The following is a 115,343-nucleotide window of genomic DNA, read 5'->3' as shown; positions in this document are numbered from 1 at the left end:
GACGTAGTCGCGCATCTCGCTGACGTCGAGCCCATCGAGGTCGCGCAACACGTACTCACACCATTCGATTTCAAGGTCGACGGCTTCCGCCATCGTGTCATAGACGAACTGGCTGAAGCTACCGTCCGAGTCAATCTCCGGGTTTTCTGTCAAGACGGCCCGGAGCAACTGGCTGACGAAATAGGAATGCTGCATCTCGTCGCGCTGGATGTAACTGATCATCGTCGACGTGCCGACCATCTTCTGATGGCGCGCCAAGTTATAGAAGTAGGCGAAACCGGAATAGAAGTTGATGCCTTCGAGGATGATCGAGGCGACGAGCGATTTGGCAAACGTCTCGGCCGTTTGATCGGCGCGGAAGTCCTCATATAAGTCCAAGATGAATTGATTGCGTTTCATGACCATCTCGTCGTCCTTGGCGATATCGAAAATACGATTTTGTTCGCTGAGCGGGACGAGGCTTGAGAGGACGTAGCTATACGATTGGTTATGGACGACTTCTTGCTGAGCGATGACGGCGAGCACGGCGTGCACCGACGAGTCCGATGAGAACATCGATGACTCGAGGATGTAACGCGTCTGCACCGAGTCAAGGATTGACAGCAGACCGATGATGCGTTTGAAGGCGTCTTGCTCGCGCTCCGTCAACTGCGGCCATTGCTGCATGTCTTTGGACATCGAAATTTCATCCGGGATCCAGAAGTTCGAGAGCAGTTGCTTATAGATGGTATAAAACTGTGGATAGGCGATGTCGTTCCAATTTACGATGGAACTCGTCTCGCCCCCGATAATGGCTGTCGCCCGGTTAGGATGTTTGGGCGACAGTAGTTTGATCTTTTGAATGTTCATGGACATATACTCCTTCTTCGGCGTTTCTAGCCAACCGTTCGGCCCAATGACGGACGTTGTACGGTTGATTGCGCGGTGATTGCTCGATTTTCAACGTTTCACCGGCGAGGGGGATCCCGTATTTCGAAAGGTGGTACGCCATCTCATCGACCGCTCGACAGAAGTGGACGAACATCTTGTCCCCGGTCCCGAATACGGCGGCTTGGCGAAGCGGCACGTCGAGCTCTTTCAAGACGAGCCGGAACGTGTCTTTCATCTCGTCCGGTAAGACGCCGTCGGCCCACGTGTACGACCCGAAATAGACGAGGTCGTACGTGGCGAGCGATCGGGCTTCGCGATGGCCGATGCGGTCCGCTTCGAACAAGACGACGCGGTCGCCCCGATTAGCGTGGCTTTCCTGAATCAGCTCGGCGACTTCTTCTGTATTCCCACTCATGGAACTATAGACGATGGCGATGTGCATGGTCGTTCCCACCTTTCTGTTACGTGACGTTATGAAGCACACGATTCACATTCGTCGACTTCAACAGTTGTCGAACGCGTGTAGTAGATTGATTTCATTCCGAGCGACCACGCCTCGAGGTGCATCGAGAGGAGTTCGGTCGCTTTGACGTCGTTTTTGACGTACAGGTTGAAGCTGATTGCTTGGTCGATGTGACGCTGGCGCGCCGCGTTTTGACGGATGCTCCAGAGTTGATCGACTTCGAACGCTGATTTATAGAACCAGTTCGTCTCCGAGTTGAGGTCAGGGACCGTCACCGGAATCTTATAGTTTTTCTTCTCTTCCGAGTAGACCTTCTTATAGACCGGGTCGATTGACGCGGTGCTGCCAGCGATGATGGCCGTCGACGAGTTCGGAGCGACCGCCATCATATAGGCGTTGCGGACACCGTTTTTGTGGACCGCTGCGGCGAGGCCGTCCCAATCGAGTTCGTCGTGTGAGCGGTAGTTGCGGCGCTTGAAGTACTCACCCGTGTGCCATTCCGATCCTTCGAAGACCCCGAACGCGCCTTTTTCTTTGGCGAGTTCCATCGAGGCTTGAATCGTCAAGTAGGCGATTTTCTCGTACAGCTTCTCCGCGTATTGGACGGCATCGACCGATTCCCAACGGATGCCTTCAAGTGCGAGCAAGTGATGCCAGCCGAACGTGCCGAGTCCGACGGCGCGGTATTTCTGGTTCGTGATCATCGCTTGTGGCACTTCAATCGTGTTCAAGTCGATGACGTTGTCGAGCATCCGCATTTGAATCGGGATGAGTCGCTCGAGGACGTTCGATTTGACGGCCCGGGCGAGGGCGATTGAGCTCAAGTTACAGACGACGAAGTCACCAGGTGTCTTCGTGATGACGATTTTTCCGTCTTCCGTGTATTCTTCATCGATTGTCGTCGGCGACATGTTTTGCGCGATCTCTGAGCAGAGGTTCGAGCTGTAAATCATGCCGGCGTGTTTGTTCGGGTTGGCGCGGTTCACGGCGTCGCGGAAGAACATGTAAGGCGTTCCTGTCTCGAGCTGTGAGCGCATATACCGTTTGACGAGGTCGATGGCCGGTACCGTGACGCGAGTCAGTTCAGGCGTATTGACGCACGCCATGTATTTCTCCGTGAATGAACCGCCGTTCTCTGTCTCATCATAGAAGTCTTCGAGGCTGAAGCCCATGACCGTCCGGATTTCGTGCGGGTCGAACAAGTGCCAGTCACCGCGGGCTTCGACCGTACGCATGAACAAGTCTGGCAAACAGACGCCCGTGAACAAATCGTGGGTCCGGAGACGCTCGTCCCCGTTATTCAATTTCGCATCGAGGAACTCGAAGATGTCCTTATGCCAAATGTCGAGGTAGACGGCAATCGAGCCTTGGCGCATGCCGAGCTGGTCGACCGACACGGCTGTGTTGTTCAACTGTTTCATCCAAGGGAGCGCGCCGCTTGAGACGCCTTTGAAGCCTTTGATGTCACTGCCGCGTGAGCGGATCTTACCGAGATAGACACCGATTCCGCCGCCGCCTTTCGAGAGCGTGGCGACGTCCGTGTTCGAATCGTAGATGCCACGGAGTGAGTCGTCGACCGTATCGATGAAGCATGAGCTGAGCTGCCCGTACGATTTCCCGGCGTTCGAAAGCGTCGGTGTGGCAACCGTCATATAGAGGTTCGAGAGTGCCCAGTACGCTTCTTCGACGAGTTTGACGCGCTGGTCGGCGTTCTCCTTTTGCATGAGCGTCATGGCGATGACCATGAACCGCTCTTGTGGTAACTCGTATAGGTTCTTGACATGGTCACGGCCGAGATAACGGTCCGACAACGTCCGGAGGCCGATGTAGGTGAACATGCGGTCGCGTGACGGGTCAATCAACGTCTCCAAGTAGGCAATGTCTTCTTTTGAGTACGTATCGAGTAGGGCCGACGTGAAGATGCCTTTTGTCGTGAGCGTCTCAATCATCGGATAGAGCGCACCATAACGCATCGAGGCGTCATAGCCACGGTTTCGTGCCGCTTCTAAATAGAGGCGGTTTAAGTACATCTCAGTGGCAACGAACGTCCAGTCCGGCTCTTCTGCCTGCAACATGTCGAGGGCGTGCATCGTCAAGAGTTCATATACTACATCTTGTGTCAGTGTCTTTCCTTCGAGCGCCCGAACGGCCCGTTCTTCATATCGTTCAACACTAAGCTGTGGGTAGCGTTGTTTAAGGGATTGGATCAATGTAGAGACGTCAGCGAGCGTTGGCGTCGCAGCCAACAGCGTCTCGTGGTGGATAGGGGATGTCAAAACGATCACTCCTTCTTCGGATGTAGATATTATAAAGGTATAGCGGAACTTGTCCGATACGACGTCAATGTGAGCGGAACGTGATAAATATCCGTTAACTATATATTGACGTTTTCTTGTCTTTTTAATCATAAATCACCTATATTTAGTTTTGCAATCTTGACATTCGGCAAACTGCAGACGCTTGAATTACTTTTACTCAAAAACGGCGCTGTCATACGATTTGAGATGAGATTTGAGATGAAAAAAAGTTTGAGCGACGGTTAAACGACAGCACATTCATTTTTATGTAAGCGGTCAATCGAGAAGCGAACGACCTCATTCGGCAGTCGCCTTCGTTATTTTTTGAGAAAATCCTGCTTCTTCCCACTACTGATTCATTACTATATATAGTGGTCGCTTGTTTTTGAAAACGAGGGAAATTCGAACGCTCACTAGCATCAGATTGAAAAGTGAGGTAGATTGAGGGAGTACGATTTGAAATCAAGGTAAAAAGAAGGGTTTAACAAATGAGAGCAGAAGACTTATTATTAGCATGGGACCCACTCGGTTACGGGCTTGGGTCGTATGGACCAGAGTTTGATGATATCGCCTTGGCGCTCATCCACATCGACACAATCGATGAGTTGGATGAGACGATTCGCCGGATTTTGACAGACGCGTTCGGCGACTGTCCGACCGAATCGGAAACACGGGCCATGGCGGCACACTTACTCGCGTCTTCAGAATCTTGTCACTTATAAGGGGGAACCACGATGTTACGTATCGATCCAACACCGAATCCAAATGCAATGAAAATCACACTTCCTGAGAACGTCTTCGGCGCGAAAAGCCAAAGCGTAAAAGCTGGCGAAGAGACGGACCAACCGCTTCTCGCGAAACTCGTCGCCATCGAAGGTGTGGAGAGCGTATTCGCCTATGGCGATTTCGTCACGGTATCAAAAGAGAATGGCGTGAGCTGGGAAACCATCTTGCCACACGTCGAAACTGCTTACCGCGGATGAACCCGCTCGTTTCCATCGTCATCCCGGTCTATTCCCGGGAGGCGGAACTGACCGAACTGCTGGAAAGCCTGGTCGTCCAGACATTTCAACAGTTCGAAGTACTTGTAATCAATAATGATGGGCCGCCAAAACAGCATCTTTTGGCGCCTTTTTTGAATCGATTGTCGATTCGTTATATCGAACTTGGCGAGAACCATCACGTCAAAGCCCGCAATCTCGGCGTGCAAGAGGCGAGCGGCGACTATATCTTATTGCTCGACGATGACGATTTGCTCATGCCGACACATCTCGAGTTGGCGCTCGCGGACATCCGCTCGGCCGACCTCGTCTTCACGGATGCGGAACTGTTCCGCTTCATATGGGAAGATGGACGTCGCCGCGTCACCGACTGGGAGGCGTTCGCCTACGACCTCGATTTGGAACGCCTCCGTCAAGACTCGACGTTCATCCCGTCCGGCACGCTGTATCGCAAACAGCTCCACGAGACAATTGGACCGTTCGACGAGGATGTCTATAACTACTGGGACTGGGATTTCATTCTACGTGTCAGTGAAGTCGGGACGATTCGGCATCCCGCGCGCGCGACCGTGCTCTACGCGTTTAACGGCACGGACAATCTGTCGGCCAAACAAGATGAGACGCGTCGTCGTTACTTTGATCGGTTTTGTCACAAGCACGGCCTCGTCGATATGGAGATGAAAAACTTCCATATCGTTCAAGCCGAGCGACGGGACTACGTGAGACAGACAGAGAGAACGTTCACAGGGGCGTTCCCCGGTAGAACGGAAGGAGAATAAATTATGTACACATCGAAAGAATTAGAACTGCTCGAGTTGCTCGAAGAGAAAGGCTACCTCGAGACGAAATTGTTGGCGAACTTGCTGGCGACCGACGAGGCGACCGTTGAGGCGATGCTCGAGAAGTTCAAAGCGGACGGGATTTTGCTCGGTTTCCGGGCGATGGTCAACTGGCAAAAAATCAACCGGCACGACGTCACGGCGTTCATCGACGTCAAAGTCACACCGAAACGTGGCCGCGGCTTCGACGAGGTCGCCGAGCGGATTTATCGCTTCCCGGAAGTGACGGCGCTCTATTTAATGTCAGGGGCTTACGATTTGCAAGTCGTCATTCGAGCGAACTCACTCCAAGACGTCGCGTCGTTCGTGTCGGATAAACTGTCACCGCTCGATTCGGTCGTCTCGACGACGACGCACTTCAAACTGAAGACGTATAAACACGATGGCATCTTGTTCACCCCACAAGTCGAAGACAAACGGTTGAACATTACGCCATGAAGTCACTATCTCAACAAGTCGTCTCGATGAAGCCGTCCGGCATCCGCCGCTTCTTTGATTTGGCGCAAACGATGGAAAACGTCGTCTCTCTCGGGGTGGGGGAGCCAGATTTCATCACGCCATGGAATGTGCGCGAGGCGAGCTATGCAGCGCTCGAGCAAGGTTATACGGCTTATAGCGCCAACGCAGGACTCCTCGAGTTGCGACAAGAAATCGCGAGTTACATGACGGACCGGTTCGGGGCGACGTATGATCCGACGACGGAATTGATTGTCACGACGGGCGCCTCACAAGCGCTCGATATCGCGTTCCGGGCACTCCTCAACCCAGGTGACGAGGTCATCGTCGTCGAGCCGGCCTTCGTTTCATACGGACCGCTCATTGAACTCGCTGGCGGGACGGTCGTTCCTGTCGCCTGTCGTCCGGAGAACGGGTTCCGTTTGAACCGGGGCGATGTCGAGGCGGCCATCACCGAACGGACGAAGGCGATGCTCCTCTGTTTCCCATCGAATCCGACTGGGGCCACGATGACGGGCGAAGAGCTCACCGAAATTGCGGAGCTCGCGACGAAACACGATCTCTGGGTTGTCAGCGATGAGATTTATGCCGAGCTGTCTTACGATGAGCCGTTCACGAGTTTCGCGACGCTCCACGATATGCGCGAGCGGACGATCGTCGTCAACGGGTTCTCGAAGGCGTTCGCGATGACGGGCTGGCGGCTCGGTTTCACATGCGCGCCGGAAGTCGTGACGCGAGAGATGCTCAAAGTCCATCAGTACGGCATGATGTGTGCCCCGACACTCGTCCAATTCGGCGGTCTCGAGGCGCTCCGTAGTCGCGACCAACATGTACCGAAGATGGTGAAGAGCTATCGACAGCGCCGTAACTACTTCATCCAGGCCCTCAATGACGCCGGATTACCGACGCACGTGCCGGGAGGCGCGTTCTATGCCTTCCCGTCAATCCGTCACACGGGCTTGACGAGCGAAGAGTTCGCCGAGCGTCTCTTGCTCGAGGAACGGGTCGCGGTCGTACCGGGCAACGCGTTCGGTGCGAGTGGCGAAGGTTTCGTCCGTGCCAGTTACGCGACGTCGGTCGAACAGTTACAAGAAGCAATTCGTCGCATCGATCGGTTTATGAAACAGTTCGAGGTGACGACAACAACAGACTCTCAGCGATGAGGGTCTGTTTACGTTTTAGCGGTATAATAGGTGGGAAAAGACGACCGAGGTGAAGTCAATGGAACAAGTGGATTTTGTAGCAATCGGCTGCGGGCCGTACAATCTCGGATTGATGGCGCTCAATGAAGCGACGTCATTGAAGGGTGTCTGTTTTGAGGAACGGGAGGACTTCAAGTGGCACGAAGGCATGCTGCTCGAGTCGGCGACGATGCAGACGCATTACTTATATGATCTCGTGACGCTTGCCGATCCGACGAACCGTCACAGTTATTTGAATTACTTGAAACAGAACGGCCGCTTGCAGACATTCATCGTCCAAGAGAGCCCGACGATTCCGCGGACGGAGTTCAACCGGTATTTACAATCGGTCGCCGCCTCGCTCGACACGATCAAGTTCTCGCACCGGGTCACCGATGTCCGTCCGGCGGCGGATGGGTTTCTCGTCACGGTCGAGACACCTGATGGGGAAACGGTGCTGTCGTCACGTCACGTCGTCATCGGCACGGGAGCAGAACCGCTCGTCCCAGACGTCTTCCAAGACGTCGTCCATACGAGTTCGTATCGGATGGAGCGGGAGCGCTTGCTTGAAACCGACCGCATCGTCGTCATCGGCAGCGGTCAAAGTGCGGCCGAGGTATATCTCGATTTATTGACCCGGTCCGATAAAATGCGCCAACGAATCGATTGGGTGACGCGCTCGGATGTGTTCGAATCCCTCGAGAGTGGGAAGCTCGGCGAGGAAATTTTCAGTTTGCCGTACGTCGACTATTTCAATCGTTTGCCCTATGCGGAGCGGGATCAACTCGGAAAAGCGTTCGAGCGGTTCCGGAACGGGGTCAATCCTGAGACGCTTCGAGCGATTTATGGACTGTTGTATCATCGGACTGCGGACGGGAGTGAGCAAGCGACGAACCTGTACACGCAGATTGAAATCGAGCACATCGCACACGAAATCGTTTATACTGTCGAAGGGACGCAACAATATACGGGACAATCGTTCACGGGTGAATATGATGCGGTCGTGGCGGCGACCGGCTATCGACCGCGCATCCCGACGTGGGTCGAACGATTCGAGATTGAATGGGAAGCGGAGCAGCAGTGGCGCGTCAATAGTCGCTATCAGATTGCAACGAAGACGACGTTGGCGGGAGGTTTATTTACCCATACGAATTTAGAACATTCGCACGGTCCGGCGGCGACGAACTTGGGGATGGCAGTGTATCGAAACGCAATCATGTTGAATGAAATGATGGGGGAAACGGTGTTTGATGTGGCCGCGCAGCAACCGTTTACAAGTTTTTGAACAAAAAAAGGGCTAGGCGTTAGCCTAGCGGAATCAGGGGGGAATACTTGAAGTCTTGCTTGATTTGTATTTACCCGACCCGTCGACTTTGAAACACAAAAACAATCCCAAATAATCTTTTTTACTAATTTGTACACTTTATCGAAAAAAGTATGTTATAGTAAGTTGATGAATTTAGCATAGGAGTGTTTGTAATGGCAAAATACGAAAAAGATCAAGTTTTAAAAGGTAAAGTAACAGGAATCCAACCTTTCGGTGCGTTCGTCGCACTCGACGACGAGACTCAAGGTCTTGTCCACATCTCTGAAATCTCACATGACTACGTGAAAGACGTGAACGAGTACGTTCAAGTCGGTCAAGAAGTTGAAGTGAAAATTCTTGATGTTGATGAAGCATCTAAGAAAATCAAGCTTTCAATGAAAGCGACACAAGAAGCTCCAAAACGCGAGAAGTCGGCTAAGCCAGCTCGTCGTGGCGCACCACGCCGCAACGAAGCTTCAAACTTCAAGCAAGAAGAAGCACCAGGCTTCACTGTCCTCAAGGACAAGCTCGAAGACTGGATCAAAAACACGAACTTCAAAAAGTAAGTGATTGAGACGACCTGCCCTGTGCAGGTCGTCTTTTTTTTGTACAGGAAATGTCCCACTCGTTCACGAACAGTACAGAAAAGGAGTGAGGACCATGAAAATCGGAATCATCGGTACGGGCGGGATTGCCAAAACCGCCCATATCCCGCAATACATCGCAGCAGGCGCAGACGTCGTCGCCGTTATGAATCGGACACGCGAACGCGGAGAGGCGGTGGCGAAGCAGTTCGGAATCGAACGGGTGTACGAGACGGTCGAGGAGATGCTCGCCGAAGAGACACTCGATGCGGTCAGCATCTGTACACCGAACGCCTTACATAAACAACAAGTCATTGCCGCACTCGAGGCCGGCTGTCACGTCCTTTGCGAGAAACCGCCAGCCATCTCGGCCGACGAGGCGAACGAGATGCTAGAGGCGGCCAGACGAGCTGAGCGAACCCTTCATTACGGCTTCCACTACCGGCATCGGTCCGATACCCAACTGTTGAAGCGGATGATTGATGCCGGTGAACTCGGACACGTCTATGCCGCGACCGCGCTCGCACTTCGGCGCCGTGGCATCCCGGGATGGGGCGTGTTCACGAATAAAGAGCTGCAGGGTGGCGGCGCACTGCTCGATATCGGGGTGCATATGCTCGACCTTGCTCTCTATTTGATGGACTATCCGAAGCCGGTCGATGTGGTCGGTCACGTCGGTCAATATCTCGGGACACGACCTGGTGTCGGGCTGATGGGCGATTGGGATGCGGACGCGTTCTCGGTCGAAGACACGGCGCGGGCGATGGTCACGTTCGATAATGGGGCATCCTTGTTCTTAGACGCGAGTTTCATGGCCAACGTCGACGCGGCGGACACGATGCGGGTTGAACTGCGCGGCACGAACGGTGGGGCGTCTCTGTTCCCACTCGTCATCCATACGGAAGAGCACGGAGCGTTGTTCGACAAGACACCGGCTCACCTCGCGCTCGAAGACCCGTATGCGAGACAGATTCACACGTTTCTCGAGGCGTGTCGTCAGGAGCCGTCGTACCAGCAAGCGGAACAGGCGGTGACGCTCCATACAATCATCGACCGCATCTATGCTCAGGCCTGATTGCTTTTCAATCACAAAAAACAGGGTATATAGTGTAGGTGTTACATATTTTCGAAGGAGGATGAATTATGCACAACTTTGAATACAAAAACCCGACGAAACTTATTTTCGGGACTCATCAAATCGAAAAACTCGCGAGCGAGTTACAGGCACTTGACGCCAAGAAAGTGATGCTCGTCTATGGAGGCGGGAGCATCAAAAAGAACGGCACGTACGAAGAAGTCGTGACCGAGTTAAACAATGCCGGAATCGACTACGTCGACTTCTCAGGCGTCGAGCCGAACCCGCGCATCGAGACGGTACGTCGCGCGGTCAAAAAAGCACGCGAAGAGAACATCGACGCGTTGCTCGCGGTCGGCGGTGGTTCGGTCATCGATTGTACGAAACTTATCTCGGCGGCCATCCCGTATGAAGGCGACGCTTGGGATATCGTGCTTCGCGACCACATTCCGACAGAAGCGGTCCCGTTCGGTACGGTGCTCACGCTCGCAGCGACTGGCTCTGAAATGAACTCGGGCTCGGTCATCACGAACTGGGAGACGCAAGAGAAGTATGGTTGGGGTCACCCGCTCGTCTATCCGACGTTCTCGATTCTCGATCCGCGTTATACGGTATCGGTACCGAAAGATCAAACGATTTACGGCATCGTCGACATGATGAGCCATTGCTTCGAGCAATACTTCCACCCGAACCATGCGCCGGTCCAAGAGCGTATGACGGAAGGCGTGTTGAAAGCGGTCGTCGAATCGGCACCGAAACTCGTCAATGACTTGGAGAACGTCGACTTGCGCGCCATCATCTTGTTCGCTGGAACAATCGCCTTGAACGGTGTGCTCCAAATGGGCGCCTCGGGCGACTGGGCGTCACACAACATCGAGCATGCGGTCTCTGCTGTCCATGACATCCCACACGCAGGCGGACTCGCAATCTTGTTCCCGCGCTGGATGGAGCACGTGCTTGAAGAAGACAACGCCGCTCGCTTTGCACGCCTCGGGACGGAAGTGTTCAACGTTGAACCGGCCGGTAACGATCTTGAGACGGCGAAACGGACGATTGCAGCTGTCCGCGCCTTCTTCGACGAGCTCGGTGCACCAAGCTCACTCCGTGACTATGACATCGATGAATCGACATTTGACGCCATCCTAAACTCGGCGATGAAACGAGGCGCATTCGGTCGCTTCCGTACGCTTGAACGTGAAGACGTGGCAGCAATTCTTGAATTAAGCAAATAAGGCGATTTGATGCCTATTTTGCAATAATGATTGAACGAATCCGACGTTTCCGTTTATGATGGGTCATGTATGGCTCGTCAATGAGCGATTTATAAGGAGGAAATGACATGTCAACTGTACGTTTCGATTATTCAAACGCCCTGTCTTTCGTCGGGGAACACGAAGTCAATCAATTGCAAGAAACCGTGAAAGCAATGCATTCGGTCATTCACGACCGCAGCGGGGCAGGTAGCGATTTCCTTGGGTGGGTCGACCTTCCAACAAACTACGATACGGATGAGTTTGCTCGCATCAAAGCGGCCGCGGAACGAATCCGCGAAAACTCGGACGTCCTCGTCGTCGTCGGAATCGGTGGATCATACCTCGGCGCACGCGCGGCAATTGAGATGCTCCAACATTCATTCTTCAACGTGTTATCTAAGGAAGAACGCAACGCACCACAAGTCTTCTTCGCCGGCCACAACATCTCGTCGACATACTTGACGGAGTTGCTCCACGTGCTCGAAGGCAAGGACGTCTCAGTCAACGTCATCTCGAAATCGGGAACGACGACTGAACCGGCCATCGCGTTCCGTGTCCTCAAACAGTTTATGGAAGACAAGTATGGTCAAGATGGCGCACGTGAACGTATTTATGCGACGACAGACCGTGCCCGTGGCGCCTTGAAGACGCTCGCGGATGCAGAAGGCTACGAGACGTTCGTGATTCCAGATGACGTTGGAGGTCGCTTCTCGGTGCTCACACCGGTCGGACTCCTTCCGATCGCAGCAGCAGGCATCGACATCGATGCCCTCATGGAAGGTGCTCGCGATGCCCAAACGGCATACTCGTCTCCGAACTTGGCTGACAACGAAGCGTACCAGTACGCGGTCGTCCGTAACGCCTTGTATGCGAAAGGCAAGTCAATCGAGTTGCTCGTCAACTACGAACCAGCCTTGCATTACGTATCGGAGTGGTGGAAACAGCTTTATGGCGAGTCAGAAGGAAAAGACAACAAAGGGATTTTCCCGGCGGCGGTCGACTTCTCGACGGATCTCCACTCGATGGGACAATACATTCAGGAAGGTCGTCGTGACTTGTTCGAGACGGTTATCCGTGTCACGAACGTCCGTCACGCGATGAACGTGCCGGAAGATTCACAAGACCTCGATGGCTTGAATTTCCTCGCTGGTGAGACGATTCAATTCGTCAACGACAAGGCGGCTGAAGGAACACTCCTCGCCCACACTGACGGAGAAGTCCCGAACCTCGTCGTCGAATTGCCAGAGATGACGCCGTACCACCTCGGTTACTTGTTCTACTTCTTCGAGAAGGCATGCGCGATGAGCGGATACATTCTCGGAGTGAATCCGTTCAACCAACCAGGCGTTGAAGCGTATAAAGCGAACATGTTCGCGTTGCTTGGAAAACCAGGTTACGAAGAGCAAAAAGCTGAGCTTGAAAAGCGCTTGAACCAATAATTTTGAGTAGGTCCGCTCCGGCGGGCCTATTTTTTTGTTTGAAACTAGTGGAAGACAAGGTAAAGTGAGAGTAGACAGGGGAAAGAAAGGGATGGACTATGTTGACATTCACGGACTACTATCACAATAAAGTCGAGTTGAGCTTTGCGCACTATCCATTTTCGGATACGCCGCTCCACGTCTGGGTCGTCGCTCGCTTTGAAAATCAATGGGTGCTGACGAAGCATAAACAGCGTGGGCTCGAGTTTCCGGGTGGGAAAGTTGAACCCGGCGAACACGAGGATGATGCTGCGATTCGGGAAGTGTATGAAGAGACGGGCGGTGTCGTGAAGACGCTCCATTATCTCGGCCAATATCGCGTGCTCGGGCGCGGCGACACGGTCATTAAAAATATTTATTTCGCCGAAATCGAACGTTTCGACGATCATCCGGCGGTCGACGAGACCGATGGGGCCGTCCTTATGAAGGAATTGCCGACGAATCTGCTCCGGAACAATCGGTACAGCTTCATGATGAAAGACCGGGTGCTCCCGGAAACGATGAAGGTGCTCTATGAAAAACAATTGGTTTGACAAGGTCGAGGTCCTGCCGCCATATGCCGGTTATCCGGTCCATCGTGGCTGGTATACGACGCGTGACGGTGAGGACGTCGTCGCCTATACGATCACACCGAAACGGCCGAACGGACACGTCCTGTTCTATCTGCGCGGCGGAACAGGACGCATCGGGGATGTGCGTTTGCCCCGGTTGATGCAGTTCGCTGCCAAAGGTTTTCACGTCGTGGCGCCCGTTTACCGGGGGAACCATGGCGGGAGCGGCAAAGAGGACTTCGGCGGCGCCGATCTAGAGGACGTCCTGTCTCTCTACGATCGCGTCCGTCGAACGGATACGTTCATTCATGCCCTTGGTTTCTCGCGCGGGGGCATGATGGCGTTGTCGCTCGCCGCGGAACGACCGCTCACGTCCGTCACATCATGGGCGGGTGTGACCAATCTCGAGTGGACGTATGAAGAACAGCGTTCGATGCGGAAGATGTTGCGCCGTATGACCGGGGGCGACCCGGAAGCGGCACGTGCAGCTTATGTCGAGCGCTCGCCGCTCTACAAGGAATGGGATGCACCGACGTTGTTGATTCACGGCACCGATGATGAACAAGTCCGCCTGCGCCATGCGACGGCGGTCGCGGAACGGATGGGGGAGCGGGCCGAACTTTGGGTCGTCCCGTTCGCCCATCAACTCCCGTTTTGGGAAAAATGGAAGACGACCGATGCGGCGATGGAATGGATGCTCGCCAACTCGAAAAAATGAGACGACTGCCGAATCGGCAATCGTCTCATTTTCCGTTATACGATGATTGGTCCGGCCGCAACGACCGCCTCACGCGCTTTCGTGAATCGTTTGAAATTGTCCTGGAACTTCCGGGCGAGCGCCGTTGCCTCGGCATCGTAGCGCGCTCCGTCTTTCCATGTGTCCCGCGGATTGAGCACGTCGCCTGGCACGCCGTCAATGTGACGTGGAATCTCGACATTGAAAATGTCGTGGCGCGTCGTCTCGACGTCACGCAATTTGCCGTTGACCGCCGCGTTCACCATCGCCCGTGTATAGGCGAGCTTCATCCGTGATCCTTCTCCGTACGCGCCGCCGGTCCAACCCGTGTTGACGAGATAGACGTCGACGTCGTGCTTCTCAATCAGCGTACCGAGCATGTCCGCATAGCGCTCCGGTGCGAGTGGCAAGAACGGTGACCCGAAGCAGGTCGAGAACGTCGCCTGTGGTTCAGTGACGCCGCGCTCCGTGCCGGCGAGTTTTGACGTATACCCTGACAAGAAGTGGTACATCGCCTGCTCTTTCGTCAATTTGCTGATTGGAGGCAATACCCCGTATGCATCGGCCGTCAAGAAGACGATCGTGTTCGGATGACCGGCCCGTGACGGAAGCATCGCGTTATCGATGAATTGAATCGGATAGGCGGCCCGTGTGTTCTCGGTGAGCGAGATATTCTTATAATCCGGTGCCCGGTTCTCGTCTAAGACGACGTTCTCAATCAATGAGCCGAAACGGATGGCATCGTAGATTTCCGGCTCGTTCTCGCGCGACAAATTGATCGTCTTCGCGTAGCAACCGCCCTCGATATTGAAGACGCCGTCGGGTGACCAACCGTGCTCGTCATCCCCAATCAAATGACGTTCCGGGTCGGCCGACAGTGTCGTCTTCCCAGTTCCCGATAGACCGAAGAAGAGGGCCGTCTCGCCGGCGTCCGATACGTTCGCCGAGCAGTGCATCGATAACACATGTTGTTCCGGCAACAAGAAGTTCATGACCGAGAAAATCGATTTTTTAATCTCGCCGCTGTATTCTGTTCCCCCGATCAGAATGGTCCGCTTGGCGAATGAGACGAGAATAAACGTTTCGGAGTTCGTCCCGTCGACGACTGGGTCGGCCTTATAACTCGGTGCATAGATGACCGTGAATGGCTCGAAGGCACCTTTCGTCGGCCATTCGCGCAAGAACAACTGTTTGGCGAACAAGTTGTGCCACGCGTATTCCGTGATGGCACGGACCGGGAGCGTATAGTGCTCGTCTGCCCCTGCAGACGCCTCGAGATAATAAAGCTTGTCTTTCGTTTCGAGGTGCGTCAACACTTTATCGAGCAGCGCGGTGAACTTCTCTTCCGCGATCGGTTGGTTGACCGGACCCCAGTCTACTAAATGGTTGCTGACTTCATCTTGCACGACGAATTTGTCTTTCGGTGACCGTCCTGTGAATTTCCCAGTACTGACCGATAAAGCCCCGTCTTTCGTCAGTACGCCCTCACCGTTGTGAATGGCTTCTTCCACCAGTTCTGGAACCGTCAAGTTCCGCATCATGTCGGCACCTTTAATTAATTCTTCGATTTTCAGGAGCGTTGTCGCCATCCTGAATCCCACCTTTCCCCTAAATAGATGTGGATGAAATCCGCATACTTCCGCGTTTAATCAGTATGACGTTTTTATTATATGTGACATACTAATCAAAAACAAGCATTTTTTACCCTTTAAAGTAAGCGCTTTCTTACATTGTCATTCTAACATATTCTGTACCAGGTCATAGTACAAAAAACAAAACGGACAAAAAAATGTTTGATATTTCACAAACATAACTATTTGACCGTTTGTGAAAAGTTTGACGAATTCGGTCGATACGCTTGACAGAACGGGGTGTCATTTATATGATGGTCTTCGTAACGGATACTCTTATTCTGAGCGGTGGAGGGAACAAGGCCCTACGAAGCCCAGCAACCGTCCGATTTTTCATTGTTATTCGGAAAAGGTGCTATCCTGAAGCGAAGCGTAAGCTTCGAACGATAAGAGGGTAAGGAAGAACGATTCAACCTTTCCCATTTGAACATGGCGAGAGGTTTTTTTCATTACCGTCCCAAAGCAACGCGTAAGGGGAACGAGTACCGTCCACACATCACCCTTTATTATAGGAGGTTTTTCGAAATGGCAAACTTGAACCGTCGACTTTTCACTTCGGAGTCCGTCACGGAAGGACATCCGGATAAAATTTGTGACCAAATCTCAGATGCGATTTTGGATGCAATTTTAGCTGAAGATCCAAACGCCCGCGTTGCGGCTGAGACGTCTGTCACAACAGGTCTCGTGCTCGTAGCAGGTGAAATCACAACATCAACTTACGTGGATATCCCGAAAGTTGTTCGTGAAACTGTTCGTGAGATCGGCTACACACGTGCGAAATATGGTTTCGATGCAGAGACTTGTGCAGTCCTCACATCGATCGATGAGCAATCGGTAGACATCGCGCAAGGTGTTGACCAAGCGCTCGAAGCTCGTGAAGGACAAATGACTGAAGAAGAAATCGATGCGATCGGTGCTGGTGACCAAGGTCTCATGTTCGGTTACGCAACAAAAGAGACGCCGGAACTCATGCCGCTCCCGATTTCACTCGCTCACAAATTGTCACGTCGTTTGGCAGAAGTTCGTAAAAACGGCACGCTCGCTTACCTTCGCCCAGACGGTAAGACACAAGTGACAGTCGAATACGACGAAGCGAACAACCCAGTTCGCATCGACACAATCGTCATCTCGACACAACACGCAGAAGACATCACGCTCAAGCAAATCCAAGCTGATTTGAAAAAGCACGTCATCGATGCAGTCATCCCGGCTGAACTCATCGACGCGGAAACAAAATACTTCATCAACCCGACTGGCCGCTTCGTAATCGGTGGACCACAAGGGGATGCAGGCCTTACAGGACGCAAAATCATCGTCGATACGTACGGTGGATACGCACGTCACGGCGGCGGCGCGTTCTCAGGTAAAGATCCTACCAAAGTTGACCGTTCAGCAGCATATGCAGCTCGTTACGTGGCGAAAAACCTCGTCGCAGCGGGACTCGCTGACAAAGCAGAAGTTCAACTTGCTTACGCAATCGGTGTTGCTCACCCGGTATCGATTGCGGTCGATACGTTCGGCACAGGCAAATTGAGCGAGACTGAGCTCGTCGAACTCGTTCGTGAGAACTTCGACCTCCGTCCGGCGGGTATCATCAAGATGCTCGACCTTCGTCGCCCAATCTACAAGCAGACAGCAGCTTACGGCCACTTCGGTCGTACAGACGTGGAACTCCCATGGGAGCAAACGGATAAAGCGGCAGTGCTCGAAGAAGGCGCGAAACGCTTCGCATAAGCATAGAAAAACGACCTTTCACTCGAAAGGTCGTTTTCTTTAGGTTTGCGGCTTATGTTCAGTTGTCGTGTTCTCTTTGCCAAGTGCCGTATCTTTCGCTTCGACGACTTTCTCGCCGATTGATTGTAAATCCGATTTCGCTTCTTGCGCCGTCCCGACGACTTTGTTCACGTCTTGTTTGACCGTATCAACTTCACCGGCGACTTTTTCATAGACGTTTTGCACGTCGGTCGCGACGTCTTGAATGACCTCGGTCGCTGCTTTCACTTGACCGATGACCTGTGACGCCGTTCCGGCCGGGTCTTGCTTGACCGTATCGACGAGACCGCCGACCGATGACTTCGCGCTCGAGAACGACTGTTTCGTGTTCTCACGGTTCGACGTGCTAAGTAAGGCGAGCAGGCCGCCGACGAGGGCGCCGAGGAGCATCCCGGTCACGACTGTGATTTTTGGACCTCCTGTGCTCGTTTGTTCAAACTGACGGTTCGGATGATTGGATTGCTCGACTTGTGGGTCATGCTGCAATTTCGGTTCCATGATAACACTCCTTTTTGTAAGTTGGCATTGATACTCTTATACCCGACACAAAATGGAAAATAACGTTTTCCCTCATTTCGACATCAAAAAGTAATGAACGGGCAGGATATTTTTTTGTTGATGGGGAATGTTACTACTAGATTGGCCAAAAGGGGGATGCCGTTATGAAGATTCGAGAAGCCGTGCCAGAAGATGCCGCCACCATCCGCGACATTGCGCTCGCGACGGTCAGTGAACGAGACGAGGTTCGTTCGAAAGTAATGGAACGCGCCTATCAACAAGAAGAGATTGTCCGCGCCATCAGTTCAAGCGAGGAAGCGAAAGAGCAGTTGTTCATTGTCGGTGAGGCCGAAGGCGACGTCATCGGCTTCTATCACGCCATCGACCGCGGGGACACATGGGAAGTACTCCGTCTCTATCTTCATCCGGCTCATCACCGTCAAGGCCTAGGGACGGCACTGTTGTCGCATCTACGGGAACGGAAAGTCCAACCGATCGAGCTGTACGTCGAAAGCTCGAACGAGCAAGCCATCGCTTTTTTGAGTCATGAGGCGTTCATCGAACTGAATCGAATCCAAGAAGAAGTGTACGATCAACCGATGGAACTGATTCATTTACGGTACGACCCGCGCTAAGACCCTAGACGGATTTTCAACCAAACATCAGTCTCGGCTGATGTTTTTTGTTAGTATAAAGATATGTGATAACAAAATGAGGTGACAGCATGGCTTATGAAGAAGAATCACGAAAAGGGGTCATCGTGATCGTGTATCCGCTCCAGTTCACGTCGCGTTTGAGTGAGGCGTTTTTAGGACGGTTGCGGGACGAGTATGAAGTCCTCGTCGTGACCGGCCAGACGGTCGGTTTGACGGCAGAAGACCATAAATTGTTAATCAAGAACACGTTACGTGAGGCGAGTCAGTACAAGCTGCCGATTCACGTCATCGCGTTCAGTCTCGGGGCGTTGTTGACGAACCGCTTGCTCCAGGAGTATGACGTGCCGCTCGGCAGTCTGACGTACATCTCACCGCTGTTCGACTGGCATCCGTCCCGCCAAATCGGCGGACTGAAACAAGTCGTGGCCAGTGCGGTCGACCGTTTCCGTCCTGACCTTCCGCTCGGCATGATGACGTTCATGGGTGGCGGGGAAGAGTCGTCGCGTTTCGGGGAGATCACGTACGGTCAATACCGTGAGATCGAAGAAGAAATCGTCGAGCATCAGGAAGAGAAGAAACATTTGCCGCGGCTCCCGCTCGCATGTTTCTATGCACCGGACGACCGTTTCGCCGATGTGAAATTGACACTCAACGTCTGCCGGAAAATCGGTGGCGACCAAGTGTATATCCGCCGGCTCGAAGGGTTCCCGCACTTCGGCTATGAACGGTTGAATACGAAGTTCGCGGAGACGCTCATCACGTTTTATGAATTGATTCGAGAATGAAAACAGGCGACTCGCATGAGTCGCCTGTTTTTTTATGCTCGTTTTTCAATCGCCACGATGAACGGGGGATGATTGATTTGATTGATGAAGCCGTAACGGAGGACGCCGGCCCGTTTCTGATCGAGTGCCTCGGTATACGCGAGCACCTCGTCGCGCTCGACTTTGCCGCTCTCATGGCCATGGTAGATGACGACGACGATGACGCCGCCGACGGCCATGACGTCGAGCAGTTGCTCGAGGGCGTCGATGGTCGTATTGCCAGACGTCGTGACCGTCTTGTCGCTCCCTGGTAAATAACCGAGATTGAACACGGCCGCCGTGATCGGACGTGTCTCGTCCGCCACAATTTTTTGGACCGTGTCGTGGCTGTCGTGGATAACAGTGACGCGGTCCGTCAATGCTGCTTCCTCGATACGAGTGCGTGTCGCCTCGACCGCTGCTGCTTGAACGTCGAACGCATAAACGTGTCCCGTCTCCTCGACGAGTTCGGCTAAAAACAATGTATCGTGCCCGTTGCCGGCCGTCATATCGATGGCAATGGCACCAGGCGTGACATGTTCACGAAGTAGGTATTTTGCGAACGGTAAAACTCTCATTAATCCCATGGCTCTCATCCTTCTTTTTTCCTTGGAAAGAATCACGACGCATTAATTCGGCATCGATGGCGTTCAGGACGGCCATCTTGTGCCGGCTCCACGTCGGACCAATCAACAGATCAGGCGGCCCGTCACCGGTCAAACGATGGATGACAATCTCGGGCGGCAATACTTCCAATTGATCGCAGACGAGCGAGACGTAAGTCGCCTCGTCCATGAGCTCGAGCAATCCTTTTTCGTATTGTCTGGCGAGCGGTGTCTGTTTCAAGACGTGGAGCAAATGGATCTTGATTCCTTGTACGTCCATTTTAGCAACTTCTCGCGCTGTGTCGAGCATCATGTCCGTCGTCTCGCCTGGCAGGCCGTTGATGATATGGACAACGACGCTGATCTGGCGTCGCCGGAGTTTGTCGAGTCCTTCCAAGAACGTCCTGTAGTCGTGACCACGATTGATTTTCCTCGCCGTCACATCGTGAATCGTCTGCAGGCCGAGTTCGACCGTGAGTGACGTCCGTTCATTCAACTCGGCGAGATAGTCGACGACGTCGTCCGGCAGACAGTCCGGTCGGGTCGCAATCGATAGACCGACGACACCGTCCTCCTCAAGGGCGGGTTCGAATAATTCCCGGAGCCGGGCGACGGGGGCATACGTGTTGCTGAACGCTTGGAAGTAGGCGATGTAACTGGCGTGTTTCCATTTTCGGTGCAGCCGCGCCTTCACTTCGGCGAATTGGACCGAAATCGGATCACAGGCATTGCCAGCGAAGTCGCCACTTCCGTCATCCGAGCAGAACGTACACCCGCCCTTCGAGACGAGTCCGTCCCGGTTCGGACAAGTGAAGCCGCCGTCGAGCGGTACTTTGAACACTTTCCGGCCGAACTCGCGGCGATATGCTTCATTTAATTTGTGATATCTGGCTTCGCCAAACGGATGTTGCATGAATATCCTCTCCTTCTTTGCTCATGCTATCACAAAGACGAGGCACCGTTATTTCATAATAAGTAATTTTTCTTGACACTTATGGAGTGTTCCGTTAGCTTGGAGGAGGACTTATTTTTGATTCGGCCGTCGTGCCGAATTTTTATCGTTTAACGGGAGTGAAAGGAGTAACTGGTATGAACAACAAAATGCCGATTTCGGTATGGATTTTGGTCATCGCGATGGCGCTCAATACGACGGCGGCGTCTTTTTTATGGCCATTTAACACACTTTATATAAATGGATATTTAGGCGAGTCGATGACGCTCGCAGGGGTGGCACTCCTCGTCAACTCGGCGCTCGCCATCGCCGGGAACTATATCGGGGGCACGCTGTTCGACCGCATCGGCGGGAAGCGGACGCTCATCCTCTCGGTCGGATTGTTGCTCGTGAGCTCGCTCGGGTTCTTGTTGTTCCATGCCACGTTCCTCGGCTACTTAGGTTGGCTCGGATTAATCGGCTTCTCCGGTGGTCTCGTCTTCCCGACGGTATACGCCTTTGCCGGCTTGATTTGGCCGGAAGGGGGACGTCGCTCATTCAACGCGATTTACGTCGCCCAAAACGTCGGGGTCGCCCTCGGGACAGCGATGAGCGGACAGATTGCGCGCATCGATATCGAGTTGATTTTCTATGCGAACTTCTTCTTGTCGGTCTTGTTCGTCGTCGTGCTCTTGTTCGGACTTCGTTACTTGAAAGACCCGGTCCGTCCGGTCGTTCAATCGCAGCTCGAAGCTGCTGCGACGACGCTCTCTGCCGCAACGATGAAATCGATGTGGTTCGTCGCCATCGGTTACGCGGCGCTTTGGTTCGTTTACGTGCAATGGCAAGGCACGATCGCCGTCCATTCGAAAGATCTCGGCGTGACGATTAGCCAGTATTCGCTCCTTTGGACGGTGAACGGTGCCTTAATTGTGTTCGCTCAACCGCTCCTCAACCGCGCGCTTCGTTATTTTGAAGACGATTTGAAGAAACAATTGGTCGTCGGTGCTGTCATCTTCCTCGCAGCTTTCGCGGTGGTCCCGTTCGCGGGTGGTTTCACGATGTTCATGGTCGCAATGATTGTCATGACAATCGGGGAGATGTTCATTTGGCCGGCCGTCCCGACGATTGCGGCGAAACTCGCACCGCCCGGGAAAGCTGGTCAGTTCCAAGGTCTCGTAAATATCGCGGCCTCGGTCGGTCGGATGATCGGTCCGACCTTATCGGGTCTCGTCTATGACGTATTCGGGATTGGCGCTGTCTTTACGATGCTCTTCTTGCTTACGGCGATCGCACTCGCGTTCTTTATTTTCATGAAGGACATCCGGATGCCAGAAAAATCAAGTTGACGCTCTAAAACGGATTGGGCTAAAATGAACGAGTGAGATAAAACACATGTGTTGAAGAGGAATAGTATCGTGACGTCTATATGTATAGAGAGCCGGTGGTTGGTGGAAACCGGTATATGGACCGCGAGAACTCGCCTTGGAGCAGTTCGCCTGAACTAGAGTAGGGTGAACCGAAGTTACGCCTCGTTACCGGCGTCTCAAGTGGCAGAAATGCAACATGGGTGGTACCGCGGAAAGCTTTCAAGCCTTTCGTCCCATTACCGGGGCGGAAGGCTTTTTATTATGCAGAGGAGGATGAATGTTGGACTATTTTAAACATCAAGACATCGAGCCGAAATGGCAAAAGCGTTGGGACGAGAAAGATGCATTCCGGACGACAGAAGACCCGGACAAGGAGTGTTTCTACGTCCTTGACATGTTCCCTTATCCATCAGGAGCGGGACTTCACGTCGGTCACCCGGAAGGTTACACGGCGACGGACATCATCGCCCGCATGAAACGGATGCAAGGCTTCAACGTCCTCCATCCAATGGGTTGGGACGCGTTCGGTCTTCCGGCCGAGCAATATGCCCTCGACACAGGGAACGACCCGCGCGAGTTCACAGAGCGCAACATCGGCACATTCCGCCGCCAATTGAAAGAGCTCGGTTTCTCGTACGATTGGGATCGTGAAATCAGCACGACCGACCCGAAATACTACAAGTGGACGCAATGGATCTTCACACAACTTCATGACCGCGGACTCGCCTATGTCGACGAAGTCGCCGTCAACTGGTGCCCGGCCCTCGGGACGGTACTCGCCAACGAAGAAGTCATCGACGGATTGTCGGAGCGGGGAAGCCACCCGGTTTACCGTGTGCCGATGAAGCAGTGGGTGCTTCGTATCACAGAATACGCCGAGCGGTTGCTCGATGATTTAGAAGGGCTTGACTGGCCAGACAGCGTTAAAGAGATGCAACGCAACTGGATCGGCAAGTCGGTCGGGGCCGAAGTCGATTTCAAAGTCGACGGTCACGATAAAGTCGTGACGGTGTTCACAACACGTCCGGACACACTTTACGGCGCGACATACGTCACGCTCGCACCGGAGCACCCGTTCGTGAAAGCGATCGCGACACCGGAACAAGTCGTCGCTATCGAAGCATACGTCGAAGAAGTCTCGAAAAAGACAGACCTCGAACGGACCGATCTCGCCAAAGAGAAGACGGGTGTATTTACCGGCGCTTACGCCATCAACCCGGTCAACGGGGAGAAGCTTCCGATTTGGATCGCTGACTACGTGTTGTCGACATACGGCACGGGCGCGGTCATGGCCGTACCTGGACATGATGAGCGCGACTATGAGTTCGCGAAGACGTTCGACCTTCCGATCCGTGAAGTCGTCACAGGCGGCAACTTGGATGAGGCGGCTTACGTCGAGGACGGCGTCCACGTCAACTCAGGCAGCTTGGACGGCCTCAATAAAGCCGACGCGATCGCCAAAATCATCGAAGAACTCGAACTCGCCGGCACTGGCCGTGCGAAGACGACGTATCGTCTCCGCGATTGGTTGTTCAGCCGTCAACGCTATTGGGGCGAGCCGATTCCAATCATTCATATGGAAGACGGTACGCTCAAGACCGTTGCGATTGAAGAGCTTCCGCTTGAACTCCCGATTATCGATGAAATCAAGCCGTCGGGTACGGGAGAATCACCGCTTGCGAACGCCGACGAGTGGTTGACGTACACGGATCCGGTTACCGGTGAGAAGGGGCGTCGCGAGACGAACACGATGCCACAATGGGCCGGTAGCTGTTGGTACTACATTCGCTTCATCGATCCGCACAATGAAGACATGATCGCGGACCCAGAGAAGTTGAAGCGCTGGCTTCCGGTCGACTTATATATCGGCGGTACGGAGCACGCGGTCCTTCACTTGCTCTACGCTCGCTTCTGGCATAAAGTGCTCTATGATATCGGCATTGTTCCAACGAACGAGCCGTTCCAAAAGCTTTATAACCAAGGGATGATTCTCGGTGAGAACAACGAGAAGATGTCGAAGTCAAAAGGGAACGTCGTCAACCCGGACGATATCATCAAATCGCACGGTGCTGACACGCTTCGCCTTTATGAGATGTTCATGGGACCGCTCGACGCAGCCATCGCCTGGTCGACGAACGGCCTTGACGGCGCTCGTCGCTTCCTTGACCGTGTCTGGCGCTTGTTCGACCAGACGGAGCTCACGGACGGCGCTCCGACGGCCGACTTCGAACGGACATACCATCAGACTGTGAAGAAAGTGACAGAAGACTACGAGGCGCTCCGTTTCAACACGGCAATCTCGCAACTCATGGTCTTCATCAACGAGGCGTACAAACAAGACACGCTTCCAAAACAAGAGATGGTCAACTTCATCAAGATGCTCTCCCCAGTCGCGCCACACTTGGCCGAAGAGTTATGGGAACGTCTCGGCATGACAGAAGACTTGACGTACGCGGCATGGCCGACGTTCGATGAGTCGAAACTCGTCAGCGACACGATTGAGGTCGTCATCCAAGTGAACGGGAAGCTTCGTGCGAAGATGCACGTGGCCCGCGACGCTTCGAAAGAAGCGCTCGAGGCCGATGCGCTTGCGAACGAACGCGTTCAAGAGTTCACGGAAGGAAAGACGGTCCGCAAAGTGATTGTCGTTCCAGGAAAACTTGTCAATATCGTCGTTGGATAAGCAAAGGAATGTGTGACATTGTCACACGTTCCTTTCTTTTTCGTCATGTCGTTTTCTTTTCGGGTCGGGTTTGTTACACTAAAGGGCGATACTGCATATAAAGGGGACGAAACGTCCATGAAACGTTCATACGTACTATATACGACGCTATTTGCCGTCGTCGTCGGAGTGATTTTATGCTATGTGTTCGTCTTTTCGGACGAGGACATCCAAAGCCAAATCGCCTCGACGTTTGAGAAAATCGATATTCAAACGAGCCATCAATCGACTTCGGTACCTCCCGTCGAAGCATCGCCGGACGAGGAGGACATCGATACGACCGATGCCCTCGAACAGATTCAAGAGATTGATGAAGTGTACTATAGTGACACGATCGGATCGTATCTCGTCTTGACGAAAAATAAAGAGTTCTTCGAAGTGAGCGGGAACGCCAATCGCGTGAATTCGTCGCTCATATTGGAGAACGAAGGGCAACCCTATCGGTTCGGCGAGTTCATCGGCATGCGCATGATTTCCGAAGACAAGATATATGCCGTCACGGCGAACGGGGTTCTTGTGACAATCGAGCGGGTAGAAGGCTGTTGGACGGAACAACGACGCAAATTGATTAAAGGAATCGCCTCGACAGATCGGTTGTTCGGCCTCGGTTACGATGAAGAGACGAAACGATTGATTATCATGAGCCGTTTGGAGGACACGCCGGATGTAGAACTGTTGTACGTCCAAGAGCGGACGCTCGAGGAAGAGACAGTCGACGACAGTGAGGCGGAAACGGATACATCGTCGGAAACCGATTCAGACGACGATTCGACATCGACGACAGATGAAGCAGATGCTGAAGCAGCACCGGAACCGAAGACGGAATGGGCTGTCGAGTCGAGAAAACCGCTCACGACCGAAGGAATGAGCGCCTCGATTCAACAGAAGTTCGAGAACTTCCGCGGTGTCGGCCTCGTCGAACGCCAAGGACGCATTTACGTCCTTGATTCGGAAGAACTCGTCCTCTATACGGTCAACCCGGACGAAGGGACGATGAACGGACAGATGGTGACACCCCGCGTCTACGGCTCGACCGGCATGTTCCTGCAAGACAATGAGATATTCGCCATCGTGCGACCAGATGTGTTCGACCTTGACGATTTCGTCTCGGTCGACTGATAGGAGAGAATGAGATGAGCAAACGTTACTTTTATGAAGAGGTTCGCCAGTTCCACGAGACATTCGGACACCCGGAGGCGAGTGCACCGCAACCGCTCGGCTTAGACCGTGCCGTCAAACGTTCGGTCTGGACGGCAGAAGAAGCTGTCGTCGAATTTTTACATCAATCGGCACGTAATGAAGAAGAGTTCCTTGCTGCCGTCGCCACGTTCCAACAAGGATTCGAACAGGCGGTTCAAAAATCGCTCCAAGACGCACCGCCGACGGACGACGTCGCTCGCCTCGTCGGACAAGGTGATGCGCTCACGGACGCCCTCTATTTCGTGATGGGCAGTTTCGTCGAACTCGGGCTCGACCCGGTTCCGTTGTTTGAAATCGTGCAGCGTGCCAATATGGCGAAGCTCGGACCAGACGGCAAGCCGATCCTCCGTGAGTCAGACAATAAAGTCATGAAGCCGGAAGGCTGGTTGCCACCCGAGCCAGAGCTCGAGGCGGAAGTAAGACGTCAACTTGAAGCAAAACAGTGACACTAAAAAGAGAGCCGATCGCACGTGCGATCGACTCTCTTTTTTTATACGGTCGTGCGTACCGCGAACTGTGCCGCGTGTGAACCGGCACAGTGTCCGGTCGTGAAGGCGGCCGTGATGTTATAACCACCCGTATAGCCGTGAATATCGAGCACTTCGCCGGCGAAAAACAAGCCGTCTGCTTTCTTCGACATCATCGTTTGTGGGGCGATTTCTTTGACGGAAACGCCGCCGCCCGTGACGAACGCTTTATCGAAATCGAGCGTTCCGGTGGCGTGCAACTCGAACGTCTTCAATCGGGTCGCGAAATCGATGACCGATTGTTTCTTCAGTTGGCTCGCGTCCTCTTCGCCGAACGCGAGGTCGGCCAACAACAAGTCGAGCATCCGTTCCGGGATGAATCCTTTCCAGACGTTCTTGACGGCCCGCTTCGGTTGGTCTTGTACTTGGTTCCAAAGCTCTTGATACAGCTCGTCACGTGCCATGTCCGGGAACAAGTCGAGCGAGAGGGCGACGACGCGCTCTTTGCTACGTTTGCGTTCTTTAATCGTATATTGACTGCACCGGAGGGCAATCGGACCCGAAATGCCGAAATGCGTGAAAATCATGTCGCCGCGGTGTGTCTTAATCGGCTTGCCTTTCTTGCCGTGAACGGTGAGGGCGACGTCACGGAGCGACAACCCTTGAAGTTGTTTCGTGCCGATGAACACATCGTTCAACAAAATCGGTACTTCGGTCGGGAACAGCTCGGTGATCGTATGGCCGGCTTTCTCGGCCCATGGATAGCCGTCCCCGGTCGAGCCGGTGTGAGGGACGGATTGTCCACCGACGGCGATGACGCAAGCACCGGCCTCAATCCGCTCTCCGTCCTCGAGTTCGACCGCTTCGAACTCATTTGCTTCATTAAAATGGAGCGTCTTCACTTTCGCATTTTTGCGAATCTCGACACCGAGTTGGTCGATGGCCCCGAGGAGCGTGTTGACGACGTCTTGCGCTTTATCCGTCACCGGGAACATCCGGCCGTTATCTTCCTCTTTTAAAGGGATGCCGAATCCGGTGAACAAGTCGATAATCGACTGGTTGTCGAACTGGGCGAGGGCGCTATATAAGAAGCGTCCGTTCCCCGGGATGAATTGAATCAACTCGTCGACGGGCTTACGGTTCGTCACGTTACAGCGTCCTCCGCCAGAAATGGCGAGCTTGCGTCCGAGCTTTGAACCTTTATCAATTAGGAGCGTGTTCGCTCCGGCTTTGGCGGCGGCATAGGTCGCCATCAGACCGCTTGGGCCTCCTCCGATGACGATTACATCTTTCATCATGGTATCCCTCGTTTCTCTTTCAAATCAAATTCGTAACTTTATTATCTGCAACAGTAAGAGTATAATGAGAAACGGTCGTTTTGTAAAATTAGGTACATTAGTTGTGAAACAATAGATGGAGGTATCTCATGTCATCAAGCGTCAAACAAGATTCAGGACGAGAGTCCTTCGTCAAAGGCACGCTGCTGCTATCAGCCGGAAATTTGATTTCACGTGCACTCGGACTGCTCTATACGTTCCCGTTCCAAGCGATGGTCGGGATTGCCGGTGTCACGCTCTATCAGGCGGCGTACACCTATTATGCGCTCATGATCGCCATTTCGACGGCGGGGATTCCCGTGGCCGTATCGAAATTCATCGCCAAGTATAATGCGCTCGGCGAATATGGCACGAGTCAGCGCTTGTTCCGCCAAGGGATGAAGCTGATGCTCGTGACCGGAGTCGTCGCTTTTTTATTACTGTTCTTCTCAGCACCGTGGTTATCGGAACTCATGGTCCGAAACTCGGAGAACAATCAGCAATATATCGACTCGTTGACGCTCGTGACGCGTAGCGTCAGTTTCGCACTCTTGCTCATTCCGGCGATGAGTATGGTGCGCGGCTATTTCCAAGGACATCAGGATATGGCCCCGACGGCCATCTCCCAAGTCATCGAACAGATCGTCCGCATCATGTTCCTACTCAGCGGGACGATGCTCGTCTTGTTCGTCTTCTCGGACTCGGCACTCATTCGTCCGCTCGCCGATTCACTCGGTGGGACCGCGGCAGTGGCAACGACGGAGTTGAACGGCTTGAAAGTGCTCGCCGTCACGATTGCGACGTTCAGTGCCTTTATCGGTGCGATCGGGAGTATCGTCGTGCTCGCCATGTACTGGCGAAAACGGAAAGACATCCATCGTCAAACCGATAATCCGGCCGGCACACCGGTCCGCTCGATGAAGTCACTTTTGCTCGAGTTGCTCAGCTACTCGATTCCAATCGTCATGGTCGGTCTGTCGACGCCGCTCTATCAGTTCGTCGACCAGTTGACGATGGTCAATACGTTGCTCAACTCTGGGAAGTCGGTCGCCGAAGCGACGTCCGCGTTCGGATTCCTGACCGGGAACGCCCATAAAATCGTGTTGATTCCGGTGTCGATCGCGGCGAGTGTGTCGATGGCGACCATTCCGCTCGTGACAAAATCGTTCACGCACGGCGATATGAACAAAGTCCGCAATCAAGTGAACCATATTTTCCAAGTATCGTTCTTTGTCACCATTCCGGCCGTCATCGGATTGGTCGCGCTCGCGGAGCCGTTGTTCGGGACGCTGTTCCCAGGTGACCGCGAAGGGTGGGTCTACCTGCTTCACTACGCGCCGAGTGCGTTCTTCCTCGCTTATTACTCGGTAGCGGCGGCCATCCTGCAAGGGATTAACCGTCAATATTTCACAATCTTCGCGACGGCGATGGGTCTCATCACGAAAGCTGTGCTCAACGTACCGTTCGTGTATGCACTCGGCGGGATCGGCGCTGGTTATGCGACGATTGTCGGTTATATCGTCGCGATTATCCTCATGGTTTGGAAAATCCAACGGGCGCTCCAGTTCCCTTATAAGCAACTGTTGCGTCGGACGATGCTCATGTTTGCCATGGGTGGCGCGATGTTTATTGCCGTGTATGGCTCACTATTCGTCACGCTCAGGAATGAACCGAGTTGGGGCAATGATATCGTTGCCACAATTGTCGGTTTCGGAATCGGTCTCGTCGTGTACGGCTATCTCGGGTGGAGAAGCCACTTGGCCGGAAAACTATTAGGGAAACGATTCCAGTATCGGAGGAAAGCTTAATGCGAATTGATAAATTATTGGCGAACATGGGATACGGTTCGCGCAAAGACGTCAAGATTTTACTGAAACAAGGGGTCGTCCGTGTCGATGACCAACCTGTCAAAGACGCGAAACGTCAAGTCAACCTTGAAACGGAACGGGTGACCGTGCAAGGCGAGGTCGTCGAGTACAAACCGTTCGTCTACTTGATGATGAACAAGCCAGCAGGTGTCATCAGTGCGACCGAGGACAAGGTCGAATCGACGGTTGTCGATTTGATTGACCCGTCCTACGCCCATTACGAGTTGTTCCCGGTCGGACGTCTCGACAAGGACACGACCGGTCTGTTGCTCCTCACAAACGATGGGGCGTTCAATCATGCGCTCATGTCACCGCGTAAACATGTCGACAAAGTGTATGTCGCCGAAGTTGACGGGGAGATGACGACAGACGATGTCCGTCACTTCGCAGAGGGTGTCGAGCTTGAGGACGGCTATACGACGAAACCGGCCCGCCTTGAGCTCATAAGCAAATCCGGACGTCGTTCGACGGTCCGTCTGACGCTCTCGGAAGGGAAGTACCATCAAGTAAAACGGATGATTGCCGCGGTCGGGAAACACGTCGAGCGGCTCGAACGGGTCCAAATCGGTGCGCTCGAGCTCGACCCGACGCTCGAACCCGGTGCGTATCGGGAGTTGAGCGAAGAGGAAGTCGACTTGTTTTTTACATGAAATGAAGGCACGTGTCAGCCGACACGTGCCTTTTTCATTGCAAAAAAAAGGGACCCGTTGTCGGAATCCCTCGTAACTTGTTATTTAATTTGCCGTCTTGAGCGAACGTTTTGACGACGTCCACGTTCCGCGACTCGGACTTTCAACCAGATTGTTGTATTCAAGCACGTTCAAATCACGCTGTACGGTGCGTGATGTGATCCCGAACTCCTCTACTAGTTCAGAAGTGGTGACGCATTCCCTTTCGTTAATGAACAAATAAATGGACTTGATGCGGGTTAGCATACGATCTGTTGAACCTTTCATTGGATGACCTCCCAATGCGTAGAATGATGAAAGACAAAACCTACGGACGACAAATGAAATATGAAATTGTTATTTTCTAAAATTACATCTTTAGTATACCGCTCCTACATAGAATTGCAAGGGAAAAGCACGAACAATCGAAATGTAAAGAAACGATTATGAACGTAAATATCGAATGAAGGATATGTAAAGATGCATGTGAATAGCTAAAAGACGAACGAAAAAATATTTTCGAAATGAATGTTCGTCTTTCTAACATTTGGATATACTAATAAGGGAGAGAACATTCGCAAAGGGGAGATCCACATGAATTGGAGACAAGAAGTCGACGCACGAAAAGACGCGTTTTTAGAAGATTTAACAGGGTTGTTACAAATCCCGAGCGTCCTTGATGAGACGAAGGCTGGCCCGAACGAGCCGTTTGGACCCGAAGTCCGACGCGCCCTCGATTATATGTTCGCACTCGGAGAGCGAGACGGGTTCGCCACGAAAGATGTCGCCGGGTATGCGGGACATTTGGAGTACGGCTCAGGGGAAGAAATCGTTGGGATTCTCTGTCACTTAGACGTGGTGCCGGCCGGAGAGGGATGGACGTATGGGGCGTTCAATCCTACCGTTGCGGACGGGAAATTGTTCGCCCGCGGCAGCAATGACGATAAAGGACCGACGATGGCTGCTTATTACGGACTGCGCATCGTGAAGGAACTTGGATTGCCGCTATCGAAACGCGTCCGCCTGATTGCAGGTTGCGATGAGGAGAGCGAATGGCGTTGTGTCCGCGAATACTTCAAACAAGAGGCGATGCCGACATATGGCTTCGCACCGGACGCTGACTTTCCAATTATCAATGCTGAAAAGGGGCTATACGATGGCGTCTTGAAGCAGCTCCCAATTCAACGGGTGCCAGGCTCGAAACATCACTTGGTCTCGTTCGTGAGTGGAGAACGGCCGAACATGGTCCCGGACTTTGCGACAGCGGTACTTGAGACTGAAGACGTTCTCGAAGAAAAGTTTGAAGCGTATCTCGAAAAATATGAAGCGGACGGCACGTGCACATGGAACCAAGGGACGTATACGTTCACGATGAAAGGTGTGGCCGCCCACGCCATGGAACCAGATAACGGAGTCAACGCGGCCTACGTCCTCGCTGGCTTCTTGTTGACGCTCCCGCTCGACATTCAAGGAGAGCGCTACATCGAGTTCATTCGTCACGTGTTCGCCGATTCACGCGGGATTTCACTCGGTATCGAAGCAAGTGATGAGACGGGCGATTTGACGATTAACGGTGGCGTGTTCCGCTATCAAGGGGACGAACGGACGGCGACGGTGAATATCCGTTATCCATATACCGCGAAATTCGAGGAACGGTTGCAAAACTTGAAAGAGGTCGCCTTGTCGTTCGGGTTTGAACTGTCGACGCGTCATCATATGCCGCCGCACCATGTGGCCGAAGACCATCCGCTCGTGAAAACGTTGGCAGACGTTTATGAACGTCAGACCGGCGAGTCAGCGCACTTGATGGCCATTGGCGGAGGGACGTATGCGCGCTCGCTCGAGGCTGGTGTCGCTTTTGGGGCGCTGTTCCCTGGAGCGAAAGACGTCGCCCACCAAGTCGATGAATACATGGAAATTGAAGATTTACTTCGCGCCGCCGCCATCTATGCGGAAGCGATTTATGAGCTCGCTAAATAATAACCCGTGAGAGCTGACTGATTCGGTCGGCTCTCTGTCTGTTAGGAAGGAAGTTTACTGTGAACCAACAAAAAATATCGTTTCAATCGATTTACGTCGCCATTTTCTTTGCCCAAGGAGCCCTCATTCCTTACATGGCGCTTTTCTTCTCCCAGTCACGTTTTGATTTGTCTCCGGGTCAGGTCGGGACAATCGTCGCCATCATGCCGATCCTCTCAATCGGTGTCCAACCGCTATGGGGCATGCTTGCCGACCGAACGGGGCGGGTTCGGGCTTGGTTGATTATCGCAATGCTCGGGGCGGCTGCCTTATCGCTCACGTTCTTGTTCGCGACGTCTTACGTATGGATTATTATGTTGATGATCGCCTGGTCCATCTTCCAATGTGCACACATCCCGCTCGTCGATATGATGACACTCGAGTATACGTCACGCGCCAAAATCGACTACGGGGCCATCCGTCTGTTTGGATCGGCCGGATTTGCGATTGCGGTGTTCGTCATGGGTCGCATCTCGGACACGACATGGGGACTCGCGAGTACTTTTTTACTCAGCGCCGTCATGCTGGCAATCGGTACGCTGTTCGTGCGGAGCGTATCTGAACAGGAACCGAAGCAAGTGCACACGACGGCACCGTTCCAATGGTCGGCCGTCTGGAATGGGCCGTTCATCGCCTTTTTGATTGGGGGCATGCTCGTCTTCGGCCCAATTTACGCGAATAACTATTACTTCGGAATTTATGTGACGAGCATCGGAGGCTCAACGACGCTCGTCGGGACACTGTTCCTTGTCGCGGTATTATGCGAAATTCCATTCATGAAAGTGGCTTACCAAATCGTCTCACGTCTAGGTACGGTCAACGTGCTGGCGGGAGCCGCCTTGATTTCGGCGCTTCGCAACGGCTGGTTAGCACTTGAGCCCCCGATTTGGGTCGTTTGGATTCTTGCCATCGTTCAAGGACTGGTCGTCGGATTATTGATTCCGGTCGCACTTCAATTTGTCCGCAGCCTTGTCAGCCGCAACGTCGTCTCGACGGCGATTGGTGTCTATATGGCCATCACGTCAGGACTAGCGACGGCCGGATTCAACCTCCTCAGTGGATTTATTATTGAATATAACAGCATCATCGGTGTATTTTGGATGTACACGGTGGTCAGCATCGTAGGAGCGGTCCTCTTCTTTGGACTGAGACGTTTTCGAGTGAAAGGATGATGGTCATGTCGACACATTATTTTTTGGCACTACCCATCGAGGACGAAAAGTTCGAACATGTACAGCGGGACATCTTGCCGTTTTATTCGTATCGTCGAACGTATCGTCCGGAGGAATTTCATTTGACACTTCAGTTTCTCGGTTCATTGGACGATGATGAAGTCGAGGCAGTGAAAGAACTCACACGTGAAGTGACAACGTCGACGGCCCCGTTCGCGCTGACGTTCCAGCAAATCGACCACTTCGGTAGACCGGATCGTCCGCGTGTCTTGACGATCGTCCCGGAACCGTCCGTGGACTTTACGGCGCTTACCGGGAAGCTTCGACGAAAGTTATCCGAAGAGATTCCAGCACTCGACCGTAAACCGTTCGTCCCCCACGTCACACTCGCGAAGAAGTGGGACACAGGCACACGAATCCCGTACATCGCCCCGACGTTTACCATCGAGGAGCCGATTGAAACGGTCGTACTTTATCGAATCAATCCAAACCATACCCCTGCCTATGAGGCAGTCGAAGTATTTCCGTTACAGCGGTCAGAGGAGGACACATGGCGATCCCGATTAAAATTTTTGACGTAACATCTAAATATGAACGAAACATGCTCGACCAGTTCAATCGCTTTCAAGAGTATGTCGAGTCCGATGTCGCTCGCATGCGTCGTCTTCACGATTCCAATCGGTTGAATCCTCCCGAAATCATGGAGTTTGAGAACCCGTGGTGGAAATTTTGGCGCCGTACGGAACGCATCGAGCTCGAACCGACACCGCTCTCGGAGTCGCAGTTCCAGACGTTGCTCACGAACCGCCGTCATATCCAAAAACTGCAATACGCCTGTGAAGGGGCGACCGAGGCGGACGTCCCGTTGTTGCCGTTTTTGCGAGAATACGGATATCGCAAGATGGTATCCGAATGGAACGACCAACACTTCTTCATGTATCGTCCGGTCGTCGAATGGAACGGGGCGACGGTCGAACTGAGCCATCTCATCATCGGACCATCGCATATTTACCTGGTCGAATGGCTCGACGGCGACCGCAGCATCTATCACATATCGAAGCAGAAGACGTGGATTCATCAACCGCTCAAAGGGGAAAATAAACGTGTAGTCAACCCGCTCATCGCGTTGACGCGCACCGAAGAAATCGTTCGACAGTTTCTTCCGTCCTATGACGGGGTCATCCAAAAAGTGACGGTGGCCCCACAAGGCTATTTCGATCATGTGCCTGAAATTCGGTCGACTCAGTTCATCTCACGCGCGGATTATGAGCCGTGGATGAAACAAGTGAACACGAGGGCGCCGATCGTCAAAGCCCAACAAATTCGAGATGTGGCGAAACTACTAGATGCGACAGCCCAGATGCCGTTTCGACAATTTTTGGACCAGTAGGTAGGAGAGGATGGAACGCGTATGCATTACACACCAAATCAGCAAACGACGTCTCATGTGACGATTGAACAGGCTTCCTTGCTCTCATTCGAGATGATTCGACTCGAGGTCATTGCCGAATATGAATCCGTACCGGTACAAATCGAACAAAACGGTCGACCGGTCGATTATGTGGTGCTCAACGAATGGACGACAGAGGCGGGCACGATTGAACGAGATATCCAATTGACGCGCCCGGTTACGCTCGAAGCGGTCTATACCGTGTTTCACCCTGGACATAAGACGATTGTCGTCGTACCCCGCGAAATTGTGCATACGGACGAGTTTGAACGTCGCTATGCCTATGACGGACCGCTCGGCCTTTCATTTTCCGGGCAATCAATTGAGGCATATGTCTGGTCGCCCGTCGCGTTTTCGATCTGGTTCGTCATCCATGATCCCGAAACGCATCGTGAGATTGAACGATTTCGCATGTCTCGGAGCGGTCGAGGCGTCTGGAATGCCGATGTTCCTAGACTGTACGAAGGCTATTTTTATCGACTGTACGTCAAGACACCTGTCGAAACGAACGAGGTCGTCGATCCTTACGCCAAAGCCGTCAGCCTAAATGGCGAATTTGGCGTATTGATCGATGTTGAGACAGCCGTCGCTGAGCACGTGGAGCCGGCAGAACGCCCGCCTCTCCGCAAAGCGACAGATGCCGTCATCTATGAACTGCATATCCGTGACTTCACGAGCCACCCTGCGTCGACGAGTCGACGGCAAGGGCTGTACGCCAGCATCGTCGAGACTGGGCTTAAAACCCGGGCGGGGAACAGTGCCGGTTTCGATTATTTGAAAGAACTTGGGGTTACGCACCTGCAGTTATTGCCGGTCCATGATTTTGGAAGCGTCGACGAAGCGACCCGGATGCCCTACAACTGGGGTTATGATCCGATCCATTGGTTCGGGTTGGAAGGCAGTTACGCCTCGAAACCTGACGAGCCGCTATCACGCATTCTAGAGTATGCCGAAATGGTCGATGCCTTGCATCGGCATGACATGCGCGTCGTCGTCGATGTCGTCATGAACCATATCTTCATCCGTGAGCAATCGTCGCTCGAAGCACTCGTCCCGTACTATTATTTCCGTTATGAACATGACGGGACGGTCGCGAACGGGACCGGCGTCGGAAACGACACGGCCTCAGAACGGTATATGATGCGACGAATGATTGTCGATTGTGTGACGTACTTTGCCGAGACGTATCACGTCGACGGTTTCCGATTCGACTTGATGGGCATTCATGACGTCGAGACGATGAATCAAATACGGGCCGCACTCGATAAAATCGATCGCTCGATTTTGATTTACGGGGAAGGATGGGATTTGGCAACACCGCTCAGCCCGTCATTGAAAGCCTCGTCGCATAACGCGGCTTTCATGCCCCGAATCGGTCATTTCAATGACATGATGCGGGACGCCTTGAAAGGGTCGACGTTCAATGACCGGGAGCGCGGGTTCGTCTCCGGGAACGAGTGGCGGGAGTGGGAGCTTCGTGAATGCCTCACCGGAGCGGTCCAGATCCCGAACGTCACCGTCGGGCGTTTCCCAAGCCCGCAGTATACGATCAACTACGTCGAAGCGCATGACAATTATACGACGTACGATAAATTGCTCTTGTCGTGTGAAGATATGGACGAGACGATGCGGTTGCGGATGCAACGGTTCGCCACAGCCATCGTCATCACGTCGCAAGGCGTCCCGTTCCTTCACGCCGGCCAAGAGTTTGGTCGGACAAAACAAGGGGTTGAGAACAGCTATAATGCACCGGACCGAATCAATCACTTCGATTGGGACTTACGTGACGAGCGGCAAAGCGAGGTCGAGTTCGTGAAGACACTACTCAAGTTACGGCGCCGTCACACGTGTTTCCGCTACGATACCCGGCAAAAAGTTATCGAACAGTTCAAGTTCCTACCGTCGCCCCCGGGCGTGATTGCATATGAGCTGACGGCGAGCCATTCTTATGATGCCTGGCAGCGCGTCCGCGTCTATCTGAACGGAACGTTCCACGATGTGACATTCCAAGCGGAGGGGGACTGGAACGTCTACGTCCAAGGGGAAACGGCGAGCCTCGTCCCGATTGAACGAAATCCGAGCCAGATTCAAGTCGAGTCGTTGTCAATGACGATTATCGCGTGTTAATATGGTGATTGTATCTTTGTAATTCTTAATGAGATTTGAGCGTGATGAATATGTATTCAGATATAATCGGTGCGCTCGGTGAAGAGTGGACGGTGGCTTCCGCAGGCGGGATTACAGGCGAAGCGTACGTAGCGACGACGCGCCAACAAAAAATCTTTGTCAAACGAAACTCGTCCCCGTTTTTAGCCATTCTTTCCGCCGAAGGCATCGTCCCCAAATTGCTGTGGACGAAACGGATGTTTAACGGTGACGTCCTCAGTGCCCAACAGTTCATCGAAGGTCGTGAGCTCTCGCCAGCCGATATGAAACGGGCTGATGTGGCGGCACAGCTTGGGAAGATTCATCATTCGAAAGAGCTATTATTCATGTTGCAGCAGTTGAATCATACACCGGTCACGTCCTCACTGTTGCTTCGGCAATGTGCCGCTTACGAGCAAGACGAGGCGGACGTGACGATTGATGAGGCAATCCGTTGGTTGTCGGTCCATCAGCCGATTGATGACGAACGTGAACTCGTCGTCTGCCATTCAGACTTGAACCATAACAATTGGATTGAGGATGAGACCGGTCTGTTATATTTGACCGACTGGGATGACGCCATCATCGCCGACCGTGCCTTTGATTTGGCCATGGTCGTCTACAGCTACGTCGACGAGGTAGACTGGGAGACGTGGTTCAGCCATTACGGCATCCGTTTCACCTCCGAGTTACACTATCGAATGCACTGGTATGCGATTGCCCAGACGGTTCTGACCTTATATGGGGAACAGAACGGCATCGCCCGAGCAGAAGGATTGACCGTGCTCCGGGAATTGCTCGATGAAGCAGAGGAACGGACACAATGAAAAAAGGGATGGATCACGAGTGTGAGCCATCCCTTTCCATATGCATCAGACATCATCAGGTTTCATGAAATACGCCCATACGAACGTCGCGATGACGGCGCCGAAGAACGTCAACGGAGCCGCGTAAAAAATAAGAAATTGATCTAACGTGCTCATCGATATAACCTCCTTGTGAAGGATGATTCATGTTCATTAAACAATGATTTCGTGTATAATCGCAAGGGGACTGCTCGCGCGAAGCGGCTAGTCAGCTGAAACTTGAACATTTCTTGAACGAAAGGTTGGAAAAACATGCGTTTACGTCACAAGCCTTGGGCTAAAGAATACATGGAAGCTCAAGAACACGTCTTTATCACTCATCCCGAAACGTTAAAAGGGAACTGGACATCAGAATTTAAGAACGACAATCCGCTCTTCATCGAAGTCGGGTCGGGGAAAGGGCAATTCATTTTAGGGATGGCCCAGCAGTTCCCGGACGTCAACTTCATCGCCATCGAGTTGTTCGAGAGCGTCGCCGTGTCGATCGTGCAAAAGCTCGTCGAAATGCCGATGCCGAACGTCCGCGTCTTGACTGTGGATGCCAAGCAACTCGTCGACTATTTCGAAGCCGGCGAAGTCGACCGCGTCTATTTGAACTTCTCAGATCCATGGCCGAAGACCCGACATGCGAAACGTCGTTTGACGTATAAGACATTCCTCGCCACGTACGAGGCTGTGTTGCCACGCGGAGGCGAGATTCACTTCAAGACGGATAACCGCGGACTGTTCGAATATTCACTCGAAAGCATGAGTCAATACGGCATGTACTTCACAGATATTTCACTTGATCTTCACGCGAACGAACCGGCAGATAACGTCCGTACCGAGTACGAAGAGCGCTTCAGCGCCATGGGACAACCGATTTATCGGATGGAGGCCGCGTTCCGTCCGAAAATTTGACACGCTTTTTTCTTATTTTAATAGCATTTTCTTCACACTTTTTTCTTTCTTCTTGGTACAATAGGAATGACGCTAAACTGGAATTAGAGAAGGGGGAACATGGGGATGTTGAAAAAAGCATGGGCAAGCCTGCTTGCACTAATCTTCATTCTAACAATCGCACCACTTAATACCTCGGCAAATGAGGCGTTCTTGGACGCCCTTGAAGAGGATTTGAAGGCCACGCACTATGATTACAAAGAAGGAACGGCTGAAATCGTAAAAGAAGAGACGCTCCGTCACTCGAATGGCAACGAAGTCATCGCGGCGGTCGTTGAAATTGATACGGTCCGTGACGGCATCTTCATCACACGTAAGACGGAGTTCCATTACTATGATGCGACGGACAACAAAATCCTCGCAACAGCTGACCTTGCAGAAGTCGAAGGCGCGACTGAATTTGCAGACGCAAACATCGACATGCTCGGACAACAAATCGTCTATTGGTTGCCTGTCTTGATCTTGTTACTTATGATCGCGATTCCGGCTGTCATCTTGTTCGTTGTCGTGCCACGTTTCTACTCGACGACTGAATACATGAACCCGATCTACGAGAAAAACGATAACCCACGTTAAAAAAAGAGCCGCGAGGCTCTTTTTTTATGCCATCTTTAACTGTTCGACGATTTGAGCAACGTCCATGCCGTTACCGGCTGAGACGGAAGCGACGAAGGCACTCTCGACGATTGGACCGTCATAAAACTGGACGGTTTTCTCGCCTTCATACATATCGACGGCCAGTTCGGCGTTCATCGTGGCCGAACCGATATCCGATAAGATGAGTGCCTCTTTGTCGACGGCTTCAATGGCCTCAAGGATTCGGGTCACATCAGTCCCGATGCTGCCGTCTTCAAGCCCGCTCGCTAAATGAATCGGAACGGATGGAGCCATCTCTTTCATCAAGTCTTGAATCCCTTCAGCGATTTTGGCGCTATGGGATACGATGATGATCTCTACGATATCACTCAACCTCCTTCATAATCGCTTTTAAGACGATTGAACTCGAAAGGGCCCCCGGGTCGACGGTGCCGCGAGAGTTCTCACCGAAATAAGACGCCCGTCCTTTCGTGGCGACCATATCCTCAGTCGCACCGACGAGTTGATCAAGTTTCGCGTCAAAGTCGTCGGACTCGTTCAAGTCATTCAAGAACGGATCCCACACATCGACCATCGTCTTTTGGCCAACTTCCGATTTCCCGCGCGCCTTGATCGCTGTCGCTGCTTCGACGAGCGCTTCTTTGACGAGATTGAAATCGGCTTCGGTCGCGTCACCAAACTTAGGCGCTGCCTTGACGAAGGCGGAACCGTAAAGTGGACCGGCTGCGCCACCGACTTTCGACATGAGCGTCATCCCGACTTTCTTACTCAAGTCGCCGAGAGTTGCGTAGTCATCATCGAGGACAGCGACGACCGCTTCAAAGCCACGCGACATATTGATGCCGTGATCTCCGTCGCCGATGGCGCGATCGAGATCGGTCAATGTATCCTTGTTCGCCTCAATCTCTGATTGGGCGTGCCGTAATGCTTGCTTGAATCCTTCAATCGTCAACATTGCATGAACACCTCATTCGTAGATTAGAGTTTGAAACCGAGTGCCGCCGATGGTGCATCGAGATAGCCCGTCAACTCTTCATCGAGCGGCAAGAGTGTGATCGAGAAGCCATGCATCTCGAGTGATGTCATATAGTTGCCGACGTATTTTCGTTTCAATGAATAGCCGGCATCTTCCAATTTTTTCGCGACGAAGTGATACGTCACGTACAGTTCAGATAGAGGCGTTCCGCCCATACCGTTGACCATGACGGCGACCTCGCCGGGGCTGACTTCTTTTTTCAAATGATCGAGCAAGTCATCGACAATCGCATCGACGTTCGTCGTCGGTTTCCGTTCGACGCCGCGTTCGCCGTGAATCCCGATTCCGATTTCCATTTCTTCTTCGTTCAAATCGAATCCAGGTTTACCGCTCACTGGCATATAGCAAGGTTCGACGGCCATCCCCATTGAGCGGACATTGGCCGCGACTTTCTCCGCAAGCGCTTTCACTTCGTCGAGTGATTTCCCGCTCGCTGCTGCTGCACCGGCAATCTTGTGGACGAACACGGTACCGGCGACACCACGGCGGTCTTCTTTATTCGTGATAGCGACATCGTCGGCGACGACGACGTGATCGACTTTAATCCCTTCGGCGTCCGCGAGTTCGGCGGCGAGTTCGAAGTTCATGACGTCACCTGCGTAATTTTTGACGACGAGCAATACGCCGTTGCCGCCATCGGCCGCTTTGATCCCTTCGAGCACCATGTCCGGCGTCGGGGACGTGAACACTTCACCGCATACGGCGGCATCGAGCATCCCATCGCCTACATAACCGGCGTGCGCTGGTTCGTGACCGCTCCCTCCACCTGAGACGAGTCCGACTTTCCCGGACTTGGCCCCGTCGGCACGACAGATGACATTGAATCCTTCCACACGACCGTACAGTTCAGGGTGGGCGTGGACCATACCTTCGACCATTTGTGACACGAGCTCGTTTGCTTCACCGATCAGTTTCTTCACGTGGGATCACTCCTTTTTGAGTTTGAAAAGTACCATATTCAATTTTCCACTCTTTTGGGTGAATTAAACAAAAAAAGTCGGCGAAAATATTCGCCGACCTCATCTCATGCATATTCAAGTAGAGCGCCAGTCTCTGAATCGACTGTGAATTGGTACGTCTTCTCTTCATCGTTCTCGAGAACCGAGATGCCGCCTTTGAAGACGTCGTACTCGCGTCCATCATACGTATAAATCTCAGGTGATGCCGAGATCCATGCCCCTTGGACGTGACCTTTGGCTGAAAATGCACGCTTCGTGTACTCAAGCGCATCCTCGGCCGATAAGCTTCGTTCATCTAACACTTTTTTCGTCATAAGTGCGGCTGCGATGGCAACCCCGATTCCAACTAACCAATATCTTTTCTTCATATGACTACCTCCCCTTGAACTATGGCTATCATGTACATCGTACCAAAACCTGTACCCCATTGGAACGAAAACCATTCGCATCTGTCGAAAAGTTCTGTATATAATGAAACAAGAACGGTTGAAGGGATGGATGGAAATGGAACAAAAAACGAGAGACTTATTCAAGACGTTGACAGAGCTTCCGGGCGCGCCCGGGTTTGAATCAGAGGTCCGCCGGTTTGTTCGCGACCGAATCACACCGCACGTCGATGAAGTCATGACGGATGGCATCGGCTCGATCTTTGGGAAACGAGTCGGCGATGAGGCGGGACCACGCATCATGATCGCTGGTCATATGGACGAAGTCGCATTCATGGTCACCCGAATCACAGAAAACGGGATGCTGTACATACAACCGCTCGGCGGATGGTGGAGCCAAGTGCTCATGGCACAACGATTTGACATCGTGACGGCCGATGGATTGATTCCAGGGGTCGTCGCATCGACGCCGCCGCACTTGCTTGGACCGGAGGCGATGAACAAGCCGATGGACATGAAGCAAATGTTTATCGATATCGGGGCCGATACGAAAGAAGAGGCCGAATCGTGGGGCGTACGTCCGGGTCTACCGGCTGTGCCGACGAGCGAATTCACGCCGCTCAAACATCCGAAAAAAATTATGGCCAAGGCATGGGACAACCGCTACGGCGTTGGGCTCGCCGTCGAGTTGCTCGAAGAGACGACAAAAGCCGATCACCCGAACATCTTGTTCGCCGGGGCGACCGTACAAGAAGAAGTCGGTCTCCGTGGTGCCCAAACAGCAGCCGAAATGATTCGTCCGGATGTCGCGCTCGTCCTCGACGCATCACCGGCCAACGATGCATCAGGCAATAAGACAGAGTTCGGACAGCTCGGGGAAGGGGCACTCATTCGTATCCTCGATCGGGTCATGGTCATGTCTCCTGAGATGCGTGACTTCCTGCTCGATACGGCATCTGATGAAAACATTAAGACCCAGTATTTCGTCTCGCCAGGTGGCACGGATGCGGGTCGCATCCACATGAGCGGGGAAGGGGTGCCGACGGCCGTCATCGGTGTAGCGGCGCGTTATATCCACACGCATGCCTCGATTTTGCATACGGACGACTACGACGCGGCGAAAGCGCTCCTGAAGGCACTCGTCAAACGACTCGATCGCTCGACGATGGAGACGCTCCGGGCTTCACGCTAATTGAACGAAGAACGTCACTCGGGGAGTGGCGTTTTTTTCATATTGAAATTTCACGAGAAACGCTTATACTGATAAAAGTGTGAAGACAGAAACTTTACGACTGACAAGACAGAAAAGAGGAATTTCTATGCTTAAGAAAAAAGGGATTACGCTCAGTCCGTCGCTCTATTTCGTGACGGCTCTCAGTTATATGGCACTCGGATTATTCAGTACGCTCATTATTGGCTTGATTATGAAGACGGCCGGAGGACAGTTGCTTGAGACGAGCCTGTCCGGATTTGGTTCGACACTCATCGAGATTGGTGACGTGGCCATCGGCTTGACCGGGCCTGCCATCGGGATCGCCATCGCCTATGCACTCCAGGCACCACCGCTCATCTTGTTCTCGGCACTCGTCGTCGGGGCGTTCGGCTATGAGTTCGGACCTGCCGGCAGTTATGTGGCGACGTTGCTCGCCGTCGAAGTCGCCAAGCTCGTCTCGAAGTCGACGAAACTCGATATTTTGGTCACGCCGTTCACGACGATCGGCATCGGTTATTTAAGTGCGACCTATATCGGTAAATACGTCGGGTTGTTCATGACACAGCTCGGCACATGGATCGAATGGGGAACGGAACAGCAGCCACTGTTCATGGGCGTCGTCGTCGCGACGTTGATGGGGCTCGCGCTCACGGCTCCGATCTCGAGCGCGGCCATCGCCCTCATGCTCGGTTTGAGCGGGATTGCCGCCGGTGCGGCGACGGTCGGGTGTGCTGCCCAAATGGTCGGGTTTGCCATCACGAGCTATCGGGACAATGGCATCGGAGGCGCCATCGCCCAAGGCATCGGTACATCTATGCTCCAAGTCGGGAATATTGTCAAAAACCCATGGATTCTGTTGCCGCCGACCGTGGCCGGCGCCGTGCTCGCGCCGATTGCGATTCTGTTGTTTGAACTCGAGAGCGTCGCGGCAGGCGCTGGCATGGGAACAAGTGGACTCGTCGGACCGGTCGTCATGCTCGAAACGATGGGCTTCAGTTGGTATACGTTCATCGTCGTCTTCGGCTTTTTAATCGTCGGGCCAGCGGTGCTCAGCTACGCCGTCTATCAAGTGTTGGTCCGGATGAACCGGATTCGACCGAACGACATGAAAATCGAATATTGAACATACGAAAGAGAGCGTCCCGGCAAATAAGCGGGACGCTCTCTTTCGTTCACCACCCGAAAAAATTCCGGACGATTTCGACCGTTTCCCGCGGGACGCGGAAGCTCGCGAGGAATAGTACGAGCAAGACGGCATAGACGGGGAGTAAAAAACGTTTTCGAATGATGGGCAGCCTGCGCACAAGACGCTTGCCGACGCGTTCAAGTATGTAAATCACGGCGAATCCGACGACGAGCCAAATGAAAATCTCGCCTCGTGATTTGTCCGTATCGATGAACAAATAACCGTAGCGTAGAATCGCCAACATGCCGATGACGCCGACGAGTTGTTCAAGTGGATGCTTCATTTCTGGATTCAACTGTTCGCGTGTCCATTTTGTCATGACTTCACCTTTTTCACGTAGTCTTCACTCCCGACTATCATAAAACACGAGAGCGGAATGTGACAACGGACTTATGCTATCATGAATGAGGAAAAAAGAACAGGAGTGGTGAAGATGAAACAACTGACAACGATGAACGAATATACAGCAGCGAAACAAGGGAAGAGCGTCCTCATGTTTTCAGCAACGTGGTGCGGCGATTGCCGTTTCCTCGACCCATTCATGCCGGACATTGAAGCGAAGTTCTCAGACTGGTCATTTTATTACGTCGATCGTGATGAATGGATGGAGCTTGCGCAAGAACTCGACATTTTCGGAATTCCAAGTTTCGTCGCTTTCAACGGCGGACAAGAAGTCGACCGCTATGTCGGACGCGAACGGAAGACGCCGGAGCAAGTCGAAGCCTTCCTTCATGGGTTAGGGTGATTCAAATGGAGCGGAATGAATTACGTCGTCATCTCGAAAGTAAGTTCACTGACGGATACCGGACCTCGTACGACCGCGAGAATGAGGTGTTGCGCATCGAACGGGCGACCGATCGATTCGGCGTCAACATCCGTCTCGCCCCGCTCGTAGCGAAAACAAAAGTTCGAGGGGAAATCGCTGTCGATGAGGTCGTAGACTACATCAAGACAGCGCTCACCGCGGACGATGACATTACATTAGCGGGTAATGAGGCTAATCTTTATCCTGTCATCCGTTCTGCTTCGTTCTCGACCGAGACGAAACGGGGCGAGACATTGGCGATGACGCCGCATACAGCTGAGACCGCCGTCTTTTACGCCCTAGATTTGGGTAACGGCTATCGATTGATTGAAGAGCGACATTTGGGCGGAATGACGCTCGAACGCCTTGATGAGTTGGCGCGGAATAACGTCAAAAAATTACCGACCGATTTAAAAGAAGATACCGTTGCCGGCAACACGTTCTATTTCCTGGCGGCACGGGACGGCTACGAGGCGTCACGTATCTTGAACGATGACTTTTTACGAGTTATGGAACGCCGCATCGAAGGCGATATGCTCGTCGGAGTGCCGCACCAAGACGTCATGATTATCGCGGACATCCGCAACGATCAGGGTTATGATGCGATGCAACAGCTCATGTTCGACTTTTTCACGAACGGTCGGATTCCGGTGACGGCTCTTTCTTTCCATTATGAGGCTGGCGTACTCGAGCCAATTTTCATTGTCGGAAAAAAGAACCCACCAACCGACGCATAATCTGCTAAACTATTTGTGTCTAGTTTGAAAGAAGGGGCGTTTTTACGTATGCAAATCAATGCTTTTTATAACCGTGAAGGAATCGGCGATGTCCTCATGGTCCTGTTAAGAGAAGGCGATCGCCATCATCAAGTTGTTGAACGGAAAGACGATGTCGCCATCGTTAAGTCGACGACAGGGAAAGTCAATGGCTACAACGTGTTCAACGCGAGCAACTATTTTGATGTCAGCGATTGGCATGGACCGGTCGAATTGACGGCCGAATTGATTGAGACGCTCGGTGTCATCTTGCGCAAACAAAATATCGAAGCCGAGTTGTCGGGCGTGGACTTCACCCCTAAATTCGTCGTCGGCTATGTCAAAGAAGCTGAGAAACACCCGGATGCCGATAAATTGTCGATTTGTCAGGTCGAGACTGACCAAGGTATGGTCCAAATCGTCTGTGGCGCACCGAACGTCGCGGCCGGCCAAAAAGTCGTCGTCGCGAAACCGGGGGCAGTCATGCCATCAGGTTTGATTATTCGCCCGTCTACATTACGTGGTGAGAGCTCACACGGGATGATCTGTTCGGCGCGTGAATTGAACTTGCCTGATGCACCGCAAGAAAAAGGAATTCTCGTATTAGATGACGAATATGAAGTAGGTAAAGCATTTGAAATCGGTCGCTAAACTCGACCGATTTTTTGCTAAATAGGATTGAGTGAAAAAGCGAGGAATCAAGTATGGATGCATATGAACGTTCATTAAAACAGCAAGCAGACCGAATTCGACGCGAACTATCCCAAGAAGGGAAGAAAGGTGCGCCTGCACCGAAGCCCGAGCCGAAGGATGAATTTGTGCCGTCGGATGTACCGTCTCCGATTTATGGATACGCCCGACCGAAACCGAAAATCATCCTGCCGACTGAACATTCTCCGGAGACGCGAGACGATTCAGCGATGCGTCAAGCGAAGCGAGTGGCCGTCCCAGTCGAGGAAATGTCAGAGGCGGTGCCGCCAAGCGTAGCGCCTGAGCCTGAGAACGAACCGGTAATTGATTCTGTAGATGAGTCGGTGATGGAGTCAGTAGACGAATCCGTTGTTGAATCAGTAGACGAATCAGTGGACGAATCAGTAGATGAATCGGCGCCGGACACGGACGAAGCGACGACGCCACAGTCCGACTTTGATGTCACAGCGGACGAACTGCCAGTAGCAGAGACGCTTGAGGAAATGGTGGCCGAGCAAACAGAGTCACCAATCGAAGCGTCGATTATTTCCACAGAAACGTCGGAACCGATTGATGAGAGTCCGACCGACTTGGAAGATGAGCAGGATGAATCAGACACAAAACCGCTCCTCGGGGAAGTCTCGATTGTAGAGAGCGGATTTGCTTCGGTCTTCATGGGGTCGACCGATTTGAAATCGTCAAAGATTGCCGTTCGTGAAGAAAAACAAGATGTGACCGAACCATCGTTGCCGACTGAAGCATCGGTCGAGACGGTGGCACCGATTGTTGAGGATGTTGCGAAAACATTACAGTCGGACGAACCGGTCGATGTGCCTGATGAAGAAACATTGACGCCCGCCATGGGCGTGTCATACAAAGCGGATGGCCCTCCGCTCAACGTCATGATGACACCGCAAGACCGGATGGCGATGTACAAGAGTCGCCGATTGGCTAAAAAAAACAATAATCTGTAATAGCATGACTCCGGTAGTTTTGCTATAATGACAAAGGTTTGTCGCATTTTTGAAACAGACCGCAATGAATTAGGGGGGCTATTTACAGATGAACCGTTATCACTTCGTCGGAATTAAAGGAACGGGCATGAGTCCTTTAGCTCAAATTTTAAATGACATGAATAATGAGGTCCGAGGTTCGGACGTTGACAAAGCATTTTTTACTGAAGAAGCATTGAACCGTAAAGGAATTGAAATCCTTCCGTTTGACCCTGAAAACATTACTGAAGGGCAAATCGTCGTCCAAGGTAACGCCTTCACAGACGATCACCCTGAAGTTGTTCGGGCACGTGAACTCGGATTGACGATATACAAGTACTATGAGTTTCTAGGCGAGTTGGCTGACCACTATACTAGTGTCGCCATCACTGGATCTCACGGGAAAACATCGACGACAGGTCTGTTGGCCCACGTCATGCGTGGCATCGAGCCGACATCATTCTTGATCGGCGATGGTACGGGTGAAGGTGTCGAAGACTCGAAAAACTTCGTCTTCGAGGCTTGTGAGTATAAGCGTCACTTCTTATACTATCGTCCGGACTATGCCATCATGACGAACATCGACTTTGATCATTCTGATTACTTCTCAGGACTCGATGATGTCATCGACGCATTCCAAGAGATGGCCAAGCAAGTGAAGAAAGGCATCATCGCTTGCGGGGATGACGAAAATCTTCAACACATTCAAGCGAACGTGCCAATCGTCTATTACGGTTTTGGCGCTCATAACGACTTCCGCGCCGAGAACGTGAACTCGACGGATAACGGGACGACGTTTGACGTGTATTTGCGTGACGACTTCTATGGGACGTTCCGGATTCCAGGATACGGGAACCATAGCGTCTTGAACGCACTTGCCGTCATCGCGACATGTGACTACGAGAACTTACCGAAAGAGTTGGTCAAAGACCGCCTCGAGACGTTCAACGGCGTGAAACGTCGTTTCAGCGAATCGACGCTCGGAAGCCAAGTGTTAGTGGATGATTATGCCCACCATCCACGGGAAATCAGTGCGACAGTGGAAGCGGCGCGTAAAAAATACGTCGGCCGTGAAGTTGTAGCTATCTTCCAACCGCACACGTACACGCGTCTTAAATCATTCATGGATGATTTCGCTGCGGCATTAGCCGAAGCGGATGCCGTTTACTTGTGTGACATCTTCGGTTCGGCTCGCGAACAAGAAGGTACGGTCACGATTGAAGACCTGCAATCGCGTATCGAAGGCGCGAACGTGTTGAAGCGCGGCGGAACGCAAGTGCTCCAGGCACATGGCAATGCCGTCCTCCTGTTCATGGGGGCTGGGGACATCCAGACCTATCAACGCGAATATGAGAAACACGTCCAACTTGAAGCGTGAATCGAGAGCGAACGGCTGATGCCGTTCGTTTTTTTGTGTTTAACATCGAGCTAAGACGGTAATAATACTAGCGACTGAATTTGGAAAAGGAGATGTTAAGGATGGCAAGTCAAGGCGCACTAAACACATTGAACAAAGAGGTAGCCAACTATGGCCTCTTATTCGTCAAACTGCACAACTACCATTGGTACATTAGCGGCCCTCACTTCTTCACGTATCATGAAAAATTAGAGGAACTGTATAATCTGGTCGCCGAACTGTACGATGACGTGGCGGAACGTCTATTGATGAACGATGGCGAACCGTATGCGACGATGAAGGAGTATCTCGAACATTCGACGCTGCAAGAAGGGGACCGCCACGCGGATACCGAGCAGATGATCAAAGATGTCATCAGCGACTTCAAACAGATTCGCCAAGAGATGCAAGACGCGATGGAGAACTTCGAAGACGGGGACGAAGCCATCGAGGACACATTCGTGTCTCATATCGAACGACTCGAGAAAGAGATTTGGATGATGTCGGCTGCACTCGGCAAAAAGACGAAGCTGTAACGAAAAAACAAGCGTGCCGCCATCGGCACGCTTGTTTTTGTTATTTCAAATTCTCTGGGTTGAGTGGCAAGAGCGAGTCGACGACGAAACGACCGTCCTTACGAATCAAGACGTCATCGAACCAAATCTCACCGCCGCCGTAATCAGGGCGTTGGATATTGACAAGGTCCCAATGAATTGACGAGTTGTTGCCGTTATAAGCGTCGTCATACGCCTGACCCGGTGTAAAGTGGAAACTGCCGTCGATTTTCTCATCGAACAAGATATCCTTCATCGGATGTTGGATGTACGGGTTGACGCCGATGGCGAACTCGCCGACGAAACGTGCCCCTTCGTCCGTATTGAACACTTCATTGATTCGGTCTGTGTCGTTCGCTGTCGCATCGACAATCTTTCCATCTTTGAACGTCAACGACACGTTCTCGAACGTGAAGCCGTGATACGGTGACGGCGTGTTGTACGTGATGACACCGTTGATCGAATCTTTGACCGGCGCTGTGAACACTTCACCGTCCGGAATGTTCATTTGGCCAGAACACTTGATGGCCGGAATGTCTTTAATTGAGAACGTGAGGTCCGTCCCTGGTCCTTTGATTGCGACACGGTCGGTCTCATTCATGAGGCTGACGAGCGCGTCCATGGCCCGGTCCATCTTACCGTAGTCGAGTGTGCAGACGTTGAAGTAGAAGTCTTCGAACGCCTCAGTCGATTTACCAGCGAGTTGTGCCATCGACGGCGATGGATAACGGAGCACGACCCATCTCGTTCCTTTGACGCGGTCCTCGGTATGCATTTTACCGATAGTGGCCCCGACGAGTTTTTGTTGCTCGGCCGGAACGTCTGACAGTTCGTTGATGTTGTCACCGGCACGAAGGCCGATGTAAGCGTCCATCGCTTGCATCTGTTTGCGTTCGATATCGGCCATGAGTTCGAGCTGTTCCCGGCTCGCTCCCGTATAAAGTTTGCGCAAGATGCGGCTCTCTTTCAATAAGACGAACGGATGCCCCCCAGCCTCATACGCCTTTTCGACGAGCGCTTCGACAAGCGATTCCTCGACGCCGAAATTTTCAATGAGAACGCGTTCCCCCGGTTTCAATTCGACTGAATAATTGATTAATCCATCAGCGAGTTGCGTGATTCTTGGATCTCTCATACGAACACCCCTTTTAACTTTTTTAAATTTATTTCTATTTTAGTGTAATCGAAAACATAAAAACGGGTAAAGGAATAATCAGACCGGATGGCGAAAACGGTTGTGACAAATCTTTTGAGTCATAATGGTGCTATAATGAAACCACCACATTATCGAATAGGAGGAATGGATGCATGGAAATCACATTAGGAGGCATTGCAGGGCTCGTCGCAGCACTCGCATTTGTCGTACTCGTATTTTTCTTGGCACGTGTCTTGTCGAACGTCAATCGGACACTCGGCAGCGTCGCCAACACGACTGAAAACTTAGAACGTCAATTAGACGGAATTACAATGGAAGTGACGGCGCTCTTACATAAGACGAACCGTCTCGTGGATAACGTCGAAGAGAAAACGGAATTGCTCGCACCGGTGGCACACGCCCTTGATGAGCTCGGCACGTCACTCAACGAAGTGACAGAGTCGGTACGGACGGTTTCTTCTTCTGTTCACGTAGCAGCAGACGAGAATAAAGAGCAGATTGCCCAAGCGGTACGTTGGGGATCGGTCGCTGTAGAATTATTTAAGAAAAACAAAACAGAAACGTCTTCAGACGAACGACCATCACGTCGTCGCGGCCGTCGGGACCGTAAACAAGAACCGACTACGGTTTCACCAGGGTTGATTGCGACAGACGATACAATCAAATCATAACTATCACAAGGAGGAAGTAACGATGACATACGACAAAAACAAGACATATACGAATGAACAGCAATCAAGCGGTGGGTTTTTAGCAGGTGTCGTCCTCGGCGGCGTGATTGGTGCAGCAGTAGCACTCCTCACATCACCGAAGAGCGGACGTGAAGTACGGACATACCTCGACGAGAAAACGGCGACGTCGCGTGAGCGATTGACCGTCAAGTCGAAAGAAGTTCGTGAAAAAGCAGAACCGGTCGTCGGCGAATGGATTAAAGTAGCGAGCGATAAAGCGGCTCCGGTCTTAAACCTCGTCAAAGACAAGGCCCGTGAAGCGGCTGAATTGAAACAACAAGTCGATGAAGACGAATTGTCAATCGAAGAAGCGATGGAGAAAGCTGACCAACTCGTAGCGGAGGCGGAAGCCGAAGTGAAAGAGCAACTCGATAAGGCTTCAGAAGAGCAGTCGAACGAAGCAAAAGCTTCGAACGAAGCGAAAGCCTCAAATGAGTCAAACGAGTCGTCGAAGTCAGAAGCGTCGACAGACAAACCGAAACAATCAGACAGTAAGCCGAACGCGAACAAATCGAACGCGACGAAATCGGCTGCAAACAAACAAAACACAACGAGCAGCCGTGACCAGTCGGAAGACTATGAGTCAGACTTCGAGGCACCTGTGAAAGACTTGCTCGACGATGAGTCGAAACAAGAATTGAACAACTTGAAGCAAGACCTTAAAAACGGCAACAAATAAGTGATGATGCGTCCGGGACCATCCGGGCGCTTTTTTTGTTGATTTTGTGTCGTCAGCCCATTTCCCTATGACAAAGCGATTAAAGTTCGTTATAATTAGGAATCTGGAAAGAACGGCTTAGAAATGAGAGGGTAATTATGAGTCCACAAGATCAGTTGAATCGATTACGTCGCGAGATGGATGAGTTGAATCGTGAGATGCTCGACTTGCTCAGCCGCCGCGGCACACTCGCTGTTGAGATTGGAAAAGTAAAACGTCTGCAAGGTGTGGAGCGATACGATCCGGTACGTGAACGTGAGATGCTCGACTTCATCGCGGCAGAGAATCCGGGTCCTTTCGAGACGGCTCGCTTGCAACATCTGTTCAAAGAGATGTTTAAAGCTTCGGCCGAACTGCAAGGCGAAGACCGTGACAAGACGTTGCTCGTTTCACGGAAACGCCAAGCCGAAGACACGATCGTCACGCTCGATGATGTCAAAATCGGCAATGGACGTCCGCAACTGATTGCGGGACCATGTGCGGTCGAATCGTTTGAGCAAGTGAACGCCGTCGCTGAGAAATTGGCGCTGTCCGGAGTGAAAATCTTGCGGGGCGGGGCGTACAAGCCACGTACTTCACCATACGACTTCCAAGGTCTCGGCTTCGAGGGATTGAAAATGCTGAAGCAAGCGGCAGATCGTCATGACTTACGGGTCATCTCTGAAATCATGACGCCTGGTGCGGTCGAATCGGCACTTCCATACGTGGACATCATCCAAGTCGGTGCGCGCAATATGCAAAACTTCGACTTGCTGAAAGAAGTCGGGAAGACGGATAAACCGGTGCTCTTGAAGCGTGGCTTATCGGCTACGATTGAAGAGTTCATCTATGCGGCCGAGTACATCATGGCGAGCGGCAACAGCCAAGTCATCTTGTGCGAGCGCGGCATCCGGACATATGAACGGGCGACACGCAACACGCTCGACATCACCGCGGTCCCGATTTTGAAACAAGAGACGCATTTGCCGGTCATGGTCGACGTGACTCACTCGACAGGACGACGCGACTTATTACTGCCAGCGGCCAAAGCGGCGCTTGCAGTCGGGGCGGACGGGGTCATGGTGGAAGTACACCCGAACCCGGCCATCGCCTTATCGGATGCCCAGCAACAACTCGATTTCGATCAGTTCGATCAATTCGTGGACGGGCTAACGGCCCAGTTCCCTCAACTTGATTTGGTGAAAAAGTAAGCTTTCCAATTGGAAACGTTTTATATAGCGTGAAGACAGGGTAAAATGATGACAGATACCTGTCTTCCTTTTTTGACACGTTTTTTGAAAATCGTTTGAAAATCATTGCTTGTAGGAGGAGTTTTAATGAATAGTAACAATGTAACCATCTATGATGTCGCACGAGAAGCCGGGGTGTCGATGGCAACCGTCTCACGCGTCGTCAACGGAAACCCGAACGTCAAACCGACGACCCGCAAGAAAGTCCAGGATGCGATTGACCGTCTCGGCTATCGTCCGAACGCTGTCGCACGTGGACTGGCCAGTAAGAAGACGACGACGGTCGGCGTCATCGTCCCAGACATCTCGAACATCTTCTTCGCAGACCTTGCTCGCGGAATCGAGGACGTCGCGACGATGTACAAGTACAACATCATCCTCGGGAACTCGGACTCGAACCGTGACAAAGAGATCCATTTGTTGAACACATTGCTCGGGAAACAAGTCGACGGCATCATTTTCATGGGCGGTCGTCTGCATGAAGACCTCGTCAACGAGTTTAAAAAGTCACCGGTCCCAATCGTCCTCGCGGCGACACTCAACCAAGGGTATGACCTCCCTGCGGTCAATATCGATTATGAGCAAGCGGCATACGATGCGACCGAAATGTTGATTGGCCACGGCCATAAACAAGTCGGCTTCATCACAGGTCCACTCGAGCAACAAATCAATGGCGAGAAGAAATTCTCTGGTTACCGCCGTGCCCTTGACGACGCCGGACTCCCGTTCCGTGAGAGTGACGTCGTCCTTGGGAATTACACGTACGCATCAGGCCTTGAGGCGATGCAGAAGATGCTCGAACGTGACGATTGCCCGAAAGCGATTTTCGCCGGTACGGATGAGATGGCACTCGGTGTCATTCACGCGATTCAAGACGCCGGTTTCTCGGTCCCGAACGATTTTGAAGTCGTCGGCCATGATAACACGCGTCTCGCTACGATGATTCGTCCGAAATTGACGACGGTCGTCCAACCGATGTATGACATCGGTGCCGTTGCCATGCGTCTCTTGACGAAAATCTTGAATGCGGAAGAAGTCGAAGAGAAGAACGTTGTCTTGCCGCACCGCATCGAACGTCGCGATTCGGTACGTCAAGACTGAATAAAAATCCCCTCGCCTGTCGGAGTCACTCCGCGGACGAGGGGATTTTTTTAGACATATAGTGATTTGCGATCGTTCGAAATGAACGGCCAGAACGCCCGTTTCGTCACTTCCCAATTTTTCTCCTCAATTTGTTGGCGTCGGGGAATATGTTGGAACGTGTACGGATGGTCATCCCAACGTGTCGGCAAGGCTAAATCCGCTTTGTCCTGCCACTGCTCGATCCATTCGGGCGGAATGTCGCCGCTGTACGGCGCCTCGCGCGTCAGTCCGGCCCACACTTGCGCCCAAGCCCGGGGTACGGTCCGATACCAATCATAGCCGCCGCCGCCGAGGGCGACGAGTCTTCCTTCCGTATACTCGTCGGCAAGTCGAGAGGCTATTTGAGGAATCTGTTCGAACGTCCGAATCGTCGAGGCAAGGTGTGTCAACGGATCAAAGGCATGGGCGTCGGCACCGTTCTGCGTCACGATGATATCCGGCTTGAACCATTCGCACGCTTCCCGGAACACTGTCTCGTAACAGCGCAAGAACGACTCGTCTTGGGTGAACGCATCGACCGGGACGTTCCAGCTATAGCCGTACCCATTCCCGTTGCCGCGCTCTGTGACGGCTCCTGTCCCCGGGAACAGGTAGCGGCCGGTCTCGTGGATAGATAACGTCATCACATCGTCATCGTCATAAAACAGCCATTGGACGCCGTCTCCGTGGTGGGCGTCAGTATCGACATAGAGGACCCGGATGCCGTACGCTTTACGGACGTGGGCGATGGCGACCGCCGCGTCGTTATACACGCAAAATCCAGACGCTTTCCGCCTCATCCCGTGATGGAGGCCGCCCCCGACGTGAAAGGCGCGCTCCAGTTTACCGCTCGCGACCAAATCAAGCGCGTGAACGGTGCCCCCGACGAGCCGGGCCGCTCCTTCATGGATGGTTGGGAAAATCGGCGTGTCTTCAGTGCCGAGGCCGAACTTGTTCGCTTTCAATGTCGACAGCTCACCGGCCGCCGCCGCTTGAACCGCTTCGATATAATCAAGGTCATGGACGAGCGCGAGCGACTCGACCGAGGCGAGGGGCGGGGCGATACACTCGGAAGCCTGAAGTTTACCTGAGGCGATGAGCAGGGACGTCGTCAGCTCCAGGCGGACCGGATTGAACGGATGATCCGCATGGAAGCGGTACGAGTTCTCGTTCTCCCCGAATATGTAGGCCGGTCTCATTGGGACATCTCCGGACCGAGCACGTCATAACCCTCGCGTTTCAACCGTTCGATGATGCGGAGCGGATTCATCGTCTGGACGCGGAACGAGATGATGCGTTTATATGGGTCGGGCGTCGGGTGAACGAACACGTTGATGATGTTGACGTTCGTCTTGGCGAGGAGCCGGGTCACTTTCTCGAGCGTCCCCGTCGTGTTCTCGACCAAGAGCTCAATCTGAGAGCTCGGCTCGAGCGCGCCCGTCAATTGGACGAAGTAACGCAATAAGTCTGTCTCGGTCAAGACGCCGACGAGTTTGCCTTGTTCGACGATCGGCAGGCAGGTCAGGCGATACTCATAAAACAGAGCGGCCGCATCTTCGAAGAAGTCGTACGGATGTGCCGTCGTCACATCTTGACGCATGATGCTCGAAACGGGGTTTTTGAAGTCGGCGCTCTCACTCTCCGGATGGAACACGCTCGTCGCTCCGCTCATCTCGAACTGGCCGACGATTCCGACGACTTGTTGGGCCGGGTTGGTGACGATGAGATGGCGCACTTGATGATCACGCATGAGCTTGGCCGCATGGGCGATCGTGTTGGTCGGTTGAATCGTCACGACATGACGGTTCATCATTTGTTCAATCAACATCCAGTTCCCTCCTTAGTCATACATGAATCGGCGCCGCAGCCGGAGCGAATCGAAATGGTCGATCGTTTCTTGCCGGACGTTCTTGCCAATCCGTGCCATGAGACAGTTGGCCGGATGCGAGGCAATCTCGGGGTCATCGGTCGGGAAGAAGACGAGTCCGCCGTGGTTCATCATCTTTTCCATCACTTTCCGATAGTCCCAGATAGAGAGCCCGCTCCCTTTCAAGTCCCAGTGCCAATAATATTCGGTCGTCAAAATCAAGAAGTCATCCATATGCGCGTCCATCATCGACACTTCGAGCAGTTGCTTGCCAATCCGTTGGCCACGGAAGCGCGGGCTCACTTCGATCGCGCCGAGCTCGAGGATATAGGGGTCGTTCCCTTCGCTCCAACGTTCATATGGGTCCGGATATAAATACGTGACATAACCGATGACGAGGTCATCGACGCGGGCCACGATGATGCGGCCTTCTTTCAAGTCAGCGATTTCGACGAGCGCCTTGTGTTGGTCCTCAGGTTCACGAAATGCGGTCAATCCCTCATCGAGCCTATACGTGGCCAACACGTCGCTCTCGATCGGTCCATCGATGATTACGGCTCCTAGTGAGGTTTCCCACACCTTTGAATGATATTGTTTTTCCATGGAGTCACCACCTTTTCCACCTTCTATTATAGCGCTTTCATTTAGCTTGTTTCACACTCTTTTGGAGATTTTGGAAATTCATTGATTTGTCATAATATTAACACTATACTGAAAGTGGTTATACCATTCATTACAGGGGAGGCGAATCTTTAGCGATGGAAAAATTGAAAGCGTTATCAGGGGAACATCAATTGGCGTCGTATGAAGATGCTTGTCAGTCGTTCGAGTGGACACAAGCAGAAGCATTATTTTCTTGGGATTTGACGGGGAACGTCAACACGGCGTACGAAGCAATCGACCGTCACGCAGAAGGTGAACTCGCCACGAAGCTGGCGTTGCTCTATTTCGATGGGGAACGAGAAGAGCGCTACACGTATGAGGACATGAAACGAGAAAGCAATCGGGCCGGAAACGTTCTGAAATCGGTTGGAGTGGAGAAAGGCGACCGCGTCTTCATCTTCATGCCACGGAGTCCAGAACTTTATTTTATTTTGCTCGGTACACTCAAGCTCGGGGCGATCGTCGGTCCGTTGTTTGAGGCGTTCATGGAGCAAGCCGTCCACGACCGTCTGCTCGACTCGGAAGCGAAAGTCATCGTCACGACCGAGGCGCTCCTACCGCGTATACCGGTCGATCAACTCCCGCACTTGGAGACGATTTTAATCGTCGGTGACGAGGTAAAAGAGGCAGGGAAAATCATCGACTACCGCAAATTGGCGGGTGATGCCTCGACCGATCTCGACATCACGTGGGTCGACCGCGAAGACGGTATGATTTTGCATTATACGTCAGGGTCGACCGGGAAACCGAAAGGTGTCTTGCATGTCCATAACGCCATGGTGCAGCATTTGATGACCGGCAAATGGGTGCTCGACTTGCAACCGGATGACATTTACTGGTGCACAGCCGATCCAGGTTGGGTGACGGGTACGAGCTACGGGATTTTCGCACCTTTCTTAAACGGGGCGACGAACGTGATCGTCGGGGGACGATTCAATCCTGAGTTCTGGTATTCGGTCATCGAACGGTTCGGTGTCACGGTCTGGTACAGCGCGCCGACAGCGTTCCGGATGCTCATGGGTGCCGGAGAAGAGGCGTTTGAAAAATATGATTTGTCGTCACTCCGCCATATCCTGTCGGTCGGAGAACCGCTCAATCCGGAAGTCATTCGTTGGGGGAACGAATCGTTCGGATTGCGGATTCATGACACGTGGTGGATGACAGAGACCGGTGCGATGATGATTTGCAATTATCCGACGATGGATATCAAACCGGGGTCGATGGGCAAAGCTATCCCGGGTTGTGAAGCGGCCATCTTAGACGACCGAGGTCAACCACTCCCGCCGCACCGGATGGGCAACTTGGCACTCAAGACGCCATGGCCGTCGATGATGCGGAAAATTTGGAAGAATGACGCCAAGTATGAGAGCTACTTCTGGGGTGACTGGTACGTCTCGGGTGACTCGGCGTATATGGACGAGGACGGTTACTTCTGGTTCCAAGGCCGCGTCGATGACGTCATCATGACGGCAGGGGAGCGGGTCGGTCCGTTCGAAGTCGAGAGCCGTCTCGTCGAGCACCCAGCTGTCGCCGAGGCCGGTGTCATCGGGAAACCGGACCCGGTACGCGGGGAGATCATCAAGGCGTTCATCGCGCTCCGTAAAGGCTATGAGCCGTCGGACGAGTTGAAGGCGGAGATTCAAAAATTCGTCAAAGAAGGTCTCGCGGCTCACGCGGCTCCGCGTGAGATCGAGTTCAAAGACAAATTGCCGAAAACGCGAAGCGGGAAAATCATGCGTCGCGTCTTGAAAGCATGGGAGTTGAACCTCGAGACGGGTGACTTATCGACAATGGAAGATTGATCGACAAAAGGTCGACACGCGACGTGTCGACCTTTCTTGTCGGATTAGGCGCCGTCTGCAGCTTCGGCGTCTTCTTTCTTCTTGTCTTCCTCAGCCTTTTTCTCAGCTTCGGCTTTCTTCTTTGCTTCTTCTTCAGCTTTCTTCTTATCAGCTTCCGCTTTTTTCTTTGCGTCGGCTTCTGCTTTCGCTTTTGCGTCAGCCGCTGCCTTTTCCTTCGCAGCAGCGTCAGCTTCCTGTTTCTGTTCTTCAGCCTCTTGTTTCTTCTCTTCGGCTTCTTCTTTCTTCTTCGCCTCTTCTTCGGCTTTCTTCTTCGCTTCCTCTTCCTTCTTCTTCTTCTCTTCGACTTTTTTCTTCTCAGAGAATGAACCAGAGTCACCGAAGTCGCCAGCTCTTACGCTAGCCGGTTGTACGAAGCGAGCGTTCGAATTGAACACTTCTGGACGATCGAGATAGACGTTGTTGGCAATCTTAGACCACATACCTTGTGTCCGTTGGTAGTAACGGCCATAGACACCTCCGTCTGTCAAACCATTTTCTTTATCATAACCGGTCCAGACGGCAAGAGTGACACCTGGCGTCGAACCGACCAAGTAGGAGTCGCGACGATCTTGGGTGGTTCCGGTTTTGCCCATCCAGTCACCTGGGACGTTCAAGAGCGAGTTGGCATACGTCGCTGTTCCTGACGTGTAGACGTCACGGAGCATATCGACAATCAAGTAGGCTGTACGATCCGAATAGATGCGTGTCTTCTTCGGATTTTTCTCGTAAATGACTTCGCCTTGGTACTCGACACGGTCGATGATATACGGTTCGACGTGTTCACCGCCGTTGGCGAGCATCGCATAACCCGAAGCAAGGGAGGCTAACTTAACTGAACTAACACCGAGTGCCATTGATGGGGCATCACGCGTATCTTCAGGAACATTCATGCCCATTTGGAGCAGTTTCTCCGTGGCCCCTCTGAAATCGCCTTGTTCTTCGTAAATTTTAACGGCAGGAACGTTTCGAGATTGTTTCAGCGCATCACGAGCTGTCATCGGTCCTCGGAACGTCAAGTCTTCATTGTTAATTTCAACGGTGTTCGGATTTGAACCATTTTGATATTTGTACTTTTCATCAATGATGACGGTGTCCGTCGTGATGAATCCTTTCTCGATTGCATTCGCATAAACGAGTAGCGGTTTCGCCGTCGATCCAATTTGACGTTCCATTTGACGGGCGCGATTAAAGTCATCGGCCTTGCCGTTTACGTAGCGACCACCGACAAATCCGAGGATGCGACCGGTCTTGTTCTCGAGCATAATGGCTGCCGTTTGCTCCGGACCTTGGTCAGGGTCGACTTTCGGTGAGTTGTTAGGTCCGAAGTTATTGACGTTTCGGGCCGGCTGTTGCATCGATTCGTGGACTTGTTTATCAAGCGACAAATGAATCTTGTATCCACCTTGGCGGAGTGCGTTGTGAGCGCGACGTCCGTACGTGCTCGTAATTTCTTTGCGCTCTTCTGCGCTCAATTCGTTCACGTTCACGCCGTCTTGTTTAAGCATGTGGTCCCGAACGATAATGAGGGCATCTTCTTCAGCCCATTGCACGACATATGGATAGCGGTCACGCGGCTTCGATTGCGTCTTCATGAAGTCTTTTGTGATGTCGTAGTTGTATGCGGCATCATATTCTTCTTTTGTGATTTTCTTGGCCACGTACATCCGGTTGAGTACCGTCTTCATACGATTGATAGCCGGTGCCACGTCCTCTTTAATGACACCGCCTTGGTAGTACGGTGTGTACAAGAACGGGTTTTTCGGAATCCCGGCGAGGAAAGCAGCTTGTGGCAACGTCAACTTCTCAGCCGATGTGTTGAAGACACCGCGAGCGGCCGCTTCAATCCCTGAGATGTTGCGTCCCATCGAGTTTCGCCCGAATGAGACGACGTTCAAGTACGCGTTCAAGATCTCATCTTTGTTCATTGCTTTCTCGAGGCGAAGGGCGAGTAAAATCTCTTTCGCTTTTCGTTCGAACGACACCTCGTTCGTCAGCATTTGGTTCTTGATGAGCTGTTGGGTGAGCGTTGAGCCACCGGTCCGGTCTTCAGACCCGGTCGCTTCTTGTAAGATGGCGCGGAGCGTCGCTTTCGGGACGACACCATCGTGTTCGTAAAACTCGACGTCCTCTGTGGCGAGCAACGCGTCGACGACGAACGGAGAGACTTTATCGACGGCAACCGGAACCCGTACTTCATCCGTCGTATAGTTTCCGATTCGTTCACCGCTTCCAAAATAAATGTCAGAAGTCGATGAGTAGGTGTTGATTTGTGACGTCATCGTCTTATATGCAGGTGCCGGCATATCCTTGACGAGAGAAGCGAAATACCCCGCTCCGATCCCGGCGCCTAAAAATCCAATGAGAACGACCGATATAATCGTTAGGAGCAGGACGTTCCACGACACATCGTAAAATACATTGGCATAACGGCGGGCTTTCAAGGACTTAGGTTGGTTCCATATGTCTCGAATCTTTTGCAGCATGACAGCCTCCTTAATATGGTGTAAAACTATTTTGGACAGTAATATATACGATTATAGCACAACTCGTTGCCGACCTTCCTCCCAATCCACTGTCGGATGCAAGTTTCCATCTTCCAGTTGACAATTTGGAAATGGAACTTATAAAATGTAAAGCATAGTCCATAAACAAAGACGCTATGAAGAAAGCGAAGTAGTCGACTGACCGCTTGTCCAGAAAGCTAGTGGGTGCTGTGAACTAGCCAATGTCAATCGATGAATTACACTTTTGGAGCGTGCCGTTCGGCCGGGTCGAGACCGTTATCTCTCGCTACAAGTGGCCACAACTGTGGCAATTAGGGTGGTACCGCGGAATCTCCGTCCCTTCTCATATGAGAAGGGACGTTTTTTTATGTCAATCGAAGGAGTGGAACAGATGGAATTATTGAAGGATTTAGAATTTCGAGGTCTCGTCAACCAATTGACGGACGAAGCAGGGTTAGCTGAACAACTAAAAAAACCGACGGCATTATACACGGGATTCGACCCGACGGCGGACTCGCTCCATATCGGGCACTTGCTCCCGATTTTGACGCTCAAACGTTTCCAAGAGGCGGGACATCACGTCATCGCTCTCGTCGGTGGGGCGACCGGCATGATCGGTGACCCGTCCGGTCGTTCGGACGAGCGTTCGCTCAACACGCTCGACACGGTCAAAGAATTTTCGGATCGCATTAAAGACCAATTGAGCCGTTTCCTCCCGCTTGAAGGTGAAAATCCGATCTCAATCCGCAACAACTACGAGTGGACGGAAGAGTTGTCGATTATCGACTTCTTGCGTGATATCGGGAAACACTTCCCGATCAGCTACATGCTCGCCAAAGATTCGGTCGACTCGCGTTTGGAGAAAGGAATCTCGTACACGGAATTCTCATACATGCTGTTACAATCGTTCGACTTCTTGAAGTTGTACGAAAACGAGAACTGCCGCCTTCAAGTCGGGGGCAGCGACCAGTGGGGCAACATCACGGCCGGTCTCGAACTCATCCGCCGCTTCGGTCACTCGGAGAAGGCGTTCGGGTTGACGGTGCCACTCGTGACGAAGTCGGACGGTCAAAAGTTCGGGAAGACGGCGGGTGGTGCAGTCTGGCTCGATGCCGACAAGACGACACCGTACGAGTTTTACCAGTTCTGGATTAACGTCGACGACGCTGACGTCATCAAGTTCATCAAATACTTCACGTTCATGTCGCACGAAGACATCTTGGCGCTCGAAGCAGAAGTGGCCGCTGCACCTGAGAAGCGTGCCGCCCAACGTCGCCTCGCCGAAGAGATGACGAAGCTCGTCCATGGAGAAGCGGGTCTTGATCAAGCGCAACGTATCACGACTGCCTTCTTTAGTGGCGACTTGAAAACGCTCAAACCAGAAGACATGGATGCCGCATTCAAGGGCATGCCACAGTTCGAGCTCGAAGGCGAGCGCAACCTTGTCGACATTCTCGTCGAAGCGAAGATTGCACCATCGAAACGTCAAGCCCGTGAAGACGTTCAAAACGGGGCGATTTACTTGAACGGGGAGCGGGAACAGTCGCTCGATAAAATGGTGACACGCGCCGATACGCTAGGTGAGTTCACCATCATCCGTCGCGGTAAGAAAAAATACTTCGTGATCCGTCACGTCTGATGCATGCGTCCATGTCCGCCAATGTTGCGAACATGGACGTTTTTTTCTGACTCAACATCGATTCGGTCTGCTACGATAGCAAGTATAGACGACAAGGAGGCTTTGTTATGGACATCGAAGAATTTTTTGGCGAGCAGTTCCATCAATGGCGGGAGCGATTCCGGTACTACGAGATGGCAATCACTGAACTCGAGAGCGATCTCGGCATCATCGACCTCGATTGGCAGACGCGGCTCGGCTATTCGCCGATTGAACACGTGAAGACGAGGATGAAGACGTTGCCGTCCATCATTCGGAAGATGAATCAAAAAGGGCTTCCCCTAGAAGTGGAAGCGCTGTGGGACAATATATCTGACGTCGCCGGAGTGCGGATCGTCACGAGTTTTCGTGATGACATCTACGCCATCCTCGATCATTTGAAAAAACGGGACGATTTAGAAATTGATGAGATTAAGGATTACATCCAACATCCGAAACCGAGCGGCTATCGGAGCTTGCATCTCATCGTCCGAACGAAAGTGTATTTGGCGGAACGCGTCATCTGGGTGCCAGCCGAGATTCAAATTCGCACGCTCGCCATGGACTTTTGGGCGGCGACGGAGCATAAGCTTCATTATAAATACCAGGACGTCGTCCCGGAGGCGTCGAAACTCGAGTTGATTGAAGCGGCGAAGATGGCGGATGCGCTCGATACCCAGATGGGCCGGATTCGTGAACAGATTTTAAAGAAATAAAAAAATCCCCTTTCCTGCCGAGGCAGGGAAGGGGATAAAAGCATTAACGTGAGTAGTACTCAACGATGAGTTGCTCTTTGATTTGGTCGTTCAATTCAGCGCGCTCAGGAAGACGTACGAATGTACCTTCGAGCTTCTCAGCATCGAATGTGACGTAGTCTTTTGTAGCTGGTGCTACTTCGAGAGCTTCAGCGATCGCTTTGAAGTTTTTAGACTTCTCGCGAACTGAGATGACTTGACCTGGTTTTACACGGTAAGACGCGATGTCTACACGTGAACCGTCAACTTGGATGTGACCGTGGTTGACGAGTTGGCGCGCTCCGCGACGTGTGCGAGCGAGACCCATACGGTAAACGAGGTTGTCAAGGCGTGACTCGAGCAAGAACATGAAGTTCTCACCGTGGATACCTTGCATTTTCCCAGCATCGTTGAAGATGCGACGGAATTGCTTCTCGTTGATTCCGTACATGTGACGGAGTGCTTGCTTCGCTTGAAGCTGAAGACCGTATTCAGAGATTTTACGACGACCATTTCCGTGTTGACCTGGTGCGTAAGGACGTTTTGCTAATTCTTTACCCGTTTCGCTAAGCGAGATGCCTAAGCGACGCGAGAGTTTCCAAGCTGGACCTGTGTAACGAGCCATGTTGGACTCCTCCTTGTTGTTCATGTATTTTGCACAAAAGAACAACGGTGTCAAAGACGGGTGACGCCCCTTTCTAGGTTCAAGCACCTTCACTTGATAGCGAAGCTACGAGATGCTCCTCCGACTCAGTCGAGGCCCGAAAGGTGGATACGTCTGTCAATGACTGCTATCGTCATTTCATGCACAAAAATCAGTATACGACGAAACGATTCGCTTGTCAATCAGATGAAGCGAAGTAATGTCTGGCAAAATTGCTCGAGCCCTTGACGGTCGATGTCTGAGAAACGATCGAACTCGGGGCTGTCGATATCGAGGACGCCAATCGTCTTGCCGTCTCGGACGAGAGGGACAACGATTTCCGAGTTAGAAGCCGCGTCACAAGCGATGTGGCCCGGGAATTGATGGACGTCTGCGATAAGCTGTGTCTCTTGCGTCGAGGCTGCCGTGCCGCAGACACCTTTGCCGAACGCGATATGGACACAAGCCGGAAGGCCTTGGAACGGTCCGAGGATGAGGGCGTCTTCTCCCTCAGTTAAATAGAAGCCGACCCAGTTGATGCGGTCGAGGAACTGGTTGAGCAAGGCGCTCGCGTTCGATAAGTTGGCGACACGGTTCGTCTCACCTTCTAAAAGTGCTGCCAGCTGTTTATTGAGCAGGTCGTAACCAGCGGCCAAGTCGCCAGTGTAAGTCGTTGTTTGGAACATGTGATTCCCTCCTATTAATAAATGCAAGATGAATTAGCATTATGGTACACGCATTTTTTCGGTTTGTCTTCTCAAAAGATTCGTGTGAAAAATAACATTCTCTCCCTAAACCGTTGGAAAACCTATGCAAATCATTGGTTCTATAATATGATTAGTATTATCTATACTCATAAAATACTTCATTTATTCATTTAGATACATAAGTCCATGAAAGCGGCTTGGAGGTTGTGACAGAGATGGATTACGGAATCTACGGAATTTTAATTGGAATCATTGTCATCGCATTAGGGGCCATGCTGGGAAGCATGCTCGTGCGAAGGAATTTTTACCAGAAAATTGATGATTTAGACATGCGCAAACAAAGTGTGCTCAGCGCCAGTGTGCCGGCTGAACTGCAGAAGTTCAAACAATGGCCGATGGAAGGTGAGACGAAAGAAAAGTTCGAACGATGGCATCAGTCGTGGGACGAACTCGTCAGCGTACATACGGGACAAATCGATGAGGCGCTCTATCATGCCGAAGAAGATTTGGACAAATATCGCTTCCTTAAAGTGAAATCCGATTTGAACGCGACGGAACAGTTGATTGAAGAGCTCGAGTCGATGGTACACGCCATGCTCGATGAGATGGATGAGTTCAATCAACACCATTCGTCGCTTCTCGATATCGTCAAAAAAGACGAGAAAGAGTTGTATCAATTCCGGAAGACACTCGTCGCCCAAAACAGTGCGTTTGGCCCGACATACGAGCTCGTCGAGTCTGAAATCGCGGCAGCGGAAGCGAAGCGGACCGAGATGATCACGTTGAAGCAGGAAGGACAAGTGTCGGAGGCGTATATCGCCGGCCAAGTCTTGTCTGAGAAAGTGACGAAGATTCGTGAACTCGTCGGCGTCATCCCGCAGTTCGTGCGCACGGTGCAAATCGATTTGAAACAACAGCTCAACCAGTTGCGCTCGGGTCATAAAGAGATGCAAATGGACGGCTACGCGCTTGAGCCGCTCGGTTTAATGGAAGAGATCGAGCAAGCGGAAGATCGCCGGGCCGCGCTCATGGACCGGATTGAACAACTCGACTTCGATCATTTCGAGATGGACATGCAACAGCTCAGCTCGGACATCGATCAGCTGTTCGAAGCGTTCCGGACCGAAGTCGATGCACGCCAATACGTGAAAAAAGAATTCGCGACCGTGAAAGAACGTGACCGCCAGACGAGTGAAGTCATGGCTCGTCTCCATCAAGAGATGACCCGCCTCGTCAGCAATTACGAGATTAATGCCCGTGTCGGCGAAGAGTTTGAACAGCTCGAAAGGGAGCGTGCGACGCTCACAGCGAACGTACTCGACATCGAACAGGCGCTCGTCGCCCAGATGATTCCGTTCAGCATGATTAAATCGAAAGTACAAGAAGCGAAACGTTCGCTCGATCAGTTCAGTGCGATGCATGAACGGTTCATCGAGAACACGAACTCCCTTCGCAAAGAAGAACTCGAAGTCCGCAACAAACTCGAGTCATGGAAGCGCGAACTGTCTGCCCATCGCCGTTTGCTCGCGAAGAGCGCCATGCCGGTCGTTCCGACTGATTTGACGAGCGATATGCGCCAGTTGCAAAAAGGCGTGCAATCGTTGGATGAACAGTTCGAGAAAGCACCGTTTAATATGACGTATATCGTCGGCCTCAGCCACGACGTCGAAGAGACGATGGACAACTTCCGGGACCGGGTCAAAGCGCTCTTGCGCCAAGTCACGTACGCCGAACAGCTTCTGCAGTATGCGAACCGCTATCGCCGTCGCGACAACGAGGTGCATATCGCCTTGACGCTCGCCGAGAACAAGTTTTTACATGGTGAGTATGGGACGGCCGTCGAGATTGGCGAGCGTGTCCTCGGACGTTTCGATGAAGGTGCGGCCCGTGAGATTCGCCAACGCGTTGAAAAAGGATTGGAACAGCAAGAGCTATTACGAAAATAATGATGCATGAAGATTGACGTAAACGGGAATTAACGTGTACGTCAATCTTTTTTGAATCGAGGAGGAATTTTGTGATGGGAACGCTATGGGTTAACGGAAAGATTTATACGATGAACAAAGAGCATGAACAAGCTCGTGCCATGTACGTGGAGCACGGCCGGATCTTGAAGATGGGGGAAGAAGGCCACCTTCGTCGTACATACGCCGGAAGAATCAAGCAAATTGTGAATCTTGAAGGGAAGAGCGTCTATCCGGCGTTCACCGACTCACACATCCACTTGATCGGGTACGGGGAAGCGCTCGACCGGATCGATGCGACCGAGACGACGGACTTGCAAGCTCTGCTCGAATCGATGAAGCAAAAGGGTGGAAACGACGATTGGATCGTCGCGGAAGGGTTCAATGACCGTCTGCTTGGCGAGATGCCGACGCGTGAGATGATTGATGCCGTTATTCCGGACCGCCCCGTCGTCTTGAAACGGGTCTGTCGCCACGTTGCCGTCGTCAACTCGAAAGGGTTGGAACGGCTCGGCTTGATTCATCATACCGTCATCGAAGGCGGGAAGCTCGGACGCGATGCGGACGGCAAGTTGAACGGGGTGCTGTACGATGCGGCGCTCGACCTGCTCCACAAAGAGCTGGGCGGGAATCGCGAGAAAAATGTCGCCTCGCTCCACCGGGCCATCGACTCTCTGTTCGCCCACGGCATCGTCAATGCCCATACGGAAGACTTGTTCTATCACGGTGACCCGCTCGAGACGATTCAAGCGTATGAAGACGTGTTGGCGGACCTCCCGTTCCACGCGCATCTGCTCGTCCATGAACAAGTCGTCGATACGTTGATTCGTCACGATGCGCTCGCCAAGCGCCCGCGTTTTGATTTCGGGGCGATGAAATTGTTCGTCGACGGATCGTTCGGGGGACGGACGGCCCTCTTGTCGGAACCGTACACGGATGATCCGGCACAGCGGGGAATCGAGGTCCATCGTCCGGATCATCTCGAGGCGCTTGTCAAAAAGGCGCGGTCCTACGGGATGAACGTGGCGGCCCACGTGATTGGGGACGCCGCCGCCGAACAGTTCATCACGCTGCTTGAGAAATATCCGGCCAAGCGCGGGACGAGAGACCGAATCATTCACGCCTCACTCTTGAACGACGCGCTCTTGAAACGGATTCAAGCGTTGCCGGTGTTGATTGATGCCCAACCGATTTTCTTGTCGGACGACATGAACTTGTTGTTCGACCGGCTCGGCAACGACCGCGTCGATGACGCCTACCGCTTCAAATCGATGCTCGATACGGGAGCGCTCGTCCTTGGAGGCAGTGACGCCCCGATTTCTACCGTCGATGTACGGAAAGGTTTGTATGCGGCGGTCACCCGTCAGTCATTTGAGGAGTCAGGGGCGCTCAACCCGCCGGAACGCCTATCGATGTATGAGGCGCTCCGTAGCTTCACGTATGCACCACGTGTCGCCACAGGCACACACGGACGCGACGGCTTGTTGATTCAGAGCTATAACGCGACGTTCACGGTGTGGGAAGAGGACTTCTTCGACCTGCGTGGACGCGACATCCTCGACAATCGACTCGTCATGACGGTCGTCGAGGGGACGCCGGTATACGAGGCCAATGTCGTCAACGCATAAGGAAAGGCTAGCCATCCACGAGGGACGGCTAGCCTTTTGTCGTTTAGAAAAATGAACGCTGGACTTTGTGCCAGAACGAGTTGTTTTTCAGTTTGACGGTCTTAATGACCTGATCAGAAAGTTCGATATCGATGCGGTCTGTATATTTCAAGCTGAGCGCCTCGTTGTCCATGCCGATAATCGGATAGTCGTTCCCATCCTCAACGATGCGGAGCGAGAGTTTGCGCGAGTCGTGCACGATGAACGAAGAGCCGAGCGTGCGGTAACGATTGTTGTTCACCGAGGCGATCTCGCTCACTTGCATACATGGGATGAGCGGATCGACGATAGCGCCGTCGAGTGATTTGTTGTACGCTGTCGAGCCGGTCGGTGTCGAGACGACCATGCCGTCGCCGCGGAACGTCTCGAAATGGAGGTCGTCGATGTACACTTCGATGGCGAGCGATTTGATGATACTCGACTTGATTGAGGCTTCGTTCAAACAAAGCATCGGAGTCGATTCATTGATGGATGCCGACAAGAGCGGGTATTTCCGCACCTCGAGACCGGCTTCGATACGGGCGCTGTTGTCCGAGAACAAGCGATCGACTTCGTCGAGTTTATGTATATCGAAATCGCAATAAAACTCGTTCAAGCCGCGGCCAAACCCGACGTAAATGGCATCTTGACGGAATCCCGTATAGCGGACAGCCTGCAAGAACGCGCCATCTCCCCCGATGGCGACGATGATGTTGGCGTCTTCAGGGCGATTGACGACGTTGAAGCCGTATTTCTCACCGATTTCGATTAATTTTTTTACTTCTTTTGTAAAGTCGTTGACGTTACGATGGTACAAAAAAACGTTGTTTCTCATCCTAGTCATCCCCTTTGTCAATTGAGTCTCTTTCATTATACAGCGTTTTAGACGCTCGATATAGGGAAAATCACAATCAGGCCGTCTGAGGCAGGATGCTTGTCATCGAGACGGCGCCATCGCTATGATGAAGAAGTATAAATCATGCAAAAGGGGATGAAACGATGCCAACATTTAAAGGCAATACCGTTACACTGCAAGGGAACCCGGTCAAAGTCGGAGATACTGCACCGGACTTTACAGCGCTCACGACGGCACTTGAAGAGGTGACGCTCGCGTCATACCCAGGCAAGAAATTGATTAGTGTCGTTCCATCGATCGACACAGGTGTCTGTGACACGCAAACACGCGCATTCAACGAGAAGGCGTCATCGCTCGGCGGTACCGTCTTGACGGTGTCAAACGACTTACCGTTCGCACAGCGTCGCTGGTGTGCGGCGTCAGGACTTGATAATGTCGTCATGTTATCGGATCACCGCGACCAATCGTTCGCGAAATCGTACGGCGTATTGATGGAAGAACTCCGTCTTCTCGCACGTTCGGTATTCGTCATCGACTCGGCCGGTACGGTCCAGTATGTCCAGTACATGGATGAGATGACAGAGGAAGTTGATTTCGATGCGGCGCTCGAGGCGTTTGACGCTGCGAACTGATTCGCTTGGCGAAACGACCACGAATCGCTTACACTAATAGAAGTGAACCGACCGGCTCTCCACAAGAGGGCCGGTTTTGTATGGAAAGGATGATCGAAGATGGAACGATTTGAACAACTGTATCGGGATTGGAAGAAAGAAGCGAAGAAGCTGACGACAGACCTTGACTTATTGCCGCTCGAGGCATTGATTGAAGTGTTTGAGCGAGTCAATGTCGAACAGGAGAAAACGGATGATGTCCGCAAAGCCGTCAGTCTGCTCGTCCTCGAGGAGACGACGACACTCCCGCCGAACCATCAACCGACACCGGACGCCGTCAGCCTGTTCATCGGGTACTTGGCGACGAAGCTCGTCAAGGACGGGGCGAACGTGCTGGAACTCGGCAGCGGAACGGGCACGCTCGTCCACGCCGTGTTGACACAATTGAAAGATGCCACCGCGCAGGCGGTTGAAGTCGACGAGACGATGCTTCGCCTGTCGTACGCAATCAGCAACTTGCTCGGTAAGCCGGTTTCGTACTTCCATCAAGACGCACTCGCACCGCTATTCGTCGAGCCGAGCGACTTAGCGCTCGTCGATTTGCCGATCGGCTATTATCCGAACGACGACATGGCATCCGGCTACGCCTTGAAACGGGATGAAGGCCATTCTTACTCGCACTTCTTGTTGATCGAGCAGGCGATGCGTCACTTGAAACCAGGCGGTCACGGGATCTTTGTCATCCCGAACAATTTGTTTGAACAGGATGACGAAGGGAAATTAAAACAGTGGATGGACCGTGAGGCCGTCGTCAAAGGTGTTCTTCAATTGCCGACGACGATGTTCAAAGATGAGCGGTATGCGAAAAGCCTATTGATGTTACAAAAGCTTGGGGAAGGCGTCAAACGCCCGAAACAAGCACTCCTCGTCGAGTTGCCATCGTTCACGGATGTACGTGCTGTTGCCAATATTGTGAAACAGATTGATGATTGGTTTAAAACAACATAATTTTTATTGGGCAAAAGACTTGAAAAACATATGCCATATCAAGTATCTTCATTATGATACAGTTATCGGTTTTTAAGAGAACAGATAAAGACTCGTGTTTAAATCGAAAGGTAAGAGGTGTATGACATGACAAAAATTATGGCAGTCAACGCAGGTAGTTCGTCATTAAAGTTCCAACTTCTCGAAATGCCATCTGAGAAGATGCTCGCCGTCGGGCTCGTCGAGCGTGTCGGAAAAGAAGATGCGATCTTCACGATTAAATATGGCGAAGGACAAAAGTTCCATATCGTCACACCGCTTCATTCACATAAAGAAGCGGTCGAGCTCTCGCTCGAAAAATTGATTGACCTTGATGTTATTCAGTCGTTCGACGAAATCGCAGGCGTCGGTCACCGTGTCCTTCATGGAAAAGAGTTGTACGCGGATTCGGTCGTTATCGACGATGAAGTCATGAAGAACATCGAATCGTTCGTCGAACTCGGACCGCTCCACATCCCGCCAAACTTGACGGGGATTCGTGCGTTTCAAACGATTTTACCGAACGTACCGCAAGTCGCGGTCTTCGACACGGCGTTCCACCAGTCGATGCCAGAAGAGAACTTCTTGTACAGCCTTCCGTATGAGTACTACACGGAGCACGGCGTCCGGAAGTACGGTTTCCACGGAACGAGCCACAAGTACGTCACGCAACGTGCGGCAGAGCTTCTCGGTCGTCCGCTTGAAGACCTTCGTTTAATCTCGTGCCACCTCGGTAGCGGTGCTTCAATCGCAGCGGTTGCCGGTGGTCGTTCGATCGACACGACGATGGGCTTCACGCCACTCGAAGGAATCACGATGGGAACACGCTCGGGATCACTTGACCCGGCCCTCATCCCGTTCTTGATGCAGAAGACTGGCAAGTCGGCTGAAGACGTATTGAACGTCATGAACAAAGAGTCAGGTGTCTACGGTCTCTCGGGTATCTCGAGTGACTTGCGTGACATCGAGCAAGCAGCGGCTGAAGGCAACCACCGTGCCGAAGTCTCGCTCAAAATCTTCTCGAACCGCATCCACGGTTATATCGGTCAATATGCGGCAGAGATGAACGGTGTCGATGCGATCATCTTCACAGCTGGTGTCGGAGAAAACTCTGACGTCATCCGTGAGCGCATCCTTCGTGGCCTTGAGTTCATGGGCGTCTACTGGGATCCATCACTCAACAACGGAGCACGTGGCAAAGAGTTGTTCATCAACTACCCGCACTCACCGGTCAAAGTCATCATTATCCCGACGAACGAAGAATTGGTCATCGCACGCGATACTGTTCGCATCGCCAACCTCGTCGAATCACACGTTTAAGCTGTTACAGCGTCCGTTCCGGATTCATCCGGCACGGGCGTTTTTTAGTGCTTTTGGCATACGGCACGAGATGGTTTTGTGACGATGGACCGAATCGAAAGTGATTGTTTGTAACATTTGGCGTAAGAAAACATGGTTTCCGTAACAAAGCAGATATATTTATTCCTTTAATTGGGAATTGATATGACGAAACCTAAAGAATTTTATTTAAACCGTCATCCAGGCTTAAAGGATGACGGTTTTGTAATGTAATCGTAACTTAGCTGACACTCAAATGAATTTTAGTTGTAAACGCACGGTCATGCGATTCGTCATATAGTTATCTGGACGAAACATTCCGTAATCGATACGACATGTTTCAACTGGAACAGCACCACAGATTCGACAACACGAACTTACTACGAACAAACCGACTAGGAGAGGACAAACCACATGCTCAAAAAAATTGGAACGGTCTTACTACTGACGGTCATGACACTCGCTATGCTCTTACCCCAACAACAAGTTGAGGCGTCTTCAAAAGTATACGTACAAAGCCAAGTCAACGGATTGAACGTCCGCTCGGCAGGGACGCTCAGCGGTAAAGTGATTGGGAAGATCAATAAAGGACAACAACTTCAGCGTACTGGCTCAAAAGGAGCTTGGATTCGCGTCAACTATAAAGGGAAAACGGGTTGGGTCTCTGCTAAATACTTAAAAGCAGTAAAGAAATCTGCGAAGTCGGTAGCAAAAACCAGTATGAAGTCTAAAACGTATAAAATGAATGCTTCAGCTTACACACCATATTGCAAAGGATGTTCAGGCGTTACGGCGCTAGGCTGGAACGTACGTGCGCAAAAACGTAACGTCATCGCTGTCGATCCGCGCGTCATCCCGCTTGGTAAGAAAGTACAAGTATATGTCGCAGGAAAGTTGATGGGCACATATACAGCGGCTGATGCAGGCGGCGCCATCAAAGGTAACAAAATCGACATCTTGATGTACTCGCAAAGTGCGGCTCTTAAATTCGGTCGCAAAACAGTGACTGTCAAAGTGTTATAATACGTGAACGAGGGGCTATCGCATTTGCGGTGGCCCTTTTTTTGATTCGCTGAAACGGATTGCACCGGATGAAGATCGAGGTGTGGCGACTTGAGTAGAAGGAAATTGAATGGTTGTCGAGAAGACCGTATGCAGGTTGAAAGGGGGGAAGGTGACGTGGAGACGACTTACAGTGCATTGATCTCATATGTAAAAGATATTCAGCACCTCAATCAAAGCAGTGCCGCCGCGCTGCTAGTCCTGCAAGACGATCGCATCGTGTTCGAACATTATGACGGCTTCCATTCGAATCATGATTCAAAAGTGGTTGACGTCAATTCGATGTTCAACGTCGCTTCGGCCCGTAAAAGCTATTTGGGACTGGCGATTGCCTATGCGTTGTATGAAGGAAAGATTCGGCATCTCGATGATTTGGTCTCTGATTATTTTGACGAGTATGACGTGGGCACGTTTCGAGGGACGACGATTCGGCATTTGGTCACGCACTCGCACGGATTGAACCAGGATGAGACGGGTTTGGTATTTCGTGAGTTCGATGCAGGTGAGGGATGGGCATATCAGGGTGTGAACGTCGAAATCGTGACGAATTTGTTTAAACGGTTGTACGGATATGATTTCACTCACTTATTAAGAGAGCGGGTGTTTCAGCCGATGGGACTCTCACGAACGGAATGGGCGACTCGTGCGGCACCGAGTCTTGTCAAAGTCGTGGACGTTCCTGACGAGGAAGCGTCGTATAAGTTGTATCCTTTTGATGATGGGATGGGGTCGAATCTACATACGACTGCGCGAGAATTCGCTGCATGGGGCAATCTTCATTTGAATAACGGACGTCATCGAGGCGTTCAGATTGTGCCGGAAGAAGTGATTCGTCTCGCGACCTCGATTCAAAGTCCCGAGTATGCCAATTCAACGTTCCCGACAAACGGGCTGTTCTGGTATGTCCAAGGCGTGCCGAAAGCGTGGAGCGAACTAGGGGAGGCTGTACCGACAGGGTCGTATCAAATCCTCGGGAACACCGGACCATTGCTATTGGTCATTCCCGCCTATCGAGCCGTCGTTGTCAGGATGTATAACAAACGCTATAACTATGGGGGCGACCGCTATCTCGATTATCTTCGCGAGTTCAGCAATCTGGCGGCTGAGACGCTTCGGCCGACCGACAACCCGATACCATAAGCAACTCCACACGAAAGGGCCAACGCGTGCGCGCTGGCCCTTGGTTTGTTATTGGCGGACAATGAGAACGTCACACTTCGAGTAGCGGACGATGCTTTCAGAGACGCTACCGATGAAGAAGCGTTCGACGGCGTTCAACCCGGTTGCTCCACAGATGATGAGATCAATGTCGTGATTCGGTGCGATTTTTTTAGCGATCGTCACTTTCGGAGAGCCGTACTCGATGACCGTCTCCACTTCTTTGACACCTCGTTCTTTCGCGCGATTGACGTAGTCCTCGAGCAGTTCTTTCGCATACGTCTCAGCACGCTCGGTAATCGTCCGGTCGTACGCTTCAACCGTGGCGAATGTCCGTGTATCGATGACGTGTCCGATATACAGTTTGCCATCGTTTCGAAGTGCGACGTCGATTGCTGTTTCAAATGCACGTTCGGCCTCTTTCGAGCCGTCGACGGCAGATAGAATATGTTTGTAGACAATTGCCATGTAAATCCCAACCTTTCGCTTGAAATGTACGTGCGGCTTACATGTATAGTATACCACTTCTGCTTCAATTCACGCCCGGTTCTTTCAGAAATGTGTGAAATTTTCACAACTTTCTGATGGAACAGGTTGAAGTTTGGAAATGGGCAAGCGGAACGGGTAAGATGATACAGAGGAGGGATGACGATGAAACATGTAGTCATCACGGCCGGTGCGAAAGGGATCGGCCGCATTGTGACGGAACGATTATTGGAGGAAGGTTGGCACGTCAGTGTATTGCAGCGGAAGCCGATCAATTGGCAACATGAACGGTTACATATGGTCGAGGCCCCGTTGACGGACCGCGAAGCTGTTCTGAGTGGCTATGAAGAGGCGGTGGCCAAATTCGGAGAGCCGGACGCGCTCATCTTGAACGCCGGGCCTTACATCTTCGAACGGAAGTGTCTCGTCGATTTGACGGACGAGGAGTGGGACGAGGTCATCAGCGGCAATTTGTCAGCCTCGTTTTGGCTGATGCGCCGGGCTATCCCGAGTATGCGGGCAAAACGATTCGGCCGCATCATCACATATGGCTTCCCGGAGAGTGGGACGGCACCGGGCTGGGTTCATCGGTCGGCTTTCGCGGCCGCCAAAACCGGGCTCGTCAGTTTGACGAAATCGGTCGCACTCGAGGAAGCGGCACACGGCATCACAGCCAATATGATTAACCCGGGCAATATCGTCGGCGCGCAAAAAGAAATGCGAATCGAAGCGGCCGAACCGGACGACCAGACCCCGGTCGGACGACACGGGACGGGCGAAGACATCGCCCGCATGATTCTATTCCTGCTCGCCCGCAATTCCGATATGGTCACAGGTGCCATCATCGATGTGACCGGAGGCGTCAACGTCGTCCATCAATACCGAAAATAAGGGGGAAACCGCATGAAATTGGCCATGTTGACCGATATCCATGGAAACGTCCAAGCGCTCGACGCGGTGCTGGCCGAGCTCGATTGCCAGCAGGTCGACGAGATTTGGAGTTTGGGCGATATGATCGCGATGGGGCCCGACTCGAACGAAGTGATGGCGCGTCTGCTCGACCGTGGTGTACACTTGATCACCGGCAACCATGATGAGGCCGTCTTATCGCTTATGGCCGGGACGGGTCACCCCGACAGTTATGCCCATACCCGTCCGCATCATGAGTGGGTGGCGCGCACGCTCAGGCCTGACTATGCGGACGCGCTCTTCAAGTTGCCGCGTACGATTGAACGCGTTGTCGAGGATACGCGGGTATATGGGATTCATTATCATATCCCGAGCGAGAAGCGGGACGTGCCGATCACCAAGGAGCCGTTCCATGACATCGTCGAGGCGACGCTCTCGAACATGTAGTCGCTGTACGGGTCTTATGAAGCGGACGTCATCTGTTTCGGGCACCATCATCCGGAGCATGTGTTCCATGACGACACGAAACATTATTTCAATCCCGGTGCGCTCGGTGTCGCCCGTGACGATTTGGCCCGTTACGGCATCCTCGAGTGGGATCAGACAGGCTTCGCCATCCATCCGCAGTCGGTCCGTTATGACAAGCGGGCATTTCTGGAAACGATGGAACGGAATGATGTGCCGCAACGTGACGTCATGTTCAGACTCTTTTATTGACCGTGAAAAAGACCAGCCGCGTACGGCTGGTCTTTTTTGTGACTCAATTGATTTCTTGGAGCGTCTTCGGGTAACTCGTCAACAAGATCGGACCATTCTCGGTCATGACGATATCGTCCTCGATGCGGACGCCGCCGACGCCAGGGAGATAAATTCCTGGTTCGACGGTGAACGTCATCCCGACTTGGGCCGTCATATCATTGTTAGCAGCCATCGACGGGAATTCGTGCACCTCGATGCCGATTCCGTGTCCGACGCGATGCGTAAAGTATTCGCCGTAGCCGGCCGACGTGATGACTTGGCGAGCCGCAATGTCGATTGACCCGAGCGTCGTCCCGACGTTCGCCATCTCGATGGCGGCTTCTTCGGCCTTAAGGACGGTCTCATAAATTTCACGTTGCTTCGTGCTCGCTTCGCCGTAGACGACGGTACGCGTGATATCCGAGGCATAGCCTTGCCAAATGACACCGAGGTCGAACAAGGCGAAGTCGCCTTTCTTCAAGCGGTTATTGCCGGGTACGCCGTGCGGATCGGCACTGTTCTCGCCGAACAAGACGAGTGTGTCGAACGACATCTCGCGGACACCTTGTTTCTTCATCGCATATTCGATCTCGGCGATGACCTCGAGCTCGGTCACGCCTTCACGCAAGGCGCGAATTCCTGCCTCAATCGCCATATCAGCGAGTTCGGCGGCGCGTTTCATCAGGCGGACCTCGTCCGGAGACTTGATCATGCGAAGCGCCTGAAGCTCTTCGGTCAAGTCGATGATCGAGAGACCGGCAAAGCCGGCCCGGAGCTGTTCGACACGGTTGTAGGTCAAATGCTCGCCTTCAATCCCGATGCGCTCGGGGATAATCTGTTGGTCGAGGAACAGTTTGACGACTTTGTCCCATGGATTTTCGTGGTCCATGTACGTGACGATATCGCCATTCCAGTCGCTCGCCTCGACAATGCCTTTTTCAAGTGCCGGACAGACGAGAGCGGTCGTGCCGTTCTTTAAGACGAGGATGGCGATGAGCCGCTCATGTGCCTCGGCATATACTCCCGAAAAATAAAAGACCGATGCTTTCGACGTGACAAAAGCAGCGTCTAACCCTTTAGTGGCCAAAGATTGTGCAATATGGTTGGTTCGTTGATTCAACTCGTTTCCCTTCCTTCTCGTTCATTGGCGTTCTGTTTCATTATACCGTTTTCCAAAACGGAAAGGAAATGTCACATTTTCAGTAGTACAGTTTGAAGAAGGAAGACTGATACAGTATACTGAAGATGACAGAAAATGTATTGAGGAAAGGGACTCGTGACATGACAACAAAACATGAACAGATCATAGCACATATCGAGTCGCTCGATGTCGGATCTAAAATTTCGGTCCGCCAAATCGCGAAGGAATTGGCAGTATCAGAAGGAACGGCGTATCGGGCCATCAAAGAAGCGGAGAATTTAGGCTTCGTCTCGACGATTGAACGGGTCGGCACCATTCGCATCAAGCGTAAACATAAAGAGAATATTGAGAAGCTGACGTTCGCAGAAGTCGTCAATATCGTCGACGGACAAGTGCTCGGTGGCCGAGACGGGCTCCATAAAACGCTCTCGAAGTTCGTCATCGGGGCGATGAAGCTTGAGGCGATGATGCGATATATCGACGTCGACTCACTCGTCATCATCGGAAACCGGGAAAAGGCGCATGAACTTGTGCTCCAGTCCGGTGGCGCCGTGTTGATCACGGGGGGATTCGACACGACCGATGAAGTGAAACGAATGGCCGATAAGTATCACATGCCGGTCATCTCGACGTCGTATGACAGTTTCACCGTCGCGACGATGATCAACCGGGCCATCTATGACCGCTTGATTAAAAAAGAGATTCTACTCGTCTCGGATATCGTCATCCCGCTGCACGACACGTTCTATTTGAAAGTGGACGATACGGTCAAACGGTGGCACGAACTGAACGAACGGACGAAACATAACCGTTATCCCGTCATCGACGAGCAGATGAAAGTCGTCGGCGTCATCACGGCGAAAGACTTGCTCGACCGTCCGCACGACACCGAAATCGAGAAAGTGATGACGAAGAGCCCAATCACGGTCGGCGTTCAGACGAGCGTCACCAATGCGGCTCACCAAATGGTTTGGGAAGGCATCGAGATGCTCCCGGTCGTCGACAACTATGGCCGTCTGCTCGGTATCATCAGCCGCCAAGACGTGTTGAAGGCGCTCCAACTCGCCAACCGCCAACCGCAAGTCGGCGAGACGTTCGACAATATGATCACGAACCAGTTGAAAGAAGACCCAGCTTCGAACGGGACGGCGTTCACCGTCGAGGTCGCGCCACAGATGACGAGCCACATGGGGACGGCATCGTCAGGGGTGTTGACGACGTTGCTCGTCGAAGGAGCGACCCGCAGTCTACGTCATATGAAAAAAGGCGACCTCGTCGTCGAAAATATTACGGTCTACTTTATGAAACCGATTCAAATCGAGAGCCAAATTCGCGTCTCGGCCAACGTGTTCGACCTTGGCCGGAAGTTCGGGAAAGTCGATGTCGAGATGACACAAGGCACCCAACTCGTCGCCAAGGCGCTCGTCACAGCGCAATTGATTGACCGCTAACAAAAAAAACGAGCTGATGCCATCATCAGCTCGTTTCTATTTCTCTTATGATTGGTTGATTGGCTCTTCGCTAGCGAGCGGATAGATTTTACGATAGCGAATGAACCCGACGATGGCGTTGCCGACACCCAAGACGAGCATAGCGATGCTGACGATCCAACCGATCGTCGAGCCGAGCCCGAGTCCGCCAACCATTTGGTTGACGGCGAAGAGTGCGAGAAACATGCTCAGCCAGATGAGCGCTTGCGTGTTGAACAGTGCTTTCCGGTACGGTGTCTTCGTCAAATAAGCGCGTCGTTTGGAAACGAAGTAAGCACCTAACGAAAACAGAATGAGTCCGATCATAACTAATTGACCCAAGTGAAGAAACCCCTTTCAGACGTGTAATCTGTTATCATCATACCATAGAATAGTGTTCAAGAAAGCGAGGAATGGCAATGGCACATTGGCCAGAGGCAGCAACGATATTGAAATTGATTGAAGCGGCGGACACGATTATGATTCATCGACACGTCCGTCCCGACCCTGACGCGCTCGGGAGTCAGCTCGGATTAAAGCGGATTCTTGAAGTCGCCTATCCGGAAAAGCAGGTCTATGTCGTCGGCGGTATCGTCCGTGATTTAGAGTTTTTAGGTAAGATGGAGCATGTCGAACCGGAGATGTATCAAGAGGCGCTCGTCATCGTGCTCGATACGGCTAACCATGAACGAATCGATGGGCCGCACGCCTTGACCGGCAAAACCGTCGTCAAAATTGACCACCACCCTGACGAGGATGCGTATGCGACCCATCAAATCGTCGACACGACCGTTAGTTCAACCTCAGAGATGATTGCTGAACTTGCAGGGATTTGGGGGCTTGAACTTGACGAGGCGTCCGCATTCTTGTTGTTCGCCGGAATCGTAGGCGACACGGGACGGTTCCAGTTCCGCAACGCGACGCCACGTACGTTCGAAGTCGCGGCCGAACTGATTAACCATGGTATCGATACGAACCGGCTGTATCGTCAAATGTATAAGACGAATTTGGCGACGTTGCAACTCCAAGGCTATGTCTTACAAAACGTCATTGTGACCGACGCGGGTGTTGGCTACGTCAAAATCGATGCAGACGTCTTGCGCACGTTCCATGCGACACCGGAAGCGGCGTCGTTGCTCGTCAACAGCTTCTCTGGCCTCGAAGGGCTGAAGTGTTGGGTCATGTTCGTCGAGAACAAGGACGAGATTCGTGTCCGGATCCGTTCGAAAGGACCGGTCATCAACGAAGTGGCGAAACGCTATCGCGGCGGTGGTCATCCGATGGCCGCCGGTGCCACGATTGACAAGTGGGAAGAGATGGACGAGGTGATCGCGGCGCTCGATGAAGTCGCGGCCCCGTTCACGTTCGAAACAGAAGAGAGCTGACCGGTTGGTCAGCTCTCTTCAGCGTTTATCCTCTTCTTGTGGAATGAACCACGTACCACGGTCGGTCACATCCTCGACGACATCGAGTTGATACTCGGTGATATAACGTCGGAGTCGTTCGATAATCTCCGGACTGTCGGCGAAGACGGTCTGGCCGTTCTGTAAATTCTCTAGCTTGTCACGTGCGATTTTACCCCGATTAATAATCATACGGTTTATACCCCCTTTTAGGAGAAGTTTTGTCTATAATTATTGTATCAGACAAGTGCCAAAATGAGTTTGACAATTGTGAAAAAAGAAAGGGGGACTCTTGTGATCCACTTAAATGTACGATCGGCTTATAGCTTGATGCAAAGTACGATTCGGCTCGAACAGTATGTCGCCCAGATGGCCGAACGGGGGAGTCGAGCAGTCGCCTTGGCCGACGATGCGTTATACGGCTTGCCGCAATTCGTCCGATTATGTGAACGCTATGCGGTTAAACCCGTTATCGGATTACGGACGACGCTGCGAATGGATGGATTCGATGTCTCCGTTCTCGTCTATGCGTTGACAGATGAACAAGTGCCCGAACTGTATCGCATCGTCCAGGCCGATGGCTTGACCGAAGCGACCGAACTGGCCGTGCTCATCTTACCGGAGAACTGGAAAACGAACGACCCGGTTCACCGCCGCCGCCTCTATAACCATTTGCTCGGTTACGTGAATGAAGACAGACTGTGGCTCGGGTTGCCGGCGCCGCAATCGACGGAACAGACGCTGATGCTCCGGCAATTACGCGAGATGCGTGACGAACTGGGGACACGACTCGTACCGGCCCCGGACACGTGTTACATGAGACCGGAGGATTTCGAGGCGTATCGCGCCATCGTCGCCATCGGTGAAGGCGAGCTCATCTCACAAGAAGATGTGCATCGGAAAGGAAAGTACGTAAGACTGCCGAGCGAAATGAACGATTGGTTCGAACCGATCGAGCTTGAGGCGTTGGACGAGTTCGAATCCCTCATCTCGGTCACACGCTTGCCGGAGGCGACCTCGTCGATTCCAGAGATTGAACATGCGATCGACCGACTGAAGCGTCTCGTCGCCGAACGATTGAAGGCGCTCGACTTGTTCCAAGAGGAATATATCGAACGAGCCCGCTATGAACTCGACGTCATAGCGCGGACCGGTTTCGCCTCGTATTTCCTCATCGTCGAGGATATCGTCCGCTACGCTAAGGAGCAAGGCATTGAAGTCGGTCCTGGGCGTGGGTCCGCGGCCGGATCACTCGTCAGTTTCGCGCTTCACATCACCGAGGTCGACCCGGTCCGGTTCGAGCTGTTATTCGAACGCTTTTTGAACCCGGAACGAATCACGATGCCGGATATCGATTTAGACTTCGAAGACGAGCGGCGCGATGAGGTCGTCCGCTATGTCCTCGATAAATACGGGGCCAACCACGCCGCCCAAATCGGGACGCTCGCGACGTTCGGCGCGAAAGCGGCGCTACGTGATGTCGCGCGGGCGCTCGGGCTGACGCTTGAAGAAGGGCAGGCGGCCAGCAAACAAGTGAAAGACGACGGGTTGGCCGGGATTTTGGCCAATCCGACAAAGATGAAATGGTTTGCCGGCAGTCAGAAGCGGTCGCAACTGTTACACATCGCCGCCCAGCTCGAAGGATTGCCCCGTCAAGCCTCGGTCCACGCGGCCGGACTCGTACTCAGTCGCGACGCGCTTGATGACGTCACCCCGTTACAGCCGACAGCAGGGGAGCAAGTGACCCAATATAATATGAAGGATCTCGAAGCGCTCGGCCTGTTGAAAATCGATTTGCTCGGTCTGCGCAACTTGACGAGACTCCGTCAGATGGAGACGCTCATTCGCGAGACGGATGAACTGTTCTCGCTGAAGACAATTCCATTGAATGACGCCAAGACGTTGCGGGTGCTCGCTCGCGGTGACACGGACGGGATTTTCCAGTTCGAATCGGAAGGGATGAAACAAGCGCTCCGGCAAGTGAAGCCGACCACGTTCGAGGATATCGTCGTCACGATGTCGCTCTATCGTCCAGGTCCGATGCAGTTTATCGATACGTATGCGAAGCGAAAGCATGGCATGCCGCATCAGCCGGTCCACCCGGTCGTCGGTGAGATTATGCGTACGACGAACGGCGTGCTCGTCTATCAGGAGCAAGTCATGCGCCTCCTGCGAGAACTTGCCGGCTACTCGTATGCCGAGGCCGATTTGATTCGCCGTGCCATCGCCAAGAAAGATGTGGCGGCCATCGACGTCGAGAAGAGTCGATTCTTGGAACGTTCGTCGGAGCGGTTCGACAGCGACTCGATGCGACAAGTATTCTCGTGGATTGAGAAGTTCGCGGGCTACGGCTTCAACCGTTCACACGCGGTGGCCTACAGCTTGATCAGTTATCGCTTGGCTTTCGTGAAGGCGCACTTCGAACGGATTTTTTATCTCGTCACGTACGACAAGACGAACCAACTCGTTCGCATGCTGCGAAAAGGGAAAATTCCCGTCTATCCGCCGGACGTCCTTCATGGCCAAGCCGGGGCCTTTTTAGAAGGGCCAGGGGTCCGTCTCGGGTTGAAGGCGGTCCAAGGCTTGACGAAACGCGACGTCGAACGGTTGATTGAACACCATTCCGAATTCACCGACGTAAAACGTCTGCTCGAACTGATGGAGTGGGGCTCGAAAGACCAGCCGAAGTTGCGGCGCCTGCTCGGAGCCGGTGCCCTCGACCGGATGTATCACGGCGATCGCCACCGTGCGTTCGAGGCCGTTGAACGGCTTCGCGAGGAGACAGAGACGCATCTGCTCCCAGATGAGCTGTCCGCACTCGGTTTGAAGCGCTCGGCACCAATCGAGCCGAATTGGTCCGAAGAAGAACGGGAAGCACTCGGGACGTGGATCGTCCACTCGCCGTTGACGACGGTCGCCCCGCTCTCGATTGAGACGGTGACGATCGATGAAGTGTTGAACGGCGAACGGGGATTCATCGTCGTCTATGTCGATGCGATTCGTACGTTCAAGACGAAAAAGAATGAAGAGATGGGTGTTGTCATGGTCGATGACGGCGTCTCGCAAGACGAGGTCGTGATTTTTCCACGCGTGTTCACCCAATTCTCTCGTTCACTTTACGTCGGGAACGTCCTCTTGCTCGAGGTGCATCCGAATGAACGGGACGGGCGTCGCCAACTCGTCGTCGAACGCGTCCGGCCTCTCCACGGCCAAGCGTTGTTTGTCCGATTGCGTCTGGAGTCGTTCGCCGACCTTGAAGAACTATTGCGAACAGCGCCAGGGGATGTCCCCGTCATTTGCCGATTCTCTGATTCGAAAGAAGTGAAACAACTCGCCTCGACATATGCCGTCAATCCGACAGAAGCATTGTTGCAAGGATTGAGGCAGCGGTTCGGCGATACGGATGTCGTGTTGAAACGGGTCGACTCGAAATTGCCCGGCACGGGAACTAGTACCAAGTCATAAAAAGTGGTATAATCTGTTTAATTGGTCTGACCACTTTAGAGATAATGCCATCCAAAAGGGAGTTGAACGGTCAGATGCATGGAAAACACGCATCCTCATTTCACGAAAACATTTCTAAAATCAGAACGTTAATCGTCCAGGCCGCACTCGAGCCGGGCGACCGTCTCCCGTCAGAACGGGAACTCGCTGAAACGCTGTCCATCAGCCGTGCGTCAGTCCGTGAAGCATTACGGGCTCTCAGCTTCCTTGGGATTGTTGAGACGAAACACGGCGGCGGCACGTTTTTGTGCGAACAGGATCGGCACCGTTACATTGAAATCTTGTCAGAGTTCATCGTCACGAAACAGACGAAGGCGTCGGACATCGTCGATATGTTGCGTTTGCTTGAGCGCTTGGCGTTGACGGAGGTCGAACCGACCCCGGAACGCATCGCGTTGCTCGAGTCGAGCGTTGAGACGGACCGCGCCTTCAGGCAAAACCTCATCTTCGGATTAAAGAATGAACTGTTCATTCGAATCTGGAGCGAAGTGAACCGGTTTTATGACGGCACGGACGCAGGCGACCTATATACGGAAGACGAACGTAGACGATTGTTGGAGATGTGGCGTGGGGCGGGGATGCCGGAATGAACGAGGGGGAAGCGATGACTGCTTTTTTCAAGAAACCTAAACGATATATGCCATTGCGTCAACGAGAACCAAAGATTGATGCACCACAAGGCTTGATGACGAAATGTCCATCTTGTAAATATATGCATTACACGAAACAGTTAAACGAGAATCATAAAGTGTGTGATTGCGGCTACCATTTCCCGCTCAGTGCAGATGAGCGGATTCACATGTTGGTCGATGGTCAATCGTTTGAAAAATTTGCGGGACCGCTCGTTAAAGAGAACCCGCTTGATTTTCCAGATTATGAAGATAAATTGAAAAAAGACAGGGAACGAACTGGGATTGAAGAAGCAATCGTTTGCGGTCGTGCCACAATCGACGGTCTGCCGGTCGTCGTCTGCGTCATGGATGCCCGCTTCCGTATGGGGTCGATGGGCGCCTACGTCGGAGAAGCGATCGCCTCGGCGGTCCGGACCGCGACGAAAGACGGATTGCCGGTCGTCCTGTTCACGGCCTCGGGTGGTGCCCGCATGCAAGAAGGCATGGTCAGCTTGATGCAGATGGCCAATACGTCAATCGCCTTGAAAGAACATGACGAGGCGGGTCTTCTGTATGTCGCCTACTTGACGCATCCGACAACAGGTGGCGTGTCGGCGAGTTTCGCGATGCTTGGTGACGTAAACGTTGCCGAACCGGGAGCGTTGATTGGCTTTGCCGGTCGTCGCATCATCGAACAGACAATTCGTGAAAAATTGCCAGACAACTTCCAAACTGCCGAGTTTCTATTAGAAGCGGGTCAACTGGACGCCGTTGTTCATCGTGAACAGATGCGTTCGTTCTTGAAGAAGATGATTGAGTTACACGGCGGGGAGGTCCATCATGTTTGATCCAATCAAAGAAGTAAATGAACAGCTCGGGAAGTTGCGTGAGACGGCGGAGACGAAAGGAATCGATTTATCCCGTGAGATCCGTCACCTTGAAGCGAAGCTCCATCGATTAGAAAAAGACATTTATGGGAATATGAAACCGTGGGATCGCGTGCAGCTGGCGCGAAATCCGAAACGGCCGACGACGCTCGATTATATCGATCGCCTGTTCCCGGATTTCATTGAGTTGCACGGTGACCGTCACGGCTACGATGACGCTGCGATTGTAGCGGGATTGGCCACACTCGACGGTGTCCCGGTGACGATTATCGGTCATCAACGTGGGCGGAACACGAAAGAGAACATGAAACGCAACTTCGGGATGCCTCATCCAGAAGGCTATCGCAAAGCACTTCGTTTCATGAAGCAAGCAGAGAAGTTCAATCGTCCGGTCATTACGTTCATCGATACAAAAGGCGCCTACCCTGGGAAAGCGGCCGAAGAGCGTGGACAAAGCGAAGCGATTGCCCGCAACTTGTTTGAAATGGCGACGTTGAAAGTTCCGATTATCTCGATTGTCATCGGGGAAGGCGGATCGGGCGGTGCGCTCGGGATTGGTGTTTGCGACCGGTTGCTCATGCTTGAAAACAGCACGTACTCGGTCATTTCACCAGAAGGCGCGGCTGCCCTGCTTTGGAAAGACGCGAAGCTTGCGGAACGCGCTGCGGAAACGATGAAGATTACTGCACAAGATTTGTTGAATTTAGGGATTGTCGATGAAGTCGTCACCGAGGTGTTCGGTGGGGCCCATATCGATGTGTCATTACAGTCATCGCTCTTAAAGCCTGTATTAGCACAACACATGACTGAGTTGCGAGGACGGACTCAAAACGAGTTGTTGCAAGGGCGCGCTACCAAATATCATGAAATTGGCACAATTGGCTCGTGAAAACGTTAACAATCGCTTTGCGTTCACGTTAAATCACTCACGGGTTGACTGCTTTTGAGCACACCCCATGCTTTTTTTTCACATACTTGTGTTGTAAAACAAAGGTCAGACATGGTATTTTATTTTCAGATTTCGTTAAAACACATAAGAGGTGAGTGACGTGAATTTAAAACGTATTGCGGTATTGACAAGTGGGGGAGACGCCCCCGGAATGAACGCTGCAGTCCGTGCCGTGACCCGAAAAGCGATTTTCGAAGGTCTAGAAGTGTACGGTGTGTATAACGGCTATCAAGGTCTAATCGAAGGAGATCTCGTTGAATTGAACCTCGGTTCTGTCGGTGATATCATCCAGCGTGGAGGAACTTTCTTACGTTCTGCCCGTTGCCCTGAGTTTAGAACGGAAGAGGGCCGTGCCAAAGCGGTCGAGCAGTTGAAGAAATTCAATATCGACGCGCTTGTAGTCATCGGGGGCGACGGTTCTTACCGTGGCGCCCAGAAGTTGACGGAACTTGGATTCCCGACAATCGGGCTTCCAGGAACGATCGACAACGATATCCCAGGAACGGACGCGACAATCGGGTTCGATACGGCGCTCAATACGGCGCTTGACGCGATTGACAAAATCCGTGACACGGCGTCGTCGCATGAACGGACGTATGTCATTGAAGTGATGGGCCGTGACGCAGGTGATATCGCACTTTATGCCGGTCTTGCCGGTGGTGCCGAGTCAATCCTCGTCCCAGAACGTCCAGAAGACTTGAGTGCGATCGTGGAACGCATCAACCATGGTGTGGCTCGCGGTAAGAAACACTCGATCGTCGTCGTCGCTGAAGGCGCCGGCAGTGCCGAAGAGATCGGAAAAATGATCGCTGAGAAGACAAACTCAGAGACACGCGTGACGATTCTTGGACACATTCAACGTGGCGGTTCCCCGACTGCTGCGGACCGCGTGCTTGCGAGCCGCATGGGTGCTTACGCTGTCGAGATTTTACTCGAAGGCAAGGCAGGACGTGTCGTCGGCATTCGTGCCGGTAAGATGATGGATCTCGATATCGACGAAGCGCTCGATCACAACAAGCACACGCTCGATATGCAGTTGATCGATCTTTCGAACCAACTTTCGATTTAACGAGTACCAGTGAACTCCACAGAGACGGGATCAGGTCGGTTGACCCCCCGTTTTCTGTGTGTAAATGTAATACATCCCCTAGGAGGTTTTTATTTATGCGTAGAACGAAAATTGTATGTACGATTGGACCAGCTTCAGAGAAACGTCTTCCGGAAATGATTGAAGCCGGTATGAACGTCGCCCGCCTCAACTTCTCACACGGTGACTATGAAGAGCACGGCGCACGTATCCGCGACATCCGCGAAGCAGCAAAAGCTGCCGGCAAAGTCGTGACGGTCCTTCTTGACACGAAAGGTCCTGAAATCCGTACACATACGTTTGAAGACGGAAAAGCACTCCTCGAAAAAGGCAAAGAAGTCATCATCGTCTCGACAGAAGAATTCGTCGGAACGAAAGATCGTTTCTCGGTCACGTACGAAGGTCTCTACGAAGACGTTGAAGTCGGGTCACGCATCATGCTCGATGACGGACTCATCGGTCTCCTTGTCGTTGAGAAGCTCCCGAACCGTGATCTTCGCTGCGTCATCGAAAACGAAGGCGTTATCAAGACGAAGAAAGGTGTCAACTTGCCTAACGTCAAGGTAAACCTTCCTGCCCTTACAGACAAAGACATCGCCGACATCGAGTTCGGGATTTCACAAGACATCGATGTCATCGCGGCATCGTTCGTCCGCCGTGCGTCTGACGTCGTTGAGATTCGTCAACTTCTTGAACGCAACAACGCGTCACACATCAAAATCTATCCAAAAATCGAAAACCAAGAAGGTGTCGACAACATCGACGAAATCTTGGCGATTTCTGACGGTTTGATGGTCGCTCGTGGTGACCTCGGAATCGAGATCCCAACAGAAGAAGTCACACCAGTTCAAAAAGAATTGATCAAGAAATGTAACGACCTCGGGAAACCGGTCATCACGGCCACACAAATGCTTGATTCAATGCAACGCAACCCGCGTCCAACACGTGCGGAAGCATCTGACGTTGCCAACGCCATCCTCGATGGTACGGACGCAGTCATGCTTTCAGGTGAGACGGCAGCAGGGGATTACCCAATCGAGTCAGTTCAAATGCAAGCAGCAATCGCTGTTCGTACTGAGCAAATGCTCGACTACAAAAACTTGCTCAAAGATCGTCAGAAACGCAGTGAGCACACGGTAACGGATGCGATCTCACAAGCGGTTGCCCACACGGCAATCAACTTGAACGCGAAAGCGATCTTGACACCGACACAATCAGGTTACACGGCTGCTCGTACAGCGAAGTATCGTCCAGAGGCGAACATCATCGCGGTCACAGAGTCAGAGCGTGTGGCACGTCAATTGAACCTCGTTTGGGGCGTGTACCCAATCGTGGCTGACACGATGCCGAACAACACGGATGAGATGCTGGTACAAGCTTCAGAAGCAGCTCGTCACGCTGGATTCGTTACAGACGGTGACCTCGTCGTCATCTCGGCTGGTATCCCGGCTGCGACAGCTGGTACGACGAACATGATGAAAGTTCATATCGTCGGTCACGCCCTCGCAAACGGACGCGGCATCGGTGAGCGTGGTCTCGTCGGTGAAGTCGTCGTTGCGAACAATGCAGACGAGGCGAATGCGAAAGCGAAAGAGGGCATGATCCTCGTCGCACCATTCACAGATAAAGAAATGATGCCAGCGATTGAAAAAGCGGCTGGAATCATCACAGAAGACGGTGGATTGACGAGCCATGCCGGTATCGTTGGACCATCACTCCGCAAGCCGGTTATCGTCGGTGTCGAATCAGCGACATCAACGTTCCGCGACGGACAGATGATTTCAATCGACCCACTTACTGGTAAAATCTACAACGCGTAATCGAATGCCAATCGAACCGACCTTTTCATGAGGTCGGTTCTTTTTCCATTCAGAAAGAGAGTGTGTGATGAGTGCCTATTTATTCTTGCTGTTGCTCGTATTGATTGGGGTTATCTCCCATAACCAGTCGGTCATCATCGCCAGCAGTGTCCTCTTGATTATTAAAGCGGTCGGATTCGGCGACCAATTGTTCCCGACGCTCGCCTCAAAAGGCATCCATTGGGGCGTAACGATTATTACAATTGCCGTCCTCGTGCCGATTGCGACAGGCGACATCGGATTCCGGGAATTGTGGAATAGTATTAAAGGTCCAGTCGGCATCATCGCGTTCGCCTCTGGAATCTTCGTCGCGCTCGCCGCCGGCCAAGGGGTTCAATTGATGCGGGTCGACCCCGTCGTGACGACGGCATTGCTCGCTGGGACCATCCTGGCCGTCGGTTTCATGAAAGGCGTGCCGGTCGGACCGCTCGTCGGAGCCGGCATCGCCGCCTTGATTTTAGGTGGATTTAGCCTGTTACAAAAATGGTTTTGACATTTTTTGACGGCTGGATACGCTTACATTTCTTTTTTTCAGTAAATTGTTTATACTAGATAAAGGACAGGGTGGAGCGAGCTCGAAACGGATTGGGGAGAGTCTTCGACTCCTCGCCCTTATTCCCTACACACAGACTGTATATGCGGTCGATCACTTTTAAAGACTGAGGGGGAGTTATTGATGTCAACGACAAAAGGTTTAGAAGGAATTGTGGCAGCGGCCTCAAAAGTCAGTTCGATTATCGACGGACAATTGACTTACGGAGGATACACGATTGACGATTTGGCAGATCATGCCACATTCGAAGAGGTTATTTTCCTATTATGGAACGACCGCCTTCCGAAAGTAGATGAATTAACCGAGCTCTCAGCAGCGCTCGTGAAAGAAGCCAAATTGCCAGAAGACGTCATCGCGACGCTCGAACGGGCACCGAAATCGGCCAATGCGATGGCGACGATTCGGACTGCACTTTCACAGCTCGCGCTTTATGATGAAGAGTCTGAAGATATGAGTCCGGAAGTGAACATGCGCAAAGCGATTCGTCTCCAAGCGCAAATCGCCACGATTGTGACGGCATTTGCTCGTCTTCGTAAAGGCGAACAACCGGTTGCACCAAAACAGGGCTTGTCTTATGCGGGCAACTTCTTGTACATGTTGAATGGAGAAGAGCCGAGCGAGGTCGCCGAGAAGACGATTGACAAGGCACTCATCCTTCACGCCGACCATGAATTGAACGCTTCGACGTTCACGGCCCGCGTCTGCGTCGCCACATTGTCGGATATTTATTCAGGTGTGACGGCGGCGATGGGCGCCCTTAAAGGCCCGCTCCACGGTGGTGCGAACGAGGCGGTCATGAAGATGCTTCATGAAATCGGATCGGTCGACAAAGTCGAAGACTACGTCCGCGGCAAGTTCGAACGCCGTGAGAAGATTATGGGCTTCGGTCACCGTGTCTATAAGGACGGCGACCCACGCGCGAAACATTTGAAAGAGATGAGCCGCCAATTGACGGCCCAAATCGGCGAACCGGAATGGTACGAGATGTCTGAGAAAATCGATCATCTCGTCGAGACGGAAAAAGGCTTGAAACCGAACGTCGATTTCTATTCGGCGTCAACATATTACGCGCTCGGTCTCGACGAAGAGTTGTTCACGCCAATCTTTGCTGTCTCACGCATGTCGGGCTGGATTGCCCACATCCTCGAGCAGTACGCGGACAACCGTTTGATCCGTCCTCGCGCTGAATACATCGGCGAGACGAACCGGTCATACGTCCCGGTGAACGAGCGTTAATTGACGCCGAACGAGAAGTTCGAGTCACAATTTAGACATAAACTTTGGTAAACTAACAATTGACGTAGGTCGGCGCTCGCGTCGGCCTACATAAATGTACTTAGGGGGATTCATTATGTTGACACAAAACGAAAAGATTACAGTTGAAAACGGTGTATTAAACGTACCAAACGTACCGACGATTCCATTTATCATCGGCGACGGCACAGGACCTGATATTTGGAACGCATCAGTACGCGTCTTCGATGCGGCTGTCGAAAAAGCATATGGCGGCGAGAAGAAAATCGAATGGATGGAAGTGTACGCTGGGGAGAAGGCCTACAACCAAAAAGGCGAATGGCTTCCAAACGAGACACTCGATCAAATCCGTGAATATTTGATTGCCATCAAAGGTCCATTGACGACACCGGTCGGCGGCGGAATCCGTTCACTCAACGTAGCACTCCGTCAAGAACTTGACTTGTACACGTGCTTGCGCCCGGTCCGTTACTTCACAGGCGTCCCTTCACCGGTCAAACGCCCAGAGGATACAGACATGGTCATCTTCCGTGAGAACACAGAAGATATCTACGCAGGAATCGAATACGCGTCAGGTAGCGACGAAGTGAAGAAGTTGATCTCATTCTTGAAAGAAGAGATGAACGTCAACAAAATCCGTTTCCCAGAAACGTCTGGAATCGGGATCAAGCCAATCTCGTCTGAAGGTACAAAACGTCTTGTTCGTGCGGCTCTCGAGTACGCCATCGCGAACAACCGTAAATCGCTCACGCTCGTCCATAAAGGGAACATCATGAAGTTCACAGAAGGCGCCTTCAAAAACTGGGGCTATGAGCTTGCAGAAGAAGAGTACGGCGACAAAGTCTTCACATGGGCGCAGTATGACCGTATCAAAGAAGAGTCAGGCGAAGCGGCTGCGAATGAAGCGCAATCGAAAGCAGAAGCAGAAGGCAAAATCATCATAAAAGATTCAATCGCTGATATCTTCTTGCAACAGATTTTAACACGTCCTCGTGAGTTCGATGTCGTGGCAACGATGAACTTGAACGGTGACTACATCTCGGATGCACTCGCTGCCCAAGTCGGTGGAATCGGAATCGCCCCTGGAGCAAACATCAACTACGTGACGGGCCATGCCATCTTCGAAGCGACACACGGTACGGCACCTAAGTATGCCGGCCTCGACAAGGTCAACCCATCATCGGTCATCTTGTCAGGTGAAATGATGCTTCGTCATATGAACTGGAACGAAGCGGCTGACCTCATCATCAACTCGATGGAAAAGACGATTGCCTCGAAAGTCGTCACATACGATTTCGCTCGTCTCATGGACGGCGCGACAGAAGTGAAGTGTTCAGAGTTTGCGGATGAATTAATTAAAAACATGTAAGACATCAGCTAAACCAAGGGGGAGAGCACAATGATTCGTCGCAATAAAATCTCGGTTATCGGTAGCGGATTCACGGGGGCCACGACGGCACTGTATTTGGCTCAAAAAGAACTCGGTAACGTCGTCTTGCTCGATATCAAAGAAAACGAGAACCCGACGAAAGGAAAAGCGCTCGATATGCAAGAGACGGCGCCGATTCAAGGGTTTGACTCGTGGATTACAGGGACGTCGGACTATGCCGAAACGGCGGGCTCGGATATCGTAGTCATCACAGCGGGAATCGCGCGCAAGCCAGGCATGAGCCGGGACGACCTCGTCTCGACGAACGCCAAAGTGATGCGGGCGGTCACGAAAGAAGTGACCCGTTACTCACCGGATGCGATTATCATCGTCTTGACGAACCCGGTCGACGCGATGACGTATGCCGCCTTCAAAGAGTCAGGCTTCCCGAAAGAGCGTGTCATTGGTCAATCCGGTGTGCTTGATACGGCCCGGTTCCGGACGTTCGTCGCTGCGGAGTTGAATATATCCGTGAAGGACGTCTCTGGATTCGTGCTCGGTGGGCACGGGGATGACATGGTCCCGCTCATCCGCTACTCGTATGCGGGGGGAATCCCGCTCGAGAAATTGTTGCCGACCGACCGCATCGAAGCGATCGTCAATCGGACCCGTAAAGGCGGCGGTGAGATTGTCCAACTGCTCGGGAACGGATCGGCCTACTATGCGCCGGCCGCGGCCCTCGTCGAGATGGTCGAAGCGATTCTCAAAGATCAACGGCGTATTTTACCGGCCATCGCGTATCTCGACGGCGAATACGGTTTCCACGACATGTATCTCGGAGTTCCGACGATTCTTGGTGCGAACGGGATCGAACGTGTGCTCGAACTTGAATTGACGGAAGCCGAAACGGCGGCGCTACAGCGATCAGCCGACTCGGTCCGCTCCGTCCTGAACGTCCTCAACTGAGGGCTTACCTCGTCTGCCATGGCAGACGAGGTTTTTTGTATGCGTGGCACATGCTACACTGAAAGCAGAACGTGGATTTGTTTTGTTTTTGTAAAGATTTGCTTTGAGGTTGGTCGTACGTGGCATTGATTTGTAAAATAGGTAGTGTACATGACTGAACAGATAGATTAGAGGAGGAACTAAGCGTGGCTGATAAAGTAATTGTTGTCGATGACGAGGTGTCGATTGCGACGTTATTAAAGTTTAATTTAGAACAAGCCGGGTTCGAAGTCGAGACGGCGCACGATGGAAAGACCGGACTTGAACTGGCCGAGAAACAAGATGCCGTCTTGATTGTCCTCGATTTGATGTTGCCTGAGATGGACGGTCTTGAGGTTTGTAAACGGCTCCGCCAACAAAAAGTGAACACACCGATTCTCATGTTGACGGCGAAAGACGATGAGTTCGATAAAGTGCTCGGCCTCGAACTCGGTGCCGATGACTATTTGACGAAGCCGTTCAGCCCACGGGAAGTCGTAGCCCGGGTCAAAGCTATCCTACGCCGTTCGGCCCCACAAGAAGCGCGGGCGACGGACACGGACGTCATCGAGATTGGCGACGTGAAAATCATCGCGTCGAACTATGAAGTGTTCAAGAACGGCGAACGCCTCGAATTGACACCGAAAGAGTTCGAACTGTTGGCCTACCTGGCCAAGAACAAAGGACGCGTCTTGACGCGCGACCAGCTCTTGTCGGCGATTTGGAATTACGACTTCGTCGGAGATACGCGCATCGTGGACGTCCACATCAGCCACCTCCGCGAGAAGATTGAGCCGGTGACGAAAAAACCGACCTATATCAAGACGATTCGCGGCCTCGGTTATAAGATGGAAGAGCCGATGGCCGAATGAAGACGTACCGCTCGCGGTTTTTGACGACGCTCATCCTGCTCGTGACGGGCGTCTTATTGACCCTCGGAATCGTGCTCGGTCAATTGTTCAAAGACTTTTATTTGGATTCTGAACGCGACCGGTTGAAAGAAGACGCTGAGTTGGCCGCGCTCTATTTAGACGGAGGCGACCTTGCGGACATCCAAGACTACGTCGGTCAAATCGATGATGAGAGCAGTTTCGATATCTTGCTCCTCAATCGTCGGATGGAAGTCATCGCCGGGACACCGTTTCGGGTCGGTTCCTTTGATTTCCGGATGGATGCCTCGTCGATTCCGGAAGGCGGGACGTTCGGCAACGAGACACGCGAGGACTTGATTCAGTTCACGAAGCCGATCGAACTGTCATCCGATGACACGGTATATTTGAGTTTTATCCGTTACGTCTCCGATTTGGAAGGGGTGTATGACCGGATTTGGCTGACCATCGCGCTAGCCTTGATTTTCTCGTTCTTCTTAATCCTTTTCGTGTTACACAACCTGACGAACCAATTCATCCGACCAATCGACGAGGCGACCATCGTCTTGCGAGAACTGGCGGACGGGAACTATCGGGCCCGAGTCTACGAGTTGCGAAACGATGAGGAGACGGGCAGCCTGGCCGGGTCGATTAACGTGCTCGCCCGCAACTTGGAGACAATCTCACTCGGGGAATCGGTTCAACGGGCAAGGCTTGAGTCGCTCATCGAGTATATGGGAGCAGGGTTACTTTTGGTCGACGAACGTGGCATCGTGACGCTCGTCAACCGCTCGTATCGCGACATGTTCCAATATGATGAGTTGATGGTCGGTCAGTTTTATCATGGGATCTTGCCGAGCCCGGACGTTGAGACGCTGATTGAAGACGTCTATTTGACAGAGGAGCCGCATCGCCGACAACTATCGATTCGGTCCGGTTTCAACCAAAAGACGTATATGGTATCGGCCGCACCGATTTTCAGTGATACAGGCATGTTGCGCGGGACGACGCTTCTCTTTAACGACATCAGCGAGTTGAAGCGACTTGAGAAGATGCGCAAGGATTTCGTCGCGAACGTCAGTCATGAACTGAAGACGCCGCTCACGTCGATTCGTGGTTTCAGCGAGACGCTGCTCGACGGGGCGAAAGAAGTGCCGGAACTACGCGATCAATTCTTGGATATCATTCAAAAGGAAGCGACGCGCATGCAGATGCTCGTCGAGGACTTGCTCGAACTGTCGCGGCTCGAACGGGAAGACTTCCATTTGGAGTTCACCCCGGTCCAACTCAATCAGCTCGTCGAGGAAGTCTGTCTCGTGCTCAGTCAAAAAGCGGAGCAGAAATCGATTCACTTGGAGTCGCGTCATGATGGGGAAGTCGTCTTGCAGGCGGACATGAACCGAATCAAACAAGTCATCTTGAATCTCGTCGCCAATGCGATCAATTACTCGCCGGAAGGTAGCCAGGTCGAGATTGCGGTCGAGAAGAGACCGGACGGCTCTTATTTGATTGTCAAAGACAACGGCATCGGCATCGCGCCGAAAGAAGTGGGCCGAATCTTTGAACGGTTCTACCGGGTCGATAAGGCGCGGAGCCGAAACTCCGGCGGGACGGGTCTTGGTCTTGCCATCGTCAAGCATATCGTCGATCTCCATCACGCGACGATTCAAGTCGATAGCGTCGAAGGCGAAGGAACGACGTTCACCATCAAATTCCCGAGTGCTTAACAAGGAATTCATGGTGAATTCATACCGGCTTTACAAAGCGATGCTACTCTATGGATGAGACCTCTTCATCATCTCGTGTCCCGATTGGTGCTCATCTCCACTCGATCGGGAAGATCGACCCTTTTCTAGTACCTAGAAAAGGGTCTTTTTTTTCGAACGCATGTACCCGTATGATATGATGGAACCAGATAGAATGGAGGTTGTCCAATGAATAAACTACTACTCCTTGACGGAAACTCACTCACGTATCGTGCCTTTTTCGCGTTGCCTCCGATGACGGATGCGAGCGGTCGAAACACGAACGCCGTGTACGGGTTCACGATGATGTTATTGAAGCTGATGGAAGACGAACAGCCGACACATTTCGCGGTCGCGTTCGATGCGTCGAAAAAGACGTTCCGCCACGACACGTATGCCGACTATAAAGGCGGACGGCAAAAGACACCGGGTGAGCTCCGCGAGCAATTCCCGATTGTCCGTGAGATTTGCGAGGCGTTCGGTATAAAAGTGCTCGAACTCGACCAGTACGAGGCCGATGACATCATCGGGACGCTTTCAAAAAATACCGCGTTCGACCAAGTGACGGTCGTCACGGGTGATAAGGATTTACTGCAGTTGATTGACGACCGTGTCACCGTCTATTTGACAAAGCGCGGCATCACTGACGTCGAGACGATGGACGCAGCGGCGTTCCACGAGCGATACGAGGGACTGACCCCGCTTCAAATGATTGATTTGAAAGGTCTGATGGGCGATAAATCCGATAACATCCCCGGCATCCCCGGTGTCGGTGAGAAGACGGCCCTCAAATTGCTCACAGCTTACGGTTCTGTGGAAGGCCTATATGAACATACGCATGAACTGAAAGGGAAGCAAAAAGAGAAGGTCGAGGCGAACGAGCGGGAAGCGCTCATGTCGAAACAATTGGCGACGATTTTTACCGACGTGCCGATTGACGTTACCATGGACGAGCTCACGTTCCATCCGTATGACGCTGGAAAAGTGAAGCCGCTGTTCATGAGCCTGCAGTTCAAGTCGCTTCTCGGGAAACTGAGTCTCGACGCGGCGAGCGAGGAAGCCGTGGAAGTGCGTGATGTGAACCATATCGGGATTGACGAGCAAGATTTGACAGAAGCGGTCCTCTTCCTCGAGCAACTTCGCGACGATTATTTCGAAGAATCGGTCATTGGCGTGGCCATCGCTTCAAAAGCCGGGGTGACCGTCGGTGACGTATCGCTCTTAGACGTGCCGGCTGTCCGCGAATGGCTGGCGGATGAAAACCGGGCCACGATTTGTCTCGATGCGAAACAGACGATCATTCAATTGAAACGCCACGGCGTGTCGCTCCGAGGCTACGAGGACTTGCTCGTCGCTGGCTATTTGCTCAACTTGTCAGGCGGGACGACGCTCGACTCGATTGCCGCCCATTTCGAATACGCCTTGCCGGAAGATGAGCCCGTGTATGGAAAAGGGGCAAAAATGCACGTGCCGGAACAAGATGTCCTCGAGCAACACCTCGGGGAGAAGGCGATGGCCATCTTGACGTTGTTCGTGAACGTCAGTAACGAGCTTGTCCAAAACGAACAGACATCGCTGTATGAAGATTTGGAACGGCCGCTCGCCTCGGTGCTCGCTGAGATGGAGTGGGCCGGGATTCACGTCGACGTGGCGACATTGAAGGTGATGGAAGACGATCTCCGCGAACGCTTGCTTCAACTCGAGACCGAAATTCACAGCCTCGCTGGCGAAACGTTCAATATCAATTCACCGAAGCAACTCGGCGTCATCCTATTCGAGAAGTTGGCGTTGCCGCCGGTCAAGAAGACGAAGACGGGATACTCGACGGCGGCGGACGTACTGGAAAAACTCGCACCGCTTCACCCAATCGTCGAACATATCATGCATTACCGTGAACTCGGAAAGTTGCAGTCGACGTACGTCGAAGGGCTACAAAAAGTCATCAAGGACGACGGGAAAATCCATACCCGTTACACGCAGACGTTGACGCAGACGGGACGGTTATCTTCGGTCAACCCGAACTTGCAAAACATCCCGATTCGCTTGGAAGAAGGACGTCGCATTCGTAAAGCGTTCACAGCGAGCGAGGCAGACTGGGTACTCTATGCGGTCGACTACTCGCAAATCGAGCTCCGCATCATGGCCCACATGTCACAAGATGAGAAGATGCTCGAGGCGTTCCTGCATGACGAGGATATTCATACGTCGACGGCAGCCAACGTGTTCCGGGTCGCCAAAGAAGAAGTGACGTCGCTCATGCGTCGTCAAGCGAAAGCAGTCAACTTCGGGATTATCTACGGCATCAGTGATTATGGGCTGTCGCAAAACCTCGGTATCAGCCGAAAAGAAGCGCAGACGTTCATCGATACGTACTTCGAGCAATTCCCAGGAGTGAAACGGTTCATGGATGCTGCCATCGAACGGGCCCGGGAACACGGCTACGTCGAGACGATGTTGAAACGCCGCCGCAATATCCCGGACATCCATTCACGCAACTTCAACTTGCGCGGTTTCGCCGAACGGACGGCCATCAATACGCCGATTCAAGGGACGGCAGCCGATATTATCAAGAAAGCGATGATTGACGTCGACGTGGCGCTCCGAGAGTCGGGACTTAAGTCGAAACTATTGCTTCAAGTCCACGATGAACTCATCTTCGAAGGGCCGAAAGAAGAGACGGAAGCGCTCGAAAAAATCGTCAAACAAGCGATGGAGCACACAATCACATTGGACGTCCCGCTCCGCGCGGACGGTTCGTTCGGTGAGACGTGGTTCGACACGAAATAAGATCGAGAAAGGAAATCAATATGCCTGAATTACCAGAAGTGGAGACGGTCTGTCGCCGATTGCGACCGTTCGTCTCCGGAAAAACGATTGCAAATGTCGAGGTGCTCGACGCGAAAATCATTCGGGGACACGAACCGGAGATTTGGGTTCAACAGTTGCTCGGTGAGACGATTCAAGACGTCGAACGGCGCGGGAAATTTATTTTGTTCAAATTGACGAACGGATATCTCGTTTCGCATCTCCGCATGGAAGGGAAATTCTTTCCGCATGACGAAATGGTCAATCCGGTCAAACATACGCACGTCGTCTTCACGTTCACGGACGGGACGACGCTCCATTACAACGACGTCAGAAAGTTCGGCACGATGGAACTGAAGACGAATGACGACTTGTATGTGACACCGCCGTTGTCGTTGCTCGCGCTTGAACCGTTCGATCCGGAAGTGACGGCGGAGACGCTCCACACCCGATTGAAGCGGATGAACGTCCGGGCCATCAAGACCGCACTCCTCGACCAGTCGATTTTCGTCGGCCTCGGTAATATTTATGTCGATGAGACGTTGTTCCGGGCCGGTGTCCATCCGACCCGGCCGGCCGCCTCGCTCTCGCTAGACGAGGTACGTTTAGTGCACCAAGAGGCTGTGGCGGTGTTGACGGAAGCGATTGAGCGCGGCGGGAGCACGATTCGAAGTTATACGAATCCCGACGGTGCGAGCGGGACGTATCAAGAGACGCTCTACGTGTATGGTCAGACCGGTGAGCCGTGTAAACGTTGCGGTCGACCGATTGAAAAGATGAAATTGGGCGGACGGGGCACGCACTACTGTCCGCACTGCCAACAGTAAGAGGTGGACACGATGTTGAAGATTGGTTTGACAGGTGGAATTGCGACAGGGAAGTCGACCGTATCCCGCCTGTTTCGAAAGCAAGGCATCCCGATTATCGATGCCGACAAGATGGCGCGAATCGTCATCGAGCCGGGAGGTAAGGCGTTCGCGGCCGTTCGTGAGGCGTTCCCACAATGTTTCTCCGGTGACACGTTGAACCGTCAAGCGCTCGGGCGTGAGATTTTTCATGATGACGCCAAACGCCAGTTGCTGAATCAACTCATGCATCCGGCGATTCGTGAGGAGATGCTCGAAGAGATGCGTGGCTACGAGGCGGCTGGGGAGACCGTCGTCATCTTCGACATCCCGCTCTTGTTCGAAGGGACGATGCGCGACCTCGTCGACTATACGGTCGTCGTCTATTGCCGCGAAGAGATTCAGTTGATGCGTCTCATGGAGCGGAACGGCTTGACGAAAGCGGAAGCGTTCGCGCGCATCCATGCCCAAATGCCGATTGAAGAGAAGAAGCAACAAGCTGATTTTTTAATCAACAATAACGGTGCTTTAGGCGATTTGTCGGCCCAAGTGGCCCGCCTCGTCGAACAATTCGAAGACATGAAAAAAGAAGGCGGCTGAGCGCCTTCTTTTTTTGTTCAGTTCAACGGGTCTGAGTCCGGTCGGCCTTTCTTCCACGTATCGAAGATGGCTCGGCCGTCACTTGGGTGACCGTTCGAATAATAAATCGGATAGAGCGAGAAGAAGACGTAATAAAACGAGAAATACGCGAATTGATACGTATAGAGCGTCGGTTCAATCTCTCGCATCAAGATGAAGGCGTTCACGAGCAAGATGCTCGATAAGTTAAAAATCGAACCGCCAGCGTAGACGAGACTGCGGGTCAAGCGGTTGCTATACTTCAAGTCGCTGAATTGACACCACGCGTCATAGAAATAGACGCGGTTGAACTGCAGCCGTCCGACTTTGAATAATTTTTTACCGGTCCCAATCTCCATATCGAGCGAACCCCCAAATAGTTTCGCGAAGAAGAAGTGGCCGAATTGATGGATAATCGTCACAATCGGCAAAATGATGAAAAACGAGATGATAAATTTGTCTAAATCGGTCCAATCGAACATGCTGTCCTAGCTCCTTTCCAAGCTCTACACCAAATTTCCCTCTTTTTCAAATCTGAAACTGTAAAAAAGTGAAAGAAATGTGACGATTCATAGTGAAAACGCTTCCATTTTTCCGTTATAATGGTGTCGTAACGCAGAAAAAAGGGGGACTTTACATGGGGACGAAAGTTGCAATCAATGGATTTGGTCGAATCGGAAGAATGGTGTTCCGGAAATTGATGCTTGAAGGGCGTCACGACGTGGTCGCCATCAATGCGAGCTATCCGGCGGAGACGCTCGCCCATCTGATTAAGCACGACACGGTCCACGGACCGTTCACACTCACGGTGAGGGCGCATGGGGATGCGCTTGAAGTCGATGGGAAACGCATCATGCTCGTCTCCGAGCGTGATCCGGAGCGGTTGCCGTGGAACGAGCTCGGCGTCGAAATCGTCATCGAGGCGACGGGGAAATTCAATTCAGACGTCGGGGCAGCAAAACATTTGACGGCCGGTGCGAAAAAAGTCATTTTGACGGCGCCAGGGAAAGGTGAGCTGCGGACGATTGTCATGGGGGTGAACGATCGTGATTATTTACCGGAGCACGATCACATTATCTCGAACGCTTCGTGCACGACGAACTGTCTCGGCCCGGTCGTGAAAGTATTGGACTCGACGTTCGGCATCGAGACGGGGCTCGTCACGACCGTGCACGCCTATACGAATGATCAAAACAATATCGATAATCCACATAAAGACTTACGGCGCGCCCGTGCTTGTGGTAATTCCATTATACCGACTTCGACCGGGGCTGCCAAAGCCATCGGACTCGTCTTGCCTGAACTGCAAGGGAAATTGAACGGGATGGCGCTTCGCGTCCCGACACCGAACGTCTCACTCGTCGACCTCGTCGTCGAGTTACGACGGGACGTGACGGTCGATGAAGTGAATGAGGCGTTCGAGCGTGCCGCTCACGGAGAGATGACGGGCATCCTTGGTGTCTCGAACGAACCACTCGTCTCAATCGACTTCAACGGGGATGAGCGTTCGTCGATTATCGATGCCGATTCGACGATGGTGCTCGGGGGCAATCACGTCAAAGTCCTCGCCTGGTACGATAACGAATGGGGTTATTCGTGCCGTGTCGTCGACCTGTTGGATATGGTCGCGAGCTACTTGCAAATCGGGCAACAAGAAACCCACGTCTGAAGAAATATATTTACACAAAAATATTTTTAAGGAATTGAAACAAATGTCTTGTATCGACGTCCCAAACGCGATACACTCTAACTCGTGAACTTCAATTGGTCTGACAAACGCAACTTAAAGGGTTAGGACCTCTTTGGACTAACTTGCCCCCGTGGTTGTGGGCGATTCAGGCACAAAGTGAGTGATCATCAACTACTTTGAGACCATTGATGTAAAGGGGGATCCACTAATATGGATACTATGGGACGTCACATTATTACAGAACTTTGGGAGTGCAATCCCGACAAATTGAACGATATTGACTACATCGAGCGCTTGTTCGTCGATGCAGCACTTCGTTCGGGCGCTGAAGTCCGCGAAGTCGCTTTCCACAAATTTGCGCCACACGGTGTAAGTGGAGTCGTTATCATCTCAGAATCACACTTAACGATTCACAGTTTCCCAGAGCATGGCTACGCATCAGTCGATGTGTTCACATGTGGGGACCGAATCGATCCGGCCACAGCTTCGCAGTACATCGCGGAAGGCTTGGAAGCAAAAGTTCGTGAGGACGTTAAACTTGATCGCGGAATGGGGCCGATTCGTGTTCCGGAAGCACAAGTTGCAATCAGCAAATAATCAGATTGACCTTTTGAGGCTGGCCGAATTTCGGTCAGCCCTTTTAATTGTTTTGTTAACCGCTTAATTTTGATATGCTTAACCTATATAAATAAGGTGTCGAGGTGGATAATGGGATTATTGGATAAGTTTCAAACACATGTCCAGACGGACGATTTGCATAAAAATGAGGCGCTACGCACACGTTACGTAGCAGCATCGCCGACCGCCGTGCTCACATGGCTCCGCGAACGGATTGAAGCACAAGGACAAACGGTTCGCCGGGTCGATGCAGACCGGGGCGAAGTGGCGTTTTACGGTGACGGCTGGGATGCACTGGCGACAGTCATTCAAGTGGATGGCGGACGCACGGCTGTCGACTTCACGTTGAACCGTGACCAGATGCTCGGACCGGACCTTGGTCAAATCGTCACCGCATACTATGAGGCGCTACAAGTGAAGTTCCCGCTCCGCGCCATCGGGAATCAATCTGTTGAACGATAAGGAGGGCTGAGCATGCGTTGTCCTAAATGCGATCATAATGGAACGAGAGTGCTCGACTCCCGACCAGTACAAGATTTCTATTCGATTCGTCGCCGTCGCGAATGCGAGGAGTGCGGCTATCGCTTCACCACGTTTGAAACGGTCGAACAGACCCCGCTCATCATCGTTAAAAAAGACGGGAATCGGGAAGAGTTCAGCCGGGAGAAAGTACTTCGCGGGATTATTCGGGCGTGCGAAAAACGACCGGTCACGCTAGAGCAACTCGAAGGCGTGGTCACGAAAGTCGAACAACAGTTACGCGCGCTCGGTCAGTCCGAGATTCCGAGTGAGCAAGTCGGTGAGCTCGTGATGAATGAATTGGCACGTGTCGATGAAGTTGCCTACGTCCGCTTCGCGTCCGTCTATCGCCAGTTCAAAGATATCTCTGTGTTCTTTAAAGAACTTGAAGATTTAATGAAGCAAGAAAAATCGACCAACTAGAGGGGCGGCCTGCTGGTCGCCTTTTTTCAGGGGAGACCTATCATGGAAAAAGAACGAATCTTGTACGGGACTGACGAACTGTTGATTATGAGCACTGGGCTCATCGATCGCGAGTCGTATCAGTCGTTGTACCACTTATATCAGCCGGTCATCGGTGTGAAGGCACTTGCGATGTATCAGACGCTTTGGAGCGAGCTGAAGCCCGGGAAGATGAAATCGAATTATATGTCGCACAGCGCGCTCTGTGAAATGCTAGATTACTCGATTAACGAGCTGACGGACTGTCTGTTTCGGCTCGAGGCGATTGGTCTCGTCCGGACGTATAAGACGAAAGACGAGCGTTTGACTCAGTACGTATATCAATTGCGTGTCCCGCTCGCACCCCATACGTTCTTGAACGACGGACTGTTGTCGAGTTTTCTTTTCTATAAAGTCGGGGAAGTTCGCTTCAAACAGTTGCAAGGACGATTCACGATCGATCCATTGCCGGCCGGGATTATCGAGGTGACGAAAGACTTTAATGAAGTGTTCGACGTCAAAGGTGTCAATCACATGGCGTTCACCCAAAAGAACTACGAGAAACCCGACCGCGCCAAAATCGAGATCAACTATACGTTCGATATGGAAATCGTCAAAAAACTGACGAACTTCCCCGTCGGCTTTTTCACGAAGAAGCTCGATGAGACGATCACGAAGCTTGCCTACGTCTCACAAATCGATGAAGAGACGATGGCCGAGATGTTGAAGGAGTATTTCGTCCACGAGGCGTATCTACCACTCAGCGAGCAAGAGAAACGCGACGGCTGCCGCCAAATGGTGTTGCAGTTGAAGAAGAAACAAACGCGACATCGGAAAGTGAAGTTGGACGAGACGGTAAAAGCAGAAATCGGTGATTTGCATGACGTGACGGTCATGGAAGAAGCGCATCCCCATCAATACGTGTCGACGTTACGGAAGACGCCACAACTGTCGAAGAGTGATGAGCAACTCATTATCGATCTCGTCGATACGCTCGGGCTCGCACCAAGTGTCATCAATGCATTGTTCTATTACTGTATCGAAGTGAAGAAGCAGACGCGGCTCAGTGAGAACTATGTCATGCGGATTGCGACGAGTTGGAAGACGGCGGGCTATTTAAACGCCAAAGACGCGTTGGAACAAGAAGCAACACAAGATGCGCTCATCGAGAAGAAACAGCAGAAACGGGAGAATGTGCAACAGCGGACGACCGTCGGCTCGAGACGCAAAGACAAGACCGAGATGCCAAAATGGCTCGAAGACGAGGCGAAAGAGCAACGGACGTACGATCAAAAACGAAAACAAGAGCTCGAGGCATCGGTCCCAGACGACGCGGAACTCGTTAAGCTGTTGAATGAATTGAAAGAGAAAGGATGAGGGACATGGAACGCATCAATCAAACGCTCGCCCAAATGATGAACCGGAAAGAAGTGCGGGAAGCGTACGAATCGATTCGCCGGCGCACCCTCGAACATCCAGAAGTCGTCGCTTTTTTAAAGGCGCATCCGGAGTTAGACGAGACGGCGGTCGAAGTCGGCTTTACGAAGCTCAGTGAATATGCGGAACAGATGGACGGTAAGAAGCTCGTCGAGGAGCAAGCCGTCATCCCGGGCCATCAGCCGGTGCTCTATGTCGACCTCGGTCAAATCGCAATCCGTTATGAAGAGACGGTGAAGCATCGTCAAGCACGGCGCCAAAAAGAGATGGACCGGAAGTTCAAGAGTCTATTCTTGCCGGAGGAAGTGCGAGAGGCGAGCTTTGAATCGTTCGACTGGTCCGATGACGCCCGTAAAATCGCACTCCGTGAATCGATGCGGTTCGTCTCAGGCATGAAGACCCGCCAAAAAGTGAACGGTTTATACCTTCACGGTAGCTTCGGCGTCGGGAAGACGTACTTGCTCGCGGCGATTGCTAATGAGCTGAAAGTGGCGGACATCGAGACGATCCTTGTCCACGCCCCGGGATTCGTCTCGGAAGCAAAACGGAAAATCCGGACCGACTCGTTCGATTCGTTTTTGACGTCATTCCAACACGTGCCGGTGCTATTGATTGATGACATCGGGGCCGAGGCAATCAGTCCGTGGGTACGGGATGAACTGTTCGGGATCATCTTGCAGTATCGCATGATGCATCGCTTGCCGACGCTTTACAGCTCGAACTTTAGCGGAGAAGAGCTCGAGACCCACTTCTCAATCGACGGTTCGCCACAGAACAAAATGAAGGCGCAGCGGCTTATGCAGCGCATCTCGACGACGACGACGCAAATTGAGTTAAAAGGTGAGAATCGACGGCGGTAAAGGGATTGTATTTCTGGAACGAGTTGACTATACTAATAAGCATATAACCGATGCATTGAAGAGGACATGAGACGTCGTAACGGGTTTCAAAGCGAGGGAAGGCTGGTGAGAGCTTCCTAAACACGCCGATCGCCTTACTCCCTCCGAGCACCGTACGGGTCAATCGTGCGGCGATTCACACTCGTTATCGTGTGTTCGAGCCAAGCGGATTGCTTGGGAACGAGGGTGGTACCACGAGAATCAAAGCTCGTCCCTTTCATAGGGATGGGCTTTTTTTATTTATTTTTAAATGTAGAGAGGGGAAGTTGACACATGATTCAATTGACATTTCCAGATGGGGCCGTCAAAGAGTTTGAGGCCGGAATCACAGCAGAAGAAGTAGCAGGTTCAATCAGTCCAGGGCTTCGTAAAAAAGCAATCGCGGCAAAAATCGACGGTGAGATGATCGATTACCGTCGTCCGATTGAACAGGACGGCAAAATCGAGCTCGTCATGCCTGACTCAGAAGACGGCATCGATTTGATGCGCCACTCGTCAGCCCACTTGATGGCCCAAGCCATCAAACGGTTGTACGGCGAAGAAGGTAGCATCTACCTCGGCATCGGACCAACAATCGAGAACGGGTTCTATTATGATATCGAGATGGACCGCCGCATCAACGAGGAAGACCTTCCAGAAATCGAGAAGATGATGAAACGAATCGTCGATGAGAACTTGGACATCACTCGCGAAGTCGTCTCGCGCGACGAAGCGCTCGAGCGCTATAAACAGCTCGGAGACCCGCTCAAAATCGAATTGATTGAAGATATCCCGGCGAGCGAGACGCTTACGATTTACCATCAAGGCGAATTCTTCGACTTGTGCCGCGGACCGCACGTCCCGTCGACATCGAAATTGAAAGTGTTCAAGTTGATGAGTGTGGCTGGCGCATACTGGCGCGGCGACTCGGATAACAAAATGCTCCAACGGATTTATGGAACGGCATTCGCGACGAAAGAGCAACTCGCGGAACACTTGCGTCTGCTAGAGGAAGCGAAAGAGCGCGATCACCGCAAGCTCGGGAAAGAACTCGATCTCTTCTTCGTGTCGCAAGAAGTCGGCCAAGGTTTGCCGATGTGGCTCCCGAAAGGTGCCTCGATTCGTCGTACGGTCGAACGTTATATCGTCGACAAAGAGCTCGAGCTCGGGTATCAGCACGTCTACACACCGGTCCTCGGTTCGGTCGACCTGTATAAGACATCGGGTCACTGGGATCACTATCAAGACGATATGTTCCCGAAAATGGAGATGGACAACGAAGAACTCGTCCTTCGTCCGATGAACTGTCCGCACCACATGACGATCTATAAACATGAGCCGCGCTCATACCGCGAACTCCCGCTTCGCATCGCCGAGCTCGGCGGTATGCACCGTTACGAGATGTCAGGGGCGCTCACAGGCCTCCAACGCGTCCGTTACATGGTGTTAAACGACGGGCATACGTTCGTCACACCTGAGCAGATGAAGCAAGAGTTCAAAGATATCGTCCATTTGATTCAAGAAGTGTATGCCGACTTTGGCATCAAGGATTATCGCTTCCGCTTGTCGTACCGTGACCCGGCCGATAAAGAGAAGTACTTCGACAACGATGCGATTTGGGAAACAGCCCAACGTCAATTGAAAGAGACGATGGATGAGCTCGGTCTCCCGTATTTCGAAGCGGAAGGCGAAGCGGCGTTCTACGGACCGAAGCTTGACGTCCAAGTCCGGACGGCGCTCGGCAAAGAGGAGACGTTGTCGACGGTCCAACTCGACTTCTTGCTCCCTGAGCGATTCGACTTGACGTACACAGGACCAGACGGCAAAGACCATCGCCCGATCGTCCTTCACCGTGGTGTCGTCTCGACGATGGAGCGTTTTGTCGCTTACTTGATCGAAGAGTATAAAGGAGCGTTCCCGACATGGCTCGCCCCGGTTCAAGTCAAATTGATTCCTGTTTCGCACGTTCACGACGAATATGTCGCAGAAGTGAAGGCAGAGCTCGTCAAGCGCGGTGTCCGTGTCGAAACGGACCTCCGTGACGAGAAGCTCGGCTATAAGATCCGAGAAGCACAGATGAAGAAGATTCCGATGACACTCGTCCTCGGTGATAAAGAGCGCGATGAGCGTGCGGTCAACATCCGCCGCTACGGACAGCAAGAACAAGTATCGGCCACACTCGATGCGTTCTTGGCATCCCTCACAGAAGAAATCGCGAACCGTTCACGTTAATCGGTCGACCATCCTTCGCCGGAAGGGTGGTCGTTTTTTCGGTCTCAAGACGGATGCGGAACGAGTGATGGAAACGTAAGGTAGAAGAAAGGAGTGATTCATTTTGAATTATATGAAACCATTAGTGGCGTTGACGATCGGTTCGGTCGTCGCGACAAGCATGATTCCAAAAGTAAACGCAGAAGCCATCGTCGATGACACGATTGTTACACTCGGTGAATCATTATCAGCCAGCCAACGGGATTGGGTGCTCGAACGAGTTGAGGCACCGGCTGGGATTGAACCGATCATCACGACCGCGGCCGATGAAGATAAGTACTTAGGGGATGCCGTCCCACAAGCACAGCGCGGCGGAGGTATGTATTCATCAGCCCGTATCAAACTGACTGACGGGACTGGACTCGATATCAAAACGGAGAACGTGACGTGGGTCACCGAAGATATGTATGCGAACGCACTCGTGACCGCTGGTGTCACCGATGCCGACATTTACATCACATCTCCGATTCGTGTCACCGGGACGTCGGCCTTGACGGGCATCATGAAAGCGTACGATCAGACAGCGGAAGAGACAGGAATCCAATTGTCCGAAGAGCGGAAAGACTTGGCGCAGGAAGAACTGGCTGTCACGTCTGAAATCGGGAAGACAGTCGGTCAAGAGGATGTGGCCGGTCTCATGAACGAGATCAAAGCTGAGATTGCGAACAAGGCACCGGAGACGAACATTGAGATTCGCGATATCGTCATCCAAGTGTTGAATCAAAACAATGTCCAATTGTCTGATACGCAGTTAACGCAATTGACGACGCTGTTCGAAAACATGCAACAAGCGAACCTGGACTGGGGCGCAATCAGCAACGGGCTGCAAGGTGCCGGACAAGACGTCCAGGCGTTCCTCGAGACCGAGGAAGTCCAAGGTTTCTTCGCCCGCTTGTTCGATGCACTCAGCAACTTCTTCAAGTCGTTGACGAATTGATTTACATTGACCACGTGACAAATGGTATTGAAAAAAGGGCGAGCGCCCTTTTTTCAATACCATCGTTTATGGATATAGTCGCGAGCGGACTCATGGTCGTCGACAATCTTCAATGTGATTCGGTTCATTTCTTCTAATAAGTCCGTCAAAATCGCTTCGAGCTTGGCATCACTCACCTCATGATGGCGCATCGTCTCTTGTACGATGTGTTTGATTTGGTCATGATAATCATGGTCGTCTTTCACTTGCTTTCTCCAAGACACGGTCCATCCCTCCTTTTTTATTTTATTCCCTTGGAAAAGGTATTGCGAAACAGCGAAATGACTGTTATCATCATAAAAGTGTGAGCTACCAATTATTCATGCGCGAATTCTTGACATCTTAATCCTATTGGTGTTAAGATGACATAGTGATTAAATACAACAAAGCAGAAGCGCCCGCTTCTCACCTCGTCCGAACAGATTCGGTCAGGTCCATCATGTACGTGAAGCAGTCGAGCCTTGGTCTCTGCTGTATCCGAAATGATGTGTGGGCGGGAAACTGCCGACGCTTTTTTTATTGCCATGTTGTCTTATCAATCTAAAACTCGTGCAACCGCACGATGGAGGTGCTAACCATTAGCAAAGAGCTCTTTATCAACGAAAACATTCGTGCCCGTGAAGTTCGCTTAATTGGAGCGGACGGTGCACAACTCGGTGTGCAATCGCGTAATGAAGCATTACGTTTAGCAGAAGAGGCTGAACTCGATCTCGTCTTGGTCGCCGACAAAGCTAACCCACCGGTCGCTAAAATCATGGACTATGGGAAATACCGTTTCGAACTCCAGAAAAAGGAGAAAGAAGCGCGTAAAAACCAAAAGGTCATCCAATTGAAAGAAGTGCGCCTCAGCCCGACAATCGAGGAAAACGATTTCCAAACGAAATTGCGTAACGCTCGCAAATTCCTTGAAAATGGTAACAAAGTGAAAGCGTCGATCCGTTTCCGCGGACGCGCCATCACACACTCGGAAATCGGCCGACGCGTCATGGAAAAATTGGCGGCGGAATGTGCCGACTTGGCAACAGTTGAGCAAAAGCCGAAGATGGAAGGACGCAGCATGTTCTTAGTGCTGGCTCCGAAGAAAGAAGATTAATCATCGAGTCATAGTGGGGAGGAAATACTCATGCCGAAAATGAAATCGCACCGTGGTGCTTCTAAACGTTTCAAACGTACTGCATCAGGTAAACTCAAGCGTTCACACGCTTACACAAGTCACTTGTTTGGTAACAAATCGACTAAAGCGAAACGTAAGCTCCGTAAAGGTGCTATCGTCTCAGCTGGAGACTTCAAACGCATTCGCAACATGATCGCGAAGTAATACAGAAAGAATTTAGGAGGGAAACCATATGCCACGCGTAAAAGGCGGTTATACGACTCGTCAACGTCGTAAAAAGCAAATCAAGCTTGCCAAAGGTTATTTTGGCTCGAAACACATTCTATTTAAAGTAGCAAAACAACAAGTCATGAAGTCACTCATGTACGCTTACCGTGACCGTCGTCAGAAGAAACGTGATTTCCGTCGTCTTTGGATTACACGTATCAATGCGGCAGCACGTACAAACGGTCTTTCATACAGCCGTATGATGCACGGCCTCAAGCTTGCAGGAATCGACATCAACCGTAAGATGCTTGCTGAGCTTGCTGTGACAGATGCACAGGCATTCGCGTCACTTGCTGATACAGCTAAATCAAAATTGAACGCGTAATCGTTCAATCGACAGCGCCGAGACCTTATCTCGGCGCTTTCTTTTTTCTGATTAATTCCTTAAACTTAAGATAAGGAGGGCGGACTATGAATCCATCTGTCTTGGCCATCGTCGCGTTGGCACTCATCGTCTTGAACGTCTATACATACGTGCAGGCGAAACGTTACACGCTCGGCGAAGGTGATTTCAACGTCTTATATGCTTATGCCGGCGGTGCGATCGGTGCTCTGTTCGGACTTCATTTGACGCGGAAAAAGGCGGTTCATGCCCCAAAAAGCGTTCAAATACAAGTATTGATTTTGGCAGTCGGCTGGTCTTTAATGATTTTAGTACTGCTTTGAATGCAGAATAGGAGGAGCAACCGGTGAACTGGACAACATTATTTGATCGGCAGCGTGAATTAGATGAGCGGATCAAAGAAGAACATCAACTATCCGGGAACCAATTTGATGAGCGGCTGCTCGCTTTGCTCGTCGAACTTGGTGAACTCGCCAATGAGACCCGTAGTTTTAAATTTTGGTCAACGAAGGGCCCGTCGCCTCAAGACGTGATCTTAGAAGAGTATGTCGACGGCATTCATTTCTTATTGTCGCTCGGTCTTGCCCTCGGGTATGAACGCGATTCGTTCCCAGCAGGTAGCTCGTATCTTGATGCGACTGACGCTTTTTTAGACGTGTTCCGCAAAGTGACGAACTTTGGTTTGTCGAAGACGGAACCGATGTACGAGACGCTGATGGCGGCTTATCTCGAACTTGGCTATACGCTCGGCATCAACGAAGAGTTGATGGTGATGGCGTATATGGCAAAAAATGAAAAGAACCATGAGCGACAAAATCAAGGTTACTAATCGAAACGAAGGAGCGATGTCCCATGAACGAATCATTACATATGCTGAAACGCTTGACGGATGCCACCGGTGTCCCGGGAAATGAAGGAGAAGTCCGCTCATTGATGCGCGAATACTTGGAGCCTCACGTGGAAGCGTTCGAACAAGACGGACTAGGCAGTCTGTTTGGACGGGTGACGGGCAAGGCAGACGGCCCACGTGTCATGATTGCCGGCCATATGGATGAAGTCGGCTTCATGGTGACACGAATCGAAGAAGGTGGCTTCTTACGTTTCCAAGCGCTCGGTGGCTGGTGGAACCAAGTATTGCTCGCGCAACGCATGGACGTCGTCACACGCTCGGGCGAAAAAATCCCTGGAGTCATCGGTGCGAAACCGCCGCACGTGCTTCCGCTCGAGGCGCGCAAGAAACCTGTCGAGATTAAAGACATGTTCCTCGATATCGGTGCGACGTCGAAAGATCAAATCGCGGAGTGGGGCATTCGCCCGGGCGATACGGTCGTCCCGCACTGTGAGTTCACGGTCATGAAAAATGAAGACTTCTTGATGGCCAAAGCGTGGGATAACCGAATCGGTTGTGCCATCGCCATCGAGGCGGCGAAACGATTGAAAGACGACGAAGTTCCGGGTGTCGTCTTTACAGGAGCGACGGTCCAAGAAGAAGTCGGGTTACGCGGTGCCGTCACGGCTGCCAACCTGGTCAAACCGGACGTCGCCATCGCCGTCGATACGGGAATTCCAGGAGATACACCAGGGATGACACCGGCTGAAGGATTGTCGAAACTCGGGGAAGGCGTTCAAGTCATCTTCTTCGATGCGACGACCATCACGAACCCGCGCCTCATCGATTTGATCGTCGAAGTGGCGAAAGAGAACGACATCAAGTACCAATTGGATTTGACGCCGGGCGGTGGAACGGACGCTGGCCGCTTCCATTTGGCAGGTGTCGGGATGCCGGCCGTCGCTCTCACGGTACCGGTCCGTTATTTGCATACGAATGTCTCAATCATTCACAAAGCAGATTATGAAGCAGCCGTCGATTTGGTCGTAGCGCTCACGAAACGACTCGACCACGAAACGGTTCAATGGTTGAAAGAGGGATAATATGACGAAAATCACGTCTACGAAAAGTGAGACGATTAAGCGCTTAAAGCGTTTGATGACGAAAAAAGGCAGACAAGAGTCCGGACAATTTTTGGTCGAAGGCGAGCATTTGGTCGACGAGGCCATCCGTGCCGGACGTCTCGTCCAGCTGATTATGGGGGAGTCGTATACCCCGAAAGGATCATGGCGCCTTGATGAGATGCCTGTTCTCGAACTATCCGACCATGTGGCCGATTTGTTATCAGAGACGGAGAAAACGCAAGGTGTTTTCGCTGTCGTCAAGATGGCCCCGGTCGAACGAAAGATGAAGCATGTGCTCGTCCTCGATCGCATCCAAGACCCAGGTAACCTCGGGACGATGATTCGAACGGCCGACGCGGCCGGCTTTGACACGGTCCTTCTCGGTAAAGGGACGGTCGACCCGTTCAATGCCAAGGTCGTGCGCGCGACACAAGGTTCCTTGTTCCACGTCAATGTGAGCTCGGTCGATTTACTCGAGACGTTGCCTGAATTGAAGAGCGAAGGCTTCCATATTTATGGCACCGCGCTCGCGAAAGCGACGTCTTACGAGCAAGTCAAGTTCAGTGAGAAGGTCGCGCTCGTCATCGGCAACGAGGCACAAGGCGTGCATCACGACGTGCTCGAATTATGTGATACCCGTGTCCATATCCCGGTTCTCGGCGATGCCGAATCGTTGAACGCGGCCGTCGCGGCCGGTATTCTCATGTATCGGATCGCGCTACAATAACCTTGTCAGCACTGACGAATCGTGATAGGTTAATTACATCGAACAAAATAATGGATAGACGTTGAAAGAGCATAGTACGCGAACTACCGAACGAGTACAGGGAGCATGGGCCGAGACTGCGAGCCGATGCCTTGGTCGGCGCCGAATTCACTCTCGAGTCGTGTTGGAGACAACACCGGGGCAGCATCCCGATACCGATGCTCTCAAGTGGGCCGATTTCGGCCAAGTAGGGTGGTACCGCGATTATTCGTCCCTTCAGTCATCGACTGAAGGGACTTTTTTTGTAGAGGAGGAAATAAATTATGAAAGAACAGTTGGAACAATTACAACAAGAGGCGTTGCAGGAGATTCAAGCGGCGTCGTCACAAAAAGAGTTGAACGATATCCGCATCAAATATTTAGGAAAAAAGGGGCCGATGACCGAGGTGCTCCGCGGGATGGGGAAACTCTCACCTGAAGAACGACCTGCCGTCGGTGAACTCGTCAACACGGTCCGGACGACAATCCAAGACACGTTAGAGGCACGAATCGAGGAAGTGAAGGCAGTCGAACTCGAAGCGAAACTTGCGGCGGAAACGATTGATGTCACGCTCCCGGGTCGGACGTCTCTGCCAGGACACACCCACTTGCTTCAACAGATCATCGATGAGATGGAAGACTTATTCGTCGGTCTCGGCTACACGATTGCCGAAGGTCCGGAAGTCGAGACGGATTTATACAATTTCGAGATGCTCAACCTCCCGAAAGATCATCCGGCCCGCGATATGCAGGATTCGTTCTATGTGACAGACGAGACGCTTCTCCGGACACATACGTCTCCTGTCCAGGCGCGGACGATGCTCCAAGCCGAAGGGAAACCAATTCGCATCATCTGTCCGGGTAAAGTGTACCGTCGCGATGAGGATGACGCGACGCACTCGCATCAGTTCATGCAAATCGAAGGGCTCGTCATCGATGAGCATATCTCGATGGCCGATTTGAAAGGGACGCTCGAATCGTTCGTCAAGCAGTTGTTCGGTGAGACGCGTGAGAT

116 protein-coding genes, 1 riboswitch and 2 other annotated features (2 of these 119 only partly in view) are annotated in these 115,343 nt (G+C 52.3%); of the genes, 87 read left to right on the top strand and 29 right to left on the bottom strand.

What is annotated here, in order from left to right; genetic code table 11:
- The 3 genes in view from KNP81_RS01155 to KNP81_RS01145 are tightly spaced (at most 29 nt apart) and all read right to left on the bottom strand, a layout consistent with a single transcriptional unit that may run on beyond the window.
- Nucleotides 1-849, bottom strand: the 5' portion of a protein-coding gene (locus KNP81_RS01155) for a ribonucleotide-diphosphate reductase subunit beta (RefSeq protein WP_214717618.1). It extends 192 nt beyond the left edge of the window; only the first 849 of its 1,041 coding nucleotides appear in the window; it begins with the start codon at nucleotides 847-849; the stop codon falls past the left edge of the window.
- The gene (locus KNP81_RS01150) at nucleotides 806-1,312 is read right to left on the bottom strand and encodes a flavodoxin domain-containing protein (protein WP_214717616.1); all 507 of its coding nucleotides are present in this window, start codon (nucleotides 1,310-1,312) and stop codon (nucleotides 806-808) included. Before KNP81_RS01150 ends, KNP81_RS01155 begins: the two co-directional genes overlap by 44 nt.
- A gap of 29 nt (nucleotides 1,313-1,341) precedes the next feature.
- Nucleotides 1,342-3,609: a ribonucleoside-diphosphate reductase subunit alpha gene (locus KNP81_RS01145; protein WP_214717614.1), complete on the bottom strand. Its 2,268-nt coding sequence runs from the start codon at nucleotides 3,607-3,609 to the stop codon at nucleotides 1,342-1,344.
- A 509-nt stretch (nucleotides 3,610-4,118) separates the two neighbouring features.
- Between KNP81_RS01145 and KNP81_RS01140 the strand changes: the two genes are divergently transcribed.
- The 12 genes from KNP81_RS01140 to KNP81_RS01085 all read left to right on the top strand — a co-directional run bounded on the left by KNP81_RS01140 (nucleotide 4,119) and on the right by KNP81_RS01085 (nucleotide 14,072).
- Nucleotides 4,119-4,352, top strand: coding sequence for a DUF1871 family protein (locus tag KNP81_RS01140; protein WP_021065539.1), 234 nt, complete (start codon nucleotides 4,119-4,121; stop codon nucleotides 4,350-4,352).
- A gap of 12 nt (nucleotides 4,353-4,364) precedes the next feature.
- Entirely contained in the window at nucleotides 4,365-4,613 is a 249-nt protein-coding gene (locus KNP81_RS01135; RefSeq protein ID WP_021065540.1) for a NifU N-terminal domain-containing protein, read from the top strand.
- Entirely contained in the window at nucleotides 4,610-5,410 is an 801-nt protein-coding gene (locus tag KNP81_RS01130; protein WP_214717612.1) for a glycosyltransferase family 2 protein, read from the top strand. The genes KNP81_RS01135 and KNP81_RS01130 overlap by 4 nt, the downstream gene beginning before the upstream one ends.
- A 3-nt stretch (nucleotides 5,411-5,413) precedes the next feature.
- Nucleotides 5,414-5,908 carry an Lrp/AsnC family transcriptional regulator gene (locus KNP81_RS01125; protein ID WP_021065542.1) on the top strand — a complete coding sequence of 165 codons (495 nt, stop codon included), beginning with the start codon at nucleotides 5,414-5,416 and terminating at the stop codon, nucleotides 5,906-5,908.
- Nucleotides 5,905-7,089, top strand: a complete 1,185-nt coding sequence (locus KNP81_RS01120; RefSeq protein ID WP_214717609.1) for an aminotransferase — start codon at nucleotides 5,905-5,907, stop codon at nucleotides 7,087-7,089. The genes KNP81_RS01125 and KNP81_RS01120 overlap by 4 nt, the downstream gene beginning before the upstream one ends.
- A 58-nt stretch (nucleotides 7,090-7,147) precedes the next feature.
- The gene (locus KNP81_RS01115; RefSeq protein ID WP_214717607.1) at nucleotides 7,148-8,392 is read left to right on the top strand and encodes a lysine N(6)-hydroxylase/L-ornithine N(5)-oxygenase family protein; all 1,245 of its coding nucleotides are present in this window, start codon (nucleotides 7,148-7,150) and stop codon (nucleotides 8,390-8,392) included.
- 194 nt (nucleotides 8,393-8,586) lie between these two features.
- Nucleotides 8,587-8,979 carry a S1 domain-containing post-transcriptional regulator GSP13 gene (gene yugI / locus KNP81_RS01110; protein WP_016509788.1) on the top strand — a complete coding sequence of 131 codons (393 nt, stop codon included), beginning with the start codon at nucleotides 8,587-8,589 and terminating at the stop codon, nucleotides 8,977-8,979.
- 94 nt (nucleotides 8,980-9,073) lie between these two features.
- Nucleotides 9,074-10,072 carry a Gfo/Idh/MocA family protein gene (locus KNP81_RS01105; protein ID WP_214717606.1) on the top strand — a complete coding sequence of 333 codons (999 nt, stop codon included), beginning with the start codon at nucleotides 9,074-9,076 and terminating at the stop codon, nucleotides 10,070-10,072.
- 68 nt (nucleotides 10,073-10,140) lie between these two features.
- The gene (locus tag KNP81_RS01100; protein ID WP_214717605.1) at nucleotides 10,141-11,304 is read left to right on the top strand and encodes an iron-containing alcohol dehydrogenase; all 1,164 of its coding nucleotides are present in this window, start codon (nucleotides 10,141-10,143) and stop codon (nucleotides 11,302-11,304) included.
- 107 nt (nucleotides 11,305-11,411) lie between these two features.
- A complete protein-coding gene (locus tag KNP81_RS01095) occupies nucleotides 11,412-12,764 on the top strand; it encodes a glucose-6-phosphate isomerase (RefSeq protein WP_214717604.1) in 1,353 nt (450 codons plus the stop codon).
- A 98-nt stretch (nucleotides 12,765-12,862) separates the two neighbouring features.
- On the top strand, nucleotides 12,863-13,336 hold the full coding sequence (ytkD, locus tag KNP81_RS01090) for an RNA deprotection pyrophosphohydrolase (RefSeq protein ID WP_021065548.1): 474 nt from the start codon (nucleotides 12,863-12,865) through the stop codon (nucleotides 13,334-13,336).
- Nucleotides 13,317-14,072, top strand: a complete 756-nt coding sequence (locus KNP81_RS01085) for an alpha/beta hydrolase family protein (protein ID WP_214717603.1) — start codon at nucleotides 13,317-13,319, stop codon at nucleotides 14,070-14,072. Before ytkD ends, KNP81_RS01085 begins: the two co-directional genes overlap by 20 nt.
- A 35-nt stretch (nucleotides 14,073-14,107) precedes the next feature.
- Here KNP81_RS01085 and pckA read toward each other — a convergent pair whose 3' ends face one another.
- A complete protein-coding gene (gene pckA / locus KNP81_RS01080) occupies nucleotides 14,108-15,679 on the bottom strand; it encodes a phosphoenolpyruvate carboxykinase (ATP) (protein ID WP_214717602.1) in 1,572 nt (523 codons plus the stop codon).
- A gap of 315 nt (nucleotides 15,680-15,994) precedes the next feature.
- A riboswitch (SAM riboswitch) is annotated at nucleotides 15,995-16,114 on the top strand.
- A 132-nt stretch (nucleotides 16,115-16,246) separates the two neighbouring features.
- On the opposite strand from pckA, the gene metK reads away from it, so the two are divergent.
- Entirely contained in the window at nucleotides 16,247-17,455 is a 1,209-nt protein-coding gene (gene metK / locus KNP81_RS01075) for a methionine adenosyltransferase (protein ID WP_214717601.1), read from the top strand.
- A gap of 39 nt (nucleotides 17,456-17,494) precedes the next feature.
- Here the strand turns inward: metK and KNP81_RS01070 are convergent, their stop codons facing one another.
- A complete protein-coding gene (locus KNP81_RS01070; RefSeq protein ID WP_214717600.1) occupies nucleotides 17,495-17,992 on the bottom strand; it encodes a hypothetical protein in 498 nt (165 codons plus the stop codon).
- A gap of 164 nt (nucleotides 17,993-18,156) precedes the next feature.
- On the opposite strand from KNP81_RS01070, the gene KNP81_RS01065 reads away from it, so the two are divergent.
- The gene (locus KNP81_RS01065; RefSeq protein WP_029595141.1) at nucleotides 18,157-18,627 is read left to right on the top strand and encodes a GNAT family N-acetyltransferase; all 471 of its coding nucleotides are present in this window, start codon (nucleotides 18,157-18,159) and stop codon (nucleotides 18,625-18,627) included.
- 89 nt (nucleotides 18,628-18,716) lie between these two features.
- Nucleotides 18,717-19,433 (top strand): alpha/beta fold hydrolase, encoded by a 717-nt coding sequence (locus KNP81_RS01060; RefSeq protein WP_021065554.1) that lies wholly within the window; start codon nucleotides 18,717-18,719, stop codon nucleotides 19,431-19,433.
- 32 nt (nucleotides 19,434-19,465) lie between these two features.
- Here KNP81_RS01060 and mnmM read toward each other — a convergent pair whose 3' ends face one another.
- Together mnmM and mnmL are read right to left on the bottom strand one after the other, a co-directional pair.
- Entirely contained in the window at nucleotides 19,466-20,038 is a 573-nt protein-coding gene (gene mnmM / locus KNP81_RS01055) for a tRNA 5-(aminomethyl)-2-thiouridylate-methyltransferase MnmM (RefSeq protein WP_214717599.1), read from the bottom strand.
- Nucleotides 19,992-20,969, bottom strand: a complete 978-nt coding sequence (gene mnmL, locus KNP81_RS01050) for a TIGR01212 family radical SAM protein (protein ID WP_214717598.1) — start codon at nucleotides 20,967-20,969, stop codon at nucleotides 19,992-19,994. Before mnmL ends, mnmM begins: the two co-directional genes overlap by 47 nt.
- A 176-nt stretch (nucleotides 20,970-21,145) precedes the next feature.
- Between mnmL and KNP81_RS01045 the strand changes: the two genes are divergently transcribed.
- The 4 genes from KNP81_RS01045 to KNP81_RS01030 all read left to right on the top strand — a co-directional run bounded on the left by KNP81_RS01045 (nucleotide 21,146) and on the right by KNP81_RS01030 (nucleotide 26,725).
- Complete coding sequence (locus KNP81_RS01045; protein ID WP_214717596.1) at nucleotides 21,146-22,336, top strand: MDR family MFS transporter; 1,191 nt, start codon at nucleotides 21,146-21,148, stop codon at nucleotides 22,334-22,336.
- Between the two features lie 42 nt (nucleotides 22,337-22,378).
- Nucleotides 22,379-22,596 (top strand) — a binding site (T-box leader).
- Nucleotides 22,597-22,634: 38 nt separating this feature from the next.
- Entirely contained in the window at nucleotides 22,635-25,040 is a 2,406-nt protein-coding gene (gene leuS / locus KNP81_RS01040) for a leucine--tRNA ligase (RefSeq protein ID WP_029595145.1), read from the top strand.
- Nucleotides 25,041-25,157: 117 nt separating this feature from the next.
- Nucleotides 25,158-26,198, top strand: coding sequence for a hypothetical protein (locus tag KNP81_RS01035; protein WP_214717594.1), 1,041 nt, complete (start codon nucleotides 25,158-25,160; stop codon nucleotides 26,196-26,198).
- Between the two features lie 14 nt (nucleotides 26,199-26,212).
- A complete protein-coding gene (locus tag KNP81_RS01030; RefSeq protein WP_214717593.1) occupies nucleotides 26,213-26,725 on the top strand; it encodes a pyrophosphohydrolase domain-containing protein in 513 nt (170 codons plus the stop codon).
- Nucleotides 26,726-26,769: 44 nt separating this feature from the next.
- On the opposite strand, the gene KNP81_RS01025 is transcribed toward KNP81_RS01030, so the two are convergent.
- Nucleotides 26,770-28,044, bottom strand: a complete 1,275-nt coding sequence (locus KNP81_RS01025) for a BaiN/RdsA family NAD(P)/FAD-dependent oxidoreductase (protein ID WP_380082408.1) — start codon at nucleotides 28,042-28,044, stop codon at nucleotides 26,770-26,772.
- Between the two features lie 128 nt (nucleotides 28,045-28,172).
- On the opposite strand from KNP81_RS01025, the gene KNP81_RS01020 reads away from it, so the two are divergent.
- Both KNP81_RS01020 and KNP81_RS01015 read left to right on the top strand, forming a co-directional pair.
- Nucleotides 28,173-29,870, top strand: a complete 1,698-nt coding sequence (locus KNP81_RS01020) for a putative polysaccharide biosynthesis protein (RefSeq protein WP_214717592.1) — start codon at nucleotides 28,173-28,175, stop codon at nucleotides 29,868-29,870.
- A complete protein-coding gene (locus KNP81_RS01015) occupies nucleotides 29,870-30,580 on the top strand; it encodes a pseudouridine synthase (RefSeq protein WP_214717591.1) in 711 nt (236 codons plus the stop codon). Before KNP81_RS01020 ends, KNP81_RS01015 begins: the two co-directional genes overlap by 1 nt.
- Nucleotides 30,581-30,664: 84 nt before the next feature.
- Here KNP81_RS01015 and KNP81_RS01010 read toward each other — a convergent pair whose 3' ends face one another.
- Nucleotides 30,665-30,886, bottom strand: coding sequence for a DeoR family transcriptional regulator (locus KNP81_RS01010; RefSeq protein ID WP_081637897.1), 222 nt, complete (start codon nucleotides 30,884-30,886; stop codon nucleotides 30,665-30,667).
- A 306-nt stretch (nucleotides 30,887-31,192) separates the two neighbouring features.
- Between KNP81_RS01010 and pepV the strand changes: the two genes are divergently transcribed.
- Genes pepV through KNP81_RS00980 form a run of 6 tightly spaced genes read left to right on the top strand, consistent with a single transcriptional unit; the run spans nucleotide 31,193 to nucleotide 38,211 of the window.
- Entirely contained in the window at nucleotides 31,193-32,578 is a 1,386-nt protein-coding gene (gene pepV / locus KNP81_RS01005; RefSeq protein ID WP_214717590.1) for a dipeptidase PepV, read from the top strand.
- 59 nt (nucleotides 32,579-32,637) lie between these two features.
- Nucleotides 32,638-33,789: an MFS transporter gene (locus KNP81_RS01000; RefSeq protein ID WP_058764026.1), complete on the top strand. Its 1,152-nt coding sequence runs from the start codon at nucleotides 32,638-32,640 to the stop codon at nucleotides 33,787-33,789.
- A 5-nt stretch (nucleotides 33,790-33,794) separates the two neighbouring features.
- Complete coding sequence (gene thpR / locus KNP81_RS00995; RefSeq protein ID WP_214717589.1) at nucleotides 33,795-34,370, top strand: RNA 2',3'-cyclic phosphodiesterase; 576 nt, start codon at nucleotides 33,795-33,797, stop codon at nucleotides 34,368-34,370.
- Nucleotides 34,340-35,179 (top strand): NERD domain-containing protein, encoded by an 840-nt coding sequence (locus KNP81_RS00990; protein ID WP_058764022.1) that lies wholly within the window; start codon nucleotides 34,340-34,342, stop codon nucleotides 35,177-35,179. Before thpR ends, KNP81_RS00990 begins: the two co-directional genes overlap by 31 nt.
- Nucleotides 35,180-35,200: 21 nt before the next feature.
- A complete protein-coding gene (pulA, locus tag KNP81_RS00985) occupies nucleotides 35,201-37,366 on the top strand; it encodes a type I pullulanase (RefSeq protein WP_214717587.1) in 2,166 nt (721 codons plus the stop codon).
- Nucleotides 37,367-37,416: 50 nt separating this feature from the next.
- Nucleotides 37,417-38,211, top strand: coding sequence for a phosphotransferase family protein (locus KNP81_RS00980; RefSeq protein WP_029595153.1), 795 nt, complete (start codon nucleotides 37,417-37,419; stop codon nucleotides 38,209-38,211).
- Between the two features lie 45 nt (nucleotides 38,212-38,256).
- On the opposite strand, the gene cydS is transcribed toward KNP81_RS00980, so the two are convergent.
- Nucleotides 38,257-38,367: a cytochrome bd oxidase small subunit CydS family protein gene (gene cydS, locus KNP81_RS15510; protein WP_021065570.1), complete on the bottom strand. Its 111-nt coding sequence runs from the start codon at nucleotides 38,365-38,367 to the stop codon at nucleotides 38,257-38,259.
- 135 nt (nucleotides 38,368-38,502) lie between these two features.
- On the opposite strand from cydS, the gene trmB reads away from it, so the two are divergent.
- Both trmB and KNP81_RS00970 read left to right on the top strand, forming a co-directional pair.
- A complete protein-coding gene (gene trmB / locus KNP81_RS00975) occupies nucleotides 38,503-39,150 on the top strand; it encodes a tRNA (guanosine(46)-N7)-methyltransferase TrmB (RefSeq protein ID WP_214717585.1) in 648 nt (215 codons plus the stop codon).
- A gap of 105 nt (nucleotides 39,151-39,255) precedes the next feature.
- Nucleotides 39,256-39,765, top strand: a complete 510-nt coding sequence (locus KNP81_RS00970) for a hypothetical protein (protein WP_251128810.1) — start codon at nucleotides 39,256-39,258, stop codon at nucleotides 39,763-39,765.
- A 24-nt stretch (nucleotides 39,766-39,789) separates the two neighbouring features.
- Here the strand turns inward: KNP81_RS00970 and dhaM are convergent, their stop codons facing one another.
- The 4 genes from dhaM to KNP81_RS00950 all read right to left on the bottom strand — a co-directional run bounded on the left by dhaM (nucleotide 39,790) and on the right by KNP81_RS00950 (nucleotide 42,149).
- Nucleotides 39,790-40,158, bottom strand: coding sequence for a dihydroxyacetone kinase phosphoryl donor subunit DhaM (gene dhaM / locus KNP81_RS00965; RefSeq protein ID WP_251128809.1), 369 nt, complete (start codon nucleotides 40,156-40,158; stop codon nucleotides 39,790-39,792).
- Nucleotides 40,151-40,741: a dihydroxyacetone kinase subunit DhaL gene (gene dhaL / locus KNP81_RS00960; RefSeq protein ID WP_214717581.1), complete on the bottom strand. Its 591-nt coding sequence runs from the start codon at nucleotides 40,739-40,741 to the stop codon at nucleotides 40,151-40,153. The genes dhaM and dhaL overlap by 8 nt, the downstream gene beginning before the upstream one ends.
- A 23-nt stretch (nucleotides 40,742-40,764) precedes the next feature.
- Complete coding sequence (dhaK, locus tag KNP81_RS00955; protein ID WP_131471307.1) at nucleotides 40,765-41,742, bottom strand: dihydroxyacetone kinase subunit DhaK; 978 nt, start codon at nucleotides 41,740-41,742, stop codon at nucleotides 40,765-40,767.
- 104 nt (nucleotides 41,743-41,846) lie between these two features.
- The gene (locus KNP81_RS00950; RefSeq protein WP_021065576.1) at nucleotides 41,847-42,149 is read right to left on the bottom strand and encodes a PepSY domain-containing protein; all 303 of its coding nucleotides are present in this window, start codon (nucleotides 42,147-42,149) and stop codon (nucleotides 41,847-41,849) included.
- A gap of 136 nt (nucleotides 42,150-42,285) precedes the next feature.
- On the opposite strand from KNP81_RS00950, the gene KNP81_RS00945 reads away from it, so the two are divergent.
- Together KNP81_RS00945 and KNP81_RS00940 are read left to right on the top strand one after the other, a co-directional pair.
- A complete protein-coding gene (locus KNP81_RS00945) occupies nucleotides 42,286-43,359 on the top strand; it encodes a M42 family metallopeptidase (protein ID WP_214717579.1) in 1,074 nt (357 codons plus the stop codon).
- Between the two features lie 127 nt (nucleotides 43,360-43,486).
- Nucleotides 43,487-44,503, top strand: a complete 1,017-nt coding sequence (locus KNP81_RS00940) for a PTS sugar transporter subunit IIC (RefSeq protein WP_214717577.1) — start codon at nucleotides 43,487-43,489, stop codon at nucleotides 44,501-44,503.
- 49 nt (nucleotides 44,504-44,552) lie between these two features.
- Here the strand turns inward: KNP81_RS00940 and KNP81_RS00935 are convergent, their stop codons facing one another.
- On the bottom strand, nucleotides 44,553-44,885 hold the full coding sequence (locus KNP81_RS00935; RefSeq protein WP_021065579.1) for a hypothetical protein: 333 nt from the start codon (nucleotides 44,883-44,885) through the stop codon (nucleotides 44,553-44,555).
- 114 nt (nucleotides 44,886-44,999) lie between these two features.
- Between KNP81_RS00935 and KNP81_RS00930 the strand changes: the two genes are divergently transcribed.
- From KNP81_RS00930 to KNP81_RS00905, 6 genes are all read left to right on the top strand, one after another.
- On the top strand, nucleotides 45,000-45,311 hold the full coding sequence (locus KNP81_RS00930; protein WP_021065580.1) for a thioredoxin family protein: 312 nt from the start codon (nucleotides 45,000-45,002) through the stop codon (nucleotides 45,309-45,311).
- 5 nt (nucleotides 45,312-45,316) lie between these two features.
- Nucleotides 45,317-46,108, top strand: a complete 792-nt coding sequence (locus KNP81_RS00925; protein ID WP_214717575.1) for a DUF1444 family protein — start codon at nucleotides 45,317-45,319, stop codon at nucleotides 46,106-46,108.
- Nucleotides 46,109-46,156: 48 nt separating this feature from the next.
- Nucleotides 46,157-46,777 (top strand): YtpR family tRNA-binding protein, encoded by a 621-nt coding sequence (ytpR, locus tag KNP81_RS00920; protein WP_214717573.1) that lies wholly within the window; start codon nucleotides 46,157-46,159, stop codon nucleotides 46,775-46,777.
- Between the two features lie 53 nt (nucleotides 46,778-46,830).
- Complete coding sequence (locus KNP81_RS00915) at nucleotides 46,831-47,790, top strand: hypothetical protein (RefSeq protein ID WP_214717571.1); 960 nt, start codon at nucleotides 46,831-46,833, stop codon at nucleotides 47,788-47,790.
- A gap of 88 nt (nucleotides 47,791-47,878) precedes the next feature.
- Nucleotides 47,879-49,186, top strand: coding sequence for a UDP-N-acetylmuramate--L-alanine ligase (murC, locus tag KNP81_RS00910; protein WP_214717568.1), 1,308 nt, complete (start codon nucleotides 47,879-47,881; stop codon nucleotides 49,184-49,186).
- 101 nt (nucleotides 49,187-49,287) lie between these two features.
- The gene (locus KNP81_RS00905; protein ID WP_021065585.1) at nucleotides 49,288-49,740 is read left to right on the top strand and encodes a Dps family protein; all 453 of its coding nucleotides are present in this window, start codon (nucleotides 49,288-49,290) and stop codon (nucleotides 49,738-49,740) included.
- A 40-nt stretch (nucleotides 49,741-49,780) separates the two neighbouring features.
- Here KNP81_RS00905 and KNP81_RS00900 read toward each other — a convergent pair whose 3' ends face one another.
- Entirely contained in the window at nucleotides 49,781-50,893 is a 1,113-nt protein-coding gene (locus KNP81_RS00900; protein WP_214717566.1) for an aminopeptidase, read from the bottom strand.
- Between the two features lie 173 nt (nucleotides 50,894-51,066).
- Here KNP81_RS00900 and KNP81_RS00895 point away from each other — a divergent pair, with 173 nt between their 5' ends.
- From KNP81_RS00895 to ccpA, 4 genes are all read left to right on the top strand, one after another.
- Nucleotides 51,067-51,585: a DUF948 domain-containing protein gene (locus KNP81_RS00895; protein WP_021065587.1), complete on the top strand. Its 519-nt coding sequence runs from the start codon at nucleotides 51,067-51,069 to the stop codon at nucleotides 51,583-51,585.
- A 22-nt stretch (nucleotides 51,586-51,607) separates the two neighbouring features.
- Nucleotides 51,608-52,324, top strand: coding sequence for a YtxH domain-containing protein (locus KNP81_RS00890; RefSeq protein WP_214717564.1), 717 nt, complete (start codon nucleotides 51,608-51,610; stop codon nucleotides 52,322-52,324).
- Between the two features lie 137 nt (nucleotides 52,325-52,461).
- Nucleotides 52,462-53,553 carry a bifunctional 3-deoxy-7-phosphoheptulonate synthase/chorismate mutase gene (locus tag KNP81_RS00885; protein WP_214717562.1) on the top strand — a complete coding sequence of 364 codons (1,092 nt, stop codon included), beginning with the start codon at nucleotides 52,462-52,464 and terminating at the stop codon, nucleotides 53,551-53,553.
- Nucleotides 53,554-53,679: 126 nt separating this feature from the next.
- Nucleotides 53,680-54,693, top strand: coding sequence for a catabolite control protein A (gene ccpA, locus KNP81_RS00880; RefSeq protein WP_021065590.1), 1,014 nt, complete (start codon nucleotides 53,680-53,682; stop codon nucleotides 54,691-54,693).
- A 50-nt stretch (nucleotides 54,694-54,743) separates the two neighbouring features.
- On the opposite strand, the gene KNP81_RS00875 is transcribed toward ccpA, so the two are convergent.
- Genes KNP81_RS00875 through KNP81_RS00865 form a run of 3 tightly spaced genes read right to left on the bottom strand, consistent with a single transcriptional unit; the run spans nucleotide 54,744 to nucleotide 57,184 of the window.
- Nucleotides 54,744-55,913 (bottom strand): acetoin utilization protein AcuC, encoded by a 1,170-nt coding sequence (locus KNP81_RS00875; RefSeq protein ID WP_214717558.1) that lies wholly within the window; start codon nucleotides 55,911-55,913, stop codon nucleotides 54,744-54,746.
- The gene (locus KNP81_RS00870) at nucleotides 55,910-56,542 is read right to left on the bottom strand and encodes an acetoin utilization AcuB family protein (protein WP_214717556.1); all 633 of its coding nucleotides are present in this window, start codon (nucleotides 56,540-56,542) and stop codon (nucleotides 55,910-55,912) included. Before KNP81_RS00870 ends, KNP81_RS00875 begins: the two co-directional genes overlap by 4 nt.
- Before the next feature lie 12 nt (nucleotides 56,543-56,554).
- The gene (locus KNP81_RS00865; protein ID WP_029595165.1) at nucleotides 56,555-57,184 is read right to left on the bottom strand and encodes a GNAT family N-acetyltransferase; all 630 of its coding nucleotides are present in this window, start codon (nucleotides 57,182-57,184) and stop codon (nucleotides 56,555-56,557) included.
- Nucleotides 57,185-57,339: 155 nt separating this feature from the next.
- Between KNP81_RS00865 and acsA the strand changes: the two genes are divergently transcribed.
- Complete coding sequence (gene acsA / locus KNP81_RS00860) at nucleotides 57,340-59,046, top strand: acetate--CoA ligase (protein ID WP_214717554.1); 1,707 nt, start codon at nucleotides 57,340-57,342, stop codon at nucleotides 59,044-59,046.
- A gap of 44 nt (nucleotides 59,047-59,090) precedes the next feature.
- Here acsA and KNP81_RS00855 read toward each other — a convergent pair whose 3' ends face one another.
- A complete protein-coding gene (locus KNP81_RS00855) occupies nucleotides 59,091-61,568 on the bottom strand; it encodes a transglycosylase domain-containing protein (RefSeq protein WP_214717547.1) in 2,478 nt (825 codons plus the stop codon).
- A 167-nt stretch (nucleotides 61,569-61,735) separates the two neighbouring features.
- Nucleotides 61,736-61,933 (top strand) — a binding site (T-box leader).
- A gap of 47 nt (nucleotides 61,934-61,980) precedes the next feature.
- Here KNP81_RS00855 and tyrS point away from each other — a divergent pair.
- Nucleotides 61,981-63,228, top strand: coding sequence for a tyrosine--tRNA ligase (tyrS, locus tag KNP81_RS00850; RefSeq protein WP_214717545.1), 1,248 nt, complete (start codon nucleotides 61,981-61,983; stop codon nucleotides 63,226-63,228).
- A gap of 107 nt (nucleotides 63,229-63,335) precedes the next feature.
- Nucleotides 63,336-63,962, top strand: coding sequence for a GTP pyrophosphokinase (locus tag KNP81_RS00845; protein WP_214717543.1), 627 nt, complete (start codon nucleotides 63,336-63,338; stop codon nucleotides 63,960-63,962).
- 43 nt (nucleotides 63,963-64,005) lie between these two features.
- Here the strand turns inward: KNP81_RS00845 and rpsD are convergent, their stop codons facing one another.
- Nucleotides 64,006-64,605 (bottom strand): 30S ribosomal protein S4, encoded by a 600-nt coding sequence (gene rpsD / locus KNP81_RS00840; RefSeq protein ID WP_029595169.1) that lies wholly within the window; start codon nucleotides 64,603-64,605, stop codon nucleotides 64,006-64,008.
- 221 nt (nucleotides 64,606-64,826) lie between these two features.
- Entirely contained in the window at nucleotides 64,827-65,309 is a 483-nt protein-coding gene (locus tag KNP81_RS00835) for a GAF domain-containing protein (RefSeq protein ID WP_214717541.1), read from the bottom strand.
- A 236-nt stretch (nucleotides 65,310-65,545) separates the two neighbouring features.
- Between KNP81_RS00835 and ezrA the strand changes: the two genes are divergently transcribed.
- Together ezrA and KNP81_RS00825 are read left to right on the top strand one after the other, a co-directional pair.
- Nucleotides 65,546-67,276, top strand: a complete 1,731-nt coding sequence (gene ezrA / locus KNP81_RS00830; protein ID WP_021065600.1) for a septation ring formation regulator EzrA — start codon at nucleotides 65,546-65,548, stop codon at nucleotides 67,274-67,276.
- Between the two features lie 74 nt (nucleotides 67,277-67,350).
- On the top strand, nucleotides 67,351-68,922 hold the full coding sequence (locus KNP81_RS00825; RefSeq protein WP_214717539.1) for an amidohydrolase: 1,572 nt from the start codon (nucleotides 67,351-67,353) through the stop codon (nucleotides 68,920-68,922).
- Between the two features lie 43 nt (nucleotides 68,923-68,965).
- On the opposite strand, the gene KNP81_RS00820 is transcribed toward KNP81_RS00825, so the two are convergent.
- Nucleotides 68,966-69,784: an NAD kinase gene (locus KNP81_RS00820; protein WP_031199840.1), complete on the bottom strand. Its 819-nt coding sequence runs from the start codon at nucleotides 69,782-69,784 to the stop codon at nucleotides 68,966-68,968.
- 155 nt (nucleotides 69,785-69,939) lie between these two features.
- Between KNP81_RS00820 and tpx the strand changes: the two genes are divergently transcribed.
- The 5 genes from tpx (at nucleotide 69,940) to KNP81_RS00795 (ending at nucleotide 74,973) form a co-directional block, all read left to right on the top strand.
- Complete coding sequence (gene tpx, locus KNP81_RS00815; protein ID WP_021065603.1) at nucleotides 69,940-70,428, top strand: thiol peroxidase; 489 nt, start codon at nucleotides 69,940-69,942, stop codon at nucleotides 70,426-70,428.
- A 99-nt stretch (nucleotides 70,429-70,527) separates the two neighbouring features.
- Nucleotides 70,528-71,415, top strand: a complete 888-nt coding sequence (locus KNP81_RS00810) for a class I SAM-dependent methyltransferase (protein ID WP_058764001.1) — start codon at nucleotides 70,528-70,530, stop codon at nucleotides 71,413-71,415.
- Between the two features lie 126 nt (nucleotides 71,416-71,541).
- A complete protein-coding gene (locus KNP81_RS00805) occupies nucleotides 71,542-72,753 on the top strand; it encodes an acetate kinase (RefSeq protein WP_214717537.1) in 1,212 nt (403 codons plus the stop codon).
- Nucleotides 72,754-73,185: 432 nt separating this feature from the next.
- Nucleotides 73,186-73,794, top strand: coding sequence for a 3D domain-containing protein (locus KNP81_RS00800; protein ID WP_214717535.1), 609 nt, complete (start codon nucleotides 73,186-73,188; stop codon nucleotides 73,792-73,794).
- 129 nt (nucleotides 73,795-73,923) lie between these two features.
- Complete coding sequence (locus KNP81_RS00795) at nucleotides 73,924-74,973, top strand: serine hydrolase domain-containing protein (RefSeq protein WP_214717533.1); 1,050 nt, start codon at nucleotides 73,924-73,926, stop codon at nucleotides 74,971-74,973.
- A gap of 48 nt (nucleotides 74,974-75,021) precedes the next feature.
- On the opposite strand, the gene KNP81_RS00790 is transcribed toward KNP81_RS00795, so the two are convergent.
- Complete coding sequence (locus tag KNP81_RS00790) at nucleotides 75,022-75,459, bottom strand: universal stress protein (protein ID WP_021065608.1); 438 nt, start codon at nucleotides 75,457-75,459, stop codon at nucleotides 75,022-75,024.
- Between the two features lie 183 nt (nucleotides 75,460-75,642).
- Here KNP81_RS00790 and KNP81_RS00785 point away from each other — a divergent pair, with 183 nt between their 5' ends.
- Genes KNP81_RS00785 through KNP81_RS15190 form a run of 3 tightly spaced genes read left to right on the top strand, consistent with a single transcriptional unit; the run spans nucleotide 75,643 to nucleotide 77,103 of the window.
- Nucleotides 75,643-76,368, top strand: a complete 726-nt coding sequence (locus tag KNP81_RS00785) for an SDR family oxidoreductase (protein WP_214717531.1) — start codon at nucleotides 75,643-75,645, stop codon at nucleotides 76,366-76,368.
- A gap of 12 nt (nucleotides 76,369-76,380) precedes the next feature.
- Complete coding sequence (locus KNP81_RS15195) at nucleotides 76,381-76,833, top strand: metallophosphoesterase family protein (RefSeq protein WP_251130218.1); 453 nt, start codon at nucleotides 76,381-76,383, stop codon at nucleotides 76,831-76,833.
- 60 nt (nucleotides 76,834-76,893) lie between these two features.
- Complete coding sequence (locus KNP81_RS15190; RefSeq protein WP_251130217.1) at nucleotides 76,894-77,103, top strand: hypothetical protein; 210 nt, start codon at nucleotides 76,894-76,896, stop codon at nucleotides 77,101-77,103.
- A gap of 43 nt (nucleotides 77,104-77,146) precedes the next feature.
- Here KNP81_RS15190 and KNP81_RS00775 read toward each other — a convergent pair whose 3' ends face one another.
- Nucleotides 77,147-78,244, bottom strand: a complete 1,098-nt coding sequence (locus tag KNP81_RS00775) for a M24 family metallopeptidase (RefSeq protein WP_214717529.1) — start codon at nucleotides 78,242-78,244, stop codon at nucleotides 77,147-77,149.
- A 161-nt stretch (nucleotides 78,245-78,405) separates the two neighbouring features.
- On the opposite strand from KNP81_RS00775, the gene KNP81_RS00770 reads away from it, so the two are divergent.
- Nucleotides 78,406-79,716 (top strand): DRTGG domain-containing protein, encoded by a 1,311-nt coding sequence (locus KNP81_RS00770; protein ID WP_021065612.1) that lies wholly within the window; start codon nucleotides 78,406-78,408, stop codon nucleotides 79,714-79,716.
- Between the two features lie 45 nt (nucleotides 79,717-79,761).
- On the opposite strand, the gene KNP81_RS00765 is transcribed toward KNP81_RS00770, so the two are convergent.
- Complete coding sequence (locus tag KNP81_RS00765) at nucleotides 79,762-80,076, bottom strand: YtpI family protein (protein WP_235045157.1); 315 nt, start codon at nucleotides 80,074-80,076, stop codon at nucleotides 79,762-79,764.
- Between the two features lie 77 nt (nucleotides 80,077-80,153).
- Between KNP81_RS00765 and KNP81_RS00760 the strand changes: the two genes are divergently transcribed.
- Complete coding sequence (locus tag KNP81_RS00760) at nucleotides 80,154-81,119, top strand: DHH family phosphoesterase (protein WP_214717527.1); 966 nt, start codon at nucleotides 80,154-80,156, stop codon at nucleotides 81,117-81,119.
- A gap of 18 nt (nucleotides 81,120-81,137) precedes the next feature.
- On the opposite strand, the gene KNP81_RS00755 is transcribed toward KNP81_RS00760, so the two are convergent.
- The gene (locus KNP81_RS00755; protein ID WP_021065615.1) at nucleotides 81,138-81,329 is read right to left on the bottom strand and encodes a YtzJ family protein; all 192 of its coding nucleotides are present in this window, start codon (nucleotides 81,327-81,329) and stop codon (nucleotides 81,138-81,140) included.
- A gap of 102 nt (nucleotides 81,330-81,431) precedes the next feature.
- Between KNP81_RS00755 and dnaE the strand changes: the two genes are divergently transcribed.
- The 15 genes from dnaE to coaE all read left to right on the top strand — a co-directional run bounded on the left by dnaE (nucleotide 81,432) and on the right by coaE (nucleotide 101,058).
- On the top strand, nucleotides 81,432-84,602 hold the full coding sequence (gene dnaE, locus KNP81_RS00750; protein WP_353048063.1) for a DNA polymerase III subunit alpha: 3,171 nt from the start codon (nucleotides 81,432-81,434) through the stop codon (nucleotides 84,600-84,602).
- Between the two features lie 74 nt (nucleotides 84,603-84,676).
- Entirely contained in the window at nucleotides 84,677-85,231 is a 555-nt protein-coding gene (locus KNP81_RS00745) for a FadR/GntR family transcriptional regulator (RefSeq protein WP_021065617.1), read from the top strand.
- 14 nt (nucleotides 85,232-85,245) lie between these two features.
- Entirely contained in the window at nucleotides 85,246-86,100 is an 855-nt protein-coding gene (gene accD, locus KNP81_RS00740; protein ID WP_214717523.1) for an acetyl-CoA carboxylase, carboxyltransferase subunit beta, read from the top strand.
- Nucleotides 86,093-87,028 carry an acetyl-CoA carboxylase carboxyltransferase subunit alpha gene (locus KNP81_RS00735; protein ID WP_214717521.1) on the top strand — a complete coding sequence of 312 codons (936 nt, stop codon included), beginning with the start codon at nucleotides 86,093-86,095 and terminating at the stop codon, nucleotides 87,026-87,028. The genes accD and KNP81_RS00735 overlap by 8 nt, the downstream gene beginning before the upstream one ends.
- A 160-nt stretch (nucleotides 87,029-87,188) precedes the next feature.
- The gene (gene pfkA / locus KNP81_RS00730) at nucleotides 87,189-88,157 is read left to right on the top strand and encodes a 6-phosphofructokinase (protein ID WP_214717519.1); all 969 of its coding nucleotides are present in this window, start codon (nucleotides 87,189-87,191) and stop codon (nucleotides 88,155-88,157) included.
- A gap of 95 nt (nucleotides 88,158-88,252) precedes the next feature.
- A complete protein-coding gene (pyk, locus tag KNP81_RS00725; protein ID WP_214717517.1) occupies nucleotides 88,253-89,995 on the top strand; it encodes a pyruvate kinase in 1,743 nt (580 codons plus the stop codon).
- Nucleotides 89,996-90,062: 67 nt separating this feature from the next.
- Nucleotides 90,063-90,527 (top strand): DUF441 domain-containing protein, encoded by a 465-nt coding sequence (locus KNP81_RS00720; protein ID WP_021065622.1) that lies wholly within the window; start codon nucleotides 90,063-90,065, stop codon nucleotides 90,525-90,527.
- A gap of 183 nt (nucleotides 90,528-90,710) precedes the next feature.
- The gene (gene citZ / locus KNP81_RS00715) at nucleotides 90,711-91,823 is read left to right on the top strand and encodes a citrate synthase (protein WP_214717515.1); all 1,113 of its coding nucleotides are present in this window, start codon (nucleotides 90,711-90,713) and stop codon (nucleotides 91,821-91,823) included.
- Nucleotides 91,824-91,941: 118 nt separating this feature from the next.
- Complete coding sequence (gene icd / locus KNP81_RS00710) at nucleotides 91,942-93,210, top strand: NADP-dependent isocitrate dehydrogenase (protein WP_214718336.1); 1,269 nt, start codon at nucleotides 91,942-91,944, stop codon at nucleotides 93,208-93,210.
- 30 nt (nucleotides 93,211-93,240) lie between these two features.
- On the top strand, nucleotides 93,241-94,176 hold the full coding sequence (gene mdh, locus KNP81_RS00705; RefSeq protein ID WP_214717512.1) for a malate dehydrogenase: 936 nt from the start codon (nucleotides 93,241-93,243) through the stop codon (nucleotides 94,174-94,176).
- 185 nt (nucleotides 94,177-94,361) lie between these two features.
- A complete protein-coding gene (locus tag KNP81_RS00700) occupies nucleotides 94,362-95,066 on the top strand; it encodes a response regulator transcription factor (protein ID WP_214717510.1) in 705 nt (234 codons plus the stop codon).
- On the top strand, nucleotides 95,063-96,790 hold the full coding sequence (pnpS, locus tag KNP81_RS00695; RefSeq protein WP_214717508.1) for a two-component system histidine kinase PnpS: 1,728 nt from the start codon (nucleotides 95,063-95,065) through the stop codon (nucleotides 96,788-96,790). Before KNP81_RS00700 ends, pnpS begins: the two co-directional genes overlap by 4 nt.
- Nucleotides 96,791-96,997: 207 nt before the next feature.
- On the top strand, nucleotides 96,998-99,595 hold the full coding sequence (gene polA, locus KNP81_RS00690; protein WP_214717506.1) for a DNA polymerase I: 2,598 nt from the start codon (nucleotides 96,998-97,000) through the stop codon (nucleotides 99,593-99,595).
- Between the two features lie 20 nt (nucleotides 99,596-99,615).
- Nucleotides 99,616-100,440 carry a DNA-formamidopyrimidine glycosylase gene (mutM, locus tag KNP81_RS00685; RefSeq protein WP_214717504.1) on the top strand — a complete coding sequence of 275 codons (825 nt, stop codon included), beginning with the start codon at nucleotides 99,616-99,618 and terminating at the stop codon, nucleotides 100,438-100,440.
- 12 nt (nucleotides 100,441-100,452) lie between these two features.
- Nucleotides 100,453-101,058 carry a dephospho-CoA kinase gene (gene coaE / locus KNP81_RS00680; RefSeq protein WP_214717502.1) on the top strand — a complete coding sequence of 202 codons (606 nt, stop codon included), beginning with the start codon at nucleotides 100,453-100,455 and terminating at the stop codon, nucleotides 101,056-101,058.
- A gap of 17 nt (nucleotides 101,059-101,075) precedes the next feature.
- Here the strand turns inward: coaE and KNP81_RS00675 are convergent, their stop codons facing one another.
- A complete protein-coding gene (locus KNP81_RS00675; protein ID WP_214717500.1) occupies nucleotides 101,076-101,558 on the bottom strand; it encodes a site-2 protease family protein in 483 nt (160 codons plus the stop codon).
- 155 nt (nucleotides 101,559-101,713) lie between these two features.
- On the opposite strand from KNP81_RS00675, the gene KNP81_RS00670 reads away from it, so the two are divergent.
- From KNP81_RS00670 to KNP81_RS00635, 8 genes are all read left to right on the top strand, one after another.
- Nucleotides 101,714-102,745, top strand: a complete 1,032-nt coding sequence (locus tag KNP81_RS00670; RefSeq protein ID WP_214717498.1) for a glyceraldehyde-3-phosphate dehydrogenase — start codon at nucleotides 101,714-101,716, stop codon at nucleotides 102,743-102,745.
- A gap of 231 nt (nucleotides 102,746-102,976) precedes the next feature.
- The gene (speD, locus tag KNP81_RS00665; protein WP_029595188.1) at nucleotides 102,977-103,363 is read left to right on the top strand and encodes an adenosylmethionine decarboxylase; all 387 of its coding nucleotides are present in this window, start codon (nucleotides 102,977-102,979) and stop codon (nucleotides 103,361-103,363) included.
- A 111-nt stretch (nucleotides 103,364-103,474) separates the two neighbouring features.
- The gene (locus KNP81_RS00660) at nucleotides 103,475-103,846 is read left to right on the top strand and encodes a hypothetical protein (protein WP_214717496.1); all 372 of its coding nucleotides are present in this window, start codon (nucleotides 103,475-103,477) and stop codon (nucleotides 103,844-103,846) included.
- Between the two features lie 12 nt (nucleotides 103,847-103,858).
- Nucleotides 103,859-104,326 carry a transcriptional regulator NrdR gene (gene nrdR / locus KNP81_RS00655; protein WP_021065634.1) on the top strand — a complete coding sequence of 156 codons (468 nt, stop codon included), beginning with the start codon at nucleotides 103,859-103,861 and terminating at the stop codon, nucleotides 104,324-104,326.
- A 42-nt stretch (nucleotides 104,327-104,368) separates the two neighbouring features.
- Nucleotides 104,369-105,721, top strand: coding sequence for a DnaD domain protein (locus KNP81_RS00650; RefSeq protein WP_214717494.1), 1,353 nt, complete (start codon nucleotides 104,369-104,371; stop codon nucleotides 105,719-105,721).
- 5 nt (nucleotides 105,722-105,726) lie between these two features.
- Entirely contained in the window at nucleotides 105,727-106,641 is a 915-nt protein-coding gene (gene dnaI / locus KNP81_RS00645) for a primosomal protein DnaI (RefSeq protein WP_021065636.1), read from the top strand.
- 312 nt (nucleotides 106,642-106,953) lie between these two features.
- Entirely contained in the window at nucleotides 106,954-108,891 is a 1,938-nt protein-coding gene (thrS, locus tag KNP81_RS00640) for a threonine--tRNA ligase (protein WP_214717492.1), read from the top strand.
- Nucleotides 108,892-109,003: 112 nt separating this feature from the next.
- The gene (locus KNP81_RS00635) at nucleotides 109,004-109,867 is read left to right on the top strand and encodes a DUF1002 domain-containing protein (protein WP_214718335.1); all 864 of its coding nucleotides are present in this window, start codon (nucleotides 109,004-109,006) and stop codon (nucleotides 109,865-109,867) included.
- Between the two features lie 53 nt (nucleotides 109,868-109,920).
- Here KNP81_RS00635 and KNP81_RS00630 read toward each other — a convergent pair whose 3' ends face one another.
- Entirely contained in the window at nucleotides 109,921-110,130 is a 210-nt protein-coding gene (locus KNP81_RS00630) for a hypothetical protein (protein ID WP_021065639.1), read from the bottom strand.
- 338 nt (nucleotides 110,131-110,468) lie between these two features.
- On the opposite strand from KNP81_RS00630, the gene infC reads away from it, so the two are divergent.
- From infC to pheS, 8 genes are all read left to right on the top strand, one after another.
- Nucleotides 110,469-110,999, top strand: a complete 531-nt coding sequence (infC, locus tag KNP81_RS00625) for a translation initiation factor IF-3 (RefSeq protein WP_021065640.1) — start codon at nucleotides 110,469-110,471, stop codon at nucleotides 110,997-110,999.
- A gap of 30 nt (nucleotides 111,000-111,029) precedes the next feature.
- Entirely contained in the window at nucleotides 111,030-111,224 is a 195-nt protein-coding gene (gene rpmI, locus KNP81_RS00620) for a 50S ribosomal protein L35 (RefSeq protein ID WP_021065641.1), read from the top strand.
- Between the two features lie 28 nt (nucleotides 111,225-111,252).
- On the top strand, nucleotides 111,253-111,612 hold the full coding sequence (gene rplT, locus KNP81_RS00615; protein WP_021065642.1) for a 50S ribosomal protein L20: 360 nt from the start codon (nucleotides 111,253-111,255) through the stop codon (nucleotides 111,610-111,612).
- 86 nt (nucleotides 111,613-111,698) lie between these two features.
- Nucleotides 111,699-111,953 carry a hypothetical protein gene (locus KNP81_RS00610; RefSeq protein WP_128122206.1) on the top strand — a complete coding sequence of 85 codons (255 nt, stop codon included), beginning with the start codon at nucleotides 111,699-111,701 and terminating at the stop codon, nucleotides 111,951-111,953.
- Nucleotides 111,954-111,976: 23 nt separating this feature from the next.
- A complete protein-coding gene (locus KNP81_RS00605) occupies nucleotides 111,977-112,459 on the top strand; it encodes a dUTP diphosphatase (RefSeq protein ID WP_029595195.1) in 483 nt (160 codons plus the stop codon).
- Nucleotides 112,460-112,482: 23 nt separating this feature from the next.
- Nucleotides 112,483-113,562, top strand: a complete 1,080-nt coding sequence (locus tag KNP81_RS00600; protein WP_214717491.1) for a M42 family metallopeptidase — start codon at nucleotides 112,483-112,485, stop codon at nucleotides 113,560-113,562.
- Between the two features lies 1 nt (nucleotide 113,563).
- Nucleotides 113,564-114,310, top strand: a complete 747-nt coding sequence (locus KNP81_RS00595; RefSeq protein WP_214717488.1) for a TrmH family RNA methyltransferase — start codon at nucleotides 113,564-113,566, stop codon at nucleotides 114,308-114,310.
- Between the two features lie 302 nt (nucleotides 114,311-114,612).
- Nucleotides 114,613-115,343, top strand: partial view of a phenylalanine--tRNA ligase subunit alpha gene (gene pheS, locus KNP81_RS00590; protein WP_214717486.1) — the 5' portion only. It continues 292 nt past the right edge of the window; 731 of the gene's 1,023 nt are visible here — the first part of the coding sequence; its start codon is at nucleotides 114,613-114,615; its stop codon lies off the right edge, out of view.

The sequence above is a fragment of the Exiguobacterium sp. s149 genome (genome assembly GCF_018618395.1).
GTDB lineage: Bacteria > Bacillota > Bacilli > Exiguobacteriales > Exiguobacteriaceae > Exiguobacterium > Exiguobacterium chiriqhucha.
The sequence above is the reverse complement of the archived record's forward strand: the minus strand, read 5'-3'. Positions and strand labels throughout refer to the sequence as shown.

Coding starts and splice junctions, on each gene's coding strand:
- KNP81_RS01150 (WP_214717616.1), bottom strand. CDS start 1,312: ATGCACATCGCCATCGTCTATAGTTCCATGAGTGGGAATACAGAAGAA.
- KNP81_RS01140 (WP_021065539.1), top strand. CDS start 4,119: ATGAGAGCAGAAGACTTATTATTAGCATGGGACCCACTCGGTTACGGG.
- KNP81_RS01135 (WP_021065540.1), top strand. CDS start 4,365: ATGTTACGTATCGATCCAACACCGAATCCAAATGCAATGAAAATCACA.
- KNP81_RS01130 (WP_214717612.1), top strand. CDS start 4,610: ATGAACCCGCTCGTTTCCATCGTCATCCCGGTCTATTCCCGGGAGGCG.
- KNP81_RS01125 (WP_021065542.1), top strand. CDS start 5,414: ATGTACACATCGAAAGAATTAGAACTGCTCGAGTTGCTCGAAGAGAAA.
- KNP81_RS01120 (WP_214717609.1), top strand. CDS start 5,905: ATGAAGTCACTATCTCAACAAGTCGTCTCGATGAAGCCGTCCGGCATC.
- KNP81_RS01115 (WP_214717607.1), top strand. CDS start 7,148: ATGGAACAAGTGGATTTTGTAGCAATCGGCTGCGGGCCGTACAATCTC.
- yugI (WP_016509788.1), top strand. CDS start 8,587: ATGGCAAAATACGAAAAAGATCAAGTTTTAAAAGGTAAAGTAACAGGA.
- KNP81_RS01105 (WP_214717606.1), top strand. CDS start 9,074: ATGAAAATCGGAATCATCGGTACGGGCGGGATTGCCAAAACCGCCCAT.
- KNP81_RS01100 (WP_214717605.1), top strand. CDS start 10,141: ATGCACAACTTTGAATACAAAAACCCGACGAAACTTATTTTCGGGACT.
- KNP81_RS01095 (WP_214717604.1), top strand. CDS start 11,412: ATGTCAACTGTACGTTTCGATTATTCAAACGCCCTGTCTTTCGTCGGG.
- ytkD (WP_021065548.1), top strand. CDS start 12,863: ATGTTGACATTCACGGACTACTATCACAATAAAGTCGAGTTGAGCTTT.
- KNP81_RS01085 (WP_214717603.1), top strand. CDS start 13,317: ATGAAAAACAATTGGTTTGACAAGGTCGAGGTCCTGCCGCCATATGCC.
- pckA (WP_214717602.1), bottom strand. CDS start 15,679: ATGGCGACAACGCTCCTGAAAATCGAAGAATTAATTAAAGGTGCCGAC.
- metK (WP_214717601.1), top strand. CDS start 16,247: ATGGCAAACTTGAACCGTCGACTTTTCACTTCGGAGTCCGTCACGGAA.
- KNP81_RS01070 (WP_214717600.1), bottom strand. CDS start 17,992: ATGGAACCGAAATTGCAGCATGACCCACAAGTCGAGCAATCCAATCAT.
- KNP81_RS01065 (WP_029595141.1), top strand. CDS start 18,157: ATGAAGATTCGAGAAGCCGTGCCAGAAGATGCCGCCACCATCCGCGAC.
- KNP81_RS01060 (WP_021065554.1), top strand. CDS start 18,717: ATGGCTTATGAAGAAGAATCACGAAAAGGGGTCATCGTGATCGTGTAT.
- mnmM (WP_214717599.1), bottom strand. CDS start 20,038: ATGGGATTAATGAGAGTTTTACCGTTCGCAAAATACCTACTTCGTGAA.
- mnmL (WP_214717598.1), bottom strand. CDS start 20,969: ATGCAACATCCGTTTGGCGAAGCCAGATATCACAAATTAAATGAAGCA.
- KNP81_RS01045 (WP_214717596.1), top strand. CDS start 21,146: ATGAACAACAAAATGCCGATTTCGGTATGGATTTTGGTCATCGCGATG.
- leuS (WP_029595145.1), top strand. CDS start 22,635: ATGTTGGACTATTTTAAACATCAAGACATCGAGCCGAAATGGCAAAAG.
- KNP81_RS01035 (WP_214717594.1), top strand. CDS start 25,158: ATGAAACGTTCATACGTACTATATACGACGCTATTTGCCGTCGTCGTC.
- KNP81_RS01030 (WP_214717593.1), top strand. CDS start 26,213: ATGAGCAAACGTTACTTTTATGAAGAGGTTCGCCAGTTCCACGAGACA.
- KNP81_RS01025 (WP_380082408.1), bottom strand. CDS start 28,044: ATGATGAAAGATGTAATCGTCATCGGAGGAGGCCCAAGCGGTCTGATG.
- KNP81_RS01020 (WP_214717592.1), top strand. CDS start 28,173: ATGTCATCAAGCGTCAAACAAGATTCAGGACGAGAGTCCTTCGTCAAA.
- KNP81_RS01015 (WP_214717591.1), top strand. CDS start 29,870: ATGCGAATTGATAAATTATTGGCGAACATGGGATACGGTTCGCGCAAA.
- KNP81_RS01010 (WP_081637897.1), bottom strand. CDS start 30,886: ATGAAAGGTTCAACAGATCGTATGCTAACCCGCATCAAGTCCATTTAT.
- pepV (WP_214717590.1), top strand. CDS start 31,193: ATGAATTGGAGACAAGAAGTCGACGCACGAAAAGACGCGTTTTTAGAA.
- thpR (WP_214717589.1), top strand. CDS start 33,795: ATGTCGACACATTATTTTTTGGCACTACCCATCGAGGACGAAAAGTTC.
- KNP81_RS00990 (WP_058764022.1), top strand. CDS start 34,340: ATGGCGATCCCGATTAAAATTTTTGACGTAACATCTAAATATGAACGA.
- pulA (WP_214717587.1), top strand. CDS start 35,201: ATGCATTACACACCAAATCAGCAAACGACGTCTCATGTGACGATTGAA.
- KNP81_RS00980 (WP_029595153.1), top strand. CDS start 37,417: ATGTATTCAGATATAATCGGTGCGCTCGGTGAAGAGTGGACGGTGGCT.
- cydS (WP_021065570.1), bottom strand. CDS start 38,367: ATGAGCACGTTAGATCAATTTCTTATTTTTTACGCGGCTCCGTTGACG.
- trmB (WP_214717585.1), top strand. CDS start 38,503: ATGCGTTTACGTCACAAGCCTTGGGCTAAAGAATACATGGAAGCTCAA.
- KNP81_RS00970 (WP_251128810.1), top strand. CDS start 39,256: ATGTTGAAAAAAGCATGGGCAAGCCTGCTTGCACTAATCTTCATTCTA.
- dhaL (WP_214717581.1), bottom strand. CDS start 40,741: ATGTTGACGATTGAAGGATTCAAGCAAGCATTACGGCACGCCCAATCA.
- KNP81_RS00950 (WP_021065576.1), bottom strand. CDS start 42,149: ATGAAGAAAAGATATTGGTTAGTTGGAATCGGGGTTGCCATCGCAGCC.
- KNP81_RS00945 (WP_214717579.1), top strand. CDS start 42,286: ATGGAACAAAAAACGAGAGACTTATTCAAGACGTTGACAGAGCTTCCG.
- KNP81_RS00940 (WP_214717577.1), top strand. CDS start 43,487: ATGCTTAAGAAAAAAGGGATTACGCTCAGTCCGTCGCTCTATTTCGTG.
- KNP81_RS00935 (WP_021065579.1), bottom strand. CDS start 44,885: ATGACAAAATGGACACGCGAACAGTTGAATCCAGAAATGAAGCATCCA.
- KNP81_RS00930 (WP_021065580.1), top strand. CDS start 45,000: ATGAAACAACTGACAACGATGAACGAATATACAGCAGCGAAACAAGGG.
- KNP81_RS00925 (WP_214717575.1), top strand. CDS start 45,317: ATGGAGCGGAATGAATTACGTCGTCATCTCGAAAGTAAGTTCACTGAC.
- ytpR (WP_214717573.1), top strand. CDS start 46,157: ATGCAAATCAATGCTTTTTATAACCGTGAAGGAATCGGCGATGTCCTC.
- KNP81_RS00915 (WP_214717571.1), top strand. CDS start 46,831: ATGGATGCATATGAACGTTCATTAAAACAGCAAGCAGACCGAATTCGA.
- murC (WP_214717568.1), top strand. CDS start 47,879: ATGAACCGTTATCACTTCGTCGGAATTAAAGGAACGGGCATGAGTCCT.
- KNP81_RS00905 (WP_021065585.1), top strand. CDS start 49,288: ATGGCAAGTCAAGGCGCACTAAACACATTGAACAAAGAGGTAGCCAAC.
- KNP81_RS00900 (WP_214717566.1), bottom strand. CDS start 50,893: ATGAGAGATCCAAGAATCACGCAACTCGCTGATGGATTAATCAATTAT.
- KNP81_RS00895 (WP_021065587.1), top strand. CDS start 51,067: ATGGAAATCACATTAGGAGGCATTGCAGGGCTCGTCGCAGCACTCGCA.
- KNP81_RS00890 (WP_214717564.1), top strand. CDS start 51,608: ATGACATACGACAAAAACAAGACATATACGAATGAACAGCAATCAAGC.
- KNP81_RS00885 (WP_214717562.1), top strand. CDS start 52,462: ATGAGTCCACAAGATCAGTTGAATCGATTACGTCGCGAGATGGATGAG.
- ccpA (WP_021065590.1), top strand. CDS start 53,680: ATGAATAGTAACAATGTAACCATCTATGATGTCGCACGAGAAGCCGGG.
- KNP81_RS00875 (WP_214717558.1), bottom strand. CDS start 55,913: ATGAGACCGGCCTACATATTCGGGGAGAACGAGAACTCGTACCGCTTC.
- KNP81_RS00870 (WP_214717556.1), bottom strand. CDS start 56,542: ATGTTGATTGAACAAATGATGAACCGTCATGTCGTGACGATTCAACCG.
- KNP81_RS00865 (WP_029595165.1), bottom strand. CDS start 57,184: ATGGAAAAACAATATCATTCAAAGGTGTGGGAAACCTCACTAGGAGCC.
- acsA (WP_214717554.1), top strand. CDS start 57,340: ATGGAAAAATTGAAAGCGTTATCAGGGGAACATCAATTGGCGTCGTAT.
- KNP81_RS00855 (WP_214717547.1), bottom strand. CDS start 61,568: ATGCTGCAAAAGATTCGAGACATATGGAACCAACCTAAGTCCTTGAAA.
- tyrS (WP_214717545.1), top strand. CDS start 61,981: ATGGAATTATTGAAGGATTTAGAATTTCGAGGTCTCGTCAACCAATTG.
- KNP81_RS00845 (WP_214717543.1), top strand. CDS start 63,336: ATGGACATCGAAGAATTTTTTGGCGAGCAGTTCCATCAATGGCGGGAG.
- rpsD (WP_029595169.1), bottom strand. CDS start 64,605: ATGGCTCGTTACACAGGTCCAGCTTGGAAACTCTCGCGTCGCTTAGGC.
- KNP81_RS00835 (WP_214717541.1), bottom strand. CDS start 65,309: ATGTTCCAAACAACGACTTACACTGGCGACTTGGCCGCTGGTTACGAC.
- ezrA (WP_021065600.1), top strand. CDS start 65,546: ATGGATTACGGAATCTACGGAATTTTAATTGGAATCATTGTCATCGCA.
- KNP81_RS00825 (WP_214717539.1), top strand. CDS start 67,351: ATGGGAACGCTATGGGTTAACGGAAAGATTTATACGATGAACAAAGAG.
- KNP81_RS00820 (WP_031199840.1), bottom strand. CDS start 69,784: ATGACTAGGATGAGAAACAACGTTTTTTTGTACCATCGTAACGTCAAC.
- tpx (WP_021065603.1), top strand. CDS start 69,940: ATGCCAACATTTAAAGGCAATACCGTTACACTGCAAGGGAACCCGGTC.
- KNP81_RS00810 (WP_058764001.1), top strand. CDS start 70,528: ATGGAACGATTTGAACAACTGTATCGGGATTGGAAGAAAGAAGCGAAG.
- KNP81_RS00805 (WP_214717537.1), top strand. CDS start 71,542: ATGACAAAAATTATGGCAGTCAACGCAGGTAGTTCGTCATTAAAGTTC.
- KNP81_RS00800 (WP_214717535.1), top strand. CDS start 73,186: ATGCTCAAAAAAATTGGAACGGTCTTACTACTGACGGTCATGACACTC.
- KNP81_RS00795 (WP_214717533.1), top strand. CDS start 73,924: ATGCAGGTTGAAAGGGGGGAAGGTGACGTGGAGACGACTTACAGTGCA.
- KNP81_RS00790 (WP_021065608.1), bottom strand. CDS start 75,459: ATGGCAATTGTCTACAAACATATTCTATCTGCCGTCGACGGCTCGAAA.
- KNP81_RS00785 (WP_214717531.1), top strand. CDS start 75,643: ATGAAACATGTAGTCATCACGGCCGGTGCGAAAGGGATCGGCCGCATT.
- KNP81_RS15195 (WP_251130218.1), top strand. CDS start 76,381: ATGAAATTGGCCATGTTGACCGATATCCATGGAAACGTCCAAGCGCTC.
- KNP81_RS00770 (WP_021065612.1), top strand. CDS start 78,406: ATGACAACAAAACATGAACAGATCATAGCACATATCGAGTCGCTCGAT.
- KNP81_RS00760 (WP_214717527.1), top strand. CDS start 80,154: ATGGCACATTGGCCAGAGGCAGCAACGATATTGAAATTGATTGAAGCG.
- KNP81_RS00755 (WP_021065615.1), bottom strand. CDS start 81,329: ATGATTATTAATCGGGGTAAAATCGCACGTGACAAGCTAGAGAATTTA.
- KNP81_RS00745 (WP_021065617.1), top strand. CDS start 84,677: ATGCATGGAAAACACGCATCCTCATTTCACGAAAACATTTCTAAAATC.
- accD (WP_214717523.1), top strand. CDS start 85,246: ATGACTGCTTTTTTCAAGAAACCTAAACGATATATGCCATTGCGTCAA.
- KNP81_RS00735 (WP_214717521.1), top strand. CDS start 86,093: ATGTTTGATCCAATCAAAGAAGTAAATGAACAGCTCGGGAAGTTGCGT.
- pyk (WP_214717517.1), top strand. CDS start 88,253: ATGCGTAGAACGAAAATTGTATGTACGATTGGACCAGCTTCAGAGAAA.
- KNP81_RS00720 (WP_021065622.1), top strand. CDS start 90,063: ATGAGTGCCTATTTATTCTTGCTGTTGCTCGTATTGATTGGGGTTATC.
- citZ (WP_214717515.1), top strand. CDS start 90,711: ATGTCAACGACAAAAGGTTTAGAAGGAATTGTGGCAGCGGCCTCAAAA.
- mdh (WP_214717512.1), top strand. CDS start 93,241: ATGATTCGTCGCAATAAAATCTCGGTTATCGGTAGCGGATTCACGGGG.
- pnpS (WP_214717508.1), top strand. CDS start 95,063: ATGAAGACGTACCGCTCGCGGTTTTTGACGACGCTCATCCTGCTCGTG.
- polA (WP_214717506.1), top strand. CDS start 96,998: ATGAATAAACTACTACTCCTTGACGGAAACTCACTCACGTATCGTGCC.
- mutM (WP_214717504.1), top strand. CDS start 99,616: ATGCCTGAATTACCAGAAGTGGAGACGGTCTGTCGCCGATTGCGACCG.
- coaE (WP_214717502.1), top strand. CDS start 100,453: ATGTTGAAGATTGGTTTGACAGGTGGAATTGCGACAGGGAAGTCGACC.
- KNP81_RS00675 (WP_214717500.1), bottom strand. CDS start 101,558: ATGTTCGATTGGACCGATTTAGACAAATTTATCATCTCGTTTTTCATC.
- KNP81_RS00670 (WP_214717498.1), top strand. CDS start 101,714: ATGGGGACGAAAGTTGCAATCAATGGATTTGGTCGAATCGGAAGAATG.
- speD (WP_029595188.1), top strand. CDS start 102,977: ATGGATACTATGGGACGTCACATTATTACAGAACTTTGGGAGTGCAAT.
- KNP81_RS00660 (WP_214717496.1), top strand. CDS start 103,475: ATGGGATTATTGGATAAGTTTCAAACACATGTCCAGACGGACGATTTG.
- nrdR (WP_021065634.1), top strand. CDS start 103,859: ATGCGTTGTCCTAAATGCGATCATAATGGAACGAGAGTGCTCGACTCC.
- KNP81_RS00650 (WP_214717494.1), top strand. CDS start 104,369: ATGGAAAAAGAACGAATCTTGTACGGGACTGACGAACTGTTGATTATG.
- dnaI (WP_021065636.1), top strand. CDS start 105,727: ATGGAACGCATCAATCAAACGCTCGCCCAAATGATGAACCGGAAAGAA.
- thrS (WP_214717492.1), top strand. CDS start 106,954: ATGATTCAATTGACATTTCCAGATGGGGCCGTCAAAGAGTTTGAGGCC.
- KNP81_RS00635 (WP_214718335.1), top strand. CDS start 109,004: ATGAAACCATTAGTGGCGTTGACGATCGGTTCGGTCGTCGCGACAAGC.
- infC (WP_021065640.1), top strand. CDS start 110,469: ATGGAGGTGCTAACCATTAGCAAAGAGCTCTTTATCAACGAAAACATT.
- rpmI (WP_021065641.1), top strand. CDS start 111,030: ATGCCGAAAATGAAATCGCACCGTGGTGCTTCTAAACGTTTCAAACGT.
- rplT (WP_021065642.1), top strand. CDS start 111,253: ATGCCACGCGTAAAAGGCGGTTATACGACTCGTCAACGTCGTAAAAAG.
- KNP81_RS00610 (WP_128122206.1), top strand. CDS start 111,699: ATGAATCCATCTGTCTTGGCCATCGTCGCGTTGGCACTCATCGTCTTG.
- KNP81_RS00600 (WP_214717491.1), top strand. CDS start 112,483: ATGAACGAATCATTACATATGCTGAAACGCTTGACGGATGCCACCGGT.
- KNP81_RS00595 (WP_214717488.1), top strand. CDS start 113,564: ATGACGAAAATCACGTCTACGAAAAGTGAGACGATTAAGCGCTTAAAG.